The 115,343-nt window shown below is 41.4% G+C and carries 106 protein-coding genes, 5 pseudogenes and 2 riboswitches (1 of these 113 running past the window's edge); of the genes and pseudogenes, 47 read left to right on the top strand and 64 right to left on the bottom strand.

Annotated elements, in window-relative coordinates:
- From ACN222_RS15345 to mutL, 16 genes and pseudogenes are all read right to left on the bottom strand, one after another.
- On the bottom strand, window positions 1-34 hold the 5' portion of the coding sequence (locus ACN222_RS15345) for a glycosyltransferase (RefSeq protein WP_010997220.1). It extends 1,148 nt beyond the left edge of the window; the window shows 34 of its 1,182 coding nt (coding positions 1-34); it begins with the start codon at window positions 32-34; its stop codon lies beyond the left edge, outside the window.
- 229 nt (window positions 35-263) lie between these two features.
- Window positions 264-1,214, bottom strand: coding sequence for a glycosyltransferase family 2 protein (locus ACN222_RS15340; protein ID WP_010997219.1), 951 nt, complete (start codon window positions 1,212-1,214; stop codon window positions 264-266).
- Between the two features lie 49 nt (window positions 1,215-1,263).
- A complete protein-coding gene (locus ACN222_RS15335) occupies window positions 1,264-2,208 on the bottom strand; it encodes a glycosyltransferase family 2 protein (protein WP_044521611.1) in 945 nt (314 codons plus the stop codon).
- 43 nt (window positions 2,209-2,251) lie between these two features.
- Entirely contained in the window at window positions 2,252-3,382 is a 1,131-nt protein-coding gene (locus ACN222_RS15330; protein ID WP_010997217.1) for a polysaccharide pyruvyl transferase family protein, read from the bottom strand.
- A gap of 10 nt (window positions 3,383-3,392) precedes the next feature.
- Window positions 3,393-4,658 carry a lipopolysaccharide biosynthesis protein gene (locus ACN222_RS15325; protein WP_010997216.1) on the bottom strand — a complete coding sequence of 422 codons (1,266 nt, stop codon included), beginning with the start codon at window positions 4,656-4,658 and terminating at the stop codon, window positions 3,393-3,395.
- Window positions 4,645-6,057: a glycosyltransferase family 4 protein gene (locus ACN222_RS15320; protein ID WP_010997215.1), complete on the bottom strand. Its 1,413-nt coding sequence runs from the start codon at window positions 6,055-6,057 to the stop codon at window positions 4,645-4,647. Before ACN222_RS15320 ends, ACN222_RS15325 begins: the two co-directional genes overlap by 14 nt.
- Window positions 6,054-7,037, bottom strand: a complete 984-nt coding sequence (locus ACN222_RS15315; protein ID WP_044521610.1) for a glycosyltransferase family 2 protein — start codon at window positions 7,035-7,037, stop codon at window positions 6,054-6,056. The genes ACN222_RS15320 and ACN222_RS15315 overlap by 4 nt, the downstream gene beginning before the upstream one ends.
- A 43-nt stretch (window positions 7,038-7,080) precedes the next feature.
- Window positions 7,081-8,046, bottom strand: a complete 966-nt coding sequence (locus ACN222_RS15310) for a glycosyltransferase family 2 protein (RefSeq protein WP_010997213.1) — start codon at window positions 8,044-8,046, stop codon at window positions 7,081-7,083.
- Between the two features lie 66 nt (window positions 8,047-8,112).
- On the bottom strand, window positions 8,113-9,192 hold the full coding sequence (locus ACN222_RS15305; RefSeq protein ID WP_010997212.1) for an acyltransferase family protein: 1,080 nt from the start codon (window positions 9,190-9,192) through the stop codon (window positions 8,113-8,115).
- Window positions 9,193-9,260: 68 nt separating this feature from the next.
- Window positions 9,261-10,670, bottom strand: coding sequence for an O-antigen ligase family protein (locus tag ACN222_RS15300; RefSeq protein WP_010997211.1), 1,410 nt, complete (start codon window positions 10,668-10,670; stop codon window positions 9,261-9,263).
- A gap of 2 nt (window positions 10,671-10,672) precedes the next feature.
- Window positions 10,673-12,856: a GumC family protein gene (locus ACN222_RS15295; RefSeq protein ID WP_010997210.1), complete on the bottom strand. Its 2,184-nt coding sequence runs from the start codon at window positions 12,854-12,856 to the stop codon at window positions 10,673-10,675.
- Between the two features lie 105 nt (window positions 12,857-12,961).
- Window positions 12,962-14,152, bottom strand: a complete 1,191-nt coding sequence (locus ACN222_RS15290; protein ID WP_044523101.1) for a glycosyltransferase family 4 protein — start codon at window positions 14,150-14,152, stop codon at window positions 12,962-12,964.
- 71 nt (window positions 14,153-14,223) lie between these two features.
- Entirely contained in the window at window positions 14,224-15,438 is a 1,215-nt protein-coding gene (locus ACN222_RS15285) for a glycosyltransferase (protein WP_010997208.1), read from the bottom strand.
- Between the two features lie 412 nt (window positions 15,439-15,850).
- Window positions 15,851-16,009 (bottom strand): annotated as a pseudogene (locus ACN222_RS15280) (Uma2 family endonuclease); the annotation flags it as partial.
- A gap of 105 nt (window positions 16,010-16,114) precedes the next feature.
- Entirely contained in the window at window positions 16,115-17,410 is a 1,296-nt protein-coding gene (gene hisD, locus ACN222_RS15275; RefSeq protein ID WP_010997207.1) for a histidinol dehydrogenase, read from the bottom strand.
- 179 nt (window positions 17,411-17,589) lie between these two features.
- Window positions 17,590-19,281, bottom strand: coding sequence for a DNA mismatch repair endonuclease MutL (gene mutL / locus ACN222_RS15270; protein WP_010997206.1), 1,692 nt, complete (start codon window positions 19,279-19,281; stop codon window positions 17,590-17,592).
- A gap of 291 nt (window positions 19,282-19,572) precedes the next feature.
- Between mutL and ACN222_RS15265 the strand changes: the two genes are divergently transcribed.
- Entirely contained in the window at window positions 19,573-22,689 is a 3,117-nt protein-coding gene (locus tag ACN222_RS15265; protein WP_010997205.1) for a DUF4912 domain-containing protein, read from the top strand.
- A 356-nt stretch (window positions 22,690-23,045) separates the two neighbouring features.
- Here the strand turns inward: ACN222_RS15265 and ACN222_RS15260 are convergent, their stop codons facing one another.
- Complete coding sequence (locus tag ACN222_RS15260) at window positions 23,046-23,342, bottom strand: hypothetical protein (protein WP_084789104.1); 297 nt, start codon at window positions 23,340-23,342, stop codon at window positions 23,046-23,048.
- A gap of 118 nt (window positions 23,343-23,460) precedes the next feature.
- Complete coding sequence (locus ACN222_RS15255) at window positions 23,461-24,243, bottom strand: ABC transporter permease (protein ID WP_044521605.1); 783 nt, start codon at window positions 24,241-24,243, stop codon at window positions 23,461-23,463.
- A gap of 48 nt (window positions 24,244-24,291) precedes the next feature.
- Here ACN222_RS15255 and ACN222_RS15250 point away from each other — a divergent pair, with 48 nt between their 5' ends.
- Window positions 24,292-24,702 (top strand): DoxX family protein, encoded by a 411-nt coding sequence (locus tag ACN222_RS15250; protein WP_010997202.1) that lies wholly within the window; start codon window positions 24,292-24,294, stop codon window positions 24,700-24,702.
- Window positions 24,703-24,832: 130 nt separating this feature from the next.
- On the opposite strand, the gene aroF is transcribed toward ACN222_RS15250, so the two are convergent.
- Complete coding sequence (gene aroF, locus ACN222_RS15245; RefSeq protein ID WP_010997201.1) at window positions 24,833-25,705, bottom strand: 3-deoxy-7-phosphoheptulonate synthase; 873 nt, start codon at window positions 25,703-25,705, stop codon at window positions 24,833-24,835.
- A 763-nt stretch (window positions 25,706-26,468) separates the two neighbouring features.
- On the opposite strand from aroF, the gene ACN222_RS15240 reads away from it, so the two are divergent.
- The 3 genes from ACN222_RS15240 (at window position 26,469) to ACN222_RS15230 (ending at window position 29,093) form a co-directional block, all read left to right on the top strand.
- Window positions 26,469-26,963: a hypothetical protein gene (locus ACN222_RS15240; protein WP_044521603.1), complete on the top strand. Its 495-nt coding sequence runs from the start codon at window positions 26,469-26,471 to the stop codon at window positions 26,961-26,963.
- A 274-nt stretch (window positions 26,964-27,237) separates the two neighbouring features.
- Window positions 27,238-27,891 carry a pentapeptide repeat-containing protein gene (locus tag ACN222_RS15235; RefSeq protein ID WP_010997199.1) on the top strand — a complete coding sequence of 218 codons (654 nt, stop codon included), beginning with the start codon at window positions 27,238-27,240 and terminating at the stop codon, window positions 27,889-27,891.
- A 257-nt stretch (window positions 27,892-28,148) separates the two neighbouring features.
- Window positions 28,149-29,093: a class I SAM-dependent methyltransferase gene (locus ACN222_RS15230; protein ID WP_010997198.1), complete on the top strand. Its 945-nt coding sequence runs from the start codon at window positions 28,149-28,151 to the stop codon at window positions 29,091-29,093.
- A 180-nt stretch (window positions 29,094-29,273) separates the two neighbouring features.
- Here the strand turns inward: ACN222_RS15230 and ACN222_RS15225 are convergent, their stop codons facing one another.
- Complete coding sequence (locus tag ACN222_RS15225; RefSeq protein WP_010997197.1) at window positions 29,274-29,765, bottom strand: hypothetical protein; 492 nt, start codon at window positions 29,763-29,765, stop codon at window positions 29,274-29,276.
- A 330-nt stretch (window positions 29,766-30,095) separates the two neighbouring features.
- Here ACN222_RS15225 and ACN222_RS15220 point away from each other — a divergent pair, with 330 nt between their 5' ends.
- Window positions 30,096-31,613: an FAD-dependent oxidoreductase gene (locus ACN222_RS15220; protein ID WP_010997196.1), complete on the top strand. Its 1,518-nt coding sequence runs from the start codon at window positions 30,096-30,098 to the stop codon at window positions 31,611-31,613.
- 77 nt (window positions 31,614-31,690) lie between these two features.
- Window positions 31,691-32,185 carry a hypothetical protein gene (locus tag ACN222_RS15215; RefSeq protein WP_010997195.1) on the top strand — a complete coding sequence of 165 codons (495 nt, stop codon included), beginning with the start codon at window positions 31,691-31,693 and terminating at the stop codon, window positions 32,183-32,185.
- A 176-nt stretch (window positions 32,186-32,361) separates the two neighbouring features.
- Here the strand turns inward: ACN222_RS15215 and ACN222_RS15210 are convergent, their stop codons facing one another.
- Together ACN222_RS15210 and ACN222_RS15205 are read right to left on the bottom strand one after the other, a co-directional pair.
- The gene (locus ACN222_RS15210) at window positions 32,362-32,565 is read right to left on the bottom strand and encodes a chlorophyll a/b-binding protein (protein ID WP_010997194.1); all 204 of its coding nucleotides are present in this window, start codon (window positions 32,563-32,565) and stop codon (window positions 32,362-32,364) included.
- A gap of 44 nt (window positions 32,566-32,609) precedes the next feature.
- Window positions 32,610-32,813, bottom strand: a complete 204-nt coding sequence (locus tag ACN222_RS15205; protein ID WP_010997193.1) for a chlorophyll a/b-binding protein — start codon at window positions 32,811-32,813, stop codon at window positions 32,610-32,612.
- 513 nt (window positions 32,814-33,326) lie between these two features.
- On the opposite strand from ACN222_RS15205, the gene ACN222_RS15200 reads away from it, so the two are divergent.
- From ACN222_RS15200 to ACN222_RS15190, 3 genes and pseudogenes are all read left to right on the top strand, one after another.
- A complete protein-coding gene (locus ACN222_RS15200; RefSeq protein ID WP_010997192.1) occupies window positions 33,327-36,449 on the top strand; it encodes a hypothetical protein in 3,123 nt (1,040 codons plus the stop codon).
- Between the two features lie 248 nt (window positions 36,450-36,697).
- A pseudogene (locus ACN222_RS15195) lies at window positions 36,698-37,834 on the top strand (phytoene desaturase family protein); the annotation flags it as partial.
- A 153-nt stretch (window positions 37,835-37,987) separates the two neighbouring features.
- Window positions 37,988-38,389: pseudogene (locus tag ACN222_RS15190) on the top strand (phytoene desaturase family protein); the annotation flags it as partial.
- 137 nt (window positions 38,390-38,526) lie between these two features.
- Here ACN222_RS15190 and ACN222_RS15185 read toward each other — a convergent pair.
- Complete coding sequence (locus ACN222_RS15185; protein WP_010997189.1) at window positions 38,527-39,477, bottom strand: class I SAM-dependent methyltransferase; 951 nt, start codon at window positions 39,475-39,477, stop codon at window positions 38,527-38,529.
- 131 nt (window positions 39,478-39,608) lie between these two features.
- Complete coding sequence (locus tag ACN222_RS15180; RefSeq protein WP_096637160.1) at window positions 39,609-40,799, bottom strand: sensor histidine kinase; 1,191 nt, start codon at window positions 40,797-40,799, stop codon at window positions 39,609-39,611.
- Between the two features lie 300 nt (window positions 40,800-41,099).
- Here ACN222_RS15180 and ACN222_RS15175 point away from each other — a divergent pair, with 300 nt between their 5' ends.
- The 11 genes and pseudogenes from ACN222_RS15175 (at window position 41,100) to ACN222_RS15125 (ending at window position 50,637) form a co-directional block, all read left to right on the top strand.
- Window positions 41,100-41,279 carry a hypothetical protein gene (locus ACN222_RS15175; RefSeq protein ID WP_126987615.1) on the top strand — a complete coding sequence of 60 codons (180 nt, stop codon included), beginning with the start codon at window positions 41,100-41,102 and terminating at the stop codon, window positions 41,277-41,279.
- A gap of 35 nt (window positions 41,280-41,314) precedes the next feature.
- A riboswitch (cyclic di-AMP (ydaO/yuaA leader) is annotated at window positions 41,315-41,538 on the top strand.
- 97 nt (window positions 41,539-41,635) lie between these two features.
- Window positions 41,636-41,830 (top strand): annotated as a pseudogene (locus ACN222_RS15170) (nitrate ABC transporter, permease protein); the annotation flags it as partial.
- Window positions 41,828-42,161 (top strand): annotated as a pseudogene (locus ACN222_RS15165) (ABC transporter substrate-binding protein); the annotation flags it as partial. The pseudogenes ACN222_RS15170 and ACN222_RS15165, both read left to right, overlap by 3 nt.
- Window positions 42,162-42,391: 230 nt before the next feature.
- Window positions 42,392-43,252, top strand: a complete 861-nt coding sequence (locus ACN222_RS15160; RefSeq protein ID WP_010997186.1) for an ABC transporter ATP-binding protein — start codon at window positions 42,392-42,394, stop codon at window positions 43,250-43,252.
- A gap of 16 nt (window positions 43,253-43,268) precedes the next feature.
- Window positions 43,269-43,486: riboswitch (cyclic di-AMP (ydaO/yuaA leader) on the top strand.
- 129 nt (window positions 43,487-43,615) lie between these two features.
- The gene (locus ACN222_RS15155; protein ID WP_044521594.1) at window positions 43,616-44,245 is read left to right on the top strand and encodes a universal stress protein; all 630 of its coding nucleotides are present in this window, start codon (window positions 43,616-43,618) and stop codon (window positions 44,243-44,245) included.
- A 115-nt stretch (window positions 44,246-44,360) separates the two neighbouring features.
- Window positions 44,361-45,698: an SLC13 family permease gene (locus tag ACN222_RS15150; RefSeq protein WP_044523099.1), complete on the top strand. Its 1,338-nt coding sequence runs from the start codon at window positions 44,361-44,363 to the stop codon at window positions 45,696-45,698.
- A 148-nt stretch (window positions 45,699-45,846) separates the two neighbouring features.
- Window positions 45,847-46,440 carry a hypothetical protein gene (locus tag ACN222_RS15145; RefSeq protein ID WP_010997183.1) on the top strand — a complete coding sequence of 198 codons (594 nt, stop codon included), beginning with the start codon at window positions 45,847-45,849 and terminating at the stop codon, window positions 46,438-46,440.
- A 242-nt stretch (window positions 46,441-46,682) separates the two neighbouring features.
- Window positions 46,683-48,482, top strand: a complete 1,800-nt coding sequence (locus tag ACN222_RS15140; protein ID WP_010997182.1) for an OmpA family protein — start codon at window positions 46,683-46,685, stop codon at window positions 48,480-48,482.
- Between the two features lie 15 nt (window positions 48,483-48,497).
- Window positions 48,498-48,995, top strand: a complete 498-nt coding sequence (locus ACN222_RS15135; protein ID WP_010997181.1) for a Rab family GTPase — start codon at window positions 48,498-48,500, stop codon at window positions 48,993-48,995.
- Window positions 48,996-49,376, top strand: a complete 381-nt coding sequence (locus tag ACN222_RS15130; RefSeq protein WP_010997180.1) for a hypothetical protein — start codon at window positions 48,996-48,998, stop codon at window positions 49,374-49,376.
- A 166-nt stretch (window positions 49,377-49,542) separates the two neighbouring features.
- A complete protein-coding gene (locus ACN222_RS15125; protein ID WP_010997179.1) occupies window positions 49,543-50,637 on the top strand; it encodes a TRAP transporter substrate-binding protein in 1,095 nt (364 codons plus the stop codon).
- 170 nt (window positions 50,638-50,807) lie between these two features.
- On the opposite strand, the gene ACN222_RS15120 is transcribed toward ACN222_RS15125, so the two are convergent.
- Both ACN222_RS15120 and ACN222_RS15115 read right to left on the bottom strand, forming a co-directional pair.
- The gene (locus ACN222_RS15120) at window positions 50,808-52,145 is read right to left on the bottom strand and encodes a TRAP transporter large permease (RefSeq protein WP_010997178.1); all 1,338 of its coding nucleotides are present in this window, start codon (window positions 52,143-52,145) and stop codon (window positions 50,808-50,810) included.
- Window positions 52,129-52,683: a TRAP transporter small permease subunit gene (locus ACN222_RS15115; RefSeq protein WP_010997177.1), complete on the bottom strand. Its 555-nt coding sequence runs from the start codon at window positions 52,681-52,683 to the stop codon at window positions 52,129-52,131. The genes ACN222_RS15120 and ACN222_RS15115 overlap by 17 nt, the downstream gene beginning before the upstream one ends.
- A 115-nt stretch (window positions 52,684-52,798) precedes the next feature.
- Here ACN222_RS15115 and ACN222_RS15110 point away from each other — a divergent pair, with 115 nt between their 5' ends.
- The 5 genes from ACN222_RS15110 (at window position 52,799) to ACN222_RS15090 (ending at window position 55,546) form a co-directional block, all read left to right on the top strand.
- Window positions 52,799-53,074, top strand: a complete 276-nt coding sequence (locus ACN222_RS15110) for a hypothetical protein (RefSeq protein ID WP_096637159.1) — start codon at window positions 52,799-52,801, stop codon at window positions 53,072-53,074.
- Between the two features lie 73 nt (window positions 53,075-53,147).
- Window positions 53,148-53,642 (top strand): GNAT family N-acetyltransferase, encoded by a 495-nt coding sequence (locus ACN222_RS15105; RefSeq protein WP_010997175.1) that lies wholly within the window; start codon window positions 53,148-53,150, stop codon window positions 53,640-53,642.
- Window positions 53,643-53,779: 137 nt separating this feature from the next.
- Window positions 53,780-54,274, top strand: coding sequence for an ureidoglycolate lyase (locus tag ACN222_RS15100; protein ID WP_010997174.1), 495 nt, complete (start codon window positions 53,780-53,782; stop codon window positions 54,272-54,274).
- Window positions 54,275-54,409: 135 nt separating this feature from the next.
- Window positions 54,410-54,859, top strand: coding sequence for a hypothetical protein (locus ACN222_RS15095; protein WP_044523095.1), 450 nt, complete (start codon window positions 54,410-54,412; stop codon window positions 54,857-54,859).
- A 168-nt stretch (window positions 54,860-55,027) separates the two neighbouring features.
- Window positions 55,028-55,546 carry an HPP family protein gene (locus ACN222_RS15090; RefSeq protein ID WP_010997172.1) on the top strand — a complete coding sequence of 173 codons (519 nt, stop codon included), beginning with the start codon at window positions 55,028-55,030 and terminating at the stop codon, window positions 55,544-55,546.
- A gap of 503 nt (window positions 55,547-56,049) precedes the next feature.
- Here ACN222_RS15090 and ACN222_RS15085 read toward each other — a convergent pair.
- From ACN222_RS15085 to ACN222_RS15070, 4 genes are all read right to left on the bottom strand, one after another.
- Window positions 56,050-57,042, bottom strand: a complete 993-nt coding sequence (locus tag ACN222_RS15085) for a mechanosensitive ion channel family protein (protein WP_010997171.1) — start codon at window positions 57,040-57,042, stop codon at window positions 56,050-56,052.
- A gap of 140 nt (window positions 57,043-57,182) precedes the next feature.
- Window positions 57,183-57,410, bottom strand: coding sequence for a DUF389 domain-containing protein (locus tag ACN222_RS15080; RefSeq protein WP_010997170.1), 228 nt, complete (start codon window positions 57,408-57,410; stop codon window positions 57,183-57,185).
- A gap of 611 nt (window positions 57,411-58,021) precedes the next feature.
- Window positions 58,022-58,705 carry a uracil-DNA glycosylase gene (locus tag ACN222_RS15075; RefSeq protein WP_010997169.1) on the bottom strand — a complete coding sequence of 228 codons (684 nt, stop codon included), beginning with the start codon at window positions 58,703-58,705 and terminating at the stop codon, window positions 58,022-58,024.
- 171 nt (window positions 58,706-58,876) lie between these two features.
- Entirely contained in the window at window positions 58,877-59,971 is a 1,095-nt protein-coding gene (locus ACN222_RS15070) for a tetratricopeptide repeat protein (protein WP_044521589.1), read from the bottom strand.
- Between the two features lie 180 nt (window positions 59,972-60,151).
- Between ACN222_RS15070 and ACN222_RS15065 the strand changes: the two genes are divergently transcribed.
- Window positions 60,152-60,814, top strand: coding sequence for a class I SAM-dependent methyltransferase (locus ACN222_RS15065; RefSeq protein WP_010997167.1), 663 nt, complete (start codon window positions 60,152-60,154; stop codon window positions 60,812-60,814).
- Here ACN222_RS15065 and ACN222_RS15060 read toward each other — a convergent pair.
- The gene (locus ACN222_RS15060; RefSeq protein WP_010997166.1) at window positions 60,807-61,160 is read right to left on the bottom strand and encodes a hypothetical protein; all 354 of its coding nucleotides are present in this window, start codon (window positions 61,158-61,160) and stop codon (window positions 60,807-60,809) included. The two genes, ACN222_RS15065 and ACN222_RS15060, sit on opposite strands and share 8 nt — an antisense overlap.
- Window positions 61,161-61,356: 196 nt before the next feature.
- On the opposite strand from ACN222_RS15060, the gene ACN222_RS15055 reads away from it, so the two are divergent.
- Both ACN222_RS15055 and ACN222_RS15050 read left to right on the top strand, forming a co-directional pair.
- Complete coding sequence (locus ACN222_RS15055) at window positions 61,357-61,719, top strand: VOC family protein (protein WP_010997165.1); 363 nt, start codon at window positions 61,357-61,359, stop codon at window positions 61,717-61,719.
- A 149-nt stretch (window positions 61,720-61,868) separates the two neighbouring features.
- Window positions 61,869-62,612: a DUF561 domain-containing protein gene (locus ACN222_RS15050; protein WP_010997164.1), complete on the top strand. Its 744-nt coding sequence runs from the start codon at window positions 61,869-61,871 to the stop codon at window positions 62,610-62,612.
- Window positions 62,613-62,859: 247 nt separating this feature from the next.
- Here ACN222_RS15050 and ACN222_RS15045 read toward each other — a convergent pair whose 3' ends face one another.
- Window positions 62,860-64,008, bottom strand: coding sequence for a DegT/DnrJ/EryC1/StrS family aminotransferase (locus tag ACN222_RS15045; RefSeq protein WP_010997163.1), 1,149 nt, complete (start codon window positions 64,006-64,008; stop codon window positions 62,860-62,862).
- Window positions 64,009-64,337: 329 nt separating this feature from the next.
- Between ACN222_RS15045 and ACN222_RS15040 the strand changes: the two genes are divergently transcribed.
- Together ACN222_RS15040 and ACN222_RS15035 are read left to right on the top strand one after the other, a co-directional pair.
- Window positions 64,338-65,114 (top strand): ABC transporter permease, encoded by a 777-nt coding sequence (locus ACN222_RS15040; RefSeq protein ID WP_010997162.1) that lies wholly within the window; start codon window positions 64,338-64,340, stop codon window positions 65,112-65,114.
- A 275-nt stretch (window positions 65,115-65,389) separates the two neighbouring features.
- A complete protein-coding gene (locus ACN222_RS15035; protein ID WP_010997161.1) occupies window positions 65,390-67,231 on the top strand; it encodes a tetratricopeptide repeat protein in 1,842 nt (613 codons plus the stop codon).
- Between the two features lie 328 nt (window positions 67,232-67,559).
- Here the strand turns inward: ACN222_RS15035 and ACN222_RS15030 are convergent, their stop codons facing one another.
- Together ACN222_RS15030 and ACN222_RS15025 are read right to left on the bottom strand one after the other, a co-directional pair.
- A complete protein-coding gene (locus tag ACN222_RS15030; protein WP_010997160.1) occupies window positions 67,560-68,357 on the bottom strand; it encodes a hypothetical protein in 798 nt (265 codons plus the stop codon).
- Between the two features lie 201 nt (window positions 68,358-68,558).
- Window positions 68,559-68,921: a four-helix bundle copper-binding protein gene (locus tag ACN222_RS15025; RefSeq protein ID WP_010997159.1), complete on the bottom strand. Its 363-nt coding sequence runs from the start codon at window positions 68,919-68,921 to the stop codon at window positions 68,559-68,561.
- A 539-nt stretch (window positions 68,922-69,460) separates the two neighbouring features.
- Here ACN222_RS15025 and ACN222_RS15020 point away from each other — a divergent pair.
- A complete protein-coding gene (locus ACN222_RS15020) occupies window positions 69,461-70,216 on the top strand; it encodes a TspO/MBR family protein (RefSeq protein ID WP_010997158.1) in 756 nt (251 codons plus the stop codon).
- Window positions 70,217-70,476: 260 nt separating this feature from the next.
- Here ACN222_RS15020 and ACN222_RS15015 read toward each other — a convergent pair whose 3' ends face one another.
- From ACN222_RS15015 to ACN222_RS14990, 6 genes are all read right to left on the bottom strand, one after another.
- A complete protein-coding gene (locus tag ACN222_RS15015) occupies window positions 70,477-70,839 on the bottom strand; it encodes a type II toxin-antitoxin system PemK/MazF family toxin (protein WP_084789103.1) in 363 nt (120 codons plus the stop codon).
- The gene (locus ACN222_RS15010) at window positions 70,829-71,047 is read right to left on the bottom strand and encodes a hypothetical protein (RefSeq protein WP_010997156.1); all 219 of its coding nucleotides are present in this window, start codon (window positions 71,045-71,047) and stop codon (window positions 70,829-70,831) included. The genes ACN222_RS15015 and ACN222_RS15010 overlap by 11 nt, the downstream gene beginning before the upstream one ends.
- Window positions 71,048-71,180: 133 nt before the next feature.
- Window positions 71,181-71,504, bottom strand: coding sequence for an aspartyl protease (locus ACN222_RS15005; RefSeq protein WP_231865463.1), 324 nt, complete (start codon window positions 71,502-71,504; stop codon window positions 71,181-71,183).
- Between the two features lie 41 nt (window positions 71,505-71,545).
- The gene (locus ACN222_RS15000) at window positions 71,546-71,863 is read right to left on the bottom strand and encodes a hypothetical protein (RefSeq protein ID WP_010997154.1); all 318 of its coding nucleotides are present in this window, start codon (window positions 71,861-71,863) and stop codon (window positions 71,546-71,548) included.
- A gap of 176 nt (window positions 71,864-72,039) precedes the next feature.
- On the bottom strand, window positions 72,040-72,267 hold the full coding sequence (locus tag ACN222_RS14995; protein WP_010997153.1) for a hypothetical protein: 228 nt from the start codon (window positions 72,265-72,267) through the stop codon (window positions 72,040-72,042).
- 22 nt (window positions 72,268-72,289) lie between these two features.
- The gene (locus ACN222_RS14990; RefSeq protein WP_010997152.1) at window positions 72,290-72,457 is read right to left on the bottom strand and encodes a hypothetical protein; all 168 of its coding nucleotides are present in this window, start codon (window positions 72,455-72,457) and stop codon (window positions 72,290-72,292) included.
- Window positions 72,458-72,731: 274 nt separating this feature from the next.
- Between ACN222_RS14990 and ACN222_RS14985 the strand changes: the two genes are divergently transcribed.
- The gene (locus ACN222_RS14985) at window positions 72,732-73,868 is read left to right on the top strand and encodes a type I restriction endonuclease (RefSeq protein WP_010997151.1); all 1,137 of its coding nucleotides are present in this window, start codon (window positions 72,732-72,734) and stop codon (window positions 73,866-73,868) included.
- A gap of 87 nt (window positions 73,869-73,955) precedes the next feature.
- Here ACN222_RS14985 and ACN222_RS14980 read toward each other — a convergent pair whose 3' ends face one another.
- Both ACN222_RS14980 and rimI read right to left on the bottom strand, forming a co-directional pair.
- The gene (locus ACN222_RS14980) at window positions 73,956-76,427 is read right to left on the bottom strand and encodes an ATP-dependent Clp protease ATP-binding subunit (protein WP_044521582.1); all 2,472 of its coding nucleotides are present in this window, start codon (window positions 76,425-76,427) and stop codon (window positions 73,956-73,958) included.
- Between the two features lie 502 nt (window positions 76,428-76,929).
- Window positions 76,930-77,478 (bottom strand): ribosomal protein S18-alanine N-acetyltransferase, encoded by a 549-nt coding sequence (gene rimI / locus ACN222_RS14975; RefSeq protein WP_010997149.1) that lies wholly within the window; start codon window positions 77,476-77,478, stop codon window positions 76,930-76,932.
- A gap of 92 nt (window positions 77,479-77,570) precedes the next feature.
- Between rimI and lysA the strand changes: the two genes are divergently transcribed.
- From lysA to ACN222_RS14960, 3 genes are all read left to right on the top strand, one after another.
- Window positions 77,571-78,965, top strand: coding sequence for a diaminopimelate decarboxylase (gene lysA, locus ACN222_RS14970; protein WP_010997148.1), 1,395 nt, complete (start codon window positions 77,571-77,573; stop codon window positions 78,963-78,965).
- Window positions 78,966-79,061: 96 nt separating this feature from the next.
- Window positions 79,062-80,027 carry a diadenylate cyclase CdaA gene (cdaA, locus tag ACN222_RS14965; protein ID WP_010997147.1) on the top strand — a complete coding sequence of 322 codons (966 nt, stop codon included), beginning with the start codon at window positions 79,062-79,064 and terminating at the stop codon, window positions 80,025-80,027.
- Complete coding sequence (locus ACN222_RS14960; RefSeq protein WP_010997146.1) at window positions 80,024-80,773, top strand: isoprenyl transferase; 750 nt, start codon at window positions 80,024-80,026, stop codon at window positions 80,771-80,773. Before cdaA ends, ACN222_RS14960 begins: the two co-directional genes overlap by 4 nt.
- A 107-nt stretch (window positions 80,774-80,880) precedes the next feature.
- Here ACN222_RS14960 and ACN222_RS14955 read toward each other — a convergent pair whose 3' ends face one another.
- Together ACN222_RS14955 and ACN222_RS14950 are read right to left on the bottom strand one after the other, a co-directional pair.
- On the bottom strand, window positions 80,881-81,153 hold the full coding sequence (locus tag ACN222_RS14955) for a DUF3143 domain-containing protein (RefSeq protein ID WP_010997145.1): 273 nt from the start codon (window positions 81,151-81,153) through the stop codon (window positions 80,881-80,883).
- Window positions 81,154-81,159: 6 nt separating this feature from the next.
- Window positions 81,160-81,663, bottom strand: coding sequence for a J domain-containing protein (locus tag ACN222_RS14950; protein ID WP_010997144.1), 504 nt, complete (start codon window positions 81,661-81,663; stop codon window positions 81,160-81,162).
- A gap of 183 nt (window positions 81,664-81,846) precedes the next feature.
- Between ACN222_RS14950 and ACN222_RS14945 the strand changes: the two genes are divergently transcribed.
- Entirely contained in the window at window positions 81,847-82,716 is an 870-nt protein-coding gene (locus ACN222_RS14945) for a hypothetical protein (RefSeq protein ID WP_010997143.1), read from the top strand.
- A gap of 18 nt (window positions 82,717-82,734) precedes the next feature.
- Here ACN222_RS14945 and ACN222_RS14940 read toward each other — a convergent pair whose 3' ends face one another.
- Both ACN222_RS14940 and dnaK read right to left on the bottom strand, forming a co-directional pair.
- Window positions 82,735-83,730 (bottom strand): DnaJ C-terminal domain-containing protein, encoded by a 996-nt coding sequence (locus ACN222_RS14940; protein ID WP_190449581.1) that lies wholly within the window; start codon window positions 83,728-83,730, stop codon window positions 82,735-82,737.
- A gap of 199 nt (window positions 83,731-83,929) precedes the next feature.
- Complete coding sequence (gene dnaK, locus ACN222_RS14935) at window positions 83,930-85,996, bottom strand: molecular chaperone DnaK (RefSeq protein ID WP_010997141.1); 2,067 nt, start codon at window positions 85,994-85,996, stop codon at window positions 83,930-83,932.
- Between the two features lie 419 nt (window positions 85,997-86,415).
- Between dnaK and ACN222_RS14930 the strand changes: the two genes are divergently transcribed.
- Window positions 86,416-87,264, top strand: coding sequence for a M28 family peptidase (locus ACN222_RS14930; RefSeq protein ID WP_010997140.1), 849 nt, complete (start codon window positions 86,416-86,418; stop codon window positions 87,262-87,264).
- A gap of 6 nt (window positions 87,265-87,270) precedes the next feature.
- Here the strand turns inward: ACN222_RS14930 and ACN222_RS14925 are convergent, their stop codons facing one another.
- The 8 genes from ACN222_RS14925 to tyrS form a co-directional block, all read right to left on the bottom strand.
- Window positions 87,271-87,837 carry a Uma2 family endonuclease gene (locus tag ACN222_RS14925; protein ID WP_010997139.1) on the bottom strand — a complete coding sequence of 189 codons (567 nt, stop codon included), beginning with the start codon at window positions 87,835-87,837 and terminating at the stop codon, window positions 87,271-87,273.
- Between the two features lie 21 nt (window positions 87,838-87,858).
- Complete coding sequence (locus ACN222_RS14920) at window positions 87,859-88,782, bottom strand: bestrophin family protein (protein ID WP_010997138.1); 924 nt, start codon at window positions 88,780-88,782, stop codon at window positions 87,859-87,861.
- Window positions 88,783-89,007: 225 nt separating this feature from the next.
- Window positions 89,008-91,665, bottom strand: coding sequence for a HEAT repeat domain-containing protein (locus ACN222_RS14915; protein ID WP_010997137.1), 2,658 nt, complete (start codon window positions 91,663-91,665; stop codon window positions 89,008-89,010).
- 155 nt (window positions 91,666-91,820) lie between these two features.
- On the bottom strand, window positions 91,821-91,964 hold the full coding sequence (locus ACN222_RS14910; protein ID WP_231865462.1) for a PIN domain-containing protein: 144 nt from the start codon (window positions 91,962-91,964) through the stop codon (window positions 91,821-91,823).
- 6 nt (window positions 91,965-91,970) lie between these two features.
- Window positions 91,971-92,186, bottom strand: a complete 216-nt coding sequence (locus ACN222_RS14905) for a hypothetical protein (protein WP_010997136.1) — start codon at window positions 92,184-92,186, stop codon at window positions 91,971-91,973.
- 178 nt (window positions 92,187-92,364) lie between these two features.
- Window positions 92,365-93,069 carry a hypothetical protein gene (locus ACN222_RS14900; RefSeq protein WP_199318882.1) on the bottom strand — a complete coding sequence of 235 codons (705 nt, stop codon included), beginning with the start codon at window positions 93,067-93,069 and terminating at the stop codon, window positions 92,365-92,367.
- An 8-nt stretch (window positions 93,070-93,077) separates the two neighbouring features.
- On the bottom strand, window positions 93,078-93,794 hold the full coding sequence (pyrF, locus tag ACN222_RS14895; RefSeq protein WP_010997134.1) for an orotidine-5'-phosphate decarboxylase: 717 nt from the start codon (window positions 93,792-93,794) through the stop codon (window positions 93,078-93,080).
- A 43-nt stretch (window positions 93,795-93,837) separates the two neighbouring features.
- Window positions 93,838-95,034 (bottom strand): tyrosine--tRNA ligase, encoded by a 1,197-nt coding sequence (tyrS, locus tag ACN222_RS14890; protein WP_010997133.1) that lies wholly within the window; start codon window positions 95,032-95,034, stop codon window positions 93,838-93,840.
- Window positions 95,035-95,210: 176 nt separating this feature from the next.
- Here tyrS and ACN222_RS14885 point away from each other — a divergent pair, with 176 nt between their 5' ends.
- The gene (locus ACN222_RS14885) at window positions 95,211-97,133 is read left to right on the top strand and encodes a transglycosylase domain-containing protein (protein WP_010997132.1); all 1,923 of its coding nucleotides are present in this window, start codon (window positions 95,211-95,213) and stop codon (window positions 97,131-97,133) included.
- Window positions 97,134-97,247: 114 nt separating this feature from the next.
- On the opposite strand, the gene ACN222_RS14880 is transcribed toward ACN222_RS14885, so the two are convergent.
- Both ACN222_RS14880 and ACN222_RS14875 read right to left on the bottom strand, forming a co-directional pair.
- Window positions 97,248-97,571 carry a DUF1825 family protein gene (locus ACN222_RS14880; protein ID WP_010997131.1) on the bottom strand — a complete coding sequence of 108 codons (324 nt, stop codon included), beginning with the start codon at window positions 97,569-97,571 and terminating at the stop codon, window positions 97,248-97,250.
- Between the two features lie 112 nt (window positions 97,572-97,683).
- Window positions 97,684-98,646, bottom strand: a complete 963-nt coding sequence (locus ACN222_RS14875) for a J domain-containing protein (protein WP_010997130.1) — start codon at window positions 98,644-98,646, stop codon at window positions 97,684-97,686.
- 366 nt (window positions 98,647-99,012) lie between these two features.
- Between ACN222_RS14875 and ACN222_RS14870 the strand changes: the two genes are divergently transcribed.
- Together ACN222_RS14870 and ACN222_RS14865 are read left to right on the top strand one after the other, a co-directional pair.
- Window positions 99,013-99,387 (top strand): SHOCT domain-containing protein, encoded by a 375-nt coding sequence (locus tag ACN222_RS14870; protein ID WP_010997128.1) that lies wholly within the window; start codon window positions 99,013-99,015, stop codon window positions 99,385-99,387.
- 72 nt (window positions 99,388-99,459) lie between these two features.
- Window positions 99,460-99,993 carry a ComEA family DNA-binding protein gene (locus ACN222_RS14865; protein WP_010997127.1) on the top strand — a complete coding sequence of 178 codons (534 nt, stop codon included), beginning with the start codon at window positions 99,460-99,462 and terminating at the stop codon, window positions 99,991-99,993.
- 223 nt (window positions 99,994-100,216) lie between these two features.
- On the opposite strand, the gene lepB is transcribed toward ACN222_RS14865, so the two are convergent.
- The 4 genes from lepB to ACN222_RS14845 all read right to left on the bottom strand — a co-directional run bounded on the left by lepB (window position 100,217) and on the right by ACN222_RS14845 (window position 103,439).
- The gene (lepB, locus tag ACN222_RS14860) at window positions 100,217-100,789 is read right to left on the bottom strand and encodes a signal peptidase I (RefSeq protein ID WP_010997126.1); all 573 of its coding nucleotides are present in this window, start codon (window positions 100,787-100,789) and stop codon (window positions 100,217-100,219) included.
- A 131-nt stretch (window positions 100,790-100,920) separates the two neighbouring features.
- Window positions 100,921-101,538, bottom strand: coding sequence for a hypothetical protein (locus ACN222_RS14855; RefSeq protein WP_044521577.1), 618 nt, complete (start codon window positions 101,536-101,538; stop codon window positions 100,921-100,923).
- Between the two features lie 45 nt (window positions 101,539-101,583).
- The gene (locus ACN222_RS14850; RefSeq protein ID WP_010997124.1) at window positions 101,584-102,612 is read right to left on the bottom strand and encodes a glucokinase; all 1,029 of its coding nucleotides are present in this window, start codon (window positions 102,610-102,612) and stop codon (window positions 101,584-101,586) included.
- A 179-nt stretch (window positions 102,613-102,791) separates the two neighbouring features.
- Window positions 102,792-103,439 (bottom strand): histidine phosphatase family protein, encoded by a 648-nt coding sequence (locus ACN222_RS14845; protein ID WP_010997123.1) that lies wholly within the window; start codon window positions 103,437-103,439, stop codon window positions 102,792-102,794.
- Window positions 103,440-103,730: 291 nt separating this feature from the next.
- Between ACN222_RS14845 and ACN222_RS14840 the strand changes: the two genes are divergently transcribed.
- The 3 genes from ACN222_RS14840 (at window position 103,731) to ACN222_RS14830 (ending at window position 107,807) form a co-directional block, all read left to right on the top strand.
- A complete protein-coding gene (locus ACN222_RS14840; protein WP_010997122.1) occupies window positions 103,731-104,048 on the top strand; it encodes a hypothetical protein in 318 nt (105 codons plus the stop codon).
- Window positions 104,049-104,186: 138 nt separating this feature from the next.
- Window positions 104,187-105,914: a succinate dehydrogenase/fumarate reductase flavoprotein subunit gene (locus ACN222_RS14835; RefSeq protein WP_010997121.1), complete on the top strand. Its 1,728-nt coding sequence runs from the start codon at window positions 104,187-104,189 to the stop codon at window positions 105,912-105,914.
- A 231-nt stretch (window positions 105,915-106,145) separates the two neighbouring features.
- Window positions 106,146-107,807, top strand: a complete 1,662-nt coding sequence (locus ACN222_RS14830; protein WP_044521575.1) for a hypothetical protein — start codon at window positions 106,146-106,148, stop codon at window positions 107,805-107,807.
- Window positions 107,808-108,063: 256 nt separating this feature from the next.
- Here ACN222_RS14830 and nifV read toward each other — a convergent pair whose 3' ends face one another.
- The 3 genes from nifV to ACN222_RS14815 form a co-directional block, all read right to left on the bottom strand.
- Window positions 108,064-109,194: a homocitrate synthase gene (gene nifV / locus ACN222_RS14825; protein ID WP_010997119.1), complete on the bottom strand. Its 1,131-nt coding sequence runs from the start codon at window positions 109,192-109,194 to the stop codon at window positions 108,064-108,066.
- A gap of 352 nt (window positions 109,195-109,546) precedes the next feature.
- Complete coding sequence (locus ACN222_RS14820; protein WP_010997118.1) at window positions 109,547-109,963, bottom strand: hypothetical protein; 417 nt, start codon at window positions 109,961-109,963, stop codon at window positions 109,547-109,549.
- 165 nt (window positions 109,964-110,128) lie between these two features.
- Window positions 110,129-110,965, bottom strand: coding sequence for an FAD-binding domain-containing protein (locus ACN222_RS14815; RefSeq protein ID WP_010997117.1), 837 nt, complete (start codon window positions 110,963-110,965; stop codon window positions 110,129-110,131).
- A 284-nt stretch (window positions 110,966-111,249) separates the two neighbouring features.
- On the opposite strand from ACN222_RS14815, the gene ACN222_RS14810 reads away from it, so the two are divergent.
- A complete protein-coding gene (locus ACN222_RS14810) occupies window positions 111,250-111,738 on the top strand; it encodes a hypothetical protein (RefSeq protein ID WP_010997116.1) in 489 nt (162 codons plus the stop codon).
- A gap of 271 nt (window positions 111,739-112,009) precedes the next feature.
- Entirely contained in the window at window positions 112,010-113,338 is a 1,329-nt protein-coding gene (locus ACN222_RS14805; protein WP_010997115.1) for an NAD(P)/FAD-dependent oxidoreductase, read from the top strand.
- 26 nt (window positions 113,339-113,364) lie between these two features.
- Here ACN222_RS14805 and ACN222_RS14800 read toward each other — a convergent pair whose 3' ends face one another.
- Window positions 113,365-113,760 (bottom strand): hypothetical protein, encoded by a 396-nt coding sequence (locus ACN222_RS14800; protein ID WP_044521569.1) that lies wholly within the window; start codon window positions 113,758-113,760, stop codon window positions 113,365-113,367.
- Window positions 113,761-114,065: 305 nt separating this feature from the next.
- On the opposite strand from ACN222_RS14800, the gene ACN222_RS14795 reads away from it, so the two are divergent.
- On the top strand, window positions 114,066-114,884 hold the full coding sequence (locus ACN222_RS14795) for an SDR family NAD(P)-dependent oxidoreductase (RefSeq protein WP_231865461.1): 819 nt from the start codon (window positions 114,066-114,068) through the stop codon (window positions 114,882-114,884).
- Window positions 114,885-115,343: the final 459 nt, after the last annotated feature.

Below are 115,343 nucleotides of genomic sequence, written 5' to 3'. Positions count from 1 at the left end.
TTTTGCTTGTAGAGTTAATTACTTGTTGTGTCATTTTTTAGCTGCGTTCATGGATGTGCAGTTGGCGTGAATGTTGTGCGATGACTTACTGTCGCCTATATTGCCGTCGGCATAAATTACTAAAGGAGGATGGATGATGATATCATTAGTAATTTCTGTCCGCGTCTTGAATCACGGCATGGGTTTTAAAACATCACGGCCAAAGCCATTTTATCCAAATACTAAAAAGCCTTATACCTCCAAAAGGAAGATATTTTTCTTGATTATTTAATCATCAGTGGATTATTTTTCTTTCTTAGGATATATATTTTAGTTAATATCCATTTTTTTATCAACCAGATAATTAAATCCTGAGCATAAGGTGCCAATAAAATTGGCGGGTGCAAGCAAATTGCTTGCCATAATTTTTCTCTAGCATGACGGACTGCATCAATATTGTTGACATTCTGCTTAAGATATTGTTGTGTGGAATATTGATAAATCCAGGCTAAACTTTGATTTTTTAAATATTGCAATTCTGGTTTGACAGACTGAAAAGTTTTTTCAACTACAAATAGGCCATCATCTTCCATATTTTTAACTTTAGTAGATGACATTGAAGTGGCAGACTGGCGATAAAAAATTTGATGTTTGCGAACTACAACAAAATTCCAAGTAGCTGATAAACGTAACCAATAATCCCAATCGGCACAACCCATACAGTTAGAATCAAACTCTCCTACAGATTCAATGGCTTGCTTGCGAATTAGAGGATTGGAACCACTAGCGAGAAAATTATTAACTAATAAATGAGCTTGGACATCACCCTCAAAGAATAGGGAAACACCAGGGATGGAAGATTTTCCTTGCTCATCCATAAAATAAGTCCAACTATAAGCAACTCCCGCCTCTGGATGTTGTTGTAATGCTGTTAGTTGCAATTCTAATTTATCGTGTGTCCACAAATCATCGGCATCAAGGAAAGCAATAAATTCCCCACTTGCATGAGAAATTCCTCGATTACGTGCTGTACAAAGTCCACCATTTTCATAAGAGAATATCTTCAAACGCTCATCTCGAATATTCTGAATCAACTCTAGAGTGCGGTCAGTGGAACCATCATTAATAATAATCAAATCAAAATCTGAGAATGTCTGTTGCTGAACAGAAGATATTGTCTCTAAAATAGTACGTTCAGCATTATAGGCAGGAATAATTACAGATATAGTAGGCATAAGTATTTTCGGATAATTTATTTTTTGATGTTCCCTTAATAAATACTCATTAAATATTGTGAGATTTTTCAGGAATATAAACCATGTGAAACTGTAATAATATCCAACTTTTAATAAGTTTTCTTATGAGACCATGAGTGTAGTCTTCTAAAAGGTTTTTTGGATAGAGAGTAATAGCCATTTTTAATCTTTTAGCGGCTAATTTAATATCTGCGAGTTTATGGCTGTTATATTTCAAACATTGTTGAGCAGTAAATTTGTAAACCCATGCTAGACTTTGTTTTTTTAAATGTTGTAATTGTGGAGGAGCTGCATTAAAAGCTCTCTCTATGACAATAGAACTATATTTTTCCATAACATCTAATTTCGATGTCATCGCAGTTGGGGACTGACGATAGATAATTTGTGCTTTTTTAACTAAAGCAAATTGCCATTTAGCCGCTAACCGCAGGTAAAAATCCCAATCTTCGCAAGATTTCAGTGTAGGATCAAAAAGTCCCACAGAGTCAATAGCGGCTCGCCGAATTAGAGGGTTGGAACCGTTCTGCAAAAAATTCTTGATTAGCAATTCAGCATAAACATCACCTGCAAATGAATTAGATTCATCAGCATAAGAATCTGCTTCATTAGCAAATTTGTAATAAGTCCAACTGTAAGCTAGTCCTGCTTCTGGATATTCTTGTAATGCAGCAAACTGAAGCTCTAGCTTGTCTGTTGTCCAGAGATCATCAGCATCAATGAAGGCAATAAATTGACCTACAGCGTGGGTAATACCGCGATTACGAGCTACGGGTAAACCACCATTTTCATAAGAGAATATTTTCAAGCGATTATCCTGAATATTTCTCACAAGTTCAAAAGTATTATCTGTTGAACCATCATTGATCACAATGATTTCAATATCTAAAAAGGTTTGGTGCTGAACAGAAGCAATGGTTTCAATAATTGTTTTTTCACCATTATATACAGGAATGATTACAGAAATTATTGGCACAAAATTTAGCCTCCCTAATATTGCCACATCTACACTGGGTTAATTAGTTTTTAGCAATTTCAGACATCTCAATCAATTCCCGAACTGTATCGGCTATTTTTTCAGGATCTTTGACAAAACGACAAAAGGGAATTTGATGTGTCCAAGCTTCATAAAAAGCTTCATTTTTGTGGTAGGAGTTAGGGAGAAAAATATGGGGAATTCCCATCAAAGTAGAGAGAATATGACCATGTAGCCTATTTGTAATAATTAACCGATATTGTTTGAATTGGTAAACTCCCTGATACATATAACTCCAAGCTTTTCGATGTGATTCAGGGTTATAAGCTTGAGAAAAAGCGGTAGTGTAGGGATGGAAGTATTTCCAGATTTGACGAGTAATCCATTCATCAGGAAATAATTTGCCTTGTTCCCAACCGTCGAATATTCTGGCGAAACTTTGAATTAAGGCATTATTAGGTAATTTTTTGTAAGAGTCACTTTCATATTTATAAGAAGCCCAATCTTCTACTATTAAATTAGGCAAGTCAAGGTTATTAGGAGAACTAGCTTGATTTAAATTTAATTCCTTATCGTTTCTAAAATGATAAAGAATAGAACTTTTATTTTGATATGAAGCAGCTATCCCTGGAGTGTTAACTAATTGAAATGCTGCATCAGGCGATTTAATAATCCGACAATTGTAGAAATAATTTGTTGCTAACTGGTAACTGTAGTTATCCCGAACAAATATAGTTAAATTGGGATGGGAATTAAAGATACGAGCAGCCTTAACTAAATTATTTTCTTCTTGGAAATAAATACTTTGGGGGAAAATGATAATTGGGTTTTCTTTGTATTCAGATATAATATGCTCTCTAAAATTCTGAAACTTTAGCCATAAATCGCCTAGATTCCCTCCGCCACTTAAAAAAATAGGAATTTCAGGTGAGGATTTGTAGTTACTCATTTCTTGGGCTGAGAAACTTTCAACACTAGCACTATAGGTAATTTTGGCTTGACGAATTTGTTGTAAATAAAGCAATTCTCCGAGCCAAATTAAGCTGTCACCAATGTTCGCATAGTCAGGATAATCTAGGAGAATACATTGTTCAAAAGGCTCTATTTTGCCTAAAGCTTCTTGTAAGTATTGTTTAATAGTTTCCGGTGTTGTGAGATTAAGGACTTGTATCATGTGTTATGACCTAAGGAGTAATGAATTGTTTTTTGTAAAAAGTGCGGTTAACAACCCAAATGTTAAACATGGGGGCTATGAATAGTTGACAGATAACAACTGCGATCGCTACATAAATAATTCCTCCATGTACTGATATTAATAGGGCAGTAGAAAATAGTATTGTATAGATTAAATTCCAATAGAGAGTTAAGCGAGTTTTGCCCATTGCGTTAAGTAAAAGAAACGTAGCTCTACCAAATTGCAGGCTTAAAGCAGATAGACAAATTAGCATCAGTACGGGAATAGCGGATGACCATTTCTGCCCAAAAATAATTGGAACATAAATAGGAGCTAAACAGGTTTGCAAGAGAATTAAAGGTGTGATTACAAAGTAAGCTTTTTTCAAGCTACTAAAGTATCTTTCTTTGAGTTGGCTTAAATTACTGCGAACTTCGCACAGGTAAGGAAATAATGCTGAACTAAATGTATTAATGATGCTCATGCTAATACCTAAGCCAGCATTAAAAGCAAAATAATAAATACCTAATGCTTCAATACTTAAAAAACCACCAATAATTAGATAGTCTATATTCCCTCTTAATTTACCTAGTAGTTCAATCGCTAGTAAATCGGCTCCAAAGCTAATAACTTCTTTATATTTGTCTAATTTAAATAATTTAGGTGGTCGCCAAGAATGATTTCTCCAAGTGATGATAATCCAGACTGGGGTTGTCAACACCATAGACCAAACTATAGCCCATACACCCATACCCATAAGGGCGAAAACCACAATAATGATATTGCTTAATAATGATTGAGTAACATTACATAATGCTGTAATTTTGAGTCGATTTTCTCGTTCAATGATAGCGGAGTTAACCAAAAACAAAGGAAACATTAAATAGACTAAACCAACTGTACAGATTGGCAAAACCAACTGTTGATTTTTATAAAACTGAGCAATAGGAAAAGCAGCAATGCACTGGAGCAAAAAAATTGCTATGCACAAAATCCAGTTCAACCAGTAAGATGTGTCACAGATAGTTTTCACATCCTGCTCATCAGCTTGAACAATCTTTGCGCCAATTCCCCCTCTGAAGGTGAAAACAGTGGCAAAATCAAACACCGTATAAACAACCGCCATTAATCCATAGTCTTGGGGGCTGAACATCCGCGCTAGAGTGATGGTTGTTCCCAGGCGGAAGATGCGATTGGCTAATTCTGCGGCTCCTAGTGCGCCAGCATTGCGAATAAATTTGTTTGATAGTGACTGTTTAAACTTACTGATGAGCATGATGTGAGTTCTGACCTAAAATAAAGTCTCGTAGTTGTTTGCCAACTATTTGCGGTGCAAAGTAACTCTCTACACGCTGTCGCGCACGTTTACCTAACTCCCGTCCCCAGGCTTCGTTGTCGAGAACTTGTGTGAGTGCTTGTGCTAATGCTGTCGCATCTTCTCGCGGTACGACTAGGCCGCCAGAAATGTCTCCACCTGCAAAAATGTCCGGTACACCAGGAGCGTCAGCCGCTACGACTGGTAGACTACAAGCCATTGCTTCCAAGGGTGCAACGGGAAAACCTTCTTGACGAGAGGGGAGGGTATAAACGTCAGCAGCCGAGAGATAACGTTGCATAATAGCGCGATCGCTCACAAATTCATTTAGCCATAACACCCCTTTTAGCTGCATACTGGCAATACGCTGGTGCAATTGCTCGGCATCGCTACCTGTACCCACAATTAATAATCGCAGGTTAATATCTGGACGCTGATTGCAGATTTGCTGCCAAGCTTCTAGTAATATATCTAGCCCTTTGCGCTCTATCTCTACTCTGCCATGCCAGACGACTACCCTTGCATCCAGGGGAATATCTAGTTCTTTTCGTGCTTGGAGGCGATCGCTTCCTTGCCAAGTTGTTATGTCTACAGGGTTGAAAATTTGCCCGATTTTGCTAGCGCCAATCCCGTAAGCAGATTGGATACGTTTAATTTCGGTTTGGGTAGCGACAATAACACCCGCGCAGTTGCGAAAAGATAAGTGTCGCCAGGGAACTTCTAGCCAACTCTGAGTGCGATCGCCTCCTTGGAAGGTAGCGAACACGGGAATACCAGTCATTTTTCCCAGGAGTGTACAACTATCGAAGCGGGCATACTCATATTCTTGACACAAAATTGCTTGACAGTTTTCGCGCTTTAGTTCCTCAGCTAATGATCCCAGGGGTGTACAGAGGTAGGTTCCCACACTTTTCGCCAAGTCTTTCACTGGTGTCAGCAGAGAACGGCGAATGGGATTGCTATCTTGAATCTCCTTAAAAGATTGAGCTGCACTAGCGCCATAAACATTCAGCGATTTACGCCGCACAGCACGGTAAGGACGATACGTTGGGGATGGAGGTAAAACGCAAATTTGGGTATTGGTGGGTATATGAGTAAAGCGTGATGGACGCTCAACACGGGCGGAAATACAAAATAATACCGTCCGCACACCGACTTCCTTGAGAGCGTTGATATAGCCAAACATCCAGCTACCGACGAACTCTTTACAGAAAGTCTCGAAAGAAATATTAATGCTATCTAAGAAGTCGTCGATCAAATCGTAACAGTGGAGTAAGGCGATCGTTGGTTCTGGAATTTGTAATTCTTTTGTATCTGTATTTTGTGGCTCTGCAAGTTCTTGATTGAGAATATTTTTCATGCTTCTAACCTCGGAACACTCAGAGAAATACGTTGTTTTGTTAACTGCAAAACATAATTAGTCACCTGTGGGGGAAAAATCTTTTTCAAGAGAAACTTGATTAATAACTTTTGAGTTGTTTTCTCTAATAAAATCTTTTGATTTAATCTAATAGCTGCCAACAAATGTTCTTGCGCTTGACTAACTGCAAATTTGTCATCACGATGTTGAATATACAAACTTGAGCAGTAGACATGAAAGCTACTCATAGTATATTTTTTCAAATATTGTAGTTCTGGTGGTGCTGCTTGATAAGCCTTTTCCATTGCTATGAGACAGGCTTCTTTCATCACTTCAACTTTAGATGACATCGCCCCAGGAGTCCGACGATAAAATATTTGGTATTCAGGGACTACAATAAAATCCCAATGAGTTGCTAGGCGCAGCCAATAATCCCAATCTTCACAGGATTTGAGCATTGGATCAAATTCGCCTACTGAATTAATTGCCTCCTTACGTATTAACGTATTGGAACCACTGTGAATAAAATCACTGACTAATAGATTTTGATAAACATTTCCGGTAAAAGAATATTGAGATGATGGCAAATATGCTACAGGTTCTCCTTGTTCATTTACATCCATAAAACAAGTCCAACTGTAGGCAACTCCGGCTTCTGGGTGCTGTTGCAAAGCTTTTAATTGCATTTCCAGTTTATCAACAGCCCATAAATCATCTGCATCAAGAAAAGCAATAAATTCTCCACTTGCATGAAGAATACCACGATTACGAGCTACTGGTAATCCACCATTTTTATAGTTAAAAATTTTTAACCGCTCATCTTTGATACTTTGGATAATTTCTGGAGTTCCATCTGTAGAACCATCATTAATAACAATGATTTCCCAGTCAGTAAAAGTCTGCTTTTGTACAGATTCGATTGTTTCTTTAATAGTCAATACTGCATTGTAAGCAGGTATGATCACAGAAATTAATGCCATATCTTTCACCGAAAATAACTAGCTTTGGTCTTGATTACTCTCATTACTTTTGTAAAGCTAACTTGACCCGCCGCATAGTGTGAAATAATGGCAGCAATTTACTATAGCCGTCAGCCCCAAACCATCGCATGAGATTAATAGCTATACTCAAGCGGATATACTCTTGGGAAAAGCGTAAACTGGGATAATAAGCCACAGCTTGCTGACAAAACTCACGAGATTTTTGATAATCTTTTTGAAAACTTTGTAGTGGTTTCCAAGCTAGGCAAAGGTAAGTAAAACCATAACTTTTATTTTTTAAAACCTGTAAATCTTGTGATGCAGTCGCAAAAGCTTTTTCAATGACTATAGCAAAACTGTGTGCCATTGCTTCCCAATTTTTAGAAGCACTATTTGAGCGTTGTCTGTAGTAGACTAAAGCTTCTTTAACAACTTTAAAATCATAACTTGTGGCAATGCGTAGCCACATATCCCAATCTTCTACATAAGAGCCTAAATTGCGGTCAAATAGACCCATTTTTTCAAAACACACTCGACGTACAAGCGCCACACTACCACACTCAACAATATTATGTTCAGTCAACTGTGGCCATACATAACCTTCTACCTGATTTTTAAATATTTTTCCTGTTGATTTACCCTGCTCATCAATATAAGCAACCCAGGTATAAACCAACCCGACTGTTGGATTTTCATCTAAAACACTAACTTGTTTTGCTAGTTTAGTTGGCTCCCAAATATCATCAGCATCCAGAAATGCAATATATTCACCTGAAGCATTAACAATACCAGTATTTCTTGCTCCCGCTAATCCTTGATTTGCTTGAGAAATCAATTTTAATCTTGGATCTAAAATTTGAGATACCCATTCCTCAGTATTATCAGAACTGCCATCATTCACAACTACCACTTCAAAATCGTGATAAGTTTGCCTGAGAACACTTTCAAGTGTCTCTGGTAAATAAGGCATCGCATTATAAGCTGGAATTACTACAGATACTTTTGGCATATATTAGCTTTTTTCTTAATAATGAGAACCGTAAAAATCCGATTAGAAATTAATGTTTTAAACTATCTAAGCATTGGCTGTTTTTCTAGGTTGAAAAGCAAAGATCAATGGTTTTTCAATGAACGAATGAACTATGCAGCCAAACACAATAGACATTACAGCAATTACAAGACCAATACTATTTAAAACAAAAATATTTTCGGTCATACTGGGATAAATCTTTTGGATGATTTTGCTAATATTATTAATCGCAAATCCATGCGCCAAGTAAATAGAGTAAGAAGCATCACCTAAATATACAAGTAAGGGAGGAACCTGAATATTTTTTGTGTTCTCTAGAGAAACACAACCTAGTACAAGCAACATGGAAGGAATACCAAAGGTAATGACTTGCGACAAATTGACAATTTGATGGTAATAATTAATTGCCGACAGCGTGTAAAGAAAAGCGCCAACAGAGATTAAAACCATTCCCCATTTAATTTTGGATCTAGCAAATAAATATGCTGCCAAGCAACCCAAGGCAAATTCCAGATTATAATGACTAAAAATGAACCGAAGAAATACGCTATCTGGGGGTAAATTCAGTAATCCCCAAAAATTACCTAATACACCTAATAGCCAAACACCAACTATGGGGAACGAAATTCTAGTTGGTAAGCCGATTAATATAGCAAAAATTATATAGAATAAAATTTCATAGCTTAAAGTCCAACTGACACCCAAGAAACTACTCGAAAGAATTTCTTGCTGCTGGGGAAACAAGGTAAATGCTTTCAGCGTCTCAATTAAGCTTCTTTCGGTGCTACTGGGATTATAAGAAAATGTAAAAGAAGCTAACAGTTTTAGACTAAGAAAAACCCAGTATATAGGGTAGATCCGCAGAAATCTTTTAAATAAAAATGTAAATGTTTTACTTTTATTGGCAATATCCTTTTTGTGGACATACAAAATAATAAATCCACTCAAGACAAAGAAAAAGTCTACACCAGAGCCGCCAAAATTAAATATTTTAAACCAAAAATCTTGACCAAAGTTTTGATTAAAAATTAAGTCTCCATGTGCGAGTACTACCAGCACTGCTGCTAACCCCCGCAATACTTGGATAGTATAAAGTTTTTTCTTAGTTTGAGAATTATCAGCCATGATGCTTCCTTATTATTAATCTGTGTAATATGGAATTTAAGAATGTTTATTTTGAATTTTGAATTGTATTACGTTGTGGGCTTGGCGTTCCAATCCCAACCGGCTACCGCCAGCAAAGTAAACCAATAAAAGAACAACATGGTATGACTCCAAACATTTTCAGTAATCATTCCCACAGGCATTGTTAAAATAAGTGCTAATAAAACCAAGCAAAGACTATTCTGTGTTTTATTGAATAGCGATCGCCTCATTAACTGCACAATTCGCCCAATCTGTACACCAAAGAAGGCTATAAAGCTGACTAAACCAACAATTCCACCTTCTGTTAATGCCCGGACGTAATCGTTATGGGCATATAAACCGTTACTAGCAATATGTGTAGTCACGCCCAACCCGTAACCGAACAGTGGGTACTGTTTCCAGGCTTCGAGTAATTCGTGCCATTGAGCAATTCGCCAGTTGAAGCTGTTATTGTCGCTATAAGATAAGAGAATTGCTCGCCATATATCTATATCTGGGTTGAGCAATGGTGTTTGTGCTATTGATCCCAGCCGTTGTTGTCCAAACTCTGTACTACCGAACAGAAATATTACTAAGCCGAAGAAAAACACTGCACCGATAAGTTTCAATAAACTTAATCTGGGAGCAATTAACACCAGCATGAATACAGCCAACATCATCAAGCTAAACAATGCTTTTGTACTGACATAAAAGAAAGCCAGTAAGCCCAGCAACAGCAACCAAGGCCAGCGTACTTTAGTAATAGTTAGCTTCCAGGTAGTCAGACCAATAAATAATAATAAGAAGGTAGCAAAACTGTTAGGATGCCCAATACTACCTCTAATGCGAGAACCTTCAGACAAAACCCCCCCAGACAAAGGTGCAAACTGGGATGGCAAAAGCCCAGGCACGAACATTTGCAAAAATGCGATCGCCAGAGGTATGACTAAAGCCCAAAACAGGAGATTGATCACGGTTTGGGGGTGAGTCTTCTCCTTTAGCTGCATGACTAGTAAATAAACCATCAGCCAAGAGAACAAGCGAACCCATTCTCGTAAACTAGTAGCAAAAACTGCGCCATCCAGTCCTAGTCCACCTATAGGTAAAAGCACTAACCACATCGCTTGGAAAATTACCCAAGCAACGAAGAACCACAAAAAGCAATCGGTGTGTACAGTGCGCTTTTGAAACAACAGAACGACTACATATAGTAAGGTGAGGATGTCGATAGCGATCGCAAACGCAGAGGGTAAGGGCGGAGAAACAATACCATCTATGGCACTGCGAATAATCAAAGCGCTCAATACGGCTTGTTCTAGATTTCTAAAAAAGAAACCCAGTACTACTAATGAAACTACCGCTAAACCAGGTAAAACTGGACTAGCACCAGCAGCAAACCCGGCAATCAAACCGATAATTATCACTCCTAACCAGATGGCTAGAGCAGAAAAGTTAATTGAGCGCTGATAATTCCTCATCTTCAGTTCGACCTAGAATCGTTGGATGAATTTCTGGCGCTACTACCCAGAGATGTTAAACGTCTCAACGGTCTAGATAATATCGAGGGATATTCCTCCGATGGGTAACGGTAGTATTTTTCTATGTCAGTTGCCATACCATTGACCACTACCCCCAAAACGGGAATGCGATTTTGGTTGAGTTCTGACACGGCTCGTTGTAATACCTCCTTCAAGGTAAAACCGGGGCGTGTGGTGAGGATGACTCCATCACTCATCTGACTCAAGGTGGAAGCATCAGCGCAGGCGCTCAAGGGTGGGGTATCAATAATTACTAAATCGTAGCGTTGGGCTGCTTCTGCCACCAAAGACTTCATCGCGGCTGACTCTAGGATCTGGGAAGGTCTTCCTCGCAATTCGCCGCAAGTCAACACCGAAAGATTTTCTATGGTTGTTGACTGCACAGCACTCAGTAAAGGTCTAGTCCCATCAATTACATCTGTAATTCCTGGTCTGGGCGGTAAGTTAAATAGGGTATGTTGTGAGGGTTTACGCAAATCTGCATCAATAATTAATGTCCGCCGAGATAACATGGCAGCGACCGCAGCCAGATGGGAGACAATAACTGACTTACCTTCTCCAGAAAGGGGACTGCTGACAACTATCACCTGCAAATTGTCCACATTGCGAAACTCCAGATTCTTCAGCAGCATCCGGTAAGGTTCCACCAAACCCAAGTCATCAAGAAATTGTTCGGCTGGTTCCAGACTGAGTTTGGTAGCAGGAAGACGGGGTAAAACTCCCAACAATGGTAATTGCAGTAACTCTTCGGCTTCTGTCGCATCGCGCAGAGTGTTATCCATGAGTTCCAGTAGCAATACCAGTCCCACAGCTAAGATGCTGCCAAAGAACCCAGCAATCACAAGTACTACTGTACGTTTCGGGGATGTGGGTAACTCTGGGGCTACAGCCGTCTCAATAATGCGGATGTTGCTAACTTTCTGCGCCTCAGCAATCTGTGCTTCTTCTAGTTTGCTTTGGAGAAACTTGAGTGATTCGGCGGCTTCTTCCCGTTGACGAGTGAGGACGGTCAACGGTTGCTGTTGAATAGGGATGAGTGCCAAACGACTTTGAATATTAGCTCTCATTTTCTGGATAGCATTCAGCTTATTTTCTACGGCTAAACGCGTAATATCATTGGTGATTAAATCAGAAATGAGGGTTTGACTAATTTGGTCGTTGGCTAAATCCTGAAAATTATCTGTTTGTCCACTAGAAGATACCCTAGCCATCTGCTGTCCATACAAAGCGCGGATTTCATTCCTTTGTTCGACTAGATCCAAAACTGTGGGATGGGCTTCTTGATATTTGGTACGTGCTTCTATTAGCTTGGTTTCTATATCAGTTAACTTGGTGCGTAATACCTTGAGTTGTTCGTCTTGTCCTTCTCTGACAGAGGCGTAAGCGGTATTGATATTTTTCGCATCTGTCACTTGGCGTAAAGATGCGTCGCGCGATCGCGTTTCTTGAAGTTGTACCGCCAAGGTACGTTCTTGATTTTCCAGTTCCGCTAAACTACCCACCAGACTCCTGGTCTGATCATCTGTGGCGACAACGCCGCTTTGTTGTCTGTATTTAGTTTCCGCTAGTTCTGCTTGTAGTAGTCGTTGACGCGCTATGGGTACTTTTTCGGCCAAAAATTCCCTGACCTTAGTAGCCTCAGAACTGATGGTTTTGATATTTTCCTCCACCATCGCCTGAGATACAGCATTGAGAACCTGAGCTGCTTGATTTGGTTCGGGACTTTGATACCTCAAATCTAAAATGTTAGTCGCTGGGACTATAATCACTTTCAAATTTGAGCGAATATCTGAAGGTGTTAGTGGTTTTTGTGTGGAACTATCTTTTATTGGCGGATTGAGTTTAGAAATAGCCAGTTGTAAGACTGTTTGTGACTTCAGTAACTCTGCCTGATCTGCTAAGGGATTACGTCCAACACCTGTAGGCGTTATCTGTGTCAAGTCACGACCCAATTCAGACACACTCGCCTTTTTATCATCCAACATCAATCGTGCTGATGTTTCATACAAACGTGGTGTCACCGCCAAGTAAGCAAATGATGCTCCGATGACAGCTGCAAACACAGTCACAGCCGGAAAGCCTCTGCGTCCCAAGACTCCTAGTAAGGTTGAAATGCCTTTTCCCATTACATATACCCGTAATTCACAATACTCTACGAGAAGGCTTGCACCTGTGTGATGAAGAAGCCAGAAATGAGAAGATTCTTGATTCTGACTTCTGGATGTGTGCAATTATTCTTTACTACCAACTCTGGCTAGACGAACTTCTCTAGACTTCGATGCACCTACCGGTTGAGGTGAATTTAACAGTGTTTTGTATAGTTTGAGATTTTCCGCAGTTATATGCTCCCAACTATAATTTAATTGAATATTTCTTTGGGCATTTTTAGCCATTGCTGCTACTTGTTGGGGATGACGAATTGCCCAATCTAAGGAACTCACTAAAGAGTCTGTATTACCAGCCATAAAGAGGGTTCCCATGCCTCCATTAATCAATTGTTGGTGAGGCAAAATATCGCTGGCGACTACTGGTATACCTTCCTGCATAGCTTCCAGCATTGCTAAAGGTAATCCCTCTAAATCAGAGGGTAAAACAAACATTCCTGCACCGCGAACAATTTCCCATAAACGAGGGCCTCGCAATTCACCTGCAAAAATAATATTGGGATTATTAGCGACCTTTTCTAATAATTGAGAGGTATAAGATTGAGTATCGCTGACACCTCCCGCTAATACTAGTTTCCATCCTGGTGCTTGTAATTTAGAAAAGGCTTCAATCAGTAAATCAGGACGCTTTTCGGGAACGATTCTGCCCACAAAGATCATGTAACGCCCTGACTCTAAACCCAGTTTTTTACCATAGGTAAAACTGAGGTCTGATTCACCATAGCTTGCGGGAGCGTTGGGGATATAAACTGTGTCCCGTCCATAGGTTTCCGCGAAGTAGGTTTTAAGAGCATCAGAGACAACAACCATACCGTGAGCAAAACGAACTGCTGCCTGTTCTCCCCCTTGAATTAGCCGAGTCGAGAAGCTACCCCACTTGGCGCGTTGCCAATCTAAACCTTGACAAGTAACTACAATTTTCGCTGAGTTGGCAATTCTGGGTAGGAAAGTGAACAGAGCTGGGCCAAGAGCATGGAAATGGACAATATCATATCTCTCTGCGGTTGCAGCGATCGCTCCTAACGCAGAGGTGACGAATGCGTCTGCGCCTCTGGCATCTATCCCAGGTAAGGAAATGACTCGCACACCTTGAAAATCATAATTTCCCAGCCAAGCAGTGTCTGTATATGAAGAACGAGCAAATAAATCCACGCTATGACCTTGTGCAACTATCCGAGGATATACTTCTGCACAGTAATGCTCAATGCCACCCTGTTTAGGAGGAAGACCTTTTGCACCAATTACAGCAATTTTCATAGTCATGATGTTGAATTCTTTGATGAGGGAACACACTAAAATTAAAGACAGTTGGGAAAACTGTCTGTTTGTCAGCTAATTACCGAGAATTCTTTTAATTCCCAGCGATTTAACATATCGCCATAAACATCTCTCACAACAGTACGCGCAGCATAAGGTTGTGCCGTGCGGACACAAGCCTCAACGGGATAATCTTGTGGCTTTAATAATATCCGCCGTAAAGCATCGGCTATAGAATCCGGTGTTCTTTGCTCACAGACAATACCACTATCGCAATGAAGTAATTTAGGAGTTTCACCGCATTTAGTTGTTACCACCGGCGTTCCACTAGCCAAGGCTTCTAAGACAACTAAGGGTAAACCTTCATAAGCGCTGCTGAGAACAAAAGCACTACTCAAGCGATGCAATCTAGCCAATTCTTTTTGTTTCAATGCTCCCAGCATTGTTACCTGACTAGATAAGCCTAACTGTTCAATTTCCTGACGTACTGGAGTAGCTAATTCTCCATCGCCTGCTATCAATAGGTGAGTGTGGGGTTGATTTAAAGCGGCGAAAGCACGTACTAACAACACTGGATCTTTTTGGGGATGCAGTCTTCCAGCAAACAGAATAAAACGTGTTGCTGGGTCTAGTCCCATCTGCAATGCTAATTCGCGCCGATTAGCTTCCCTTTGCGGCTGACTCCCAGAATAGAAAACCTCGTTATCAAAGGAGTTTTTTACGAATGCCACACGGTCTTGTAATTGGGGATAACGCTGGCGGTAAAACTGTGCAGCATCAGTGTTACAAGACAATATCTGACTAAACTGGCGGATTAATATACTCTCAAGAGCAAAGTAGGCTGCTGGAAATCTGCGCCACAGTATGGCTTTGCGGTCGGCCACAGTTGCCATCTGTGTGTGAATATCATTGTGAATAAATATCGTTTTTTCTCCCTGCCAGTTCATGGCTGCCAAGCTAGGCTCAAGCCGATGAAAGTGCATAAAATCTGATGACAGGGAACGGCCTAACAATGCAGCCGTATATCTGACTGTAGTTGGGATTAAACCTCTAACGTTATCGTCTTCTAACTTGAGAATAGGTAAAAAGCTAACCTCTCTACCTGCAAATTCTGCATCTTGCCATTTACCAAGGGACTGACTAGAATCGCTAGCTGTTCCCACCAGCCGCACTTCAAAATCACTAGGAGCATACTTGATAAACGTGTTGATTAATGTCTGAATTCCTCCAATAGAAGTTTGCCAGGGATTGAACTGGTAAAAGATGGTTAGAACTGGTTTACGCATTACTCACACCCTAGGCGATATCATCACCCCGCAAGTTTGCAATTAAGTCAATAGGGAAGATACTGCAAAATAGTTGTAAATTTTATAACTACTTTACATAAGAACACACAGGTATATGGTAGTATCTCTAGGTTTAAAAGTCACTGTATCATTCCCCTCTTTGCAAAAACTTTACATTGTAGAGAGTATATACACTTGTAAAGCACTTACGCAACATAGAATTTAATTTCATTAATTTAAATCAACTTCATCATAGCTTCATCTAATTTGTGTATTTGTGCGGAAACAGGCTTATTGTCTTTTGTAGTTGCTTGTACTTTGCTTTTTCTATTAAGACTGCCCCAGCGATCGCCTAAGATTTATTTTGCGACCCAATATCTTCAGGAACCTTCAATCAGTAGTCGTTTTATTCTCATGATGTGAGACTAGTGGCTTGAAAAATCTGCTCGGCGGTTAAATTCAATTCCGGGAAAGCAAGGGAGACAATGCGATCGCTGCCTCTAAATCGAGTAACTTGGTATTCAGCATCGATTAATAGATAAATAGATATAGTAGGTTGTTTGGGGTTGCCAGTGTGGGGATTGGGGATTGGGGACTGGGGATTGGGGATTAGTACATTTCATTCTTTAAATATATTTGAACCCCTATACCCCTAAACCCCTATACCCCAACACCCCTACATATCTTTCAGCCCTTGCAAACGCACCGCTACACTACCTGCATGAGCTGGTAAACCCTCAGTTTCTGCAAGAGTGACGGCGGACTGGCCTATTTTCTGCAATGCCGCTTGATTGCATTCTAAATAGGTAATGCGCTTGAGAAAATCGTAGACACTTAAGCCGGAAGCAAAGCGGGCAGAACGGGAAGTAGGTAATACGTGATTGGGGCCACCTAAATAATCACCGATCGCCTCTGGAGTATAACGACCTAAAAATAAACTACCAGCACACTTAATTTGACTAGCTAGCAATTGAGGGTTATCTACACACAGTTCTACGTGTTCTGGAGCTAGTTGATTGAGTAAAGGGATACTTTCGGCTAAATCCCTAACAATAATCACTGCCCCATGATTTTGCCAACTACTACTGGCTACTTTTTGACTGGGTAAGGTAGTGAGGATTTGCTCTACCGCCGCAATCACTTGTTGGGCAAAGGATTCAGAGTCAGTAATTAAAATTGATTGAGCGCTGGGATCGTGTTCAGCTTGGGATAATAAATCCCAGGCGATCCATTCTGGATTGTTTTGGCGATCGGCGACAACTAAAATTTCCGAAGGCCCGGCGATGCTGTCAATACCCACAGTCCCAAATACTTGGCGTTTGGCTTCAGCAACGTAGGCATTACCAGGCCCGACAATTTTATCTACGGGGGTGATAGTTTCTGTACCGTAGGCTAACGCCCCGACTGCTTGCGCTCCACCTATACTATATATTTCTGTTACGCCGGCGACTTGGGCAGCAGCCAGAACGGCGGGATTGATTTCCCCATGAGGCATAGGCACAGTCATAACGATGCGTTCTACACCTGCAATTTTGGCGGGTAGGGCATTCATCAAGACCGAACTGGGGTAACTGGCGCGTCCGCCAGGGACATAAATTCCCACTTGCGATAAAGCTACCCAATTTAAGCCCAGTTTTACGCCTGCGGTATCGGTGTAACCAATATCTTGGGGTAATTGTTTTTGATGAAAAGAACTAATACGTTCAGCCGCTAGTTCTAAGGCTGCTTTTACCTCATCTGAACATTTCGCTGCTTGTTCGGCAATGAAAGCCGCACTTAAATGATGAGAATGGGGTCTATAGTGATCAAAACGACTGGTATATTCCTGGACTGCGGCATCACCACGCGCTTTTACATGAGCGAGTATATCGCGTACTGTACCACTAACATCAACCGTTGCTTCTCGGCGATCGCTCACCAAGCTTTGGAATCTGGGAGAAAATTCTTTGTCGGTTGTTTTCAAGACTAGCATGGACAGTATCTCTGGGCTAATGCCGGTTTGCAGTAAGGACAATATTTAGTGTAGAGCGATATTAACCCTGAGTGGAAGTCAAAGGCTGACTCAATCTGATGATTTTAATGTTGACTGTTGACTGTTGACTGTTGACTGTTGGCTGTTGACTGTTGACTGTTGACTTATTTTGAATTGATTTATATACCGTGACTTTTACCAATCACCCAATGACGACGGAAAAACCGAGATAAGGAAGATTCATCTAATGACAAATAAATCGGCCGACCGTGGGGACAGGTGCGGGGGTTGCGAGTACGTTGCCAATCGTCTAGTAATTTCTGCATTTCTGGCAGACTCATGGGAGTACCGTTGCGAATAGCACTGCGACAGGCTACGGCTACTTGGGCTGTTTGTAAATCCCCTCCCCAACTGAGTTCTAAAATGGCTTCGGCACAGTCTTCACGTTGTTGTAACATTGCCGGCAAGTTACGGACTGCCCAAAGTTGTTCGCCAAAGATGTCAATATCTAAACCGATGCGTTGCAATTGGGCAACTTGGGCTGGGGATAGTTGATAAAGAATAATTGGTGGTTCAACGGGAATGAGTCGCCAATTATCACACAATTGTTCGTATAAAACTCGCTCATGGGCGATGTGCTGTTCTACTAGCCACATTCCCCCAGGATGTTCTGCGACTATATAAGTGTTACTGACTTGGGCTACTGCTTTTAGGTAGTTCTGAGTGTTGTCTGCTGGATTTGCGTTTCGAGGATTAAAGTTATAATTCCCTTTCTCTTCGGCGGCTTTGAGTAGTTGACTAACTCGCGTTGTCTGGACAGACTCTGGAATATTGGCAGCACTAATCCGTAGTGCTTGGTTAATGGCTTGAGTCACTTGTTCTTGCCAATAACTCAAATCGTGGAGGTAAATTTCTGTTTTTGCGGGGTTGCGGTTCCAGTTGATTTGGTCGGGGGAAATCAGAAGATGAACAAAACAAAGAGGGTAGCGATCGCGTGGTAATGTTCTGTGGAATGCTGCCAAAATTGTTTGTTCTAATTCTGGCAACTTAATCATCCGTCCGTTAATTGCTACCCGCACCCAATCTGGACGATGGCGGTGACAACGGTCTGGTAATCCTACAACTAGGGCAAGTGCTGAGGCGTTTGGCTTGTTGTTGGTGCTGAGTTGTGGGTTTTCTGGGTTGGGTATCTCTAACTTGATTTCTTGTAAGTCACTTGGGCGTAGTTGGGGGAGGAATTGGGGTATGAGTTGTCCGGCTGTGGCGGCGGGGGAGATGGTGAACCAAATCCGGTCATTTTGCCAAACTTGCCAGGTGGTTTGGGGATGACAAAGAGCGATTTGTTGAATTGTGGCTTGCACAGCTTTCATTTGCTGTGCTGTTGTGGGTAAGCCTTGACGACGAGCCGCACAACTGGCGAATAAATTCGAGACTGTGACTACTGTACCAGGAGCGATCGCTGTCGCTTCAACGTGAACTGCTTTCCCACTATCACCATAAACTACTCGCCACCCCACATTTTCGGGGGCGCGACTGATAATTTCTACATCTGCTAGTGTCGTTAAACTATGTAGTGCTTCACCCCGAAATCCCAGACTATGAATTTTCCACAAATCTGCACTAGAACGAATTTTACTGGTGCTGTGGGCTGAGGCGGCTTGTTGCAAATCATCTAAGTTCATGCCGCAACCATTATCTGCCACACGAACCCGCCATTGCTGCGGCCATAAATAAACTACAATTCTGTTTGCACCTGCATCCAAGGAATTTTCTACCAATTCCCGCACCACAGCAGCAAATGAGTCGATTACCTCCCCTGCTGTAATGAGGTACACGACTTCTTGAGGTAAAGCTTGAATAGTAGATGCCATAAACTATAGTTTATAACTTTTGGTACAGCATTCAACAAGAGGCAGGGGGCAGGGAGCAGGGGGAAACTTTCTCGCCGTCTCCCAGCAAAGCTGCCCCTTTTCCTCTTCTTGACCTGTTTCCGCTAAATTTTAGAGATTAATTAAAATTAAAGTATTTAATCATACTAAGTAAATTAACAATGTGAGAATAAATATTGACACCAGATGTATAATTAGCCAGTTTATTCCTGTATAACAAGATAAATTTAAACCTTATTCGTTTTCTGTTCCCTGTACCTGAATAGGAGCATTATGTGGCAAAAAAATAAACAAGATAGTGGCATAGTGAATCTGGCATTATTGTTTGCCTTAACAACCACCCCCATCGCAGCAAATCTGTTATTGTCAGCCCCCATGCTGGCACAATCGGAGACTGACACACCCAATTTCGCGCTACCGCAAACTGTGGAAAACGGCACGACAGTGCGGATTGATGGCTCAAGTACCTTGATAGCAGTGAATCAAAGCCTAAAACAGGGTTTTGAGCAACAGTTCACTGGTACAAGAGTAGATGTGGCTATTAATGGTACAGAAGCTGCCCTCAAATCTGTATTAGATGGAAGTATTGATGTGGCAGCTATTGGTCGTGGTTTGACCCCGGAAGAAAAAGCCCAAGGTTTAGAACAGGTCAGGTTACATCGGGAAAAGATAGCTATTATTGTTGGGGAAGAAAATCCCTTTAAAGGCAGCTTGACAGATCGGCAATTTGCCAGAATTTTTCGCGGACGCATTACTAATTGGTCACAACTAGGAGCGCCATCAGCGAGGATTCGGGTGATTGATCGCCCTAGCACCAGCGATACCCGCGAAGCATTAAATAACTATCCAGTCTTCAAGGCTGCTAAATTTGCCACAGGCTCGACTGCGACTCAGATAACAGAAGACAACACCACCGAAATTGTCAAACAACTGGGTAAAGACGGAATCAGCTACGCCAGAGCTAATCAAATATCCAAATTGCCTGGTGTGCGAGTACTTAAATTACACGACACCTCACCAGATGACCCTAAATATCCTTTTTCTCAGCCGCTAGTTTACGTTTATAAAAAGAATCCTAGTCCAGCGATCGCCGCTTTTCTCGGTTTTGCTTTAGCATCACCAGGGCAAAAGGCAATAGAAACGGCAAGAGCAGCTGAAGCAGAAGCGATCGCCAAAGATGCAGTTCAACAAGCATCCTTTACAACCGCCAATTCTCTGGCTACACCAGCAGCCAATTCTTCCCCCACAGCAGAAACCACACCAGCAATCAATTCCTCTCCCATTCTGGAAACCACACCCACAGCTAACACTTTTCCTAATGCTGCCAGTACCAGCACTAATGTGAATCAGCCTGCTGTAGTGGCTCCCCCAGAAACACCTAGATTGGATCGCTCTTTGCTATGGTGGTTGTTGTTGCCAGTAGGGGCTATAGCTGGACTATTATTGTGGTTTGTTAAACGTCCATCCACAAATAAAGTATTAGAAAGCACCACAGAACCCATTTCTGGCGAGACGGAAACACCTACCACTGAACCATTAGTAGAAATCCGCAATGGGCTACATCCCACCGTAAGTGATGGCAATACTGTGACCGCAGTCGCAGGGACAAGTGCAGTAGCATCCCCCACCACAAATACCACGGCTGTAGCTGATCAAGAGCCGAAGAACACCAATTACACTAGTAATTATCAAGTAACAATCCCGCCTGAATTGGAGCAATCACCTTGGGATATGGAAGCACCAGCATCTGTGGTTAACACTTCCTATCCCCAAATGATCGAAGTCGGGAAAGCGCCCACTAATACAGAAACACAAACAGCAAATATCGCCCCAGAAATCCCCGAAATCTCATCGAATGGGGATAATCATCACCCAATCACAGAGGAACAACCCCAGCCGCCAGCAAATTTACCAGATCAAACTTATGGGGAGCCAGAAGATAACCAAGAACCCGAATTAGCAACCTATCCAGTCAGCGAAGATACATCTGAGATAGTGGACTCACTGCCAGACTTGCCAGACTTTGAGGCGATTTTTGCCGATGAACCAGAAGAAAATAGCGAAGTCGCTAACAATTGGACAGCCCCAATTATAGAACAGACAAATATCTCATCTGTGGATGAACAAGTTGAGGAAACCATAGCAGCGATCGCCTCGACTGAATTACCCCAACAAGAAACAACGGCGGAAGTAACAGCTTCACTGCCAAAATTTGCCGATATTCCCGAAGATGCACTCAATTTGGTAGCCGATGCAGCCGAAGTTCATGAGAGTAGCACACTGGAAGATCCAGAATATCTCACTCCATCCAGTTTAGGGGTTTTAGCCGGTGGTGCAGTCTTAGCAGGTGTAGGGGTAGAAACCTGGGTTGGTAAAAATGATGTTGAGGAAAGTGACACATCCACAGTATTACCATCACCTAATACTCCTGAAGAGAATTTAGCCACAACCGAGGAGTTAGCAGACGAGGAAGAAGACAGTAATATTGTCATCAGACCCCGTAACCCTGAATGGGCTTATGTTTCTTGGTATATTTCACCTAGTGATCAGCAAAAGTTCCAAGCTCAAGGTTCCTCAGAATTAGCATTGCGACTTTATGACATTACTGGTGTTGATCTGAGTTACCAAAATCCCCACCAGGCACAGCAGTATGAATGTGAGCCAGGAACAAGCGATCGCTATGTACCCATTCCGGCAAGCGATCGCGATTATATAATCGAAATTGGCTATCTAAGCGGCGGTGAAAACTGGACTACTATTGCCCGTTCTCATAGCGTCCGCATCTTTGATCGCCCACATATAGACTCTCTATCCCAAAATTTACCAGCAATAGACGAAGCCAGTAGTGTTGTCTTCCACCCTCGTACTTCCAAGTGGGCTTATGTAAGTTGGGACATTTCCGCAACTCATCAGCAATTACTCAAGGATGCAGGGATTTCCCAACTAGCATTACGGCTTTATGATGCCACCAATATTGACCAGAGTTACCAGCGTCCCCAATTGGTGCAGCAATATGAATTTGATGAAATCACCTGCGATCGCTATGTGTCAATTCCCCAGAGCGATCGTGACTATATGACAGAAGTTGGCTACGCTACCCCAGACGATGAATGGGTAACTATTGCCAGTTCCGACACTGTTCGTGTCTTTAGTAGTCCCCAAGGAGATTTTTGGTTTTTAGCAGATACTGAGTTAATTATCCACGGAGCCACAGATCCAGGTGCAACAGTCAATATTGCCGGCAAACCAATCACACTCAAATCTGACGGAACTTTTCACCTGCGCGTCCCCTTCTCGGAAGACTTGCTAGATTATCTGATCACTGTCAATAGTGGGGAACAAAGAAAAACCATCCGTAAGAAGTTTGTTCAAGAAACTTCGGAAAGCTAAAACAGCGATGCAGTTATCTAGTTTTGGTAATTGGTAATTGGAACTTCTGGTCAATTATCAATTACCTACTACTAGGGAACACCAAAAAATAAATGGCTCTTGCGTTGGTTTTATGGTGTGGCATTGAAATAGCCGTTTTATAGCAAGGCTTAAGAACTTCAACTCCAGTCCTACTAAGGAATATAGGCTCTGATTAGATTTTATTTCTTATTCGACTCCATAAAAGGAACTGAAGAGCCAAATAAATTATCCGAAATTGATGGTTTGGTAGGGTGCGTCAGTATGAATAATGTCTGAGTATAGTTAGGTGATATCGCACTGACGCACCCTACTGGATATTTTTTATCCAGAAGTTCCTAACATTCTGGTAAATTTTTCTCAGCATAATTGCAATCAAAATAAATTAGAGCATCCCTTGTAGAGGTAAATGCTCTAGTTGTGCGGTAGGGGCTACTGTCGTGACTTGCGTCACGTAACCAAATTTTTAGATAGTAACTTTTGTTATCATCACTAGACCATAATTCGTAACGATACTTACCTCCCACTCCCTGACTGCTGAGGTAGTCAGCTAGTGCTAGACTTGATGTCCCCAAAACGATAAATACTGTCAGAGAAGGAATTATCGCTAGTTTGAGTATTTGGTTCAATTTCATAAATGCACAACAAACTCACTCCTTCTAGCTTCATTTATATTTGTATATTTTCAGTTCAGTAATAACTTTGAATATTGTGTGAAAATATCGTAATCTACCAGCAAAAAATTAGCTTTCACTAACTCGAAGCGCTAGTATAAAATCGCAAAGCAAAGCTCCAAAACTTGCTAGAAGCCCAAAAAAGCACCACAGCCAAGACTAATCCGCCTATTAACCAAGGAATTTCCACTCTACCTAATATAACTTCGGCTGGAACGGTAGTTAAAAATGTTACTGGAACTATAAAAGTGAAGAAAAAGCGATAAGCGGCAGGGTAAGCTACCATCGGATATCTACCCGCCTCTAATAACCCCCGTAACACCTCAGTGGCGTTATAGATTTTTACAAACCAAATGCTAGTTGCACCTAGTATAAACCAAAGACTATAAAGAATTATCACACCACACAACAACGGAATGATGCTTGGTAGGTAGTTAGTAATTCCCAAGCCCAGGCGTTTACCTGCATAACCAATAATCACTCCACCAAAAATTAAATCTGGTACTCCCCACGGGGATATGGTGTGAGTGGAAAGCCAAAACTGACTACGTATGGGTTTGAGCAGAACAAAATCTAAAGTCCCTTCTTGGACATGGCGAACAATACGGTTGAGATTGGGAGCGAGAAAAGTAGCAGAAAAGCCTTGCAGTAAAGTAAAAATTCCCAACACAACTAAAGCTGCTTCCCATGACCAGCCACTAAAAGTATAGCCATTCCGGTAAAACAAGAATAGTCCAAACAGGCTGCCTGCTAAATTGCCTATACTACTGAGGGTAGCGATGAAGAAGTTGATACGATATTCTATCTCAGCAGCGATCGCTGCACCCCAAAATAGTTTTAGTACTTTCAAGTATCTTTGCATTTTGCACCCGTAACCCAATTTCACTATCTGAATCTGGAGCTATCTACCATGTTAAAAAAATACATTCCTTTGGTCGCTCGTTCTTTTCTGGCTGTGATTTTTATTTACGCTGGCGTGAACAAAGTCTTTAACTTTGCCCAGACTAGTGAATCTATGGCTAAAGCCGGACTACCTATAGTAGGAGTACTACTAATTTTTACTATTGCATTTCAGATATTAGGTGGATTGTCTATTATTCTGGGCTATAAAGCAGAGATTGGCGCGATTTTACTCATCATTTTCCTCATTCCTGCTACCATCGTGTTTCACAATCCCTTCGCTGATCCTAGTCAATTCAATAATTTTTTCAAGAATTTGTCTATTATTGGCGGACTGTTACTCATCCTCGCTTATGGTTCTGGCACTCTTAGTTTAGAAGCAAGCGATCGCTCTTCTTATGTCTCACAGCCAGAGGAATAACAATTCAAAATACCCTACGGGAAGCTAAAGCTACAAAATTCAAAATAAAACCGGATGGGATGAGGGAGGAGAAGAAACAGGGGAGGAATCAATTCAAAATGAATAATCGCTCCCCACTCCCAGGAAAAATTTAAGCCACACAACAAATAGGGGTAGGCTTGAAACCCACCCCTTTTATTTCTGATATAGTCCGTCCAACAGCTAAGGCTACAGGCTTTAAACTATCAACCAAACTCACCATATCTTCTAAAGATAAAGCCTGACGGGCATCAGACACAGATTTTTCTGGTTCTGGATGACACTCAATAATTAAACCATCTGCACCACAAGCCACAGCCGCCTTAGCTAAAGGTGCAACTAGTTCCCGTTTACCCACAGCATGGGAAGGATCGACAATCACAGGTAAATGAGTAATTTGCTTGAGTGCTACTACTGCTGCTAAATCTAAAACGTTGCGGGTGTAATTATCGAAGCTACGGATACCCCGTTCACACAGCACCACATCAGGATTACCATGACTGACGACGTATTCAGCCGCCATCACAAATTCTTCTATTGTCGCGGCTAAACCACGCTTGAGAAGTATGGGCTTACCCGCTTGTCCTAAGGCTTTGAGTAAATCGAAGTTCTGCATATTGCGGCTACCCACCTGCAACATATCAACATGGGTGGCGATTGCCTCAATTTGAGCAATTGACATCACTTCAGTCACAACAGGCATATTGTAATGCGATCGCACCTGAGCTAAAACATCTAATCCAGCCTCTCCCATACCCTGGAAAGCGTAGGGTGATGTACGAGGTTTGTAAACACCACCCCGCAACGCCTGTACAGACGAGCCTTCTAAATGTTGAGCGACCGTCTCCATTTGCTCTAAGCTTTCCACTGTACAAGGGCCACCGATAATTACTAATTCTTTCCCACCAAAAGCAACTGTTTCTGAGATTTGAACAATTGTCTGGTGATTAGGGTGAGATTGGGCAACGAGTTTAGCGTTAATCATGGTTGGATTCTCCTAAAGGGTTGGGGATTGGGGACTGGGGACTGGGGAGTTATTATCAATTTTGAATTTTGAATTTTGTAGCTTTAGCTTCCCGTAGGGTATTTTGAATTGATGACTCCCTAAACTTTTGAAAACAAAAAAGCCCAGAACCTTGGGGTTCCGGGCGCGTATGATTTATCGGCATGACGCTATTTACCCGGAACTTGGTTTGGGCCAAAAGTAAAAGCTATAAAACCAGCTAATAAAATAGGTCATCACGATAAAATTTTACTCCTGAAAAAACAAAAACCGCAGAGTTCGCTCTGCGGTTCACTGGGCGGTTTCCATTGGGAAACTTAATTCACACCCCGTGAACCGCCTTACGCCAAAAATAAAAATAACAACTGCTGCTGAGTGTATGCACAATAGTAAGCGAAAAGTATACGTATTACGTTATCTTAAAACAAAGATAACAGAAGAATTTGGTAGCGTCAAGACCAGCAAAACTTCTGGAAAAACGATAAACTCAGTACAAATCTGAGACTCAAAGCCTTTTCCTGGTAGATATATAGCAGGATGTTTATTATTAATAGACCGTTCTCAATTTAGATCAATCTTATTGGTTAGGTAATGAGTAATCGATGAGCATAATTATCAGTAAATCAAACCATAACATGAGCCTACAGAGGTATTTTTTACACACAATTATCAGCTTTATGAGGAAAACTCCGAATACCCTGTTGGCTCACCAGTCCCTAATTGCTATTTTCAAGACAGTTTGATTATGTCCAGGTCTAAACTCTTTACCAAACCTTTCGATACTCATGATGTTTATCCCTGTCCGGTTTGTCGAGTAGGGAAAATTTCTCACATACCGTTGATGGAGGCGATGGGTTGTGATTTCTGCCACGAGATTTTTACTGTCAATATAGAACAGCAGCAAATTAAGATGCCTTCTCGTCAACCTCCTTTAATTTGGCGCTGGAATGGCTTTAATTGGGCAGAAGCTCAGTTAGAAGGTGTAGAATTAGGTTGGGGTTATGGGTTAGCTGCCACTATTTTTGTCTTACTGCCTACAACTTTAATTGGCATTGTCGCTTATTATTTTCCACCGACAGTGCATGATCCTCTGACTTGGCTGCCGTATATTTGGACAATATTAACTTTTTTGTCGCATTTATCAATTATTATTTGGATTTTTATAGAAGTTTATCAAATTCCCGTAGCCGCATATTTTCGAGCTATCACTAGATGGAGAAATAGGCAAGCCGAAAGATAATTGCTGAAGCCTTCAGAATCTAGAATAGAGCAACAAGTAAATTTGGATTTCCACACTCGATTCTGATTTCTGAATTCCTATCTCCGGACTGGCAGGGAAAAAAGTTATTGATAGACTGAGTTTGCTGCGATAGGCTTATATAATGTCTGAGTACTAATGTTTTACCGTAGCATCTAAACTATGTAAAAGTGACTACGGAACTGCCCAGTCCCTATTGATAAATATGGAGGGCTATATCTCTCATAATTAAGTTGATTCGCCACTAAAACATCTTATGAGCGAGCTGGAGCGGTATTATAGGGTATTGGAATTGGAAGTAGGGGCTACCCTTGAGGAAGTTAACCAAGCTTATAAGGATTTGGTGTTTGTGTGGCATCCCGATCGCCTACCCAAAGATAATGTCCGCTTGCAACAAAAAGCACAAGACAAACTCAAGGCCATTAACGAAGCTCGTGACAAATTGCGCTCGTTAAATGGCAATGGTAAGGCTCATCATGTTTATCACCATCGCCCACCGGAACCCCAAAAATCATACCAAGAAACCCATCAGCCACAAAAACAGAACTCAGACTTGAGTGGCAAAGATTTTAGTCGGGCAAATTTGAGTAACAAAGATTTATCTGGCAGAAACCTCAGCTATGCTAACCTGAGCGGTGCTAATCTCAGTGACACTTTTATGCACAAAGTGATTCTCAGAGGTGCGGATTTGTCAGAGGCCAACTTGTTTAGAGCCAATTTACTCTTAGCTGACTTAAGAGAAGCGAATTTGCGCTCTGCTAATTTAATTGGTGCTGATCTCAGTGGTGCTGACTTGCGGGGTGCAGACCTGACAGGAGCGCGGATTCGTTCAGGCGATCGCCTACTGGTAAAGTTGATAGGCGCAAACTTAAGTGGTGCGATTATGCCTGATGGGCTTGTTCATCGCTAATAAACTGTGCTGGGTAGGGAATTCTTGTTTTAAGCTAAATTTCCCATTGATCAATCAGTTATTTGGTTAAAATCTATTTCAATTCCTGACGGGGATTGATACAAGGTGAGTTCGATGACATGAAAGACTCCATCCCTTTGTGGGTGGAGTTTTCGGTAATAGGAACAAAATTTACCAATTACCCATTACCTATGATCAAAATCGCCTCTATATATTGTGGCTAAATTTTGGTTGATCCAATACTCAGACAATTATCTATGAAAGAAAACACAGTAAAAGTAATAAAAAATGAGTCATTTCCAACCGGAGATTATGTTTCGTCCGGTTTTTCTACTATTCAACCAGACTCATGTTTTCCCAATATGATTTTGGGCAACAGATATGATTCTTTTTGGTTTTATCTCCGGCGAGATATTGCTCATAACTTTTATGTTGATCAGCGCCGTCAAGAGGTGGGATTTGTTAGCAGAGATGAGGCTCACATTTTATACAATACAGCTTTAAAATTTAAGGGGAAAAAAGCTTTAGAAATAGGTTGTTGGATGGGTTGGTCAGCTTGTCATTTAGCTCTAGGAGGAGTAGAGCTTGATGTCATTGATCCTATGCTTGCTGAACAATTGTTTAATGAAAGCGTTACAGAATCACTGAAGTCAGCAGGGGTAAAGGAATCAGTAAATCTCATACCAGGATACAGCCCCCAAAAAGTAGCAGAGATAGCAAATCAATTTCAACGTAAATGGTCGTTGATTTTTATAGATGGTCATCATGAAGCACCAGCCCCACTTAATGATGCAATTATTTGTGAACAACTTGCAGAACCGGATGCTTTAATTTTATTTCACGATTTGGCTTCTCCTGATGTAGGGCAAGGGTTAGACTATTTGAAAGAGAAAGGTTGGAACACAATGGTATATCAAACCATGCAAATTATGGGAGTTGCATGGCGAGGTAATGTTGAACCTGTAATACATCAACCAGATGCTAATATTGACTGGCAATTACCGCCGCATTTACAAGATTATGTTGTTAGTGGTGTCAGTCAAACTGTAGGAAAAGATAAGTTGGGAGAAATTCTCAAAACACTCCAACCCTACACATTATTGAGTAAAGCTCAGTTATTCTCGCTTTACAGTCACGCAAAACAGGCATATTCTTATCTTTTTTGGCTTCCGCAGATGTTAGTCAGGCGATCGCTAAAATGAAAATAAAAAATGACTAGGTTGAGCTTATACTAGCTTTATTTATGGTAAATAAAGCCATTTGTAGGGGCAGAGAGGACAAGAAATAGTCTGGGAAGGCTTTTAGTATCAAAATTTTGTTACTAAAATATGTCCTCAACTCTCGGAAAACTGCCATATCTCTACAGATGGCTTTCTCTATGGTTAGCTTTTATATATTTTGATAATTGGTGTCATCTCCGGGCGATAGGGATTGCTAAGGTTTAATTTATAGAAAGCTCGGAAGATATTTTCGTTTTTATTACCTTTCACAGTCACAATATAAGTTGCAGCCTGTTCAGAAAGTTTTTCCACTTTTTCAATCTGTTTATTTTGAATCAGTTGGGTTTCAGGTATTTTCTTGGCTTTTTGAGAGTTAGTACTAAACAAACAAAAAATACCTGTAGAATTGGGAAGTTTTAGCACTTGTAAAAAGTATTTTTGTTTATTAGCATTGAAGCCCGATGTAAAGTATACAGTTGCGCGGCTTTTTGGGGGAATCTTTTGTATATTTTGTGGTGTTCTCCGATGATAGCGGCAATTTTTATCAATTATTGCTTCACTAGCAATAACAGGGTTTGTAAAGATTGCTATATAACTGGAAAACAATCCAATAATTGTTAAATTCAATACAATATTGATTGGGAATTTAAACATGGATGTAACTCCTCACATTATCTATGATGATGGAGTCAATTGATAAGAAGTTCCTAAGCTGATTAGGTAACTAGATAATAAGCGCTCATGTATTAATCAACGAGTATAAAAAGATATTTAAAGATATTAGCTACTATTTAATTCGTAGAACCGACAGTAGTTTATTATATTTATGATTACTTGCTTTCTAAGCTAATGCGCGGCTAAATTGTATAACTGCTAATAAGGGCTGTTAACTGTTGACCATTGACTGTCAACAGTTAACAGCCCTCACGATGGATTATGCAACTTAAAAGCAGAATAGCTTATTAAATCTTTATCTGTATAAGTATGTCGGAAAATCAATCAATTCACGAAACAACGAAAGAGCAATCTGTATTACAATCATCTCCGTTACCCACTGATGTAAATTCACATATATACGATGTTATTGTTGTTGGTGCTGGGCCTATTGGTTTGGCCACAGCTATCGGTTTACATAAGCGGGGTATTGAAAACATTGTTGTATTAGATCAGACCCGTGCTTTTCGTCAGGTTGGTCAAGGTTTGGATCTTCTTCCCAATGGATTAAAAGCTCTCAGATGTTTGGATAATAATGCTTATGAAGCAGTGAAAACGGCCAGTATTACTTTTGCGAAGTCTCAGCCTAAATCTCAAAACAAAACAGCACCTGATACTACACAAAAGTGGCATTGCAGAAATGTACAAGGACAGATAGTTTACTCTATTCCTCTCGATTTTGATCAATGGGTTCAAGATTATGGTGAAGGTCGATTAACAATATCTTGGTACGATTTGCAGACAGCTTTAAGAAACTTACTACCCCAAAACCAAGTTAGAGCTAATCACCGTTGCATCAATATTGTAGATGAGCCAGAGAGTGAATATGTGCAGTTGGATTGTCTATCTGATACTACACTAGAAGCTAATCCTTATGCTCATTGGAATGACACAGATTCGGAAAATTCGGAGAATAAGGTTCAAGAATCAGTGACAAAATCTTTCCGAGCTAAACTAATAGTAGCCGCAGATGGAATTAACTCGACAATCCGTAGAGTTATGTATCAAGATAGTCCAAATCAAGATTTATCCAGACCTGAATATTCTGGGTTTGCCGCTATAACTTGTCAAGGTCTTGATGATCTCCCCAAGGAATTAGAAATAGAACTCGAAGATAAGTTTTTACAAGGCTCAACAATTGTTACCATATTTGATGGTGAAATATCTAAAAATGTGGCAGATGATACACCAGATATCAGAATATTGTTATTCCGCAGAGCTAATCAGTTTGGATATATCGTACATTTGCCCGTAGCTTTGGAGTCTTTGCAAAATCCACCTAATAACTCTTTACAAGAATTAGTTACTCAGGTATTTGAACAAGCAGAATTTCCCGATTCCCTACGGCAATTAGTTCTTTTATCTCCACCAGCTAATATAAAACAGCGCCCATATTATGTACATCGCGTCACTCATTTAGATTCAGACAATAGTCTAAGTACATCTTCTCCAATTCAACCCAAATGGAGTGCTGGGCGAGTTGTATTAGTAGGTGATGCGGCACATGGAATGCCCCCATTCATGGCTCAAGGTGCTAATCAAGGATTGGAAGATGCGTTAGTAGTAGCCACACTAATCGCTAAAATTGCCCAAGGTAATTATTGGCATAATCAACAAGCTATAGATACCGCATTTGAAAAATATGAATTGCTTCGTCGCCCATTAATGGCTTATGTGCAGCAGGCGACATTAAAACGTTCTCCTTATGCTTCACAAAAACACTGGCAAAGTTACTCTGAACAAGTTTATCAGCGTAATTTTGACGAAATCATAGAGGGGTTATTGTAAGAATTCATAAATCTTTCTCTGTTTAGTATAATTATGTGTGAATGTCACCAAAATACATACTTTAGAGGAGATAAAACGTGGATTGGTTTAGCTTGCTTAAAGGTGCAATCATTGGGGGAGTGCTTTTATTTTTATGGAGTGGACTCACCCAAAGCTTAACACCTTGGGGTATTAGAAGTGTTAAGGAGTTGGAAACTCAATCAACCGTGGGTGAAATTTTGGAACGCCAATCCACGAAAGGATTGTATTATATAAAAGACAAAGTTACAGCGTTTATCGCGGTCAGGACTGAGAGCTACTATTCCATAAGTCGATTCTTTATCATTGAATTTATTACTGAATTACTGGTTGCAACTACTTTGACATCAATATTGCTGTTAACAGCAACACAATCTATTTATACACGATTATTATTGATTGTGTTAACAACTCTCACCAGTATTTTCAGTGTTGATTTGCAATATTGGAATTGGTGGGGATTTTCTACTATTTACAGCTTGGGAATTTCTATAAACCGTTTGATTGGTCACTTGCTAATTAGCTTCATTCTCATATCATTTGTCTTGCCATAAGGATGTAGATTGTTTTCTGTATGACATTTTCATTAATCTATCAATCACTGCTCATCCCGCATCACGATGAATATCTATCTTAATTTTTGAACTCCGCTTTGGATAAGAAATCCAAAAAAATGTCATTAATCAAAATACCCGATCTTGTTAGCAAGTCGGGTATTGATGCTGCGATTTTAATATCGGATGAGGTGTAATACATCGCGTAGGACGCTGTAGCCTGCTAAATCCCACAGCAAATAAGCCAGAAATCCAATCATTGCTAGGCGACCGTTCCATATTTCCGATTGGGGAGTCCAGCCGAATAAAAAGGCATTGCGGTCTACACCGTTATATGCTGGTGCAACAGGTGGTAAATCAGTGGATGGACGAGTTTGCATCGTTGTTTCTCCTAAATAAAGTTGATGTTCGACTACAGAGTTTTTTAGTAACCGATGAGGTGTAATACATCACGCAGGACGCTGTAGCCAGCTAAATCCCACAATAGATAAGCTAGAAATCCAATCATTGCCAAACGTCCGTTCCATATTTCCGATTGGGGATTCCAACCAAACAGAAAAGCGTTACGGTCTACGCCGTTGTATTCTGTGGCAACTTTTGGTAAGTCGGTAGTAGAGCGAGTTTCCATTTTTTTATCCTGAATAATTGCGTTACTTAACTTTACTTTAGCTATTCATCAATCAGATGCTTTCTGTCGGTGGGTACAAAGTATAGCCACTTCTAGGGGACTATTACTGGATACATTTCAATTCTGTCAAATACCCCTGAAGGAGGTGATAAAAATTCTATTTGTAAATAAATGTAAACTCATCAGGGAATTTCATAAAAAAATAGCTTATTTAAATAAATATATTCACGGGAATCAAGCAATTAAAAACAACTTTAGAATAAGCATGATTAGCAAGGCTTTTCAGTTGATATTCAGATAGAATTAAAGGAAAATTGCCACCTTTAAATAGTCAAAGTTCTATCTGCCGCAGGATATAGGTTTCAAACTTTGGGGGGATGTTCTGAGGTACTAAATTCTTGGATTCTGTAAGCAAGAAGATTTGGGCATTGCGATAGATACAGAAATTACATTTGTAACTGACAAAATTCTAAATCCATCCAAATTTAAATTGCTTAAAAAAAAGGAAATACAATGTTTCAAAGTACGGAAATTACATTGAAACTGTTCAAGCCCCTATTGTGGGCAGCACAGATTCCAGTCGAGACAACAGGGGTTACACCAGCACAGGCATCGGTTCTGACTTCCGGCCCGCGCTTTTTTGTGGCTTTGCTTTCTGGGGTAATTCTCGCCTTTGCCTTCCAGTTAGTATTAACCAACCTTTCTGTAGCCGCAGGTATTTCCTACCTGGGGCGTTCATCTGACTCAGGGTCGGATACAGAGGAAACAGGAAGCTTTGGCGGGACGATTCGCAAGATTGGGACAGCTGTGGGGCTGTGGACACTAATTACTGTGACGATCGCCTTATTAGTCGCTTCTTTCTTGGCGGTCAAACTCAGCCTAGTAATTCTAGACCCTAGATTAGGGGCAATTCTCGGTCTGGTGATTTGGGGTGCATACTTCCTGCTGTTAGTTTGGGTGAGTTCCACGACAGTTGGTTCTCTCATCGGCTCGGTAGTTAACACTGCCACCTCTGGCTTTCAGGCGATTATGGGGACAGCTACCGCCGCTTTGGGAGCAAAAGCCGTTAATCAACAGGTTGTAGCTACAGCCGAAGCCGCCGCCGCCGCCATGCGTCGGGAATTAGGTAGTGCCATCGACCCTCTCAGTATCCGTGAAAACATAGAAGATTATATTGAAAAACTGCGTCCACCAGAGTTAGATATATCTAATATTCGCAGTGAGTTTGAAAGGTTACTGAGTGACCCTCAATTAAAAGCGATCGCCGGTAGTCCAGACTTACGTAATATTGATCGGCAAAAGTTCATTGATTTAGTGAGTAGCCGTACCGACCTTTCCAAGCGAGACGTGAAGCGGATAGCTGACACCTTATACAATGTTTGGCAGCAAACGGTAACTCAGCAACAACCGACTCCAGACCGTTTGGGTGAGTTGGTTGAATATCTGAAATCCTTACCACCGGGACAAGCTAAGACTGATGAACTCAGCGCCAAGTTGGACAGATTAATCTCCGAAAGCCGTTCCGCGAAGGAAACAGACCAAAAAGCTGCACCAGCCGGGCCAATTCAAAGCACAATCCAGCAAGGTATATCCGCACTCACTGGGATTGCGTTGGGGAGAACAGATTTATCTGATTTGGATGTGGAAAAAATTTGGCACGCACTCACCACAGCTAAAGATAAAGCCACAGATCAAGCAGGTAAATTAGGCTTACCTGTGCCATCACAACCATATAGCCCCATTCGGGCTGATGTGGAAAACTATCTGTCTAACACCTATGCTTGGCAATTGAGCGAGCAAAGAATTGCGGAAGAATTCCGCGATGTCATCCATGACCCAGCCGCCGATCCTGGGACAGTGCGCCGGGAACTAGAACGCCTTTCCCGCAATGATTTTGTGAACATCTTGCAACAACGGGGACTGCTTACCCAAGGACAAATTCAGCACATTGCCGACCAGCTAGAAGCTGTGCGTCAGTCAGTGCTGGTGATAGTCACAGCCGACGAAGAACGAGAAATTACCCAAGATTTGCAACGCCGAATCGAAAGTTATTTGCTGGTGACGAATAAAGCAGATTTGACACCAGAAGGAATTGAGAGAGATTTCAAACCTCTGTTGGAAGATGCCGATGCAGATCATGAAACCTTGACTCGGCGACTGGCAATAATTGACCGCTACTCCATGCAGCAGATATTGTTAGAACGCAATGATATGCAGCCAGGAGAGCCAGACAGAATTATTGATGATTTGGAAAGAGAGCGCGATCGCGTCTTGTTAGAGTCGAAAAACTTGGCAGACCAAGCCAGATATCAAGCAGAAACCCTGTGGTTAAATGTCGAGTCATATCTGCGTAACACTGGTAAAGGAGAACTAAACCCCGATGCTATCCGTGGCGACCTGAAAACACTATTAGCAGATCCCCAAGCTGGAATCTCGGCCATTCGGGCGCGTTTATCTCGTTTTGACCGGGAAACATTGGTACAGTTGCTCAGTCAACGTCAAGATATTAGCGAAGACCAAGCACATCAAATTATTCATACTGTGGAAGAGTCTTGGCATGGTGTCCGCCATACACCCCAAATAGTAGCCGACAAAGCCAAAGAGCAATACGACTCTGTAACTACAACCATTGCTGATTACCTGCGAAAAACAGGTAAAGAAGAACTTAACCCCGAAGGGATTCAACGAGATTTAAATAGACTGTTTGAAAACCCCCAGGAAGGTGCAGTTGCTTTACGCCGTCGTTTGTCCCAAGTAGACCGGGACACCTTAGTAAAATTACTCAGTCAGCGCCAAGACTTGAGCGAACAGCAAGTTAATGAGGTGATTGACTCAGTACAAGGTTCCATCCGCAATATCGTGCGCGCGCCCCGTCGCCTAGCTACCCGCACTCAGCAACAGGTGCAGAACTTCCAAGCATACTTGGCAGAATACCTGCGACAAACTGGTAAGGAAGAATTAAATCCAGAAGGAATTAAACGTGACTTGCAATTATTACTGCATGATCCACGCGTCGGGGTAGAAAGCTTTAGCGATCGCCTAGCCCATTTTGACCGTTCCACAATTATTGCTCTGTTGAAGATTCGAGAAGATATCAGCGACGAGGAAGCAGCCAGAATTGCCGATAATATAGTTTCCGTACAAGAGCAATTTGTCGAACAGGTGCGGAGTATCCAACGGCGAATTCATGACGTAATAGACGGGGTTTTTGCCCGCATTCGTAACTATCTCAACGCTTTGGAACGTCCCGAACTTAACTACGACGGCATTAAGCGGGATGTTCGCACCTTATTAGAAGACCCACAAGCCGGATTCGATGCGTTGCGCGATCGCCTATCCTCATTCAACCGCGAAACCTTAGTCGCGATCGTCAGTTCCCGCGATGACATCTCAGAGGAAGATGCTAACCGCGTAATTGACCAAATAGAACGAGCGCGCAACACCGTATTACAACGGGCCGAACGCCTACAACACGAAGCACAGCGCCGCCTGGAAGAAGTGAAACATCAAGCCCAACGGCAAGCCGAAGAAACCCGCAAAGCCGCCGCCACAGCTTCTTGGTGGTTGTTTGCCACAGCAGTGGTTTCCGCAGTTTTCGCCGCCTTAGGAGGAGCGATCGCGGTTGTTCTCGTGTAGGTAGACAAATTTTCTCTGCTAAATTTCTCACCTCCCACAAATTGGGAGGTTTTTTTTAGGGGTTTTTAGGTAGGACTGGGGATTGGGGACTGGGTGAAAAGTCCTGTTGTGTCTAGGTTGTATAATCTACTTTTTGAATTTTGAATTTTGAATTTTAAATTGTATGACGCACCCTACTGGACTGTCTAATTTAGAATAGTGTATTGGATGGGGAAAAATTAAACGCAGATAAACGCGGATAAACGCGGATGAAGCAAACAGATGTAGTAGTTATTGGTAGCGGCGTTGGGGGGTTGAGTTGTGCTGCTTTACTGGCGCGTTATGGGTTTGATGTGACTGTTTGTGAGAGTCATTCGATCCCTGGTGGGGCGGCGCACGGTTTTGAACGTCAAGGATTTAAGTTTGATTCGGGGCCTTCTCTTTACTCTGGTTTGTCTTATAGTCCTTCGGTTAACCCTTTACGACAGGTGCTAGATGCAGTTGGTGTTGATTTGCCCTGGGTCACTTATGATACTTGGGGCTGTTGCTTACCTGAAGGTGATTTTGATGCTGCGGTGGGTGCAGAACAATTTTGTGAAGTGCTGGGGAGACTGCGGGGAGAGGCGGCGGTGGCTGAATGGCGGCGGTTGCAACAGGTGATGACACCACTAGCCCAGGCGGCGATCGCTCTTCCCCCAGCTGCATTACGCTGGGATATAGGCGCAGCACTAACTATCGGCAGATTTGCTCCCACTCTGGCTAAACAATCTGCGAATTTCCTCAAGTTAACGGGGCCTTTCTCTCGCATCATGGATGGGGTTGTCCATGACCAGTTTATTAGTAACTGGCTGAATTTACTGTGTTTTCTCCTCTCTGGACTCCCAGCTTCGGGAACCAATGCGGCAGAGGTAGCATTCATGTTCGCCGATTGGTATCGCCCAGGAGTAGCTTTAGATTACCCCATTGGTGGTAGTGGTGCTTTAGTTAATGCTTTGGTAGAGGGATTAAAAAAATACGGTGGGGAATTGCTACTCAATGCCCATGTTGAACAAATATTGGTAGAAGGTAACAAAGCGGTAGGTGTCGGGCTGCGAGGTGGGCAAGAAATTCGGGCGCGGCGGGCGGTTGTGTCTAATGCTTCGATCTGGGATACGCTGAAGTTATTACCGGAGGGGGCTGTATCCCAAAAATTCCGCAGCCAACGCCAAGGCACACCCGAATGTGATAGTTTCATGCACCTGCATCTGGGTATTAATGCCCAAGGTTTACCCCTAGATTTGGCTTGTCATTATATTGTGGTGAATGATTGGGAATTGGGGATTACTGCGCCCCAGAATGTTGTTTTGGTATCGATTCCCTCAATTCTTGACCCGTCTTTAGCACCACAGGGCAAACACGTAATTCATATATAACGCGGTGTGCAACTTTCTCTCAAACCTAACCCCCAACCCCTTCCCTGCGAGGGAAGGGGAATAAGATTCAAAGCCTCTCTCCGCTTCGGGGAGAGGTTTGGGGAGAGGTTTGGAGAGGGGTTTCAAAAATAAGTCGCACATCGCGTTATATATACTCCTGGTAATGAACCTTACGCACTGTGGCAAGGGGTGGACAGAAGAAGTCAGGAATATGAACAACAAAAGCGATCGCGTGCCGAGGTGATGTGGCAAGCTGTAGAACGTATCATTCCTGATATTCGCTCTCGTTGTGAAATCCAATTGGTAGGTACACCCCTTACCCATGAGAGATTTTTACGCCGCTATCGTGGTTCCTACGGCCCCGCAATTTCCGCCGCCTCTGGTTTGTTTCCTGGTCATGGTACACCCCTTCCAGGGTTAATGTGCTGTGGTGATTCCACATTTCCCGGTATCGGTCTGCCAGCCGTCGCTGCTAGTGGGATGATTGTGGCTAATACCCTAGCTCCGGTCAGTCAGCATTTGGCGATGCTGGACAGAGTTGGCCTTTAAACGCGGGGGTACGCAGAGTTTGGGTTTAATCTGGTAAGAATTACGCATGAAAACGAAATACCAAGGATAAGGGTTATGAATCAATTCAAAATTCAAAACAAATGTTTGAAACCCCTATACCCCTACACCCCTAAACCCTAATCTGGTTTCCTCGCAATAATTGTCCGGTGTCGGGGGTCGCTGGGGACTGTGATTGGTGGTGCAAAACCTACGGCTTGTAGCGCGGCTTCGATGTCAAAGGTGTAGTAGTCATCACTCCACGGCTCAGTACTTTTCATGAGAGTGAAGAGGACGGGGGGGAGATTTTGGATGACAGGCGATCGCGGGTTATTATCAACTAGAGCAATATAACCACCAGGACGTAATAACCGTTTGGCTTCGGCGAAAATTTCCTGACTGACGTAGCCAGGAAGTTCATGGGTAACAAACTGGATAGTAACCAAATCAAAAGATTTATCGGGTAAGCCTGTGTTTTCGGCCCTAGCATGAAGCCATTCAGATATTTCACTATTAACATCCCTAGTTTTAGCTACAGCTAGCATATAGGGCGATAAATCCAAACCCACAGTCCTGACTGGATACCTTTCCCGGCGTTGGTAATAACGATGCAGCGCCAAGGTAGAAACACCAACCGAGCAACCAATATCTAAAATATCTCTAACCTGCTGGGGAGCGTATGTTTCTAAAGCGTCATGAAAAGTGCCTCTGAGCCTAGCATGAGCGGCTTCCCAAGTTAGGTTTTCTTGAGGCCATACCCGCAACGCCATTGCATAGGTAGCTGATTCAGTTTCAAAAGCAGCGTCCCAGCATAAATTACCTTCCGTATAAGCGTGAAAGGGTACTTTATAGTAGTCGGGATAAATCACATGAGGGTTAGTCACCGCCGCCAGCAGTTTTTTTGCAGGTGATACTTGGAGTGCTTCGTAGTTTTTCCGCCAGGGAATACCGTTTTTCTCAGCCGTTTTGATGAGGACTTGTCTAGCCTGCTGTTTCATCACCCCATAAATGGGTTTAGTTTGAATCAACAAATTCACGAAATTGGAGAGTAAACTTTCACCAGCCCAGTCTGGCTTGCTCTTTTTGTCCATCAGTTTGAATATAGTGAGGCGATAACTGCAACTACATTTATTTTAAAGTTGAGGCGGCGTGCAGGAGAATTTCGTGCAGGAAAATTTATTGATCAAGCGTAAAATTCCATCCCCTTTTGGTTGACAATTGCTCAAGTTTTTACTTTTAAAGGTAAAGTCACAGTGAATGTGGAACCCAACCCTTCTTTGGAGACTAAGTTAATTTCACCTTGCAATAGCTTCACTAACCGCGAAACGATTGCTAAACCTAAGCCTGTACTGTCAGGAAGGTAGGGACGGTCTTTAGAACTAACGCGAAAATAAGGTTCAAATATCTTAGTTTGGTCTTTTTCGGCAATGCCAATTCCTGTATCAGAGACAGCGATCGCCCACTTTTGATCATCTATTGCTTCACAGACTATACTAATGTTGCCTGACTCTGTATAGCGAATTGCATTACTCACAAGATTGGTAATAATTTGTTGTAATTGAAAACCATCTGTAATTATTTCACTAGGTGCTTGTACCCAGTTAACTAAAATTGCTAAATTCTTCTCCGCCGCTAAAGGTTCTAGCATCTCACAAACATTGTTAATTAAGTCTCGAATATGAATTGGTGCCGGTTGCAACTGAATTTTACCGGCTTCATATCGTGACAGTTCTAGGACATTATTAATTAACCGCAATAAATGTCTGCCATTGCGTAATACGCGCTCAATATGTTCTATGTTGACCGTGTTATCTATTCTTGTAATTTCTCGCCTTTGTTGTCGTAAAAATAAATCTGAATAACCAATAATCGCCGTGAGTGGGTGTTTAAGTTCGTGGGCTAGTTGTGATAGTTTATCTTCGTTGCTAGTGACTAAACGTGTTAGTTCTTCATTATGAAGCGTCAAAGAAGATTGCAAATGTTCTAATTCCCGCAAGCGTTCACCAACATAACTATGAAAACATCTGGCGATCGCTTCATCAATCACCGCATCAATTAAACGCATAGAACGAATAATTTCGCCGGGTGTTCTCTGTAATAAATCAACTTCTATAGTATCAAATACAACTTTCCTTAATAGTCTATATTCGCGGGCAATTTCTGACGGATCAAAACCCTGTTCAGCCCGTAGTAATCCGTGCTGCCAACTGGCCGTCACAATGGATTTAATATCACTCTCTTGGGATTGTGAAAGTACTGTGACCATTGCCTTAAAAACATCAGGAATATGGTTTTTAATGGCTGTGTATGATAAATCATCAGCGCTTTCTATCTGTCTATCCTCACGCACTGCCACAACCCATTTGGCGATGATGATGTTAGTATTGTCAGCCAGTACTTGACTAAATTCCATTATTTTAAATTCAGCTATGAGATAGAGGAATTAATTCTATATGAAATTAGTTTAACGAGCAGAGTGGACATTATCGCAATCAGAGAGAAAATTCACCTACCAAGTGATAGATATTATTGATGACTCAGGAAAAATTCTGTTTAACTCCCAAGCAGGATTGATTATTACCAGTTGCTCAACATAAAATTAATCACATAGCTAGGTATCCTCATGCTTAACTGTGCATGGTTATGATACTAAGTTAAAGCGCGCCTAAATTGCATAACTACTAATAAGGGCTATTGACCTAACAATTCGCAATTGCGAATTGTTTTGACCGTTGACGGTCAACAGTCAACAGCCCTCACAATGGATTGTGCAACTTTAAAGCAGAATAACTTATATCAATTGCGGTTATTAATTACGGAAAACTTCCATAATCAGTTACCTGTTTGTAATGATGTCAACAACATTTACAAATTGGGGATTGTTTTTCTGTAAAAAAGATGTTACTGTAAGGTTTATTATTATCTATTCGAGTAAGTCAGCCTAATCCAACCCACCATAGTATTTAAGGTTGGAGCGGAGGAACCAATTTGTGGGGCGTATCTCACAGAGAGTGTCAACTAAAGAGTCAAGAGTTAAACATTAAATCTAGCTAAATACTGAACTCAGAACTCATTACTCAGCACTCGCCAGAGAGGGGCATCTCTCAGCCCTAGCCCGTCAGCTAACTTCGTAGGCATTGAGAGGAGACTGAAGAGACAGCATTTGATAAATGTTTTGCTCTCGTCAGTGTCCAAGGCTGGTACTGCTCATGTTTTCGTACCTGCACTTAACTCTGTTGGGGTGGCACAATGATATTTCAATTAAATTTAGCAGCGATTGCAGCTGTTGCGACTCAATCTGCATGGAAAACAGCAAAACCAATTTTGATGAGGGATGTAGTCGTACTTCCTGCCTTGGGATTCTTAGGAATTATCTTGTTGTGGTGGGTTATTACCCTGGCAAATCATGAATTAATGCCCACTCCACCAGAAGCGTTAGTTGCCCAAGGCCTAACCCAAGAAGCCCTAGCCATCAAACCAGTAATCAAATCCAGCGATTTAGAAAAACCCGATTTGATTGTCGGATACTTTCCCATAAATGATTGTGCGCCATTTGCGATCGCCTGGAAAAAGGCTTCTTTCGCAAGTATGGCTTAAACGTCCAACTCAACCGCGAAGCCAGTTGGGCTACCTCCTGCGACGGCTTAATTTATGGTCGTCTTGATGCTGCGCTTATCGTATCTGGTGCAGTCATCAACGCCCGCATAGCACGCTCCTCTCTCCCCTATGTGCAGCCATAACAATCTATCGTCACGGTAACGCCATGACCATGAACAATATCGCCAGATAGCTGCCGAAATGGGGATTCAATGTTCCCCGGATGATTACAAGGTTGAACCACCAGAAGTATTTTATAGATAAGAAAGGTTTTGACCCCAGTAACCCTGTTGGGTATTTAAATAGTTCTGCAATTAGGGCTAACGCTCCTACTCGTTTTTTCATGTCTTGAACTGGGAATTTTGATTTTTATTGATACATAGTTAAAAACTTTTAGGAGCATTTGATATGAAATATACACCATCAACAATAGATGCTCATGACAAAGCTATACCGCGCACTAATTTTTTAGAAATTGAGAATTTAGTTAGGTCTTATCTAACACCAGATAAAAGTAACTTTGTTGTTTTAGATGGGGTGAATTTAACTATTATTGAAAACGAATTTATTTCTGTAATTGGACATTCTGGATGCGGCAAATCCACTTTATTAAAAATTGTGGCGGGCTTAGAAAAAAGCACTTCTGGCTCAGTCAGGCTTGACGGTAAAGAAATTCACAAGCCAGGTGCGGAAAGAATGATGGTATTTCAAAATTATTCCCTCTTACCGTGGTTAACAGTGAAGAAAAATATCCGTCTAGCAGTTGATGAAGTGTTAAAAAATGCTAATGGAGCAGAAAAAATTGGCATTGTGAACAAACACTTGGCAATGGTAAACTTGACCCCGGCAGCAGATAAATATCCTGATGAAATCTCTGGAGGTATGAAACAAAGAGTAGGGAGTGCCAGAGCCTTAGCCATTCGTCCAAAAATGCTGTTAATGGATGAACCTTTTGGCGCATTAGATGATTTAACTAGAGGTAAATTACAAAGACAAGTATTAGATATCTGGGAAAATAATCGCCAAGCAGTAATGATGATTACCCATGATGTCGATGAGGCAATTTATATGAGCGATCGCCTACGGCGGGGCGTAGCCCATCGCATCGTATTAATGACAAATGGCCCAGCCGCAAACATTGGAGAAATATTAGAAGTACCATTTTCTCATCCACGCGACAGGTCTGCTATACGTAACTCAAAAGCATACTTTGAACTTCGTAATCATGCCTTAAACTTTCTCGACAAATATTTTGCTCAAGAAGAGTAAAGTAGTCTATTATCTCTTTAGTGGGTAGCCTAATTCAAATTAAGTTTGCAATCATTTGGAACGGAGGAACCATGTTATGGGGCGCATCTTGCAGAGAGTAGCTAACCTAGAGTAAACAGTCAAGAGTAACCAAGTATTAAACTCAGCACTCATTACTCATTACTCCGCACTCTTAAAGAGAGACACCTTCCAGTCTTAGCCCGTCAGCTAACTCCGTCGGCAATGGAAGGAACCCCCAAGACTTTGGCTTTGATACCAGTTGTTATTGGGGTTTCCTTACGGATATGAATGTCCGTTTTACCCTGCTTCTCGTTGATGTGTTCGTTAAGTTTAGGAGAAGTTAAAGCTGTGAAAATTAAGCCAATGTTAGCACGCCTGCAAAGTGCTATGGGTCGTGATGATTTAATTGACCAAATGGTTTTATTACCAGAACCCCAAAAAGGTCAAACAACACAATCAATCAACTTAATTGTTGGTTATGACGCTTCTCCTAACAGCCATACAGCACTAGATATAGCCTGTTGGATTGCCCATCAAACAAGGTTGGCGACTAATCAACAAGTCACTGTGCAAGCTGTTTATGTAGTAGAAGATAGCAACACAAAAAATCGTTCTAATATTTTAAGCTTTGCTAAACGCTTGCCGACAATAGAATTGCCGCCAAGTGAAACAAAAAAATCCAGCACATCTGTAATTACTCAACCGAAACTGACAGGAATTAAATCATATCTTCAAACAGACACACTAACACCACTGCAAGAAGCAGATAGAATTATTTGGCAGGCAAGAACTTTGGCTGAAGAATGGCAAGGTTCATTCAAATCTCATCTACGCTTCGGTTGTGTAAGTACAGAGTTGAGAAAAGTTGCAGAATTTGAAGCTGCTGATATCTTATTTTTGGGTTGTAAATCTGTTTATCATCCTCTCATTGAAACCTTAGGTTATAATTTCCCCTGTGCTGTCTTAGGGATTCCTGAATGTATAGATGAATAATTCTGACCCCGACTTTCAGAAGTTATTTATCTAAATGAAAATACAGAAAAAAGTCACCATATTTTAGGTGACTTTTTTCGCTATTACGCAACAATATAAGCTACAAGAGGTAGGCGTGGAAAACTGGCAAGCACTCCTAAGTGTCATCGTATTTATCAGTGTCATCTTTCTAGTTATGACGGAATGGGTGCATTTGACTATTGCAGCCTTATTAGGAGCATTATTATTAGTATTTACTAATGTGATGACTTTACAGGAAGCTGTTGCTTACATTGGTAATAGTTATGGCACACTGGGATTATTTTTTGGTGTAATGGTTTTAGTTAGAGCATTTGAGCCTACTAAGATATTTGATTATTTGGCAACCCAAATAGTGATATTAGCTAAAGGCGATGGTAAGCGTCTTTTACTCGGTATTGTTGCTATTGTTACTCCTATTTGTGCAGTTTTACCAAATGCAACAACAGTGATGTTGTTAGCGCCACTAATTCCACCAATGGCACAAGAAATAGGGATAAATTTTGTACCTTTATTGATATTGATGGTTTTGATTGCCAATAGTGCTGGATTGCTGACATTAGTAGGTGACCCAGCAACATTTATTGTAGGTGATGCTGTCAATATAAGTTTTATAGATTATCTATGGAAACTGAGTTTAGGTGGTGTCATTGCAGTCGCTGTGGTAACTCTCACTTTGCCATTTTTATTCCGCAAAATTTGGCATACAAAATTAGAGAATCTGGAAGAATTACCACACCCAGAAATTAATCATCCACGGGTTTTGAGTCTGGGTGCAGTAATTGTCGCTTTTGTCCTGCTATTTTTTGTGATTGGAGAATCCCTGCCAATACCGATTTCCCCGGCGGCTGTGGCTCTGTTAGGCGCAGCTTTGGCTTTACTACTATCTCACCATAGCAAAATTGATACAGTCAACAATATTTTGCGCGATGTAGACTGGAGTACATTAATATTTTTTATGAGTATTTTTGTGCTGATTGGAGGATTAGAAAAAACAGGCGTAATTGGTGGTCTATCAGGGATATTGGCAGCTATTTTAGGAAAAAATATTATCTTGGGTTCTCTGGTGTTGTTGTTTCTTGTAGGAATTTTATCGAGTGTCGTACCTAATATTCCCTTGGTAGTGGCGATGGTTCCCCTGCTCAAGCAATACCTTGTCACTGTAGGATTAGCACCCGCAGAAGTCTTAGCACGCGACTTTCAAGGACAATTTCCCCCAGAAGTTTTACCATTGTTTTACGCCATGATGTTTGGTGCAACCTTAGGCGGGAATGGTACGTTAGTTGGTGCATCGTCTAACATCGTAGCGGCGGGAATTTCCGAACAGCACGGACGACGGATTTCTTTTAAAACTTTTCTTCACTATGGTATTCCAGTCACAATATTACAACTAATTGCCTCAGCATTGTATGTGTTAATCCGGTTTCTGATTTAGAAAGATTTATTTATATTCAGTGAAAATTAGATATGTTTATACTGGTAGAGAGTGTAATCATACACTCTTGCCTAGAATGGTATTATTGAGTGTAATATGCAAGAATAAATCTTGTATATTTTTTCAGTATTAATCAGGGTTGTCATCTATGAATCTAACCGAAGCCTCTACCGATAACAATGCAAGATCATTAGAGAACGGTAGCATCAATTCAACAATAAATAAACAACAATCCCGTACTAGTGTTAGTGAAAGTAATAATTTAGACAAAATTAGAGAGATTCTCATTGGTAACCAAATGCAGGAACTCGACAAGAGGTTTGCTGGTTTGGAAGAACGGATAGTTAAAGAATTATCTCATGTACGAGATGAAACTAAAGAACGCTTGGATGCTTTAGAGGTATATATAAAGGCGGAAGTTGAAGTTTTAAGTGAAAGTATAAAAAATGAGCAAATGGAAAGAGAATCTCATTTAAAAGCAATTACGGAGGAGTATAAATTTCTTCATACATCATTAGAGAAGAAATTGGTTCAGTTTGCTGAACAAACTATTAGTAATCAACGTAATCTACGCGAACAAATTTTAATTCAATCGAAAAATTTACAAGATGAAATTAGACAAAAATATGAAGAAATAAATAGTTTGATAGAAAAAGAAACTCAGCAACTAAGTCATGATAAAGCTGACCGGACTCATCTGGCAGATTTATTCACAGAAATTGCTTTTCGGCTAAATAAATAAGAAAATCATCCAATATTTTCAGTACATAAGCAGAACAGCGTAAATATTTGCAGGTTGGATAAGGCAGAGATTGTAAGGCTAAGAAAGAGGTTTTTAGCCTAGCTTATCTTTATTTATATAGTTTTATGTTGTCCCCATTGGCTTACTTAAGAGGTAAATATTGCCAGATATATTCTAATTCTCCTGGCTAGTTTGCCTAAAAAATTATCTAATTATAGAGTGTAGTTTGGGGGATTATATTAATGAATAATGATGCAATAGATTCTAGCAGTCAAATATCCCCTGGTAATGACTTATCATTAATTAACAAAATCACTAAAGTTGATGATGAACTTAGTAAACTTCGGAGTTTGTTGTTGGGAGTTGAGCCAGCTAAACTTAACCAACTTTATGAACTTTTAGATAATCCACACATCAGACCAGAAGATATTAGTCGCTTACTTCCAGAGGCTGTGATCTTAAGATCGCAACAAGATAAACAACTAATTGCAGCGATGATTTCTATTGTTGAAGAAGCGATTCAAGTTTCTGTTCAACAAGATGAAAATATACTTTCAGAAGCTTTTTTTCCAGTCATTATTCCTGCATCTCGGAAAGCGATCGCTACATTGCTCGATGAAATGATGCAATCCCTCAACCAAGCTCTAGAGCATAGTTTTTCCTGGGAAAGTTTGCAATGGCGACTAGAAGCGAAACGTACAGGAAAACCATTTGCAGAAATAGTTTTATTGCGGACATTAGTTTATCGAGTAGAACAGATATTCTTAATACATAAAAATACAGGATTATTGTTGCAACATCTTGTAGCCAATCAAGTAACCAGCCAAGACCCAGATTTAGTGGTGGCGATGTTGACCGCTATTCAAGACTTTATCAAAGATTCTTTTAGTGTTCAAAAAACAGATCAATTGCAAAGTTTGCGTTTTGGAGAACTGCGAATCTGGATTACAGAAGGGCCACAAGCCTTATTAGCGGCGACAATCCGGGGTAATCCCCCCCAAGAATTGAGATTAAGTCTGCAAACAGCAATTGAAAAAATTCATCTCAAGCTGAGTCGAGAGATGAAAGACTTTGCTGGGGATGCAAAACCATTTCAAGTATGTCAGCCTTATTTAGAATCTTGCCTAATCAGCCAGTATAAATTTAAATCTGCGTCAAAAAAAAGTTACAAATACGCTTGGACTTTTTTAGGTATTATAGCGATCGCCTGTGGGATTTGGAGTTTTCTTGCTGTCAGAGAGCAATTACGTTGGCGTGCTTACTTGCAAGAACTCGATTCTCAACCCGGTATTGTGGTAACTGACACCAAACAGCAGTTCGGTAAATATTTTATCTCTGGATTGCGTGATCCCTTGGCATCAGATCCCCATACCTTACTACAACAAACAAAACTCAATCCTCAAACAATTGTCAGTCATTGGCAAAGTTATTTATCTTTAGAACCCCAGTTGATGATAAAAAGGGTAAATAAATTACTCCAACCTCCACCTACTGCATCACTAAGAATTGATCATAATGGCGTTCTCTATGCTGTTGGCTCTGCACCCCGTCAATGGATTTTAGCCACACGTAAATCATGGTCTGTAATACCCGGATTAACTCAATTTCAAGATCAGGATCTTGTAGAAAGCGAATTAAACGAATTAGCAATATACCAAAGTCAAATTGAGCGAGAAATTATCTTTTTTCCAGAAGGCTCTCAAGAAATTATTCCTAGTGAATTATCTAAATTAAATAACTTAGTATTAGCAATTAAAAAACTTTTACCCATCGCTAAATATCTAGAGAAAGATGTACATATTCAAATAATAGGACATACTAATACTACTGGTACAGAATCAAGGAATGCTCAACTGAGCGCAGGACGCAGTCAGAGAGTTTTATCTTATCTATCTTCTCAAGGGATTAGCACCAGCCAGTTACAAGTATTAGGAGTAAGTTCTAGCCAACCTTTGCAGCCAGAATTGACAGATGAAGGTAAAAAATTTAATCGCAGAGTGTCTTTCAAGGTCATAATTATGAGGGTTGGCAGCTCGAAATAAATCAAACTCAAGGGTATGATTCAAAAAAAGATTTGTATGGTGGGTGCATTTGCTACTGGTAAAACTAGTTTAGTAGCTAGATTTGTTTATAGTATTTTTTCGGAAAAATATCAAACTACTGTTGGAGTTAAAGTTGATAAAAAACTTGTTCATCTCCCAGAAAATTCCATTAATTTAATTATTTGGGATATTTATGGCGAAGATGAATTACAAAAATTACAAATGTCATATATGCGGGGTTGTTCTGGCTATTTATTAGTAGTAGATGGAACTCGCAAGAATACATTAGAAACAGCTTATCGTTTACAGAATAGCTTGGAAGATAATCTTGGTCAAATTCCGTTTGTTTTAGTGATGAATAAATGGGATATGACTGATGAATGGGAGATAGACCCGGCTGAACTTAATTCTTTAGTAGAAAAAGGGTGGAATGTAGTAAAAACTAGTGCTAAAACTGGAATAGGAGTAGAAGATGTTTTCCAAATTCTGGCTCAAAAAATTATGGAGACATAAATGCTAAATATACCTAATCCAGTAATTAACTATCTACTGGATATGATCTTGATGGAGCGATCGCTTGCCTATTTTTTAGTAAAAAAAGATGGTAGCTTATTAACATGGGGAGGTGATATAGCTAAATATGGATTCACCAATCTCTGTCAGGGAGCGAAAATTAATGAGCAAGCATTTTTTTTAGAAGGGCTATTACCACTTGATGATATTCCTTTGTTTTTACCCCATATCAAAACGAATAATGGAATTGCTCTAGACATTCATCTATTTCCCTCAGATGAAGGGGATTGGGTACTATTACTAGGCAGTACTTGGGATGATAAATATATATCGTCAATCCAGCAAAGATTTAATGATTTTAGTTTATCTGCAAGTCCCTAAATGGTCTCTTATTCTAGAAAGTTGTGTATTTATAGGTGCATCTGTCGAGTTCCAAGCTGGTATATTTTTCGCTTAATGGAATTAAGAATAAGCAAAAAATGGCAAAAAACTGATAAAGTTCTGTATCAGCCTGGATTTACGTCATTTCCCTAACTAACGCCAAACTATGAAACGCCGAGAAGTTTTGAATACTGCTGCGATCGCCACAGCAACTACAGCTTTAGTTTCCTGTACCCAAACTAATACATCTTCCGTACAAGCAGGATTACCAAACGTGCGCTGGCGAATGACGACTAGCTGGCCTAAGTCTTTAGGAACTTTTATTGGTGCAGAAACCGTTGCCAAAAGAGTAGCAGAAATGACCAACGGGCGTTTCAAAATTACACCATTTGCGGCGGGGGAATTAGTACCAGGTTTGCAAGTTCTCGATGCTGTACAAGCCGGAACTGTGGAATGTGGTCATACATCCAGTTACTATTACATCGGTAAAAGTCCGGCTTTGGCTTTCGCCACCTCTGTACCCTTCGGTTTAAATGCCCAACAACAGTATGCTTGGCTTTACCAGGGTGGTGGACTAGCGGCTATCCAAAAAATTTATGCTAATTTCAATGTGATTAATTTTCCGGCTGGTAGTACCGGCGCACAGATGGGGGGATGGTTCAAAAAAGAAATTAAATCTGTCTCTGACCTCAAAGGCTTGAAAATGCGGATTCCGGGCTTAGGCGGACAAGTTATGTCCCGTTTAGGTGTAAATGTGCAAGTATTACCAGGAGGCGAAATTTATTTAGCTTTAGACAGAGGTGCAATTGATGCAGCCGAATGGGTAGGCCCCTACGATGACGAGAAACTGGGACTGAATAAAGCTGCCCAATTTTACTATTATCCTGGTTGGTGGGAACCAGGCCCAACTTTGGATGTATTAGTTAACCTGAATGCTTGGAATCGTCTCCCAAAGGAATATCAGGAAATATTTAAAACGGCGACTGTAGAAGCTAACTTAACGATGCTCAATCAGTATGATGCTTTAAATGGAGAAGCGCTTACAAGATTACTAGCAGGTGGGACAAAGCTTGTTCCCTACAGTCAAGAAATTATGCAGGCGGCTCAGAAAATTTCTTTTGATATTTTTGAAGAAAATGCTAGTAAAGATGCAGCTTTCAAACAAGTTTACGAGCAGTGGAAAGCCTTCCGTAAGCAGATTTTCGCCTGGAATCGGGTTAATGAATTGAGCTATGAAAATTTTGCTAGTTCTAGTCAATAGTCAGTTGTCAGTTGCTAATAGTTTTTTTAGAGGGTATAGGGGTGTAAGGGTGTGGGGGTGTAGGGGAAAGATATCTTTCATCTATGACTGTGAAATTTTTTCATCGGGACTGCCTTAAAACTAATAACCTTGTACTTAATGCAAAAGAAAACTGCGTAATTACCAATACTTTAACTTCCCAAAGATGGTAGGAAACTGACAATTCCGGGGAAAATAATGATTAACAGCAGGACTAAAAGTTGCAAGAGAATAAAGGGTATGACACCGCGATAAATATCTGATGTGGTGACTTCTGGTGGTGCTACACCTCGTAAATAAAATAAGGCAAAGCCAAAGGGTGGTGTGAGAAAGGATGTTTGCAAATTTGCGCCTAAAATCACACCGTACCAAACTAAGTCAATGCCTAATTTTTGGGCAACTGGAACAAATAAAGGTATGACAATAAAGGCAATCTCGAAAAAATCGATGAAAAAGCCCAAAAGAAATACTGTCGTCATGCTGACAAACAAAAAGCCGATTTTACCACCAGGGAGATTGGCTAGGACATCGAACATGAATTGATCGCCGTTCAATCCCCGGAACACTAAACTAAATGCAGTGGAGCCAATGAGGATAAAAACTACCATACTAGTGATGCGTAAGGTAGTATCGCAGACTTGGCGTAATGATTCTAAAGTGAATTGACCATTAGCAGCCGCAAGAGCGATCGCCCCAGCACAACCTACTGCACCTGCTTCTGTTGGTGTAGCAAAGCCAAAAAAGATACTCCCCAATACTAATAAAATCAGTATCAAAGGCGGTATCATCACCTGTATCACCCTTTTTCCCAAGGCTTTACCACCGATTTCTCTCACTTGGGCAGGTAAGGCTGGAGCTACATCCGGTCTGATGAAAGCCACAATTAATACATGAAGGGCAAAAGCACTTGCCATCATCAAACCTGGAATCACGGAACCAATGAACAAGTCTCCTACCGATATACCCAATTGATCACCTAATACAACTAACACCACACTCGGCGGGATAATTTGTCCCAAGGTTCCCGATGCAGCAATCACACCAGTGGCTAATTCTTTGTTGTATCCATAGCGCAGCATAATCGGTAGAGAAATCAAACCCATTGCCACCACTGTGGCTGCTACTACACCAGTGGTTGCAGCTAATAATGCGCCTACTAAGACAACGGCTAAAGCAAGTCCACCACGCAAGCGTCCTAACAAAATACCCATTGTTTCTAGGAGTCTTTCGGCAATGCCAGATTTTTCTAACATTGCCCCCATAAAAATAAAATAAGGGATTGCTAACAGGGTATAATTAGCCATAATGCCGAAAATACGCTGTGGCATGGCTGTGAGGAATATAGGGTCAAAGACACCTAAACCAATTCCCAACAATCCAAATAAAATCGCTACTCCACCCAAAGAAAAAGCTACTGGGTAGCCTGAAGATAATAGAACTAAAGCACCAGCAAACATCACTGGCCCCAACCATTCATAAGCCAGTGTCATGATTTTCCTCCTGGGGTTCTAGTCTGCCTTGGATAATTGCTAAATTTTTAATTGCTTGGGAAATTCCTTGAATAATTAACAACACAAAGCCAACGATAATCATGGCTTTAATGGGGTAGCGGGGCAACCCACCTGGATCGGGTGATAATTCACCAATCTGCCATGATGCGACAATGGTTTCCCAAGAAACAAAAATCACTATGATGCTGAAAGGAATGAGAAAAAATATGGTTCCGAGAAAGTCGGCGATCGCTTTACGCCGACGTTGCCAATTACTATAAAAAATATCAACGCGGACGTGTTCATTATGCTTCAGGGTATAAGCAGCCCCTAAGAAGAAAATTACATCAAAAATATACCATTGAGCTTCTATATAAGCGTTGGATGTGAGGTTGTTACCGCTAATGCGGCCTAAATATCGCCCGACAACATTCCACACGCCTAGTATGACCATGACTAACACCAACCAACTGGTATATCGACCTATGCGTTCTGTAAAGGCATCAATTATTCTCGATATTTTCAACAATTTTTCCAAGGCTGCTTTTACCTATTAAACTCCTGTAAAAGTAGTTTACAGCGCAATAGGAGAGGTAAATCTGCTAATTTTGTGAGAATTTGCTATGTGGACAGATGAGCAGAGATGAGAAAGAATGATCATTGCTGCCCATTCCGTGGATGTAGTGAAAGAACGGGTAGTCATTGACCGTAATCTCATTACAAGCAATGATTTGGAGAGGCGATCGCTCAATAAATTCAACTACAAATCAAATACAATCCCCAGCCTCCTTGTTAATAGCGGTTCTCCTCCAAGCACTCCTGCGGATGTTTTGGCGCGTGTCCAAGCCGCTAGTCAAAATTTACCGGAAACCAGACGACAATTTGCCCAAATAATTAACCAAAAGCAAAACACGGCTCAAGAAACTTGATATCCTGACATTAGAACGTGAGATCACACAACTCCTTGTCCCAGCAGTAATCTCTCAACTGTAAAATTTTTGTATGAATGCCAATGGAATATTTTTGAGACCTGCTGAAAAACAAGATGCGTGGGTACTGAGTGCAGTTCATATTGCTGCTATCAAAGCTCTACCTGCAACTTTTTACACCCGACAAGAATTGTTAGCTTGGCGTAATCATTTGTCTAAACCAGACGGTTCTCATATTCTCAAAAGGATGAAATCAGAAACATTCTGGGTTGCAGTTGAGGGCAATAACATTGTCGGATTTACTAGTTATATTGTTGATGAATTAATTGCCTTATATGTACATCCTCATTATCAAGGTAGAGGAAATGGCCGAGCCTTAGTAGAACATTTTTTTCATCAAGCAACTCAGCAAAAAGTTGATAAAGTCATCACAACTGCTAGTCTTTATGCTGAAGGATTTTATTTACGCTTAGGATTCCATGCTATAGAAAAATCTCCCCACCAATTGAGTAAAGGAGTAATAGTTCCTGTTATCAAAATGAGTAAAGAATTAATTAAACTTACATAAGTTGGGAGTCCAATATACCTTACCATGATTGTAGTGGGCAATGGGTATCTTAATTTTTTCTGTATCGGTGTAGGCTATGCCAACAACATTAAATCAGCTTCCAATTATTATCAATTACCAATTACCATGAATATTCTATGAATACATCACAAACCGTCCAAACATTAACAGTAGAGTGGATAACATCAGAGAATTTTTCGCGTTATGGACAAGTAATTTTTCCTAGTTCAGATGATAAAGCTTTTGATGCCGAAGATGCACAATTAAATTTGCAGAATGGTACACCCCGCTTTTATATTATGCAACTGCAAAAACGGGGTCGGAAGTTTCATAAAATTACTCGCCATCTCCAATGCACTCAATGTTTAGGTTCTCTAGCAGGTAAGGATTGGTTAATCGCGGTTTGTCCTCCTCACAATGATGCAGATATACCGATGTTAGAAGAGATTGCAGCTTTCCGCATTCCAGGGAATTGTTTTATTAAATTAAATCAGGGGACTTGGCACGCCGGTCCATATTTTGACCATGAGGTTGTAGATTTTTATAATTTAGAACTTGCTGATACTAATGTGGTTGATCATTTCACCCATGATTTTCTCAAAAGTCATCAATTAGAGTTTGAGATGATTTAAGTAAATTCTGGATATTTGCTGAGGTTGGATAGCACTCCACTAGGCTACTATTCTGCATAAGTATTGTCGCTGAACGCCGAAAATTTATTAAATTGACGCGGCGATCGCCACCCAAAATTATTTATGCTGGATAGTATGTTTAAGAAACTGCCTTTTGCCTTGGTTGCAGCTACTGTTTTAGTGGTATCGATAGACCATCCCAGCACCACATTAGCCGGAACTTGTGCTTCTAAATGTGGCTCACGACCGCTACAGTTTACACCAGGGCAACGGATTCGCTTAGAAATTATCAATAAGACATCAAATTTAGTCGAACTAGAAAGAGTCCAAGGTGCGCCTCCCATTCACCTACAACCTCAACAAAAACTGCAATTTCCCCAACAGGAAGATTCCCAACCGAATCTTTCTCTGGTTTTTTGGGATGAAACGGGAGCGCCATTACAAGCTGTTGTTTCTAAACCAAACTTTGGCACTCTACGTGTAGAATTTCACCCTACTTGGCGTTACCCAGGCAATGGTCTCCAACCGACCGAAGGTCATCGCTCTCTCTATATACTCAATGATGGACGGATAAATGTATTTTGAACCGACATGATGATTGTGGAAGTAGCAATGGTCTTGAGAAGCATTTCCCTCTAAAGAAATGGGTCAAGCATTCACACTGACTTTTGAAGTTAGTCAAGTGACAGAAGTCAAGAGATAAACATTAGATTATCCTAAGAAACATCTAATGAGGAAGGAGAAAAAGGAGGAATGAAGAACGAAAATAAAGAATTAGAATCTATCAAGCCCGGAAATAACCGCAAAAGGCGTAGATTAACTTTAAAGGGTGAATTTGCTTTAGCCTCAATGCCAACGCTGGTGATCTTGACGGTGCTAGCATTGGTTGAAGTGCTTAGTCGTCAGCGACTTTTATTTGCTTCTCTTGCTTCCAGTTCTTTTCTGATTTACTTAGATCCACAACACGGAACCAATACAGTAAGGACACTTATTATCTCTCAAATGTTCGCAGCGATAATTGGCTTATTGATTTATTTGACTTTAGGGCCTGGGTATTTATCAGCTGGAATTGCCATGATTTTAACAATTGTTCTGATGATATTTTTAGATGTCGTTCATCCACCCGCCGTCGCCACTTCATTAAGTTTTGCTCTCAAGGCAGGTAATGAAAACAATCTAGTTTTATTTGGTTTGGCAGTTGGCATTGTCGCTGCGCTCGTAATTTTGGAACGGTGTGCTTTGTGGATACTGACACATTACAGTCGCCATTGATGTGACACGAATCCAAAAAACTCCACCAGTTTAAACCCACCAATAATCAATTTCTACCTTGTCTGTACGGTCATCTTCAGCATGGTGAAAGCTAAAGCAGTAGCTACTACCGCCATAACTGCTGGTATGAACCATTAACAATTCAGAAGCCTACGGCTTCGCCTTTAGGAGTTCTCGCAGAGTGCAATACGGTTCGGTTAAGGGATTTCTTGGTTAAGACAGGCAGGGGAAGTAAGGGGAGAAGAGAAGCAGGGGAAGAGAAAAATTATGAAAATAAACTTCTTTCCTCCCCTACCTCCTCTGCTTCCCTTGCTTATCCGAACCGTATTGCCGCAGGGTGCGCCGGCTTCTGGCGTTAGCGAGTCTGCGTTCGCTTTTAGCGTCTCGTAGAGAGCGTCACAGAACTTTGTAAGAGAGGGGTCTTAAGCCCTTGAATTTACGATAACTGGAGTGGAGTTGATCCCACTGTTTGCTAATCTTGAAGTTTTTCATCGTTCGTTAGTTTAAGAATCTACTTTGCCGTTACCATCTTGTGAGGCGCGCGCTTGAGCAAGTAACCTGAGCGAATCACTGACACGGCGAGGCTTTGGTACTTCGCTTTTCCCGGCTGGCCAACCTTCACGCTGACGGGAGCGGTTTCCATCTGTCTCTTCGGTTTGGTCGTGAAATAGAATTTGTTGTGTTGGGAAGGGTAAATCAATACCGTTAGCAACAAGCGTTTTCTTAATTGCAGAGATTACCTTATCCCGCGAAGATAAATCATCTGCCCTGCGTGGTGGTTTAATCCACCAACGCACACGAATATTGACCGTACTTTCGGCAAGTTCCATTGCCAGTACATCAGGCGCAGGATCTTTTAAAACTTCATCTATGCTAAGAACTGCATTTAACATCAAATGCTTGGCTAGATCCATGTCATCGCCATAGCCAATACCGACATCGTACTCTAATCTACGGCTATCAAAGGCAGTGTTAACAGTTACCGAATTAGTAAATAACTCAGAGTTAGGAATAACAATCCGCCGACCGTCATAAGTTCTAATTGTCGTTGCCCGTGTCTCGATATTCTCTACAGTCCCCTCAAAGCCTTTAAATACAATTTGGTCATCGATTTGAAAAGGTTCAGTTAGCAGAATTAAAATCCCAGAGAGGAAGTTTTGCAGAATATCGCGGAAGGCAAAACCAATGGCAACACCACTAATTCCCAACAGTTGCACCAAATCACCTGCTCTAAATGTGGGGATCACAATGGAAAGGGCGATAAACAACCCAATCAAAATTGTTACACCTTGCGCTAATCTTCCTAACACTAATCCCAGATTCCGTGCAGAACGACGATTGCGAGTTAATCGCTTGACTAGTGCCTTAATTCTGCTAGCAACAAACAAAAATATTAGAAAGACAATCAACGCTAAGGCCATATTGGGTAGCAAAGCAATGAAACCGTTGATCATGCTTTGAACCTTATCCCACGCTGTGGAGATTTCTGCATTCATGAACTTTCCTCATTTAATTTTGGTTTTTAGATCAAGACTTATGTGAAAAAGTATGGTAAGCAAGGGGAGAAATAACTATTAGGTTGCTTTCGATATAGGAAGGTCTATGAGGAGCGATCGCTAATTTCAGTAAACAATCTTCACAGGCATTTGAAAGGTGTGATATTAAAATCTTGGTTTAATAATTGAGTTTGAATATCTTGGGTGAGGCGATCGCTAATTTCTTCACTAGATGCTGTAACGTGCGGTTGATGCTGCACATAAATTACACAAAGTAGAGTTTTTCGACCTTCAATGTTGGCGCGTGTGAAACGCACATTCGACTCAACCAATTTTGCTAAACCCACTTGCTCGACGGTTTTTTGCACCGCATTACCCTCAAATCGTGCCAGATTCGTGTCGTTATGAGATTGGGCGATATCGATAACAGCTTGTCCGTTGCCTCTTGGCTCATGAGTTGACCCATTTTCACCTCCTACTGCTAACCATCTTGCTTTTTCAGGTAATAACTCTACTACCCAAAGAAATATTTCCTGAAACAGAACATTTGATTATCACCAGAAGATGAAATGAAAAACACGAGTTTATTAGAGGAAAAGTAGAGATTAACAACAATATTCGTAATGATCTTATTATTTTAATTACTAATGAAATATGAATAGTTTTTAGATTGAATCGTGAGTTATCTATGGCTAAAGAAATAAAAAATCCACCCATAAGGGGATGGAGTGTTTGTCAGTAGTCAGTAGTCAGTAGCAAAGCGAAAAGTGCGGTCTTGGGTTCTACCCAAGAGGAGCAACTTTTCAAGAAAACGCCTACAAACCACCCACTCTTGGGATGGGGTATTAAACTATATCCTTTCAACAACTGACAACTGACACGCGTAGCGCCATAAATAATAGTAAAAAACAATTACCTATTACCCAGCAAAGTAACCATATCGTCAGCAATTAGCCGAATACGAAGAAAGCTTTTTAATTCAATTGCTTTCCCGTATTTCATCGTACTTAGTGCGTACTGCTCGTATATCTTGCCACATTAACCATTTAGGACTACCTTGCTCCTTAGAAGGGTTACGCAATAAATAAGAGGGGTGGAAAATGGGCATACATAAATGTCCTGCCCACTCTATCCACTGGCCGCGAATCTTTGTAATGCCGCGTTTATCACCAGTAAGTCCTTTGACGGCGGTTGCACCTGTGAGCAAAATGATTTTGGGGTTAACAAGGCGTATTTGTTCTAATAAATATGGTAAACAAGCCGCCATTTCATTAGGGGTAGGAACTCGATTATCAGGTGGTCGGCACTTATTAATGTTAGCAATATAAACATCATGCTCAGTAGTCAAATCCACTGATGCTAAGATTTTATCTAGCAACTGCCCTGATCTACCGACAAAAGGCAGGCCTGTTTCGTCTTCATTTTGACCAGGTGCTTCTCCAACGACCATAATAGGTGCTTTGAGGTTACCTCTGCCGACCACAGCATGGGTACGGGTGCTACCCAATTCACAACGCTGGCACTGATTACAATGCTGTGCCAACTCGGTCATATTGGTATACGTTCCGGGTGGAATGGGAATTTTGGCATCCTTGGGAATCAAATCTTGTTGGTTAAAGTTTGATTCTTCGTTAAAGAGGCTGAGTTGGATTTCGCTACTCATGAAAATCTGGATAATTGGCCTAGTGACAGCTAATTTGTGTGAATCTAATGGGCTATAACTTTTGTAAGATATCTCTCAGACAGGTACTGTTACTGAACACTGAACATTGACTAGATTCTTATTGTATCAGTGAATTCTAGGGATGATGCGGCTAAATGAATTGTATGTAGTTTAGGTACTGGTGGATGTTCCTTGTTCATATTGCATGGCTTTGGCATAATCCCCTAAGGCATAACAAGCTATTTTCAGACTGGCAAGAGCTTGTTCTTCAATGCGTTTGTCTTTGATGCTTCTGGCTAACAATAGGCGTGCTTCATAGTATGTAATAGCTCTGCTATGGTCACCTAAAGCTTCACAGGTAACACCTAAACTACCAAGAGACTGTTCTTCACTACGCTTATCTTTGAGGTCTCTAGCTAATTGCCAGCGTTTTTCATAGTATTTAATGGCTTTAGCATAATCGCCGATCGCATAGCAAGCATTACCCAAGTTTTTCAATACTTGAGCAGCACTACGAGGATTATTTAAGGAGAGTGCTATTTTGACGCATTTTTCGTAGTAGGCGATCGCTTTTGGGTAATTATCCAAAGCATACCAAGTATTGCCTAGATTTTTCAGCACTTGTTCTATGCCCCAGCTATCTTTGAGTTCTTCAACAATGATGAGGCTTTGTTCTTGATACCCAATTGCTTGATTAAAATTACCAGAGGCTTTATATACTAATCCCAAATTATTTAAGGCTGCAACTTGACTCCGTTTGTCTTGCAATGTTTGAGTTAGTTGCAAACACGCTTGGAGAAACTCAATGGCTTTGTTATAGTCGTTCAGATGACGGTAAGCATTACCCAAATGAGACAGTATTTGCATCCTTACTGATAAATCCGGGTTATCTGTCAAGGATAAACACTTTTGGCAATAAGCAATAACATTTCTATAATCTCCTGAAGTGTAAGTGATTAATGCCAGCAACGATAGGACTTGTTCTTGTTGTTTGACATCCCTGGCTAGCTGAAACATCTCTAGGGATTGCTGTAAGGACTTGATGGCTGTTATTAAGTCTCCAGCCTGCTGTTGTTGAATTCCTTGCCGCAGTAACTGGGATGCCTCTGATGAGCGATTGTCGTTTTCTGGAGGAACCAATGATTCTTTCGGCTCACCTTGGTCAAATTCGTGAGTAATTGTGTTGCGCCTCACTTGTTTGGGGTATTTGGCAACTTGTACAGGAACCTTATTGTTGATGCTGTTGTTCCCTTCACCGTTTGACATTGACCAATTCCTGATAACTGGGGTGACGTATTTAGTATTCCCAAAAATTAGCCGCTTCTTTCATGCAAAAGACTGATAATTGTTTTCATTTCAGTAAAATAACTAGTTCAATTCTCCATCCATAGCCTCAGCGTCCCTATTTCTTGCTAGTTTTTACTTATACGGATAGAGGTATTAGCAATGCACAGACAACTAGAACCAGAAGTGATGGATAGTTGGGAGGAAGCTAGTGAATATGATGCAATGGATTTTACCGAGGTAAATAATGCTTTTGCGGAAGAGGCAGTGGCTTGTGGTCTATCAGAACATGGTTTAGTCTTGGATGCGGGTACTGGTACTGCACGGATTCCGGTTTTAATCTGTCAGAAACGTCCTCAGTGGCAGTTAGTGGCGATTGATATGGCTGAAAATATGCTACAAATTGCTACACAGCACGTCCAGCAGTCTGGGTTACAAGAACATATTCGTTTGGAACTGGTAGATGCGAAACGTTTACCTTACGAGGATGGGATATTTGATTTGGTCGTTTCTAACAGTCTAGTTCACCATCTACCTGACCCTTTACCTTTTTTTGCCGAAATCAAGCGCGTTTGCAAACCTCAAGGCGGTATTTTTATCCGTGATTTACTTCGTCCTGAGGATGAAGCAACGATGAACGCTTTAGTGGCAAGTATTGGGAATGAATACGATGACTATCAGAAAAAATTATTTCGTGATTCGCTCCACGCTGCATTGACGTTAGATGAGGTTAATCAGCTGATTATAACAGCAGGGTTAACAGGTGTGGAGATTTATCAGTCAAGCGATCGCCACTGGACGGCTAAACGCAGTTGGACTAATTAGAAATCTCATACTGTTCGGCTTCCGCTAGCCAGCTTAATCTATTGATTGGTGTTTTTGTTTGCCAAATTTGTTCAAACTCGGCTCTTGTAATCCCAAACTCTAGTAAATCTGCTTTACTGAGGGGTTTGTCACACAACATTCCATAATTATCGGCAAAATGATTGTCATCATAAAACAAGACATTACCGTTTTCGTAAACCTCTATTTGTCTTGTAGCGCATAAATCGTTACCTACTTGTATTACTTCTATAAAGTAGGTACTAGTACCCCAAGTATCAAACTCTCCGCCAAGGGTTTCATCCCAAAACCATTTACAGTATTTCTTTTCCTTGGTTGATGAAGACATAATTGCTTCACTCCTAATATAGACACTAATACCTTCAAGGTACTCTAAAAGAATATGCTTGTGTGTCTGAGTCAGGAGATGAAGAGAAAGTAAATGCTGACGAATGCACAAACACTATCAAAATGAGGAGGGCAAAACAAAATTTTACAAGGCATTCTAGAGTTAAACCTAGAAACTATTTTGAAGGCAAAAGATGATGACAATCTCTTTAAATCACACTATAGTTCCTGCTCATAATAAAGAAGCCTCAGCACAATTTTTTGCTCAAATTTTTGGTTTAAACGTCGAATCTGTGGGTCATTTCGCGGCTGTGCGAGTTAATGACACACTCACACTTGATTTTGATGACAGAGAAACATTTGAGTCTCATCATTATGCTTTTCATGTCAGCGATGAAGAATTTGATACTATCTTTGCCAGAATCAAACAAGCTGGTCTGGAATATAGTAGCGACCCCATGCACCACAACAAAGGAGAAATTAACCATAGAAAAGGAGGGCGTGGTTTTTATTTCTACGACCCAAATGGTCACAATTTAGAACTATTAACCCTTAGCTGACAGTTACCTAGCATCGTTTCCTACTCAGGTTAAGTCATCACATCTTGAGATTGCAAGTATTTTCTACTCTTTTTTTAAATGAATTAGTTCTGTCTTTATCTGAGGGGCGGTAGAATAAACCTAATTTTCGTAGCTTCAACAGAATAACTATGGCTATGTCTTCTACACTACAACGGGCATTTACCAACGGCCGTGTACTGAAAGTAATTAGTGGTTTGAACAACTTTGACGCTGATAGCGTCGCAGCTATTATTAAAGCTGCTGAACTTGGTGGTGCAACTTTTGTGGATATCGCCGCCGATGCTGGATTGGTTCAGTTAGCTAAAAAATTGATTAATTTACCAGTTTGTGTATCAGCAGTAGATCCAGAAAAATTTGTCACAGCCGTAGAAGCTGGTGCAGATTTGATTGAAATCGGTAATTTTGATACTTTTTATGCTCAAGGACGCAGATTTGAGGCTGCGGAAGTATTAGCGCTGACTAAACAAACCCGCGCGCTCTTACCCGAAATTACCCTATCTGTGACTGTTCCTCACATCCTAGAACTAGATCAACAGGTACAGCTAGCCGAAGAATTGGTAAAAGCTGGAGCAGATATCATCCAAACCGAAGGCGGTACAAGCAGCCAGCCGACTCATCCTGGAAGCCTGGGATTAATTGAAAAAGCTGCTCCCACTTTGGCAGCAGCTTATGAAATTTCTCGTGCTGTATCAGTACCAGTATTGTGTGCTTCGGGTATTTCTAATGTTACTGCACCTCTGGCGATCGCCTCCGGTGCGGCTGGTGTTGGTGTCGGTTCTGCTATCAACCAACTCAATAGCGAAGTAGCTATGATTGCTGCGGTGCGCGGCTTAGTGGAAGCTTTGAAAACCTTTGAGCGTGCAATTGTCTAGTTAACGCCGTGTGCAACTTTCTCCCAGACCTAACCCCCAACCCCTTCCCTTGTAGGGAAGGGGAGTAATAATTAAAGCCTCTACGCCACTTGCTACAACGCGGGGAACCCGCGCAACGCAGTGGCGCCTCCTTGCAGGGGAGAGGTTTGGAGAGGGGTTTTAAGAATAAGTCCCACATCGCGTTAGTTAGTAATGCGGGAGATGAGGGAGAAATATTTAAAAACTCTTCCCCCACTCCCCATTCTGCCTACAAAAGAATATCCTTCAGAGCATAAATCACTTGATCTTGCTGTTCGGTTGTTAATTCGGGAAACATGGGTAAGGATAAGACTTCATTGCACGCTTGTTCTGCAACTGGTAATTGTCCTGGTTGATAACCGAGATATTGATAAACTGGCTGCAAATGTAAAGGGTAGGGGTAGTAAACCATTGAGCCTACTTTCTTTTCTTGCAAGCTATTTTTTACCGTCTCCCGATGTGTGGCGCTATTGCCATTCCGTCCTGCGGTGATGACGCGAATAGTATATTGATTCCACACACTCACGCCACCAGCTAGTTCTTGCGGGGGAATGATACCGGGAATTTGACTGAGGAATTTTTGATAATAGGCAGCGATCGCTTGTCTTTGCCGATTCCACATATCAAGATATGGTAGTTTAATCTGCAAAATTACTGCTTGAATGGCATCTAAGCGGCTATTAACACCTATTTCTTCATATTGATAACGATGTCTCTGTCCATGTTCCTTGATGATCCGCACCTTGGCAGCAATTTCTGGATCATTGGTTGTAATCGCGCCACCATCGCCGCAAGCACCTAAATTCTTGGTGGGGTAGAAGCTAAAACAACCAATATGTCCAATACTACCGACCTTTTTGCCGTCCCAACTTGCGCCTGTAGATTGAGCGCAATCTTCAATTACTGCGACATTGTGAGCTTGAGCGATCGCCATGAGCTTTGTCATATCCACAGGCTGTCCAAATAAATGCACTGGGATAATCGCTTTGGTTTTGGGTGTAATCGCCGCCGCTACTTGTTGTAAATCGAGGTTAAAACTTATCTCATCGATGTCAACAAATACCGGCTTTGCACCTACAGCGCTGATCACTTCAGCCGTAGCGACAAAGGTGAAGGGTGTAGTAATTACTTCATCGCCTGCACCGATTCCTAAGGCGCGTAAAGCTAGAAATAGGGCATCTGTACCAGAATTACAAGCTACACAATCAGTAACGCCATGATAAGCAGCAAACTGTTGCTCAAAACTTTCGACTGGAGGGCCACCAATATAACGCCCGGAAGCCAGCGCATCGACAACGGCTCTGCTGACTTCGGCTTCTATGGAAGCATATTGCTGCTTGATATCAAAGGCGGGAATCGAACTTAGGCTTTGGATCATGAGTTTTCATTTTGTCTGAAGATACAAAGAATACATTCCGATTGTCAATTTTGACTGGGGAAATTTTTCTTTAAAGAAATTTAAAAAGAGTGTCGCTCTAGATACGCATTAAACAAGAATTATTACTGAAGTAATTTTATGGGTAAGACTTAGAGCAGTGGTAAGTTATGAGTGCCTGTTCGACAACTGACATAGTGGGATAGTCATTGGTCATTGGTCATTGGTCATTAGTCCATAGTGCAAAACCTTCATTTTTAGCGTTTAACTGTTGACTGTTGACTGTTGACCGTTGACTATTGACTGTTGACTAATTAGGGAGTGGAGAAGAGATGCAGGGTTTGATTAGTTTGGATTTGGTGGATTTGGTGATGGCGGTAGGATTGATGGCGATCGCTATTGGGTTGTCTGCTTGGGAAGGATTGGGGCTAGAGTTGAATTTAGCGATCGCTACTGGCAGAACTATCCTACAGTTATTGGTTTTGGGGTATGTTTTAGACTTCATCTTTGCTCTGGACAATCCTTGGGCAGTTTTGGCGATTTTAGGGGTGATACTGACGATTACGGCGATTGTCGCACGAAATCGCATCAGTCAGAAAATTCCTTATGTATTGCCTTTGGTATGGGGAGCAATTTTCATAAGTACTACCCTGACGGTGTTTTACACCACCTTCTTAATCATTCAACCAGATAGATGGTATGAACCGCGCTATGTAATTCCCCTGGCGGGGATGGTGTTGGGTAATGCGATGAATGCGGCGGCGATCGCTGGGGAACGGCTTGTCAGTTCGATGAACTCTTTTCCCACGGAAATCGAAACTCATTTGAGCTTAGGCGCAACTCCAGCACAAGCTGTCAGCCAGTACCGTAAGGAAGCCATCAGAGCCGCATTACTCCCCACCTTGAATCAAATGATGCTTGTCGGGATGGTAGCTATCCCCGGAATCACCACCGGACAGTTACTTGCTGGGATTAATGCTCTGGATGCGGTATCTTATGAGATTGTGATTATCTTTATGGTTGCGATCGCCAACCTGTTAACAACTGTTTTACTAACTAAAGGATTGTGTCGGCAGTTTTTTAATTCTGCGGCGCAGTTGGTAAGGTGAGTAGAATTAGGGGTGTAAGGGTTTAGGGGTGTGGGGGTGTGGGGGTGTGGGGGTGTGGGGGTGTAGATAATCTACGGACTGGCTCGGATATCGATAATACGTATGATTTTTTTCACTTATACCCTACATCCTCTCATCCAGCCATATTAGTTAACAAGCCTGCCATCCTTATAATGTAAGGGGATGAAGAAATATTTATTTCCCCTATACCCTTACACCCCCACACCCTTACACCCCTAAAATTAAAATTAACGTGACGTTCTCTATTAGCTAAAGTGACAGAATCTTTGCCATTGCGCGATCGCTATCTTGCTCTCATTGATGAAATTGTCCAGATGACTCTCCAGGGCAAAATTAGCTCTGTAGAAATGGTGTATCAAATGCTGCAAAAAGGTATACTTGCTGGGACAGGGGAAGTGTTTGAGTTAGTGTTGAGCGATCGCCTCAATACCAGCCAAACTCAGGTAGACAGCGAAAAAGATGAGTTAAAAAAAGCTAAGGCTAACCGGAGTTTACGAGCTATTAAGACGATTCAAAGTCAATGGCAAAGATATGCGGAGCAGAATAAAGCCACAGAAGCGATCGCCTCAGCCGTGCAGGAAATCACCACAGCATCAACAAGCGATCGTTTAGCTACATTTTTAAGTATTATTGACCCTAATCTCAAGAATCCCCTAAATCTTTCACAACTCCAGCAATTAGGCAAATCATTACAACAATTCGCCCAGTTTGATCCTGATATCCAGCAAATATCACAAGGAATCATCCGTGGTGTAACAGCTTGGCAAAGGTTACAAGAACACCTAGTTAGCTGGATGTATGAGTCTAATCAAGCACTGGGGTTTGGTGGTGTACCCGGAGAAACTGGCCCTTGGGCGACTTGGGCAAAAAAAGTCAATAGTGAATTACCCCAGGCGTTATTTCGCAGCCTAGCTGTAGAACAATCTGCCATCCCATTTGTAGAACAGCATAGTAGTATTACTCTCGCTGATTGGGTAGAAATCGCGTTAATTTTCCAGTATTTGCAACGAGGGTTAGTTAACTGGTTTGACCAGCAAGCATACAATATTCAAGCAGGGTCAAAGTTGTCGATTTCTACTTTTCTGACTTTTGCAGTGCTTTGGAGTCAGTTAGCAAGCGGTTTTCAGGGTAAAGCCGAATATAGCAATGGCTGTTCGCAAATCATGTTGCAAACTCTACGAACCTTTGCCCAGCGTCCCTATTTTCCTCTCTACGGTGGGATTTTTGCGTCATTTTCTGGTAGTTATTTGCGGGATGCTTTAGATTATTTAGATGAACCCTTACGCAGAGTAGAGAGAACCCAAGAGAAAGCGCGAATATTGACGCTTTTAGGCTATTCTCAACGTGCATTGGGGCAATATCAGCGATCTATCAAGTTTCATGAGCAAGCATTGGAAATAGCCAGGAACGCAGGCGATCGCCCTTGTGAAATCGCCAACCTCAATCACCTCAGCCGTACTTATGTACAAGAGCAAGATTATGCTGAGGCGATCAATAATAGTCAGAGAGCATTAATGTTGAGTAGGCAAGCAGGGGATAAGACAGGCGAGACTAATGCACTGGTAAATCTAGGTTACAGCGAAGTGATGCAGGCGCAAAAGCTGGAGCAAGCAGAGCCAGAAACCTATGAAAGGGCAATTAGTTATTTAGAACAAGGGTTAAAGTTATCAGAAAAATCAGGTGATATTCAAAGTAAGGCTTTATGTGTCAGTAGTTTAGGTATTGCATATTTAGTTATTGGTCAACCAGAAGATGCTATTAAATATTTAGAAGATGGTTTTAAAACAGCACAAATTTCTGGTGATTTGTATCTCCAAGGTCGAAATTTAGCTTATCTAGCTGAAGCTTGTTATCAATTACAAAATTTGGAAAAAGCTGTTTATACTGGTTGTCTGGGAATGTATTTATTAGAGCAAATTGCCTCCCTAGAATGGCGACAAGCAGCCGGACTATTGACTATTTTACAAGGGCAAATCGGGTTAGAAGCTTTTCAAAATTTACTACAGCAAAGCCGGAGTAGGATTATATCAATTATTGGTGTGGATGGCTATGATTACATTCCCAAGTTGTTAGCACAGTATCAGGAGGATATATAGCTGTTGACGGTTGACGGTTGACGGTTGACAGACTAGAAAGCCTTGTTTTATCAGGATTTTATCTTAGCTTGATGTCCTAATCTATCTGGCTACAGCTATATAACGTAAGTTGCTATTTATAAATTCATGTGCTAGTCATGAGTAATAGCTAATTGATAATATTTATAGCGTTTCCTAATCTCTTGAGGTACTAAGTACAACATTAATAAAATTAGGCAATCTCCGCGCTCCTCCGCGTTTTACTCTGCGCCCCTCTGCGTTTGAAGAGTTTCTTCCCAATTACCAATTACCAAATCGAGAAACCATATCTACATAGCAACTTTGGTTATCACTCTATTTCTTCACAGCGAATTAGGAGTTTTTCCATCGCTTCTGCTAAAGAAATTAAATCATTCCAAGAAGAACCACTAACTAAACTTTGGGCGTGGGCTAATCGGTTGCGTAATTGTTCAGCAGATTTTAAAAACCGTTCACCAGCGCGTTTTGATTTTAGTTCTAGTTGTTCCAGCAGTTCTGGTTGATGTAAGACTAACTCTCGCTTGTCACAAAATTGCAGGTAATCTAGTAAATCTGTGGCTTCGTTTCTTTCTTGACTCTCACGCCATAACCTGCGCGCAACTTCTAGGCGATCAGACTTGAGAACTTTCTGCCAAGCGTCTTGGGGATAGTAAAGCCTTACCAACCTCAACAGATTCATCTCCAGCAAAGTAACTAAACCAAAGAGCAACATTCTCACAGGCGCTTTCTGCAAGTCACCACAGGTAATAATCCCACTCACCTGATTGCAGTCGAGAACAAACAAACGCGGATTTTGTTGCAAGATGGGTAGTAACTTCATCAGTGGCGTAGAAATCGCAATCAGTTCCTTAGGATGAAACACTCGCTGATAGTCACCGCACTTACCAGATTTAACCTGCACTAAACTAGCGCGTTCAATATAGCCAGTTATTGTATCACCCGTTTCCACCCCAACAACATCAAAATCTTGCGATCGCATCCACCCCAACACCTCTACTACTTCCGCCTCTGCTGGTACAGCTTTCAAGGCTTCAGCTACATATTCAATTGTGATATTGTTCTCAAACAAGCTCCGCAAGTCTTGGGAACGGGATTTTAAATGTTTCATCTACCCTTAGCCACAGACGTAATTCGTAATTCGTAATTTAACCTGAATAGATGATTGTCGCGGCTACTTAAACAACACTCTTGTGTGCTTCTTGGCTACACACTGCGCTCATTCTACCCTCTTTAAACTTCAAGCGCCCAGACTAAACAGCCTGAGCGCTTGAATATTAGGTTGCAGAGAAACTTCTGCTAAGTCATGGAATTAAGCAGGCATCATTTGCATGGATCTACAAGCTTCTGCACATTTGCGACAAGCCATTGCACAGTCCATCATCATTTGATCACCGCTCATTTGTTCGCAAGCCATAGCAGTGCGATCGCACATTTCCGCACACAACATACAAGTGCGTCCCATAAATTCGGAACCACCCATCATCATATTCACGCACATCATGCACATTTCCGAGCAGTCGCGCATCATACCCATCATGCTCATGTCCATCTGCATACCGCCCTTGCTCATGCAGTAAGTCATGGTTTCCATGCACATTTTATGACAATCCATACAAGCTTTCATACAGGCTTGCATTTCGGCGGTCATAGATTCAGTCATCATCATCATCATCATAGGAAATACCTCGTGAATCTTTGATGTACAAATAGCCTTTTACAAGGACTACTCATAACAGTAACCACATCCTTTTAAGGAGTCAATAGTACTTTCAACATAGGAATTTATAAGCCTACTTACCCGATAGAATTACTGGTATTTCAGCTTTAATCTACAAGGATTTTGGGTGATTTTTGCAGAAGTTCTTACTAATCAAGCCTTGCAAACACCTATAACCAAGTGGGGTTTATTAAAGCTAGTCAAATTTTTCCACCAGAATCAAATATTGAGGTTGAAGATTACCCAAATTAAAGTCATATTTTTTTGACAAAAACCTTGAAAGATATTTATTAATTTATATGAAGATGGATTTTATTAATTTATATCAGCCTTAAGCTAGATGTTAAAATATATAAATTACACAAAGTTAATCAACTACTCAATTTGAAACCTAATTGAATCTTATAAATTAGTAATAAATATCATTTTTAGAAATCACATTATTATATAATAAATCATTGTTAATAGTTAAAAGCTACTGCAATTTCTCAATTATGAATAAGTCCAAAAATAGTGGAATACTGGAACAGTTTGTCAACACAGTAATGGGTGTAAAAACTGGTAATCAACAACAATCGCTAAATACATCAATAACCACTACACAAGAACTAGATATCAAAGCTGTTTTAGTTTATAAACTAGGGACTATCTTACAAATAGCAGTCATGATTCTTGCGTTGTTAGGAATGGAAAAATTAATCATATTGATAGATAGCAATTCTTCTTTTCCCAATTGGTTTAGCACTTTATTGACAGCATTATTTTTTACTCTATTAAGTATCCGTTCCCGAATTTTCTCTCTTCTAGATAATACCCGTTCTCGTCAGACTTATGACCAAGTAATCAGACCAAAATGGTCTCCTCCACCTTTAGCATTTCCCATAGTCTGGATGATCATTGCAGTTTTGCGAGTAATTTCTTCTGTGTTAGTTTGGCAGCAAATGAATCATCAATTTTTAGTACTACCCTTCATTATGTTTGTAGTACATCTGGCTTTAGGGGATACTTGGAATACAATTTTTACTGTAGAACGAAGACTAGGCGCGGCTGTTCCTGTAGTAATTTTAGGCCCCTGGTTATCTGCTTTAGTTGTGACAGCAATTTATTGGCAAACTAACCATGTAGCGGGAATGATTTTATCTTTTTCTTGTATATGGCTAACTGTAGCGGCTGCATTGGTATTTAGAATTTGGCAGTTAAACGGATCTGAGCCATTGTATCCTGTAAAACTCACACCTGTGGAGGAATAAATACTCAAAATTCGCCTTAATCAGGTTTCGCGTCACACATTCAACAAATATCAAAAAGGGTAGGGAAGAATTAATTCTCTACCACTTAAAGCAATAGCATCAGGTTTGAGAATATCAATAAATTAACAGTAATCGCCGACTTGTGCTTATCGTAGCTTATCAAAATGTTGCGTGCGATCGCACTACCCCACTAACAACGATACCTACAATGGGTTTATACTGCTGCCAATTTAGTGCTTGTGTGATTATCAAATGATTTATTAGAAATACTCGACTATCGCAGCAATAGCCATAGCAATATCTTCCATGACTTCAGGCGAACAAACCCCTATTTTACGGATGAATCTTTGCACATCCATACCGCGCAATTGTAAAACATCAACAGCAGAAGTTTTGGTTAAATGATTACTGGTGTCTGGTTCAAGTTTGACGTGCCATATATTACCAGCATAGTATTCTTTCCAATCTGTGATAGGCGCAATTAATTTAATTGGCAATTTACCAACACCATCAGAACTTACTACCACAGCAGGTCTGATTTTTTTGATTTCTGCTCCTAGTGTTGGGTCAAAATTAGCAAGCCAAATATCGCCCCGTCTAGCGGTAGGAGAGCTAGTAATCAAGCAAATCTCCTGTCTCTAATTCTTGCCACTCTTTATCTTGTTGGTAATGTAGTAACATTTGCTCGGCTTGTTCTGCTAGTATGCGCCGCCTTTCTTCTAATGGCAATTTCATAAACTCGCGTCGGTTTATGCTTTGAGGTTTTACAGCAATGTCTATTGTTTCTAGTTGTGTGTTATCTCTCTGAGTAGTAAATTTTGATGTTTCCATAAATTAACAGTAATTGCCGACTTGTGTTGATCGTAGCTTATCAAAATGTCGCGCGCGATCGCACTACTCCACTAACAGCGATAGCTATACTTAACTAACACACAAACTCTATTCAAAACTGATTAACCTATCTTCACCCCAATGTTAATATTCCATCGAGAAAATTCACAGATAAAGGCAACATTTTTAACCACTGTAACCCCAAAAGAGGCTCAGGTAGTCCATCAGCAGCTAAGACAGAAATAATGTACTCCTGTCCATCTAATACCACTTTACCTTCATATATATTAAAGAAAGCTTCACCTCTGGCCATTTGCATAATGCTATCGCGTTGAATTAATGGCCATCCTAAACTTTCAGCATCTTGTATATCAAGTGCCAACCAACCAGATGTAAATCCTGTGTCTAATAAAACTTCAATAGGATAACTATCTCCATCACTGGAAATAACCTCCATATCAAAAATTAGCTCCCCAATTTCACCAAACCTCCCTGAAATCATATCCGTCCACAAGTACCTGTTTCATTGAGACGGAAAGTAACAAGCCAACCAGTAGGATATTTTTGGCGTGCTTTTTTGTCAGCCATATTTTCATCTGTATCAATAAAATAATCACCACTGTTTGGTTCAATCACAATAAACCAGTTGTAATGTTCATCTATTAATTGTGGAAAAACTTGATCAAAAACAACACGCGCTTTTTGTCCACGAGTATTTTTTTCAGCTTCCCGTCTAGCTAATTCTTCCGGTGGAATTGTAAATTCTGGAAATATTCTCCCTAGTTGACGAAGACGAACAGGTTTTGTATTAGTCATAATTTATCTGACCTCATTTTTGGAAATTATTGCTACTTTTTAAATTAACAGTAATTGCCGACTTGTGTTGATCGTAGCGTATCAAAATTTTTCGTGCGATCGCACTACTCCACTAACAGCGATATCTACAGTCAGCTACCCTAAAAGCGATCGCACACCATAATCCATTGCTCCAGTTAAAATAATTCCGTAACTAATAGCCTACCTTCAACTTGTTCATACTCATCTTCTAGTAACCATAACTTAGCAGCTTCATAATTATTACTAGAAAATACAACCTTATCACCCTGTTTCGGATCATACATTTGACAGTTTCCCTCACTGTCGCATAGTAATACAAGAATGTATGGAGGCGATAACATCAGATCAATCAATACTTCTGTAAATTCCCAGTTATTAGTCATCTAAAAAATACTAGCGCCTTGCTCATTCTCTGACTACATCTGTATCTATTTTTAATCTTTCCGCTATTTGCTGAATACTTAATCCTAATTCCAGCAAAATTGGTACTATTTTCAACTTAGCCTGTAGTTTCCCTTCTTCAAATGCTTCTTGATAAACTTTAGTGTCCCGAATCAGGTCTAAATTCAACATTGTTTTTATGTCCTTAAGATTGCGATTAGGCAACTTAAAATTTTTTACTAAAAGCTCATACTCTTGAACAGGATAATAATAAGTTTTATTTCTGTAAGTAATTTTACCAAATTTTTGTCAGAAAAACCTTCGTGTAAGAACAGTAATAACTCGGTGGCACAGAGATAATATTACGGTGATGATGTAATTTAGGATGCAAATTTACTTAGTTATTTAGCTATTAAAAATAGGTTACTTGCATTCGCCTTTTAACTAGTTTCATCTACTAAAAACTATGGATTTTATTGATCAAATAAAAGCTGTTTCTCAGCAAATTCCAAAACTAAAAGAGCAAGTCTTGACTGAAGAAGCTACCAAAAACGCTTTTGTAATGCCTTTTATTAATGCACTAGGGTATAACGTTTTTAATCCAACAGAAGTATGCCCTGAGTTTACGGCTGATGTACCTGGTTTAAAAGGAGAAAAAGTAGATTATGCAATTAATATGAATGGTGTTCCTATCATTCTTATTGAATGTAAATGGTGTGGAGCGAGTCTAGAACATCCAAAACATAGCTCACAATTACATAGATACTTTCATGCTACAGAAGCTAAGTTTGGTATCTTAACTAATGGTATTCTCTATAGGTTTTACACTGATACAGAGAAAACTAATGTTATGGATGAGAAACCATTCTTTGAGTTCAACATGATGGATTTTAATGAATCTATGGTGAATGAGCTTAAACGATTTTCTAAAATAGCCTTTAATCCTGAGCAAATGGCAGATTTTGCCAAAAACCTTCTTTACACAAAAGAGATTAAACGCCTTATGGCAGAACAGCTTACTGAACCGTCACCGGAATTTGTTAAATTTTTCGCCAGCCAAGTATATACAGGAAAATTAACTGTATCAGTCACAAATAAATTTACAGAAATTACAAAGCGTTCTCTCAAGGAATTTATTAATGACAGAATCACAGATAGATTAAAATCAGCTATTGATCTTCCTGACACTATAACTTCAGGCGCACAATCTACTTCTATTCAAGACACCGAAGTAGACATAGAAGCAGATTCTTCCTCATCTGAGAATGAAATTTCTATAACAGAAGAAGAAACGGAAGGGTTTTTAATTATTAAGGCTATCTTACGAGAAGTTATTGATATTAGCCAACTTCAATTTAGAGCTACAAAAAACTATTTTGGCATTAACATGGAGAATAAGGTATCCAAAACTGTTTGCCGACTTTGGTTTAAGTCAAGTAAAAAATATATCGGCATTATTGATGTGGATGGTAAAGAAGCTAAAAAATCCATTTCAAATCTAGACGAAATTTATGGATTAGTAGAAATTCTAAAGGATAGAGCTAAATATCTAACTCAAAATAGTTTAAAGCAGTCAAAATCAGTGGATGTATATGAGTCATAGTGGCTGATCAAAAAAAGAAAAACGGTAGAACGTTAATTGCTCTACCGCTTGCTAATTTTTATTTGAGAATCAAATCCCAAACTTTAACTATGACTCAACACCTTGGGGTAATAATTCCCGGCGTTGTTGAGAAGTAACTTGCACATTGCCGTTTTCATCAATATCAATGAGGGCGACATCGCCATCTTTGATGCGACCTGACAGAATTTCTTCTGCTAGGCTATCTTCTAACAAGCGCATAATTGCCCGACGTAACGGTCTTGCACCGTAGCTCGGACTGTAACCTTCTTCGATGAGTCGTCCTTTGAAGCGATCGCTTACTTCTAAAGTGATACCTTTTTCGGTGAGGCGACCAAACACTTCTTTGAGCATAATGTCCGCAATTTCGGTAACTTCTAGCTTGCTCAACTGACGGAAGACGATAATCTCGTCTAGACGGTTGAGGAACTCAGGACGGAAGTATTGCTTCAGTTCTTCGTTCACCAAGGAGCGAATGCGGTTGTATTGTGTTTCGGTTTGATCTTCGGAGAACTCGAAGCCGATACCACCACCACCTTTTTCAATTACCTTGGAACCGATGTTGGATGTCAAAATCAGCAAGGTGTTCTTGAAGTCTACGGTGCGTCCTTTCGCATCTGTTAACCGACCATCTTCTAAAATTTGCAGCAGCATATTGAAGACATCGGGGTGGGCTTTTTCGATTTCGTCGAACAGCACCACTGTGTAAGGACGACGGCGCACAGCTTCGGTTAATTGACCACCTTCGTTATAACCAACATAACCAGGAGGTGAACCAATCAACTTGCTGACGGTGTGGCGTTCCATGTACTCGGACATATCCAAGCGAATCATTGCTTCTTCGGAACCGAAGAAGTAGGAAGCCAAGGATTTCGCCAACTCGGTTTTACCAACACCAGTCGGCCCAGAGAAGACAAAGCTAGCAATGGGTCGGTTGGGATTTTTCAAACCGACACGAGCGCGACGAATTGCCCGTGAAACTGCTTTTACCGCATCTTCTTGTCCGATTAAGCGCTGGTGCAAGGTATCTTCCATGTGCAGCAGCTTTTCGGATTCAGATTCGGTGAGCTTGTTGACGGGAACGCCTGTCCACGAAGCCACGATGTGAGCAATGTCTTCTTCTGTAACTACAGGTTCTTGACCTTCGGTACCAGAAGCATTGGTCTTGCTTTGGGCGATCGCGCGGATTTCGGCTTTGATTTCCATTTCCCGATCGCGCAGTTCCCCAGCTCTGTCAAAGTCTTGGGAACGGACTGCATCATCTTTTTCTTTTAAGATTTGGCGCAGTTCTTTATCTAACTCTTTGGCTGCGGGGGGCAGCTGAGAGTTCATCAACCGCACGCGCGAACCAGCTTCGTCAACCAAGTCGATGGCTTTGTCTGGCAGATAGCGATCGCTAATATAACGATCAGATAATTTCGCCGCCGCGACTAAAGCTTCATCGGAGATTTTCAGCTTGTGGTGTTGCTCGTAGCGATCGCGCAAACCATATAAAATTTCTATTGTTTCATCGACGGAGGGTTCACCGACCATCACTGGCTGGAAGCGGCGTTCTAGCGCTGCGTCCCGTTCGATGTGCTTGCGGTACTCATCTAAGGTTGTCGCACCGATACATTGCAATTCACCTCTTGCCAAGGCTGGCTTGAGGATATTTGCCGCATCAATCGCACCTTCGGCAGCACCTGCACCGATGAGGGTGTGTACTTCGTCTATTACAAGTATTACATTACCCGCTTGACGAATCTCATCCATGATTTTCTTCAAGCGTTCTTCAAATTCACCCCGGTACTTGGTGCCTGCGACCAGTAGACCGATATCTAGAGTGACAACACGCTTATCTTCAAGGATGTCGGGGACATCTTTGTTAGCAATGCGTGATGCTAGACCTTCGGCGATCGCGGTTTTACCAACCCCAGGTTCACCAATCAATACGGGGTTATTTTTTGTCCGGCGACCCAAAATCTGAATCACTCGCTCGATTTCCTTGGCGCGTCCCACCACAGGATCAAGCTTGTTATCAGTTGCCATTTGGGTCAGGTTCGATCCGAATTCATCCAAAGTAGGTGTTTTGGTGCGTCCCGATTGCCCGGTCGCCGAAACCTCTGCTGTTTCTCCCAGCATTCGGATGACTTGAGTTCTAACTTTAGATAGATCCACCCCCAGGTTTTCTAGCACCCTGGCTGCCACACCTTCCCCTTCCCGGATCAGGCCCAACAGCAGATGCTCGGTGCCAATGTAGTTATGGCCTAATTGGCGCGCTTCTTCTAGGGATAGTTCCAGAACCCGCTTTGCCCGTGGCGTAAACGGAATTTCCACGGCCACAAAGCCTGAACCCCGGCCTATGATTTTTTCTACCTCAATGCGGGCATCTTTGAGATTGACACCCATCGATTTCAGCACCTTGGCCGCAACTCCCGTACCTTCCCCGATCAGACCCAAGAGGATCTGTTCGGTTCCGACGAAGTTGTGACCTAAACGGCGGGCCTCTTCTTGGGCCAGCATGATTACCTTAATGGCTTTTTCTGTGAAGCGTTCAAACATGGCATTTTTCCCATCACCTGCGTCGTGCCGGTACGCTGATTTTAGCACAGGCTAAGAGTTTGGATGTCTGTATCCAAAGATAATCAGCATCCAACAGCTATCACACAAGTTGATGGCTTGATTATTATTTGTTTATTACTGTCGCCCTGCCAACTTTACTGAGGAGTTTGAGTTTATCAGCATTTTTGGGCTTGAATAAAATACAAACGATTATTAAATTTGTGATTTTATTAAACGATCACAAATATTTATTATTAGCACAGATAGGCTACTCTAATCAAGAGTATCTCTAGTTAGATATGTTATTCAAAAGCAAGAATATTCTTCTATTAAATATTCTGATGATTTGATTTCAGGAAAAATAGATATTTTCTCATTAACTTAGTTGTTTTCCATATCGACAACTAGGTCGGGGTGTGTATTTGGGAGGAGGAGTAAGAAGAGCAGAGGGGGCAGGGGGAGCAAAGAAGAATTACTATTGACCCATGGCAACTGACAACTGTCAACTGACCAATGACCAAGAATATTTTTGCAGGTCATCTCGGATAATGGTTTCCCAGTGCGCCAATGTCTTTTGAAATTGGGGATATTGCAAGTCTGGAAGCCAGAGTATGAGGGCATCTTCACCATTATCTTGGTAATAAGCACGCCGCCTTCCTGCTGTTTGGAACCCAAACTTTTGGTATAAAGATATTGCGGCTAGGTTCGAGGCTCGGACTTCGAGGGTGGCTCTTTCTAAGCCGCGATCGCTAGCTGTTCTCAAGAGAAAATATAATAAAGCCTGTCCTAAAGCTTGACGGTGATATTGGGGATGAACAGCCAAAATTGTGATGTGGGCTTCTCCGACAATTGACCAAAAACACCCCATACCCAAAAGTTTGATGGAGGAAGTGGGGGAAAATAGACCGAGTAGATCGCTGTTGGGACTATCCAACTCTCTTTGGTAGCCCTCCATAGTCCAAAGTCCACCAAAACAGGCTTGATCTAGTTCGAGGATTGCACTTAAATCCTTTGAGGTGAGTGATTGAAGTTTTAATTTTGATGAGATCACTTTTATTTGGATAAGATTACAAACCCTTTGTAAACTGGGATCGGGACAGTTAATTCACGCCCGTAATTTGAACAAGGACAATTTATATAGTTATGGTATCGACTCACCCGGCTGGGGTTCAAGATGCTGGTACTCAGTATCTACCTCAAAGGCGCAACACAAATACAAATATTTCTCCCAACCAGGAACTTTTACCTCTAACTGCTAAAGCTAACAGTCAAGGAAACCTGGAAATTGGTGGGTGTGATGTCACAACTCTAGTTGAGCAGTTTGGTTCACCTCTATATATATTAGATGAAGAAACCCTACGCACAGCTTGTCAGCAATACCGGGATGGTTTCCAAAAATATTATCCTGGAGAATCTCAGGTATTGTATGCCTCTAAAGCATGGAATTGTTTAGCTGTTTGTGCGATCGCAGCCTCAGAAGGTTTAGGAATTGACGTAGTTTCGGGAGGCGAACTCTACACTGCTCTAGCTGCTGGTGTGAGTCCCGCTAAAATCTACCTCCACGGGAATAATAAATCTCGTGAGGAACTGGTTTTAGCAATTGAATCTGGTGTAACAATCGTTGCAGATAATTGGTATGAATTGCGTATATTGGCGAGTTTAGCCGACTCAGAAGAGCCAATCCGGCTCATGTTGCGCTTAACTCCTGGTATAGAATGTCATACTCACGAATACATTCGCACAGGACACCTGGATAGTAAATTTGGCTTTGACCCCAACGATTTGGCTGAGGTTTTTGAGTTTGTTAGCCAGCAACCAAATCTCAACTGCGTAGGATTACACGCTCATATTGGCTCGCAAATTTTTGAGCGCCAACCCCATCGAGATTTAGCTGCTGTCATGGTGCAGTGGTTAAGGGATGCGAATAAATATGGTTTGAATGTCACCGAATTAAATGTTGGTGGCGGTTTGGGAATTAAATATGTAGAATCAGACGATCCACCAAGCATTGATGAGTGGGTGAAGGCGATTTGTGAAGTAGTGCAAGCAGCTTGTGCAGCCGAAAACTTGCCTTTACCAAAGCTATTATCTGAACCAGGGCGATCGCTCATTGCTACCAGCTGCATCACCGCATACACTGTTGGCTCATCTAAAACAATACCGGAAATCCGTACCTACGTTTCCATAGACGGGGGTATGTCTGATAATCCACGCCCAATTACTTACCAGTCAGTTTATCGGGCAGTAATTGCCAATAAATTATCTGCCCCCCATACAGAAACAGTTACTATTGCGGGTAAGCATTGCGAATCAGGGGATATTCTGATTAAAAATGCCCAACTACCAAAAACTGAACCAGGCGATATTCTCGTAGTTATGGCAACTGGTGCGTACAATTACAGTATGGCCTCTAACTATAACCGCCTACCCCGACCGGCAGCAGTTGTAGTGGCAAATGGCGAAGCAAACTTAATTTTGCAACGCGAAACTTATCAAGACTTAATTCGGCAAGATTGTTTACCAGAAAGACTTAAATAGTCAGTGATCAATAGTCAGTAGTCAGTAGCTAAAAAAGACTGACTACTGGCATCTGACAACTGACAACTAACAAATGACTATTAGAATCCAGATGTCATGAGAGATTTAGGGAAGCAATGGCTGGCAAACCTGGGATGGTCACAGTCCTTGCTGCTTGGGACTCTGGATATTGTATTGGTGCTGGTGTTGACCTACATGATACTAGTGATCATTAGTGAGCGCCGGACTTTGTGGATGGTGCGAGGATTTATTGTTTTGATGCTGGCATCAGCGCTCAGTGGTAGATTTGGTCTACCACTGCTAAATTTTGTGCTGGAAAAATTAGTGATTGGCTGTGCTGTAGCAATGGCTGTTGCTCTCCAGTCAGAATTTCGGCGATTTTTAGAACAACTAGGGCGTGGTGAATTCCGACAATTATTGCAACCAGCCAATCTAACCATTCCCAAGTCTGATAGTGTAATTGATGAAATCGTGGAAGCGGTAAAGGAACTCTCGAAAAACCGAATTGGAGCTTTGCTAATTTTGGAAACCACTGGCCCCATCGACGAACGAGATTTTTCTGTGCCTGGAGTCAAACTCAATGCGGACGTTTCCAAGGAACTAATACAGACAATTTTTCAGCCAAAAACCCTATTACATGATGGAGCAACATTAATTCGTGGCTCAAGGATCGTATCTTCGGGTATAATTTTACCGCTTTCGGGACGCACAGCCTCACGCCAGTTGGGAACACGCCATCGGGCAGCAATGGGGATTACTGAGCGGGTCGAAAACTGTATCTGTGTCGTTGTATCAGAAGAGACGGGTTCTATTTCCTTAGCGGAAAGGGGAACTCTAAATAGACCCCTGACAATTAGGAAGCTGAAAGAGTCATTAGAAGCTCGATTGTCCCCGATAGTAGATCGGGAAGCCGTTGCTCCCGGCTTGTTCAGTTTGGGTCGTCAGATAGGTGATCAGACACTAGCACTGGTTTCACGTTTACCCGGTTTACCACGTCTTCGACGTGCCACGCGTAGTTTACTTCCCCGTAGGGATAAGACCGCTTCTCAAGATAAAAAATGACAATACAACAAACTGAACTGCAAGAATTGCCCCTGGATTTAAAACGAGAACTACTGCCCAAACACGTTGCAGTAATTATGGATGGCAATGGTCGATGGGCTAAACGTCAAGGTCTACCCCGAATTATGGGTCATAAGCGAGGAGTAGATGCCCTCAAGGATTTACTACGTTGCTGTAGAGACTGGGGGATTCAGGCGCTGACTGCTTATGCTTTTTCCACAGAGAACTGGAAAAGACCACAGGAAGAAGTAGAGTTTCTGATGACTCTGTTTCAAAGAGTTTTACGTCAAGAACTGCGGGAAATGGTCGAAGAGAATGTGCAGATTCAGTTTGTAGGAAATTTAACAGCTTTGCCGCGATCGCTGCAAGCGGAAATTTCCCGCTCTATGGAAGAAACTAAAAATAATCGCGGTATTCGGTTTTCTGTCGCCACCAATTATGGAGGAAGGCAGGAGATTTTACAAGCTTGCCGGGCGATCGCCCAAAAAGTTCAGCAAGGTCTACTACAACCAGATGAAATTAACGAAGAAGTATTTGAACGCCACTTATACACAGCCGGAATTTCCGACCCAGACTTATTAATCCGTACCAGTGGCGAAATGCGCCTCTCAAATTTCTTACTATGGCAAATGGCTTATGGGGAAATCTATATTACTGATACTCTCTGGCCAGATTTTGACCGTACAGAGTTTCATCGCGCCTTATGTGCATATCAGCAAAGAGAACGGCGATTTGGGAAAGTTTAGGGATTGGGGATTGGGAATTGGGGACTGGCGATTGGGGACTGGGGACTGGGGATTTATCCCTCCACTTCCCCTGCTTCCTCTACTCCCCCTGCTTCCCCATCTCTCTCTTACGGGCCAGAAAATACGGCTTGTTCAATATCTTCTCGGCTGAGGGAATATTTAAACGCGCGTTGAATATCTTGGCCGTTTTCCCCAGCTTGGACGTAGCGCACTACAATTTGCTCAACATCAAGCCAAAGTTCAGCTTGCCAACTGGGACACTGTAAACGCCAGCAGTGTAGTTGTGTATCATCTTGTTGACAACCTTGCTCCTTTAACCATTGTTCAATTTGGGGGAGAGGATGACTATATAAGGGCGTGTTAGCAGGAGGAAGAGACATAATAATTCAAAATTTGAAATTAGCCAGAACAGTTAATTGTGACAGATAAGAAATCGATTGTTGTATCGGTGGTGGAAAAAGTGCATCACCACGAAGAAAGGCAATGGTAATTGCCAGGAGTAGACAACCGACTAACGTTAAACCCAAAATAAATAAAGCAAATATTTCGCCAGGGGAGAGGGGGCGATCGCTTGCATCCAGGTAAGCGGATTTTGAGTAATCGTAAGAATAAGAGGCGGGACGATTCAAGTCGGATGGTGCTTGAATGACCCCAAAACGAGAATAGCCGATTTTTAAGTCGTAATTTAAACGCCTGTCTGGGTTACTCAGCGTGGCGTAGGCTTCATTAATTTGCTGAAATTGTCTAGTAGCAAGAGCAGCAGGCAATTCTGTAGTATCAGGATGATAACGCTTGCTCAGTTCCCGATAAGCGCGGCGGATATCGATTACCGATGCTGAGGGATGCAGTCCTAGCAGAGAATAATATGTAGGCTCACTGCTTTTTGGCATTGCACCGTTCTGATTCACGGCTGTTTGATTCACTTTGCAATCAAGTTTTTTCTAATATTCTAAACCTACCATTAGCAATAAATGTCAAACTTCCGTGTCTGAATCTCTTTATAGTGAAAGCTTCAAGCAGGGAGCTTCTTTAAGTTACGATAAATTTTATTGCTTGAGTGCGTTCACCACATAATGACTAAAGCCGCAGACATCAGCACCAAAAAATTAATCAGCCTAGCACCCAACAACTGGGTAAGATGGGTGACACAGCTTTCTGATGTTGTCGCTGGAGAAATTCTCAGTTCTGATTTTCAATGGATTAGCCGAGAGAGTGATGTTTTAATTCGTGTCACCAGTCCTGAATACGGTGAATTTTTAGTCCTCAACGAATTACAGTTACGCTATCAACCCCAAATGCCAAGACGGATGAGGGCTTATGCGGCACTGGCAGAAGAAAAGTATAATTTACCTACATATCCCGTTTTAATCAATATTCTCAAAACTAGTAACGAAGAAGTACCCACAAGCTTTACATCAAATCTTGCAGGATTACGGGCGATACAAGATTATCGAGTCATTAATCTTTGGGAAGTTGATGTAAATATTGCTTTCCAACAACCTTTACCTTCCCTACTTCCCTTTGTACCCCTTCTTAAGGGTGGTGAGAATGAGTTAATCATTCGAGAAGCGTTGCAAATGCTGCGTGCGGACGAACAACTCAATCAGTTAGAAACAGTCCTAGCTTTTTTTGCTACGTTTGTGTTAGAGAGTGCTTTAGTTCAAGAAATTATGAGGTGGGATATGGCTGTTTTACGTGAATCGCCTTGGTATCAAGAAATTTTGCGAGAAGGTGAAGCACGCGGTGAAGCACGCGGTGAAGCGCGCGGTCAACTGCTGGGATTGATGTCCGGTATTGAAACTAATTTAGAAGCAAAGTTTGGCCAAAACGGTTTAGAACTATTGCCACAAATTAGTCAAGTTGAAGATTTAGTCACTTTAAAGGAAATCTTACGCAAAATTGTTGCTGCCAAAACAATTGAAGAATTGCGGCAGATGCTGTAGTGTTATTGCTCACATACATTAAATTAAATCAGCGCGGGGTTTAAATGTTTCAATTTGCCGGAGTTTTTCGTAAAGTTCTTTTTCTTCTTGACTGATCGTTTTCGGGGTAAGTATTTGAATTTCTACTAATTGATCACCACGTTTACCGTTATCGCTGGGATAGCCTTTATTGGCCAGGCGGAATCTTTGACCAGACCTAACTCCTGGGGGAATGGTCATTTTTACGGGGCCGTCTAGGGTTGGTGCTTCTACCTGTCCTCCTAAGACGGCTTCGCTGGGAGTGACTGGTACTTGGCAGAATATATTAGTACCTTCTAGTTTAAATAGTGGGTGAGGTTCGACGGTAATTTTTAAGTAGAGGTCGCCGCCGCTTATGCCTTGATTACGCAGGCGGATGGTTTGACCTGTTACCATCCCTGGGGGCATTGTTACTTCTAGCGATCGCCCATCCTCTAAACGAATACGTTCATTACCCCCAGAATAAGCTTTTTCAAAGGGTAAGGTCAATCTTGCTTCAATATCCCGACGGGCTGGACGAGAGGGATTTTTGGGAACTGTATATTCAACTCGGCTTTTTGGCGAACGAAACGGATCGGTTGTCGTGTTGGTACTTGCACCATTTTTGCTATCTCTACGACTGCCAACACCGATAACTTGATTCAGAAAATCTTCAAAATTGGTAAACTGGCTGGGATCTACATTTTCATTACCGTTGCGTTCTCCATTACGACTATCTCCCCAAGCCTTGGATTTAGGAGTTTGTTTAGGAAAGCCTTTCTGTTTCCAATAACGGCTAAATTGGTCATATTGTGCGCGTTTAGTCGCATCGGAAAGCATTTCATAAGCTTCGCCGATGATTTTAAATTTTTCTTCTGCGTCTTTATTCCCCGGATTGAGATCAGGGTGATACTGTCTTGCTAACCGTCGATAATTCTTTTTAATATCTTCATTAGTAGCATCTTTCGTTACTCCCAAAATCTCGTAATAATCACGAAAATTCTGCAAATTCTGCATATTCATTTATTTAACTTTTAAATTTTAGTTTCTAGATAATTGTTACTAATTACCAATTACCAATTATCAATTACCAAATCCGCATTCAGGCAGAAGAGGAGATGGGAATCAATTCCTTAATTTTGTTGGCGTAGCCTTCTCTAGGAGATGCTACGCGATACCATAGGCTATTTTGAATTGATTCCTCCCTATTCCTCATCTATAGCCAATCATCATCATCGTCCCAATTATCCTGATAGCTGGGGCGGGGTGATTTACGAGGAGGGCGGCTGTTGTCATAGGAAGGACGACTGTCTCGTCCGTAATCTCTGCCATAGTCTCTGCCATAATCTCTGTTATTGTAAGCATCCCGTTCTCGATAGCTATCTCTGGGAAGGTCGCGTTCCTTGTCTTTATCGCCCACAAAGATGTCTTTGATCGTGGCAAATAAATCGTCGTCTTCGTCTTCAGCATAATACTGACGAACTTCTCGATTTAGCTCATATAGAGCATCTTGCAGATCGGCGTAGGCTTGGTCAATCCCGCGATCGTCATTTTCTTTGAGACTTTCCTTTAATTCCCGGCTAATATTATCAATGCGTTGGCGGCGATTACGAGCAAACTGCATCCCAAATTCTAAAGCAACTTCCCTTAGCTGGCGTTCTCCTTGGAGGATTAAGGCTTCAGAACGGGTACGTTTTTCTACCCTCTCTTTGCGTTCCCGGTCAACGTCAGCATATTTTTGGGCTTCCTGAATCATCCGGTTAACTTCTGATTCACTTAGGGTAGAAGCACCTTGAATGGTGATACTCTGTTCTCTGCCAGTGGTTCTGTCTAAAGCTGTTACCTGTAAAATCCCGTTGGCATCGATATCAAATGCTACTTGGATTTGGGGAATACCTCGTGGTGCAGGGGGAATGCCGTAAAGTTTGAAACGTCCTAGAGATTTGTTATCACCTGCCATTTCCCGTTCACCTTGGACTACGTGAATTTCCACGGAGTTTTGGTTATTTTCGGAAGTGGAGAAAATATCAGAACGGCGGACAGGGATGGTGGTATTGCGGGGGATGAGTTTTTTCATCACGCCACCGATCGCTTCCAATCCCAAAGATAAGGGTGTAACATCTAGCAGCAGCACATCTTTGAACTCTCCTGCCAGAATCCCCGCTTGAATGGCTGCACCCATCGCCACCACTTCATCAGGGTTGACATTTTCGCTGGGTTCAATGCCAATTAAGTCCCGCACCAGTTGTTTTACCATTGGCATTCTTGTGGAACCGCCAACTAGTACGACTTCTTCAATATCATCAGGTCTGAGTCCGGCATCTTTTAGCGCCCGTTTCACGGGGTTACGGACGCGTCCTAATAAGTCAACACATAAACCTTCAAACTGGGAACGCGTCAGCCTGGTTTCTAAGTGTTTGGGGCCGTCTTCTGTAGCAGTGATGAAGGGTAAGTTAATATCAGTGATGCTGACAGCCGAGAGTTCGATTTTAGCTTTTTCCGCCGCTTCCATCAAACGTTGCAAAGCTTGGCGATCGCGTCTTAAGTCTACACCTTCTGTCTCTAAAAATTGCTCTGCCAACCAATCGACAATTTTCTTATCAAAGTCATTCCCACCTAGTTGGGTATCGCCACTGGTGGCTTTGACTTCAAATACTCCATCCCCGACTTCCAAAATCGATACATCAAATGTCCCGCCACCCAAGTCAAAAACTAAGATGGTTTCCGTATCACCCCGGTCTAACCCATAAGCTAAAGACGCTGCTGTCGGTTCGTTGAGAATCCGCAACACTTCTAAACCGGCAATTCTGCCAGCATCGCGGGTGGCTTGTCTTTGGGAATCATTGAAATAAGCTGGTACTGTAATTACTGCCCCTGTAACTGCTGACCCTAAATAAGCACTGGCATCATCTGCCAACTTTTTCAGCACCATTGCCGAAATCTCTTCGGCGGAAAATTCCTTATTGAGACGAGGACAGGCAACTTTAATATTGCCAACTTCATCTTTGCGAATTGTATAAGGTACACGCTTCGATTCTGGGCTAAGTTCGTTATACCTGCGCCCGATATAGCGTTTTACGGCAAAAAATGTATTTTGAGGATTGAGGACTGTTTGTCGCCGTGCCATTTGCCCAACAACCCTTTCACCATCTTTGCTGAAGCCAACGACCGAGGGGGTTGTTCGCATTCCTTCTGCATTGGCAATCACCACCGGCTTGCCACCCTCCATCACGGCGACTACTGAGTTGGTTGTACCCAAGTCGATGCCGACTACCTTGCCCATGCCTTACTCTTCTCCTACTGTGTCTTACTATATATATTATGATTGGGCAGAACTACCTCTAGCTTTGTGCTACAGGGTAAACTTGCCTCAATGTTATAACAGTCATCATTAAGGCAAAAAATGGAAGAATTATAGCTTGAGGATTTAGTTGCAAGACTAGGATAACATTGACGATGCTTAGTATGTTCTAGCCGTTGTAAATGTTGTAGCCTCATCTGTGAACTTCATTACATCTTCAAGTTGGGAAATCCACCCTTACCTTAATTGCTATGTGTGGCAGTTGTCAGTTGTTAATTGTTAGTTGTTTTTGCATAAGCTTCAATACACTAACCCAAAAGTGTGTGAACTTAGTATATGAAAGCCACTGACTAATGACCACTGACCACTGACAAAATTGATATTACAACTGTTCTAAACACTTGAATTTAAAAGCAAGATTACACAATCACCTAACACACGTAGCACGAGAACGTGATCCTTATCTAGCGACGGCTGGACATTTCTTTGTCCAAGAATACATTCGCCAAGAATTTGCCCAGTGGGGAAGTGTGGAAATCCACACCTTTCAAGTAGGCAATAAATCTTTTAATAATCTCATCCTCAATTTGCCGTCCCAATCTACAGGGAAAAAACAGGAGCTACCACCTATTTTAATTGGCGCACACTATGATGGTGTACCTGGAACGGTAGGGGCTGATGATAATGCTACAGGCGTAGTAGTTTTATTAGAATTAGCGAGAAAGTTTGCGACTACACCAGCCAAATATCCTTTGCGATTGGTGGCGTTTGATATGGAAGAATATGGCTTGCTGGGTAGTACTGATTATGCAGGCTTATTACGTCAACAACAGCAGCCGTTACGATTGATGATGTCACTAGAAATGTTGGGATATCGGGACTCTACACCCGGTTCGCAGAGATATCCTGCACCATTAGAAAAATTTTACCCTAATACAGGTGATTTTATTGCTTTAATTGGTAATTTACGCACTATCCCCGACTTAATCGGTATGAGTCGCAATATCCGCAAAGCTGGGGTATCAAGCCAGTGGCTACCAGTCCCAAAGCGGGGTTTGATTGTTCCCCAAACCAGATTAAGCGATCATGCACCGTTTTGGGATGCAGGTTATCCAGCAATTATGGTGACAGATACAGCCTTTTTGCGGAATCCTCACTATCATCAAGCTAGTGATGCGATCGCTACTCTCGATTTAGATTTTCTCACAAGTGTGTGTGAAGGCTTGGAAATAAGTATCCGACGGCTGTGAACAAAGTTACTGGAATCCCAATTTCAGCCATGCAAATAATTGCCCAACTGTCAATCTGAAATCCAGAAAATCTGGCACAGGTAAAATATCATCAAATTGTCGTTTGATTTCTGGTAATTGATTGGGTAAAAAGCAAATAACCGCTTTCTCAGCTGGATCAATCAACCATCCTAAACTAGTTTGATGGCGTAAGCAAAAAAGTATATTGTCTGTGACTCGTGTTTGCGATTGCTCCGGTGAGAGAATTTCAATTGTCCAATCGGGAGGAATTTCAAAAGCATTAGCTACCTCGCCATCTGCATCAAAGGGGATTTTCTCCCAACGAAATACAGCAATATCGGGAACAATTGAACGTCCAGAAAACGTACACCTCAATTCTGGAAAAGCGTAAGCGGTTTTACTGGGAAAGCCTACCTCATTGATACCATCTGCAAGTCGAATCTGTAGAGTACTATGCTTTCCTTGGGGCATGGGTTTTTGGTATATATAACCATCAATAAACTCATTAGCGGGTTTTGTCTCTGGCAGTATTAAAAATTCAGCTAGGCTCAAAGGCTTACTGGCTGTTTGCATAAGTTTTGCTTTGCCAATTTCTTATATTGTCACATTTGAAGTTTCACCCAGATCATGAGAACGCACATTGGGAGATAAACTAGTTAAATCGTCAATATTTCGCTTCATAGTGTTACAGATAGCATCTAATGGTAAATCGTTAGGATCATAGCCAAAAGGATTTTCAATCTCTAAGCCAATCGCTTCAATACCAAATAATGTAAAACTCACTAACCCCACAACTAAACCCGTCCACCAACCCAAACTCTCCACCATTTGAAAAGGCAGGAGAAAACAATATAATAATAATAATTGCTTGAGATGTATAGAATAAGCTAAAGGCATAGGTGTTCTGAGAATCCGTTCACAAGAACCTAAATTATCAACTAAATTGTTTAATAATTCTTGTATAGATGTTAATTGATAACTATTTAAGCACTTGCAAGTATATTGCTGTTGTAAATAATCTCCAATCCAGAACGCTACTTCTAAAGGCGGATTATTCATGCTCTTAAGTTTGAAATATCGAGAAGTTGATATCAAATCTTCTAGTTCACTATTTATCGGTTCTCCACGCAAATGCAATTTAGTAGCTACAGCAAAAGCTACTAGTAAATTTAAAACTGATATTTTAGCTTCTCTATCCTTTAGTGATACTTCCTCCACTGATACCCAAATTTGTCTAGCTAGATTACGGGTATTGTTGACTATAGAACCCCAGGCTTTCCTCCCTTCCCAAAAACGATCATAAGCAGTATTTGTCCGAAAAACGAGTAATAAACCTAGAACAATACTAGGAATAACGCTACCTAAAATTGGTTGAGATACTGGAATTTTTAGTTGATAAAGTAAAGTAACTAATACCCCAAATAAAGCACAGCAAATAACGCGTTTGTAAATTGCGCCAATAACTGAGCCTCTAAGTTGAAAAGCTATTTGAAACCAGTGCTTTTTTGCAACAGTCATCTCATTAACCTAAAAAATACTGGGCGAACTCATCAGCTAAGATTTAATAACTTAAAAATCATAACTCCATAAGTAGCACAGTTGGCATTGAGGAATTTACTGTCAAAGCTTACCCAGAAAGATTGTCTGTTGAGACTTGGTGTAATAGTTTTGCTCTACTGCACAAGCTGATAGGACAAATGCTTAGACGCATTTACTTAGGCTATGTAGAATATGAGCGCTGCATCATTGCGAATTACCAACTAACACAGTAGGTGCTGGTGTAGTTAAAGCAGTCTTCAAGGCTAGTTCGTCCGCCACAAAGTCGGGAACTCCGGCTTCGTTGCCCAATGCTAAACAACAATCCTGCACGGCTAAGAGGAAACCTTTAATTAATTCCACATCGGGTATAGTATTGACTTGTGAGAGAAAGCCTCGCCAAGATGCTGTATCTCCACCGTAGCTATCTATTAAATATAAACCAGCTAGATACTCAGCTAAGGGATCTAATGCCAAGCGGATTTTATCTTGGGCTGCGCCGATAGTTTGAATGAGACGCAGGCGTTTTTCTAAATGTTGTAAACGTTCTTCTACTTTATTACCGTCATCAAGGGCGGCTAAGATATCTTCTAGTTTGGCTGATGTGGGACGGAAAGTGGTTTTTAGACATTGCCAAGCAATTACCTTCGCATCTCTTTGGACAGTGCGATTATTTGGTTCAGTTTCTAATCTATCCCGGTTAAGTTCGTTGAGGTATGCCAGCATTAAATCAGGGATATTTTCTGGTAAATCACTTGCTGTTCCTTCTTTTGTGGCAATCATTTGTTCAGCGTAGAGTTTCGCCAGTAACACGGTAATATTGCGTTGTCCTACCATCAACGAAAGACGGTGACAAGCATCAAAATATTCCACATCAGTAAACAAATCACGTTTGCGGCGTTGTGTTAAATAAGCTTCCATGAAAGATGAGAGTCTATCACCAGCAACCCGCAGGGGTTGAATTGTGGTTTTGGGTACTTCGTTTAATTTTTCTTCTACGCGAGAAGTGACAATGAGGGCGTTTACCGGGAAATCTTTTTCTGCGGGATGAATTTTGTTGCGTGTCGCTTCACTCATTTCCGAAAAGTGATCTACTATGACTAAAATTCGGCGTTGACGGAGTAAATTAGTTAACAATTCATCGTCAATTGTTTTGGTTTCGCTGATAAGTGCTTGCAGTTGTCCGCCGATAGTTTCTTTTAAAGGATGATCTAATTCTTGCTCAATTAAGACTGGTAACATTTGGTGTTTAGATAGGCGCTGACTTTCATTGTCATTCATTGCCCATTGCGCCAAAGTACAAGCCAGACTGGTTTTACCTGCACCACCTTCTCCCCAAATTAATAATGTTGCACGTTTTTGGTTAAATATTAGTTGTAAGTCTGTGGCTGTAAATTGAGCGAGATTATTATTATCTAAAACTACGGGAATGGGGACGAAAATCGAACGTTCTGTGACAGTTTTCTTTTTGTTAAATCCTTCTTTGGCAGAGGTGAGGCGTTTTTCTACCCAAGCATCAAGGACTCTGGGGTGATAGTTAAAAAATTCGATAAATAATAATGTGCGAATCGGGAAAGCTACACCGCCAAGGGCATCGGGTAATTTAAAACTAGATAAAGGTTTAAGGGCATTGTTGACGTGTAATACCCACAAAGGACGCACCCGCAACAAGATGAGCCAGAGGGAGGGGAAGAAGATAATGTAAATTAATCCCCCTGTTACCCAAGGGTTTTTCGTCATCCATTCTAAAGTTCTGTCAAGGAGGCGAGATTGTCTTTTGGTTTTTAAGGCATCAAGAGAACGATTGACAGAGGTAATGCTGGTGTCTAAATTTTTATCTTTATTATCCTTTAACGCTTTGAGTACTTTTTCTAAATCCTCTATGGCTTTGTCTAACTCTGCAAAAGCCATAGTACCTGCCTTGTCTTGAAAGCTGGCACTTATTGTTGCTAAAGCATCAGCAGCATTAAAGCGAACATTTGCATCTTTGTCGGACTGCAAAGCCAGAATCAAAGAGGGAATTGCTGCCTTTGCTTCCCCTCCCATGCTCCCCAGGACATTAGCAGCAGTAGAGCGAACATTTGCATCTTTGTCGGACTGCAAAGCCTGAATCAAAGAGGGAATCGCTGCCTTTGCTTCCCCTCCCATCCTCCCCAGGGCAAAAGCAGCAGTAGAGCGAACATTTGCATCTTTGTCGGACTGCAAAGCCAGAATCAAAGAGGGAATTGCTGCCTTTGCTTCCCCTCCCATCCTCCCCAGGGCAAAAGCAGCAGTAGAGCGAACATTTGCATCTTTGTCGGACTGCAAAGCCTGAATCAAAGAGGGAATCGCTGCCTTTGCTTCCCCTCCCATCCTCCCCAGGGCAAAAGCAGCAGTAGAGCGAACATTTGCATCTTTGTCGGACTGCAAAGCCAGAATCAAAGAGGGAATTGCTGCCTTTGCTTCCCCTCCCATGCTCCCCAGGGCAAAAGCAGCAGTAGAGCGAACATTTGCATCTTTGTCGGACTGCAAAGCCAGAATCAAAGAGGGAATTGCTGCCTTTGCTTCCCCTCCCATGTTCCACAGGGCAGAAGCAGCATTAAAGCGAACATTTGCATCTTTGTCTTTTAACTGTTGAATATAGGTAGAAATTTCTGGATCTTGACTAATTTGCGCCCATACCTTACTCATTGGCATTACAGACAACCAGAGACAAGAGAAAGAAACTGCACTGACAGTTAATAATCTCTTAACTGTTCTCTTACTCATTTTTGTTAAGGTTTTATTGCTGACTACAGAGCTAATTGCGTAGATGCGTTTGGTTTTGTTGTTTCCACAGGGTTGCAGCTTGTCGTCAGACATCGCAGCAGTAGTTAAAGGTTCCATTTGCTAATTTGTTGAGGTGCATCTTACTTACTTAGTAAGACACGGATTTAGCCGTAAATTACGCAATTTAACTTAAATAATTTAGATTTACGCCTTGTCAGCAACAAATACAAACACAGCTTGCACCGCTTGTGGTGTCAAAGTTGGATAATTCTCTAAAACAATCCATATTTGACTTCCATAACTGTTAGAGATGAAACAAAAATTTCAGTAGGAGATATTAATTTTATCTGCTTGAGGGTGTTTTCTTCTCCTTTGACAACATCACTAATCACGCAAGTATCTAGTAGATAACCCATACATAATTAAAGTTCTATTTCCTTTGGTGGTATCAATTCATCTCGATATGATTCAAATATAATACTTTCTTTCACACCTGAATATTGCATAATTATGTCTGGCCATTGGCTGGGTTTAGTTTCTAGGAATGTAACGAACACTAAACTTTCAGTTATACCCTGTGGTGTTTCAGCTAATTCAATTTTGCCGTTTTTATAAATTCCTTGAATTGTTTTTAACATATAGCTTACCTCCTACATGAGTTTTAACCTATTGCTTCTAATTATTATGTCATGCAGAGTAAAGTCATAAAACGGATTTGACATGAGACAAATTAGGAAGCGAACTTATATTTATATTTTAAAAGTACATTGTTTGAGTTTTGACCTTTACTTATTACTTATTACTTATTCTCCTTCTTTATCGCATACGAATACTTCCCGCCTGACAATCTCGTAACCAAGTTTTAATACCTTGGGCAATACTACCGTTACTACTATCTCGTGGCGGTGATGGTGGCTGTTGTTGGGGATAAGCAGCAGTCTGAGTAAACATCATGATAAAACGGCGATCGCCTGAAGTTTTCGTCAGTAATAGCCAGTGAAATTCTTGTAATTCCACAGCTTTTTTAGCTATATACTGCCTTTCTAAAGTAGTAAAGAAAACTTGCTCAACATCAGAGGTAGCTTTTGTTTGTCCATCTGTGCCAGAACCATCAAGATTTAGGGACAAGGGCTGAAACTCAGGTCTACCAGCTACCAAAATATAACTATAAATATCGCTACTGCGGCGGAGGCGGCGACCGCGTTGACTGGCGCGATTGGCATAACTCGGTAAATCACGCAATAACTGAGTAGTAAAAGTCTCTAAACTTTGCTGATGACAAACAAACTTCTTCTGAGGTTGTACAGAGGGTTGGGGAGAGAAATTTTGTGAAAATGCCGCTTTTTCGGAACTGTTCGAGACAATCAGCCAAAAACCCAAGGTCAGCAGCCAAAAACCATAACTTGTCTTTTTAACAAAGTTGAGTGCTGTTAACGGGATTTGAGCAGCGTACTGAGTAATAAATCCTTCCCCTGCCCCCCCTGCTCCTCTGCCCCCCCTGCTCCCTTTATGCCCTCCCATTTTTACCCTCATACCACTGTTGTTAACTCTTGAGAAATGCGTTTCCAGGCTAACTCAGGTTCAGCAGCAGCAGTAATTGGACGACCAATCACTAAATAATCAGCCCCTGCTTGGATGGCTTGGGAGGGGGTGAGCGATCGCTTTTGATCTCCCGCTTCTGCCCATGTTGGGCGTACCCCCGGACAAACCAACACGAAATCATCCCCGCAAATTTGGCGTAAATGTGCCACTTCTTGGGGTGAACACACTGCCCCATCTAACCCCATCTCCTGCGCCATTAGAGCCATATCTAAAGCATATTCTGGCAATTCTGAAGGAATTTTCAAATCTAACGCCAACTGTCTGGCAGAAATACTGGTTAACACCGTCACAGCGATTAACTTGGGCGGTTTCACACCAGCTTGTGCAGCCCCTTCCTCTACCGCCTCTTTTGCAGCCTTCAGGGCATCTCTACCAGAGGTAGCATGGATTGTCATCAAATCCACCCCGTAACCAGCCGCCGCACGACAAGCCCCAGCCACCGTATTGGGGATGTCGTGAAACTTCAAATCGAGAAAGATGCGCTTTTGTCTAGATTTCAGTACTTCTAGAATTCTGGGGCCGGAACTAGTAAACAATTCCAACCCAACCTTCCAAAAAGTCACCGACTCTAGCTTATCAATGAGAGCGATCGCACTCTCCGTATCTGGCACATCCAAAGCCACAATTATTTTGTCATTACTCATTAATTTCCCCCTACACCCTTACACCCTTATACCCCTATCTCCTCTAAGGTACTAAGCGCATAAACTTATTTTTCCCTACTTGTAACACTCGCCCTTGGAGTTCATCTGGCTGTTGAAAGGTGGTATCGGCATCAGAAATGCGATCGCCATCTAAGCGTACTCCGCCTTCTTGAATTTTCCGTTTACCTTCCCCTGTACTTTTACACAAGCCAGTCGCACCAAGTAAATAAGCTAACTTGACGGGGAATTGAGAGACATTAGATAGAGAAAATTCTGGGACTGCACCTTCTTTACCGCCACTTTGAGCCGCTTCTTTAGCTTCATTGGCTGCTTGTTCACCGTGGTATTGTTTGACAATCTCCCAAGCTAAGAGCATTTGGCGATCGCGCGGATTTTCTGGCAGTGCATCAATGGGTAAATTAGTCAATAATTCAAAATAGTCTTTTAGCAGAACATCGGGAACGCCTTGTAACTTTTGGTATTTTTGTCCTGGGTGTTCAGACAAACTCACGTAATTACCTAAAGACTTGGACATTTTCTGCACGCCATCAGTACCAATTAAAATTGGTAGAAGTACACCAAACTGGGGCTTTTGACCAAAGTGTCGCTGTAAATCACGGCCAACAGCAATGTTAAACTTCTGGTCTGTGCCGCCTAATTCCACATCTGCCTCAATAGCCACCGAATCATACCCCTGCATCAAAGGATAAAGGAACTCATGCAGGAAAATTGGATTCTCTTTTTTATAGCGATCGGCAAAGCCTTCCTTGGCTAACATTTGCCCCACGGTCATGGTGGCAAGTAACTCAGTAATTTTCCCTAAATCAAGCCGGGAAAGCCATTCTGAGTTATAGCGTACCTCTAATCTTCCGGGTGTGTCAAAATCCAAAATAGGACGCACTTGGTCGAGGTAGGTTTGAGCATTTTGCTTCACATCTTCCTCTGTCAGTTGACGACGCATCTCAGACTTACCTGTCGGGTCGCCAATACGTGCCGTAAAATCACCAATAATTAACACTGCCGTATGACCAGCATCTTGAAACCCTCGCAGTTTACGCATTGGTATGCTATGACCAAGATGAATATCGGCTCCTGTCGGGTCAATACCATACTTAACCCGTAGAGGTCGATCCGTAGTTGCTAGGCGTTTCTCTAGACTCTCGATGTCACTTTCAGCATCAGTAGGTTGTGGGAAAACTTCCGCTATCCCACGATGTAGCCAAGAAAAATTTTCCGCCATACTTTAAGAGATTCGCTATTAACTACGTTTTTTACTAGAGAAATTGGGTTGGTTATGTTCACGAGACAAATTGTCCGTTATTTCATCTGCCAAACTAATATAATTGCAAAAAATTAACCGCCCTGCTTCAAAGAATGAATTACAGTAATATTTACAAGTGAGGAAGTGAAATCGCCGTGTCGTCTAGGACTTTTGAACAAAAGCAACCGCAACGTCGTACTTCGTCGGGATTTGAGTTTTTTAAAGGAGTAGGCCAGATAGCTGGCGGCACTCTGTTATCACTGACGATGTTGACAAGCTCCATTGTAGCCGGAGGGCTTGTTGGTTTAGCGATCAGTTTCCGGAATTTACCAGATGTCAGACAGCTACGTAATTTCTTCCCATCGGAAACAACTTACATCTACGATATTAAGGGCAAACTACTAGCTAGTGTCCACGGGGAAGCCAACCGCGAAGTCGTACCTTTAGATAGAATTTCCCCCAATCTGAAACGGGCTGTACTCGCCAGTGAAGATAGTCATTTCTATTATCACCACGGTATTAACCCCACTGGTGTAGGGCGTGCTGTTGTCACTAACTTAGCGGCGGGTGGTGTAAAAGAAGGTGGTTCTACCATCACCATGCAGTTGGTGAAAAACCTATTTTTGACTCGGAGGCGTGCCTTTACTCGGAAGCTAGCCGAGGGAGTACTGGCAATTCGGTTAGAACAAATTCTCACAAAAGACCAAATTTTAGAAATGTACCTCAATCAAGTGTATTGGGGTCACAATAATTATGGGGTGCAAACAGCAGCACGGAGTTACTTTAATAAGTCATCTGAGAACTTAACTATCGCTGAATCAGCGATGATGGCGGGTTTAATCCAAGCACCAGAAGAATTTAGCCCATTTGCCAGCAAAAAGTTAGCCCAGCAGAAACAAAAAGAAGTACTGGGGCGGATGCTGGAATTGGACTGGATTACCCAGAAAGAATATGATGATGCTCTCAAGGAAGAACTTACATTCGGTAGAATTAAGTCTTTTCAAGGTAGTGCGCTGCCATATATAACCAACACTGTGTCCCAGGAACTAGCGAAAAAGTTTGGTCGTGAAACCCTGCTGAAGGGTGGTATGCGGGTACAAACTACAGTCGATGCTAATTTCCAAACAATGGCGGAAGACACTGTGAAGAAATGGCATAAAACTCTACTTGGTGAAGGATTAAGTAGAAATCAAATTGCACTGGTAGCTATTGACCCCAGGACTCATTTTGTCAAAGCCCTAGTCGGTGGTGTAGACTCTAGAGCTAGTGAGTTTAACCGCGCTACACAAGCTCTACGTCAACCGGGATCTTCCTTTAAACCGTTTGTTTACTATGCTGCTTTTGCTACTGGGAAATTTGCACCTGATAGCACGGTGATAGATGCCCCAGTGAGGTATCGAGATGGTAATAATTGGTATAGTCCTAGAAACTATGATGGTGGCTTTAGCGGTGCCATGTCCATCCGCACTGCCCTAGCGCAATCACGTAACATTCCTGTGATTAAACTGGGTAAAACCATTGGCATGAATAAAGTAGTGGAAACTTGCCGCATTTTGGGTATCATGAGTCCGATGGAACCTGTGACCTCCCTGCCACTAGGGGCGATTGGTGTCACGCCACTAGAAATGGCTAGTGCTTATGCGACTTTTGCCAATTATGGTTGGCAATCACCGCCGACCGTTATTGCCCGGATTACTGATAGCAGTGGTAATGTGTTATTAGATAATACTCCCAAACCCCAGCTAGTGTTAGATCCTTGGGCATCGGCAGCGATTATAGATGTGATGCGATCGGTTGTTACTAATGGTACTGGTAAAGGTGCTGCGATAGATCGCCCATCTGCGGGGAAAACAGGTACAACCTCATCTGAAAAAGATATTTGGTACGTGGGTACTGTACCGCAGTTAACAACTGCGGTCTGGATAGGTAGAGATGACAACCGACAACTAGCCAGTGGTGCAACTGGTGGTGGGAAGGTTGCTCCCATCTGGCGTGATTTTATGACTAAGGCACTCAAGGGCGTGCCGGTGCAAAACTTCAAGCCGCCTTCCCAATTTCCGCGTCCTAAGGCGAATTAAGGGACTGGGTATCGGGGATGGGAGAATTGGTCACTTTCTCTTCCCTGCCGCCTCCTGCGCTGTACGCCCTGCTGCTGTGCTTGCTTCCTAGTACCTAATCCCCAGTCCCTAGTGTCAAGTCTGTCTCTCCAGTTCAGATTTCATCCTCTCTAGAGTCAGATTCATCTGGTCGAACATCTGTTGAGGAGTGATGCCAAACTGATTTAATTGAGTCTTGAGCTGCTCTACGGTCATTTGTGCCATAAAGTCCTCTGAAAGCTCGAATCGCTTCATAAAGACGCGATAGCGATCCATCATTGCTTCCATTTGCTCAATAAATAACTTTTTACCTTCACGGTCAAACTTGCCGTAGTTATTGCCTAGTTTAATCAGTGCTTGATAATCTTCAAACAACTGTTTTGCTTCTTGCTGAACTATCTCAGAGTCAAAGAATCCCATGTGCCTCTACTGGGCTGAGTAATATCACTCAGCAGCTTATAGTTTTGCCTCTATTTTCATTCTAGTCTAGGGGATTCATCTTATAAATAAACTTCGGTCTCAGTACGGTTTTTTACCGAGATTTCAACACTTGACTGATGTTAGCTTCTAATTTGGTAACAAATTTGCTCAATACAGCAGCAATGCCTAAAGCTTTAGCCAGTGATGGTGGATCAAGATTATCAATACAGTCAATTTTTAAATATTGAGCATATTTTAAAGCTAGTTCCTGCTGCGGATTTAGTTTTAATGCTTGGCGCATATAAACTTTTGCCATCCCCACAAAACTCTGTCGTAGATAAACAAAGCCTAATAAGGCATAATAATCGCTGTTACTCGGTTCTAGCTTAATCGCGTCCCGTAGTTCCTGCACAGCACTAGCCCATTGACCCTGTTTTGTATACTGAAGGCCACGCTGGTAGTGCCGTGGAGCATAATTTATGACTGCGGGTTGGACACTAGCTTTCTCATCTGATGTGATCTCTCTTTCCTGGGGTTCTACTGGTTGAGGGTTTCTCTTGGATTTGACAGGTGGATTTACTTCTAAAATTAAAGGTTCGGACTTTTGCAAGGATAAGTAAGCTAGATTGAGGGTAATTATTTGTCTAGTTACTTGATGGGACTTGCGCGGAGATTTATACTGGGCTTCAGCACAGGCAGCGATCGCTTGTTGATAAAATGAATCTGCTTCTCGTGCAGACATTGCCATCATTTGCTTGGCTATGGCACTTTGCAGATATAAGGACTGCTTTTTCCAGGCGATCGCTTCTGAGCGCAGCGATTCTAAAATGCTCTGACGCTCGTGCTTATTCTTCAATTGCTCGTAAGCAGGGTTAACTAAACAGGTAAAGGTTGCTGTGGCTAATTCTTTCTCTAGACTATTGTCGTTAGTGTAGCGGTCAGGATGTAATAGTTTTGCTAAAACGTGATAGCGGGTGAGAATTTTCTTCTCATCAGCAGTCACAGGAATCCCTAACACAGCATAGGGGTCGGAGAGTTGTTTCAGCCATTCTGTGGGGAGAGAAGTCTGTGACATTTGATTAGGATTTGCAGATGAAAACTTTAAGATAGCATCGAGAAGTGGCGATTGGGGACTGGGGACTGGGATTAGGGATTAATATTTACGTAGGGTTTAAATGAATAAAATATATTTATAAAAGCGGTGGGAAACTCCATCCCCTTGTGGGAGGTGAAGGATAGCCGCCCCGCCGCTTTGGTAATAGGTAATGGGTAATGGGTAATAGTCCAATTACCTATTACCAGATTCCTCACCCACAAGGGGATGAGGAATTTTATATTTTGCTGGTGAGATGAAATTTTGTCAGGCTGTATTTATTTAGGCGTTTTGCTACGATCGCACTCTGATTGACAAAACTGTGGTAATGATAGATTAATAGGGGATATGTTAACTAAGCGTAAAAGTCGAAGCATTGCCGCTATTTTAGCCTTTGCTGGAACAGTGAGCATCTCTGGATTACATAAGTTTTATTTAGGACAGCCACTTTGGGGGTTGTTGTATGTTTTACTTTCTTGGACACCTATTCCTAAGGTAGCTAGTGCTATTGAAGGGGTTTGGTATTTAGCCCAAGATGAAGAAGCTTTTGACAGAAATTTTAATTTGGGTAAACCCGCAGTCAAGCAATCCCCATATGTAGTGAATCAGGTGGGGGCCATCGCTGATGCCTTGCGCGAATTAGATAGTCTACGTCAAGATGGCTTGATTTCTGAGTACGAATTTGAACAAAAGCGCCGTCAGTTGCTAGATCAGATTTCTTGATGGGGATTGGGAATTGGGGATTGGGGAAGAATGACAACTGACAATTGACAACTGACAACTGACAACTAGCTAATGACTAAATGGCTTCCTTGGAATTCTAAGTTACAAAAACTTCGTGCCAAGCTGCTCAATGACCCATACTATCGACTACAGTCTGGGGAGGAGATTCAGATTGCAGCAGAATTAGGAATTCGTATTGATACTAATCAAGCAACTGTTGATGATTGGTTACGGCTACCAGGTTTGTCAATTCACCAAGCGCGATCGCTAGTGGAACTTTCTCGTTCTGGTGTTAAATTTTACTGTATTGAAGATATTGCTGCGGCTTTGGGGCTACCAGCACAAAGGCTAGAACCGTTAAAGCCTTTATTGACTTTTAGTTATTATGACCACGAATCAATAGTTGGTTTTACGCAATTAGTTAATCCTAATACCGCCTCAGTTGAACAGTTAGCCCAAATACCATACATGGATATGTCTTTAGCCCAGGCTGTGGTAGACAATCGAGTGTCGGCTGGAGCTTATCGTAACTTAGCTGATTTCCAACGCAGATTGCAACTTCCTGGTGAAGCGATCGCCCAGTTAATGTATTTTCTAAGGTTTTAATTATGATAACTGTGGTAATTGGTAATTGGTAATGGTAAAAACAATTGCTTAATAGCTATTACCTATTACCAATCAAACCCGCCAGATTGTTAGAGAATTTATTAGGACTTACGCACCCACGCTGTCTGTTGAGACTGGGTGTAAGGATGTTAAACATTTACACCCCTATACCCCTACACCCCTTTCCAAACCTTGATTTTTTGTTTTCATGCGTAAGTCCTATTTAAATTATTCCTAAACGATCCAGAGGCCAAAAGCGAAATACTGCCCTACCAATGATATTCTCCTTGGGTAAAAAGCCCCAGTAGCGGGAGTCATTGCTATTGTTGCGGTTGTCTCCCATGACGAAGAATTGGTTCTCTGGGACTTTGACTGGTGGAAATGGTTGATTGGGTGGTTCTGCAATGTAGTCTTCTGGTAATGCTTTCCCGTTTAAGTAGACTTTGCCATTGTTAACGCTGATGATTTCTCCTGGTGTACCAATTACTCGTTTGATAAAGGCTTGGTCTTTGGGGTATCCCCGGCGTTGTAGTTCTGCGGGTGGCTGAAAAACGACTATATCCCCAGTTGTTGGTTGTTGAAAATTGTAAGAGACTTTTTCCACTACTAAGCGATCGCCTTCATATAAAGTAGGAACCATTGATTCTGAAGGTATGTAGCGGGGTTCGGCTATGAATGTCCGAATTAATAGGGCTAAACATAAAGCGATCGCTATGAGCGTTAAATTTTCTTGCCAACCTCGCCATGCTTTCGATGGTGTAGAGGCTTGTTTCGTATCACTTTCCTGAGGATTCATAGAAGTTTTTGGCCAGTTGAATTATGTAAAACAAATACTTTGATTATTCTATTAGGACTTATGCAGCCAAATTCTATATTTTACGAGTGTTTAAGGGTGTAAGAATTATATCCTCACACCCCGATATTTTTTTACTTTTTCAGAACTAGGTGAAAAGAATTGAGATATCCCGTAATGGTTTTAGCTAAATTCTTCTGCTGTTTTTTAGTAGTTATAGCCATTACTTGATACAAGCGTCCTTCAGCTAAGTAAATTCTACTTCTGGTAATTTTGCCACCGGAATTAATGTATGCAATTTCCTTACCTGGATGACCATTAGAACTGCGAATATTGCGCTGATTCAACAAATTACTTTGAGTAGTCTTGAGCGCCATATCCCGAACGTTATTCAATATTTCTTGGGGGTTGGTTATTTTCCCATAACTATGGGGAAATTCGTTATACACCACTAAATAGGCTACTTCCTGTTTTGCTGGTTGGGCTAAAAATACCTCTAGGTTAATTTCCCCCATGTAAGTTTTTTGGGTTTGAGAATCCTGTTTAGGTATTCCTGGCATCAATACAGAAAAGCGTCCATCTGGGGCAGTAAATAACTTCCATTCTGATGGGACTGGTTGAGCAGGTTTCTTTTGAGACACTGCTGTTTTGGCAGACACAGAAGCAGGTTTCGGCTGGCGTGCTTCTACAATCATGGAACCACTACAAACTATGGTAGCAGCGATTAATGGTAAGACAAATTTTGGTGTCATGGTTTTAGCATTCGCAGATGCTGATATCACTGATGATGCTAGCTGTTATAACCTAGCAGCACACAAAGCAGCACCTATGAGTCCCACTTGTTGATTGAGAATAATATGCACCGGTATTTCTGCTAGCAGAGGACGCATTCTGCCTTTTTGGCTGAAATTAAGCAAAAAATTGCTATTTTCAATCAAAGGTAGGATTTTAGGCGCAATCCCACCCGCAATGTACAAGCCGCCGTATGGTAGGAGTTTGAGGGCAAGATTTCCCGCTTCTGCACCGTAAGCATCGATAAATAATTGTAGGGCTTGTTCCGAAAGGCGATCGCTTCCTTGGACTGCGGCTTTACCAATAGCCGCACCAGGATCAACGGTTTTTTCAGCCTGTCCTGCTTGTTGTTCCCAAGTGCGGACAACTTGAGCAATTTCTGGCGATTCTGTAGCGAGTTTGCGATCGCGTAAAAATTGATAAATGGCGACAATCCCCTGTCCAGAAACCACCCTTTCCACAGAAACGCGCTGGATATCATGTTTATCCAGCAGATATTTCAACAACTGAAACTCTAACTCGTTGCGGGGGGCAAAGTCGGCGTGTCCACCTTCCGAGGGGAAAACTTGATACTGGTTTCCCTGTTTAATTAAAAATCCTTGTCCTAATCCAGTGCCAGCACCAATAATAGCAATAGGTGCTTCTGGTTGATGTTTACCAGCTTGTAAGGTCAGCAAGTCTTGTTTATTTAACCCAAAAATCCCATAGCCAACAGCAGCAAAATCATTAATTAAGGAAATGAAGGGAATACTTAATTCTTGTGCTAGCCGTTCAGTGTCCAAAAACCAGACTAAATTGGTCAGTTTGGCAGTATTATTCACCACAGGGCCAGCGATCGCAAAGCAAGCCTTTTCGGGGTGACTAGGTATATTAGCCTTGACTAAGAATTGCTGCACCATCGGCACTAAATCTGGAAAATCCCCACTCTGGTAACTTTCCTCATAAATATTGTGCAGTTCCGACGAATTTGATATTTCTACCAATCGCAAAATCGTTTTCGTCCCGCCGATATCTCCTGCTAACAATAAGGTCATAACATTTATCAGTAAATTTAGTTAGTGGTCATGAATCATTAGTCCATAGTCAACAGTGACATAGTGCGTTCCTGAGCCGCCCCCGTGGGCGGGTTTCCCGACTGGAGGGAGTGGCGTGTCGCCTTGCGTCGGAAAGCAACTATCGAACCTGTAAGGGTCAACGGTCAACAGTGAACAGTTTAAGCAAATCGGATAACTTCTTCTACCTGAGCCAAATGAGAAGTGTCTCCTTTTAGTTCTAGCAACCAATCCGGGCCATAACGCACAACTTTGACTAGGGAACATAAGGAAGCTTTAACTTCAGTTTTGGCAATTTCTCCTACTAGCCCCATAGCCGCCCCCAGCACAGAAGCGCCATGTGCTACCAACAAAATATTATCTGGAAAACATTCAGTTACTAAACATCGGGCTGTTTGTCCCGAACGCGCCCTGACTTCTTCGTGGGTTTCAGGATAGTTGGCGGCAATGCGTGCTGTGTAACCAAGATCAATTCGGGGAAATAATTCTGCTAAGGCTGGAGTTGATAGTTTTTCTGGTTCTTCAGTCATCCAAGCAGGATTGAGCCATTCACTCAAACCCGTTTCTAGATTTATGGGCAAATCCAAGATCTCTGCTACGGCGTTAGCTGTTTGTACTGTTCGCAGAAAGGGAGAAGCAAAAATATGAGCGATTTTTTCCCCTCGCAAACGTTGAGCGAGCTGTTGAGCTTGTACCATCCCATCATCAGACAAGGGTGGATCATAGCGTCGTTCTGCGGTGAGAAACCAATCGGGGTTAACAAAGTCAAGGCGGTTGGCGTGTCTTGCGATCCAGACTATTTGACTCATGGGTTTAGTTATTCAGGCGAATTCCATTCGCTGCACATAAAAATAGACACCCATAAAGACGGGTGCAAACCCAATATATGATAAATCTTGTAATCTTTTGTAATAAGTCATTGGTGAGTAGTCATTAGTCATCAGCGCCGCACTGAGCTTATCGAAGTGTCAACCCTCGACAGTCATCACTTAGATCATATGAAGTGATATTACGAACCTTGGAAAAATATTGAGAAATTGTCTGCCTGTCGAACATGGTTTTAACGTAGAACCTATAGGAGAGACTTGAGGCAAAAATAAATGAGCAAAAATAATAATCAAAAATATCGTTTTATCTGTACTTTGACCTTTGGTGATATCTACGGTCAAATAATTGTTTGGTTAATTACTATTACTGTCAGTTTGGCATCAGCTTTAGCGCTAATGGGTGCTAGACGACCAGTGTATGCTTTAGTAACGGTAGGTCTGGTTGTGCTTTTATCCTTACCTTTCTTGTTGTTCGCATTTGTAACGACATTGTTAAATCATATTGAAGTTATGGCTGTAGAACCAGGAACAAAGACTGAACCGATCCCTGGTAATGTTTCCCAACAACAACCTGTACAAGCCACAAGTTGATATTATTAATTAATGTTGAATTTTGAATTTTGTAAGTTCCCTGTCTACTGGCAGGGAATTTTTTTGTAAAAATGCAAAACTGCTGAGTGAATCACCTCTCTACAATAGAACAGCAGTGTTTTGCAGTCGGTGGCTAATATGCTAGAGCATGATGTGATTATTGTCGGGGGTGGGCTGGCGGGATGTCGGGCGGCTGTGGAAATTGCCCGTACTGACCCTAGTTTAAATGTGGCGGTGGTTGCCAAAACTCACCCCATTCGTTCCCACTCTGTTGCAGCTCAAGGTGGTATGGCTGCATCACTGAAAAATGTAGATTCTACTGATACTTGGGAAGCTCACGCTTTTGATACTGTCAAAGGTTCTGATTATTTAGCAGACCAAGATGCAGTGGCAATTCTGACTCAGGAAGCCCCAGATGTGGTGATAGACCTGGAACACATGGGGGTTTTATTCTCACGTCTCCCTGATGGTCGGATTGCTCAACGGGCTTTTGGTGGACACTCCCACAACCGCACCTGTTACGCAGCTGATAAGACTGGTCACGCCATTCTACACGAGTTGGTAAATAATTTGCGGCGTTACGGTGTGCATATTTACCAAGAGTGGTACGTGATGCGCCTGATTTTGGAAGAAAATGAGGCGAAGGGTTTAGTCATGTACAGCCTATTAGACGGACATATTGAGGTTGTCCGGGCTAAGGCGGTGATGTTTGCCACAGGGGGTTATGGTCGCGTTTATAACACCACCTCCAATGATTATGCGTCTACTGGAGATGGCTTGGCAATGACAGCGATCGCCGGTTTACCTCTGGAAGATATGGAGTTTGTCCAATTCCATCCCACGGGTTTGTATCCGGTGGGTGTCTTGATTTCCGAGGCTGTACGGGGGGAAGGGGCGTATTTAATTAATAGTGAAGGCGATCGCTTCATGGCGACCTATGCACCCAGTCGCATGGAACTAGCACCCCGCGATATTACCTCACGGGCGATCGCTTATGAAATTCGGGCTGGACGTGGTGTAAATTTGGATGGTAGCCCAGGCGGCCCCTTTGTCTATCTGGATTTGCGCCACATGGGCAAAGAAAAAATCATGAGTCGCGTTCCCTTCTGTTGGGAAGAAGCCCACCGCTTAGTCGGTGTGGATGCAGTCACTCAACCCATGCCAGTCCGTCCGACAATTCACTATTGTATGGGTGGTATCCCTGTAAACACTGATGGTAGAGTCCGCAGTAGTGGCGATGGCTTAGTTGAAGGGTTTTTTGCGGCTGGTGAGACATCTTGTGTATCCGTCCACGGGGCAAATCGTCTCGGTAGTAATTCGCTATTAGAATGTGTAGTCTATGGTAAACGAACTGGGGCGGCGATCGCTCAATATGTGCAGAAACGTAAATTACCTGCCATAGATGAACAACGTTACATCAAACAAGCCCAGCAAGAAATCCAAGCCCTACTGGAACAGCCGGGAGAGTACCGAATCAACCAAGTCCGCCAAGCTTTCCAAGATGCGATGACAGATTACTGTGGCGTTTTCCGTACTCAAGAGTTAATGAGCCAAGGTTGGCAAAAAATTACAGAAATACAACAAAAATACAGTCAAATATACTTAGACGATAAAGGCAGTTGTTGGAATACTGAACTAGTAGAAGCTTTAGAGTTGCGGAGTTTAATGATAGTCGGACAGACGATTTTAGCCTCTGCTTTAAATCGTCAAGAAAGTCGTGGCGCACATTTCCGCGAAGATTACCCACAGCGAGATGATACCAAGTTCCTGCAACACACAATGGCTTACTATTCACCCGCCGGGATTGACATTCAATATCGCCCAGTCACCATTACCATGTTTGAACCACAGGAGCGGAAGTATTAGATCAACTCAGTAAATTGAGACGAGAAACGCAAAACTACGCTTCTCGTCCTACCCAAAAAAGTTGATGTGTTTTTTGTCACTATAATAAAATGCTTGACTTTCTAAGTATCTTCATGGATACATAGCAATAAAAAAACAAAAATTTATAAACTCGTGATGTATGATACTAGAAATCAATGCTTAAACACTAAGTATTCAGTTTCACATCATCATTATCAAAATATAATTATTATGTTTAAACTTAGCTCAGAGTTAAAGAATCTTAGTAAGATCACGCTTATAGGATACAGTCTGATATTTTTAGCGATCGCCGTCGGTTTTATCACCAGAATCATCGCTGTTTTTCAATATGTTTCATTCGATATTGGCCCAGCGCCTGATCAAATTAAAGATGCCTTTACTGTTATTAATATGTGGAAAGGAGAGTTGCCTACACTTGGCCCCCAAGCTGCTGTAGGCGGACACCATATTTTACCCCTCTATTATTATCTTTTCTTTCCTTTCACCCTTTTAGGAGCATCTCCGGTTTTTCAAGCTTTCCCAAACGCCTTATTCTCTTTTTTATCTATCCCTCTATTAATTTATTTAGTTTACCAATTATTAGAAAATGTTGAACCACAAACCAGAATTATGCTAAGTGGTTTAGCTGGATTTTGGTACAGTGTGCTTTACGGGGAAATATTTATTAGTAACTTTCAATGGAATCCAAGTTCGGTTCCTTTCTTTTTAATAGCCTTTACATTGCTGTACTATTTTCAAATGGAGGGTAAATTTTCTCTCCCTATACAAGCAATATGTTGGGCAGTATATGGAGTAGTTTTAGCTATATTAATGAGTTTGCACTCCTCCACGCTATTTGTCATGCCCGTGGTATTTATTATTAATTGCGCTATTTTTATATATAAAGCAGTTAAAAGAAAAAGCTACTCATTAATAACTTTACCTATCATCAGTATTTTGGCGAGCGCAATTGTATTATTGCCGTATTGGATAGGTGAATTTGGACGGGGGTTTAAAAATACAAAGTATATTCTTAAAACTATATTTAAGGCTAAGTCAGCATCAGATAATTCTTTGTTGATGAGCCTGGGTAAAAGACTAAGCAATTTATTTCTGAACTATTACAAGCTATTTCAAGAAGCATATCTTTGGCATCCATCTTGGATTTACTTCCTCATAACTCTTATCTTTATCTCTTTAGTTACATATTTGGGGATAATTAAATTTAAGGGAAATCAATATATTTGGGGTAGTTTGTGTGCTACATGGGGCATTTATCTATATGCTGCTTCTAACCTTGATTCAGAAATAACTTATTTTCATTATAAGTTACTCATTGTATTTGCACCCATTGTTTTAACAATTACATCCCTGGCATACAACAAATTTTCCCAAAGCAAGAAACGGATTCTTTATATATTTAGTGGCATCATTATTACCATTTCCTGCTTTAGTAATTTATTTTATGAATCTCAGTTTCTATTAAGTAAATATGGTAGCAATCGGGTAATGAACACAGCAGATATGACTGAAATAATTAGTAAATTACCTTCAGATGCAGTCCTCTGCGACCCCAGAATTAGGAAGAGGAGAAAAATTCATAATCAATATAATTATATTGATAGTAATATTACGCGTCAGGGAATTAAACTTGTTAACGTTTGTGAAGCTGGCAATTATGTCATCCATCCTAAAAGATTATTGCTGCTTGAGAGTGGTTATATTAATGACACGAGTTATGAAAAACCATACTATGTAAAATTTACACAATCAGATTTGCAGAATCTATGGCCAATATTTAAAATTGCTGATAATACCAAAATTACTAGACCAGCCAAGGTTTTTTTAGAAACAGATACAGCGACAGTGTATATTTTAGATCAACAAGGGTGAACTACACAATACACCTGAAATTATGTCACATGATATAGCTGGGGACTGGGGACTAGGGACTGGGGAGTGGGTTAAAAGTCTTGTTGTGTCTAGGTTGTATCATCTATTGATGTCCTAACACCACTGACGACAGCTATATGTATTGTTTAAGGTGCGTCAGACGGCTCGAATGCTGTCAATAAACAGATTCTTGATACCTGACGCATCCTACTAATATACCAGTTGCGTAAGTCCTGGAGAATCCTAATAAACTCATTCAACAAGCACGAAAATGTTGTTTTGTCTGCACTAAATGCAAAAGTTCTTGATCTGTGAGGCTGCGTTTTTTTTCTACTGATTCTTGTCTAACTGCATCTAAGACAAATTGGGTTTCTTCGTGATTGAGAATAATGTCGTGTTGCTGCAAAATACTAGAGAGTAAATGTCTACCAGAATGTTTACCCACAACTAAACGGCGCTCTCTCCCTACTTCTTCTGGTGCAAATGGCTCGTAGGTTTGAGGATTTTGCAGTACACCATGAGCGTGAATCCCGGATTCGTGAGCAAAAGTATTTTCACCAACAATTGCTTTCCAAGGTGGTACAGGATGACCTGATGCTGATGCTACGAGTTGAGATATTTCCAGTAAACGCCGTGTATCAATTCCTAAGTCATGGTGATACAAGTGCTTGAGAGCCATAACCACCTCTTCTAAAGCAGCATTCCCGGCTCTTTCACCTAATCCATTCACAGTAGTATTTACAGATAAAGCGCCTGCTTTGGTACCTGCCAGAGCGTTGGCTGTTGCCAAACCAAAATCATTGTGGGTGTGCATTTCTACAGGTATTGTCAAAGATGCCACCAATTGTTTTACCTTGGCGTGGGTAGTGAACGGGTCAAGAATACCTACTGTGTCGCAAAAGCGAAATCGTGACGCACCCCATTCTTGAGCAGCTAGCACTACATCAAGGAGGAAGCTTTCTTCGGCTCTTGATGAGTCTTCACCACCGATGGAGACAAATAAACCTTGGTCAACAGCAAAGCTAATACTATCGTGGAGTTTTTGTAAAACTACTTGCCATTGTCCGTGAAATTTGACGGCGATTTGGATTGCAGAAACGGGAATAGAGATATGTACTCGCTGTAAACCACAAGCGATGGAAGCCTGAATATCAGCAATCACGGCGCGGTTCCAACCAAGTAAATTTGCTGACAAATCTAACTTCACAATATTAGCGATCGCCTCTTGTTCTGCTTTACCCATTGCGGGTATTCCCACTTCGATTTCATGCACACCAATTGCATCGAGAAATTTGGCGATCGCTATTTTTTCCTCTACGCTAAAAGCAACACCAGCCGCTTGCTCTCCATCGCGTAGTGTAGTGTCATTAATTAGAACTTTATTCATTTGCATAGTGTCTCCGAGGAAACAAAGGTAGATTCTTCGCCTAAGTCTGGCTAAGTGCCAAGGTAATCTGACAAAGGATACTCTAAAAGTAAAGGAATTGCTAACCTACATCCAGCAAAACTTTTCAGTACTGCGACAAAACACTCAATTATTTAAGCCACAGTATTTAGTACTACAAATTAGTCGATGCTTTGTACAAGCTCTGATTTTTGTGAATAGATGTATGTCTTAACATATCACTCTGATTCATTTATGCACACTGTGGACATAATTATTTGATTGGTGATTTTTGCTAGCTGATGAAAATCACTGTATCTTTGCACCTCTGTGTAAAATAAATTAATAAAATTAACTATTCAAATACATACTTTTGCGCTACTTTCCAATAGCGAGAGAATCGCTTTAATTCAATGTAACCGTCGTAGTCAAAAAACGGTTCTACTTCCCAAACCTCTAATTTTAAAGAACTCTCGATTTCATCACAGATATTATCAAACCTGGGGCTGGGACTATTGGCTGTCGCCACTAAATCAGCATGATGTTCTTTGGCAAAACCTATAATTTCTTGTGCCACATTACCACGGCGAATTTCCACAGGTAACTCTAGCAAGCATTCATAAATAAAAGTGATGCGTTTTAGGCTTAATTGCCATTCTTCTATTAAAGCATCGTCCCAAACCCAAATAGCCGGAGCATCTGGGTATTCTTGTAAGGCTGGGTTGAGGGGACTTAGACAATCACCATGTATCCAAACAATTGGTTTATTCATATTAGAAATGGAGAGGAGAAATTAGGAAATAGGGGAAATAAGTAAGTCGGCGTAAATAATTATTGTTGGAATAAGGTAGGGAGCAGTTGTTTTGAATTTTGAATTTTGAATTGGAGCGTTCGCGTAGCGTCTCGTAGAGAAGCGACTTGACCAATTATCACATAACTACTTTTTCTTACCACGTTGCCAACTTTGACTGTTGGGTTGTTTGGTAAATTTTCCTTTGGGAAAAAGTTGCTGTTCTAATTCTTCGTAACTGCCTTCAAAATTGCAATGACCATATAAAGGGCATTTTTGACAATAAATGCTTTGGGTATAGCGTTCTAAGTTCTCGCGGTTGAAAAAATATGGTTTTTGACTAAAGGTGCTGGCTACCCATTGCCAGGACATATTATTACTAGCAGGATCACCATCTAAGAGGTGTTCTAGGAACCATTTTGCTCCCTCTTGCCAGCGAATACGTCGCCAATGGACAATGTAGGCAGCTAGCCACATTCTCATGTGGTTGTGTAAGTAGCCGGTTTCCTGCAATTCGCGGCTGAAGCTGTCGATACAAACTAATCCTGTTTTCCCTTCTTTGATATCTGCGGCTAAATCAGATGCGTATTCTGCGGGAGTGTAACCTGTCTTATATTCTTCCTGGTCTTCCCAGATACCATTGCCAAGCTTGATATACAATCGCTGCCAATAATCCCGCCAACCTAATTCATTAATAAGTTTTTTAGCATCATCAGGGTGTTTGACGTTATCTAATACATAATTTCGTATTTCTCCCAGGCTCAAAACTCCATAGCGGATGTAGGGTGAAAGTCTGGTTACATCTCCTGTTAAAAAGTTACGTGTTTTTGCATAGGTAGCAGGGTTAACTTTTTGCAGAGCTTTCTGAGCGGCTTGCCTTCCACCTTTGGTATCACTAACATAATCGCTTCTTTCTGCGGCTTGGGGAAATTGTTCACGCAGGTAAGCTATTAATTCGTCTCGGCTAGCAAATTCACGTAACATAAGCTAATTCAGTTATACATTTACACAGATGACAATATATAGCTAACGGGTTAGATAGCTAATGTACCCAGGTTGTCTGTGGAAACTGGGGGTAAGGGTTTGAAACATTTATACTCCTATATTCCTATACCTTTGTCCAAACCATTGATTTTTCGTATTCGTAGCCATCCAGATGCACCCGATACCCTCCCAGAATTTTTAATCACTGCATAAAAAGTTGCGAACGGATCTAGTAAGTAAGTGAAGACGTTAATTACAAAAACTTACTCACGGAGTGAATCGATATGCAAGTCTCTACTAAATCTTTGACATTGGCAACTTTAGTAACAACAACTATTATTAGCAGCATCACATTTTTGAGTAATAATAATCAAGTTTCGGCAAACGTTCCCATATCAAAACAAGGGAATCATCAAATTAATAAAGTGTTTAGTCCTGCACCTTCTATTGTAGGCAATTGGAAAGGATCAATAGGTAGTAAGGGTGATGATGTTAGAACAGTTGTAGAGATAGATGTTTCATCTCAACCTGGAGCAGTTAAACAAGGAAGCTGGAAATTTTGGGGTTCTGATGTTAAGACCAACAAAGATATAGTTTTGCAAAGTGGTACATTAGTCGCTACAGTTAACAATAATAATACCGTCACTTTATTATTAAAACAGAATGGAAAAACATTTCTCACTTTTAATACTCAGTTGAAAAATGTTAAACAGCTATCTGGCGAGTTAGTTGGCAAAACTAATATTCAAATCTATTTGGAGAAAAATAAATAGGTATTGTGGATTTATGCAACGAGTCTCTTTGCTTTGACAGGGTATAAGGATGTGATGGTTTTCAAAACTTACATCCTCATACCCTTTATTTTTATTTTTGGATATAAATATTCTGTAAAGAAATCAAGGATGTGTACACCGTAGAGTGACCAATGATAATGCTGGCTAGGGTGTGTTTTTTCTAACAACTTATTTATAATTGCTATATTATCAATTTATTACATTTTCTTAATATTCAAGAGTTTTGCCAGCCAACTCAATCAAGAGGGGAATGATGAGGAATCGCCGCGTTGTTATTGTTGGTGCTGGATTTGGTGGTTTACAAGCTGCCCAATCTTTAGCTCATTCTGGTGCAGATGTATTGCTAATCGATCGCCACAATTATCACACTTTTGTCCCGTTACTTTATCAGGTAGCCACTGGGCAAATAGAACCAGAATACATTGCTTACCCCATTCGGACGATTTTACGGCGTTTCTCTTTTAACTATAGAAGGCAACATCACAAGCCTCAGGTTCAGTTTCTCATGGCTGAGGTTGAGCAGATTGATTTTTCTGGGCAAATTGTCAAAACAGCTAAGGGTGCAATTGATTATGACTTTCTGGTGCTGGCGACTGGTAGTCGGACTCAGTTTTGGGGCGTTAACGGTGCTGAAGAATACGCTTTTCCCATGAGAAGTTTAGAAGAAGCTGTTGCCCTACGCAATCATATTTTTTCCTGTTTTGAACAAGCTATTCAAGAATCTGATGCAGCAAAACGGCAACAATTACTAACTTTTACCATTGTGGGTGGTGGTGCAACTGGGGTGGAGATGGCGGGTGCTTTGGTAGAGATGCTGCGAGGCTGCTTGCGTCGAGATTGTCCCACCATAGATTTTGGGGAAGTGAAAATAATTTTAGTGCAATCGGGCGATCGCTTATTAGTCGAATTCCCAAAAAAGCTAGGAAACTACACTTACAAAAAATTGCATCAGCTAGGAGTTGAAGTTTACCTGCAAACGAGAGTCAGTCAACTTACAGAGGGATTTGTCCACCTGGACAACGCGGAAATTATTCCCTGTGCCAGTGTAATTTGGACTGCGGGTTTAGAAGCCAACCTCCCCGGAGTATCAGAGGAGTTACCTGTGGCGCATAAGGGCAAAATTGTTGTTCATCCCACCTTACAAGTGTTGGAACATCCCAATGTATATGCAATTGGGGATTTGGCTTATGTGGAAAAGAACGGTAAGTCATTATCTGGGGTTGCACCGGAAGCGCTTCAGCAAGGTGTGGCGGTAGCACGCAATATTCAGCAGCAAATACGAGGGAAATCACCAAAGCCTTTTAGTTATTTTAATAAAGGTAGATTGGCAATTATTGGTTGTTATTCAGGTGTGGGGAAAATCGGCGCGTTTGCGTTTACAGGTTTCTTGGCTTGGTTAATGTGGTTGGGAGTTCATCTAGTTTATCTGCCTGGCTACCGCAGTCGATTGCTAGTGTTACTCACTTGGCTACATACTTATTTAGGGAGCGATCGCCACGTTCGTGTAATCCTGTCTAGTAAAACCATGAGTGTGCTGCATCGTCCAGCAGATTTGCCTTACCTCCAAGAATCTCGTTAATACCAATCTCTGCAATAGCATTGCCATCAAAATTTGATCAATACAAATGCACAAACCGAAACAGATGAAATCAGAAAACCCCAAGCAAGTGCTGAATAACGACGAATAGCATTTTGCTTCAACAAGGTAATTGCCGCAGTTACACAAGCACCCAAAAAACAAATTAAATAAGTTTTAGACCAGACGATAGTTACGAATGCCTGAATATAAGTAGCGATTGGGCCAGGAACGGGTTTATTCTTTAACAGATCCAAAAAAGTTAAAAATACAAGGATCGCTGGGATGAAAACCGCTCCGATAATCGCAATATTTCGGTATCCTGCTACAGTACGACAACGAATGAATGAGATTACAACTGAGCATAAACCTATAAAATTTACGATTGCCCAAACGCATAAGACAACGAATAAGATCATTCCCATAAATAATACAAGCAGATAAATTTACACCTGTTATTCATCAGATTCCAAGATTATGTACCAAATATCATTTCGTCAATAGTTGTATATTCTTTGTTGCACTTGAGATTGTGTACTTGCAGGCTGATTATTTTTCTTACCTCGCCTAAAATCCTAAGGCTTAACTGGCTGTGATTGGCTTTGTGGCTCATCAATCAAAAAGATACACACATGGAAAGAGATATTAAAGACTCAGATAGTATTACATGGATTTGTATTCAAGCATTTTCAGGTGTTTGTGTATTGTAGAAGCTCAAGTCAACAGCTATATGACTAACACAGTAATTATCACAGGCGCATCTCAAGGCATTGGCAAAGCCACAGCATTATTATTTGCTCGTCACAACTATAATGTTGTGCTGGCAGCTCGCCAACTTGATCGTTTAGAAGCGATCGCCACGGAGATACGGGAAATGGGACAACAAGCGATCGCCATTTCTACCGATGTGAAAGATGCTACACAAGTCAATAACATGATGCAAAAGGCGATCGCTCATTTTGGTCAAGTAGATGTATTAATTAATAATGCAGGTATCTTTTGTTTAGGTTCTGTGGAAAATTTCAGCTTAGAAGATTGGCATCAAATTATTGATACTAATTTGTGGGGTTATATCCATACCATTCATGCCATATTGCCCCATTTTCTCCAGCGTGGTGCAGGAACTATTGTGAATGTCAGTTCTATTGGTGGTTTAGAACCTATTCCTTATCATGTGCCTTACACAGCCAGCAAATACGCCATAACAGGGTTAACAAAATCCCTACACGCAGAGTTATCACCTAAAAACATTCACGTTAGCGGCATTTATCCCAGCTTCATCAGCACCCAACTTATGGAACGAGCCATTTTTCGTGGTAAAGATGAGGAAATGGCTCAGGCGCGGACTGAATTAGTAGGTAAGGCGATTCAAATGCCTGTGTTAGAAAAACCAGAAGACGTAGCCAAAGCAATTTGGAGTGCAGTCAAAGAAAAGCGTTCTGATGTCGTCGTTGGTTCAGCTAACTTTTGGAAGGCAGCTTATCAATTGACTCCTAGTTTGATACAGTCTCTTGTCCGGCGCGTTTTTGGCATGGAAGAACGCAAGTAGTGATCAAAGAGTGAAAGTGATTCTAAAAAATATTCGCTAGTAGCGAACAAAATTCACAAATATCTGTTAGACTATGTTCAGTCAGGTTAAAGGAGACATTTGCCACTCACTGGATCGTCATTACGATCTGAGGAAGATGTTTCATCTTCTACCGTATTTTGCTCAGTAAACAAATTTCGTTAGCTACTCAGTAGTAATCTATTGTGTACTGAACTTAAAGAAATCTGTAGTGTAATTAATGCTACTGAAATCTTTAACGAATTAAGGTACTGAAAAAGCACAATACAAACGCAGCCTTGGCAAAGGGCTGCGCCGGTATAAAGAGGGTTAAAACTGCCGTTCTCCGGGTTTGTTTGAGGCAACACTCATTTACTTTCCTGTAAGTGAGTGCAAACACCTTTATAGGGAGAGTCTCTGATGAATTATTCAGAATCTGACAAACGGCAGGAACAGTCGAAA

The sequence above is a fragment of the Anabaena sp. FACHB-595 genome, assembly GCF_048568275.1.
Lineage (GTDB): Bacteria > Cyanobacteriota > Cyanobacteriia > Cyanobacteriales > Nostocaceae > Trichormus.
This window is presented reverse-complemented; position numbering and strand designations above follow the sequence as displayed.

Excerpts from the sequence above, each read along its gene's own strand:
- ACN222_RS15340 (WP_010997219.1), bottom strand. The coding sequence starts at position 1,214 with ATGCCTACTATATCTGTAATTATTCCTGCCTATAATGCTGAACGTACT.
- ACN222_RS15330 (WP_010997217.1), bottom strand. The coding sequence starts at position 3,382 with ATGATACAAGTCCTTAATCTCACAACACCGGAAACTATTAAACAATAC.
- ACN222_RS15325 (WP_010997216.1), bottom strand. The coding sequence starts at position 4,658 with ATGCTCATCAGTAAGTTTAAACAGTCACTATCAAACAAATTTATTCGC.
- ACN222_RS15320 (WP_010997215.1), bottom strand. The coding sequence starts at position 6,057 with ATGAAAAATATTCTCAATCAAGAACTTGCAGAGCCACAAAATACAGAT.
- ACN222_RS15315 (WP_044521610.1), bottom strand. The coding sequence starts at position 7,037 with ATGGCATTAATTTCTGTGATCATACCTGCTTACAATGCAGTATTGACT.
- ACN222_RS15310 (WP_010997213.1), bottom strand. The coding sequence starts at position 8,046 with ATGCCAAAAGTATCTGTAGTAATTCCAGCTTATAATGCGATGCCTTAT.
- ACN222_RS15305 (WP_010997212.1), bottom strand. The coding sequence starts at position 9,192 with ATGGCTGATAATTCTCAAACTAAGAAAAAACTTTATACTATCCAAGTA.
- ACN222_RS15300 (WP_010997211.1), bottom strand. The coding sequence starts at position 10,670 with ATGAGGAATTATCAGCGCTCAATTAACTTTTCTGCTCTAGCCATCTGG.
- ACN222_RS15295 (WP_010997210.1), bottom strand. The coding sequence starts at position 12,856 with ATGGGAAAAGGCATTTCAACCTTACTAGGAGTCTTGGGACGCAGAGGC.
- ACN222_RS15290 (WP_044523101.1), bottom strand. The coding sequence starts at position 14,152 with ATGAAAATTGCTGTAATTGGTGCAAAAGGTCTTCCTCCTAAACAGGGT.
- ACN222_RS15285 (WP_010997208.1), bottom strand. The coding sequence starts at position 15,438 with ATGCGTAAACCAGTTCTAACCATCTTTTACCAGTTCAATCCCTGGCAA.
- hisD (WP_010997207.1), bottom strand. The coding sequence starts at position 17,410 with ATGCTAGTCTTGAAAACAACCGACAAAGAATTTTCTCCCAGATTCCAA.
- mutL (WP_010997206.1), bottom strand. The coding sequence starts at position 19,281 with ATGGCATCTACTATTCAAGCTTTACCTCAAGAAGTCGTGTACCTCATT.
- ACN222_RS15265 (WP_010997205.1), top strand. The coding sequence starts at position 19,573 with ATGTGGCAAAAAAATAAACAAGATAGTGGCATAGTGAATCTGGCATTA.
- ACN222_RS15260 (WP_084789104.1), bottom strand. The coding sequence starts at position 23,342 with ATGAAATTGAACCAAATACTCAAACTAGCGATAATTCCTTCTCTGACA.
- ACN222_RS15255 (WP_044521605.1), bottom strand. The coding sequence starts at position 24,243 with ATGCAAAGATACTTGAAAGTACTAAAACTATTTTGGGGTGCAGCGATC.
- ACN222_RS15250 (WP_010997202.1), top strand. The coding sequence starts at position 24,292 with ATGTTAAAAAAATACATTCCTTTGGTCGCTCGTTCTTTTCTGGCTGTG.
- aroF (WP_010997201.1), bottom strand. The coding sequence starts at position 25,705 with ATGATTAACGCTAAACTCGTTGCCCAATCTCACCCTAATCACCAGACA.
- ACN222_RS15240 (WP_044521603.1), top strand. The coding sequence starts at position 26,469 with ATGTCCAGGTCTAAACTCTTTACCAAACCTTTCGATACTCATGATGTT.
- ACN222_RS15235 (WP_010997199.1), top strand. The coding sequence starts at position 27,238 with ATGAGCGAGCTGGAGCGGTATTATAGGGTATTGGAATTGGAAGTAGGG.
- ACN222_RS15230 (WP_010997198.1), top strand. The coding sequence starts at position 28,149 with ATGAAAGAAAACACAGTAAAAGTAATAAAAAATGAGTCATTTCCAACC.
- ACN222_RS15225 (WP_010997197.1), bottom strand. The coding sequence starts at position 29,765 with ATGTTTAAATTCCCAATCAATATTGTATTGAATTTAACAATTATTGGA.
- ACN222_RS15220 (WP_010997196.1), top strand. The coding sequence starts at position 30,096 with ATGTCGGAAAATCAATCAATTCACGAAACAACGAAAGAGCAATCTGTA.
- ACN222_RS15210 (WP_010997194.1), bottom strand. The coding sequence starts at position 32,565 with ATGCAAACTCGTCCATCCACTGATTTACCACCTGTTGCACCAGCATAT.
- ACN222_RS15205 (WP_010997193.1), bottom strand. The coding sequence starts at position 32,813 with ATGGAAACTCGCTCTACTACCGACTTACCAAAAGTTGCCACAGAATAC.
- ACN222_RS15200 (WP_010997192.1), top strand. The coding sequence starts at position 33,327 with ATGTTTCAAAGTACGGAAATTACATTGAAACTGTTCAAGCCCCTATTG.
- ACN222_RS15185 (WP_010997189.1), bottom strand. The coding sequence starts at position 39,477 with ATGGACAAAAAGAGCAAGCCAGACTGGGCTGGTGAAAGTTTACTCTCC.
- ACN222_RS15180 (WP_096637160.1), bottom strand. The coding sequence starts at position 40,799 with ATGGAATTTAGTCAAGTACTGGCTGACAATACTAACATCATCATCGCC.
- ACN222_RS15160 (WP_010997186.1), top strand. The coding sequence starts at position 42,392 with ATGAAATATACACCATCAACAATAGATGCTCATGACAAAGCTATACCG.
- ACN222_RS15155 (WP_044521594.1), top strand. The coding sequence starts at position 43,616 with ATGTTAGCACGCCTGCAAAGTGCTATGGGTCGTGATGATTTAATTGAC.
- ACN222_RS15145 (WP_010997183.1), top strand. The coding sequence starts at position 45,847 with ATGAATCTAACCGAAGCCTCTACCGATAACAATGCAAGATCATTAGAG.
- ACN222_RS15140 (WP_010997182.1), top strand. The coding sequence starts at position 46,683 with ATGAATAATGATGCAATAGATTCTAGCAGTCAAATATCCCCTGGTAAT.
- ACN222_RS15135 (WP_010997181.1), top strand. The coding sequence starts at position 48,498 with ATGATTCAAAAAAAGATTTGTATGGTGGGTGCATTTGCTACTGGTAAA.
- ACN222_RS15130 (WP_010997180.1), top strand. The coding sequence starts at position 48,996 with ATGCTAAATATACCTAATCCAGTAATTAACTATCTACTGGATATGATC.
- ACN222_RS15125 (WP_010997179.1), top strand. The coding sequence starts at position 49,543 with ATGAAACGCCGAGAAGTTTTGAATACTGCTGCGATCGCCACAGCAACT.
- ACN222_RS15120 (WP_010997178.1), bottom strand. The coding sequence starts at position 52,145 with ATGACACTGGCTTATGAATGGTTGGGGCCAGTGATGTTTGCTGGTGCT.
- ACN222_RS15110 (WP_096637159.1), top strand. The coding sequence starts at position 52,799 with ATGATCATTGCTGCCCATTCCGTGGATGTAGTGAAAGAACGGGTAGTC.
- ACN222_RS15105 (WP_010997175.1), top strand. The coding sequence starts at position 53,148 with ATGAATGCCAATGGAATATTTTTGAGACCTGCTGAAAAACAAGATGCG.
- ACN222_RS15100 (WP_010997174.1), top strand. The coding sequence starts at position 53,780 with ATGAATACATCACAAACCGTCCAAACATTAACAGTAGAGTGGATAACA.
- ACN222_RS15095 (WP_044523095.1), top strand. The coding sequence starts at position 54,410 with ATGTTTAAGAAACTGCCTTTTGCCTTGGTTGCAGCTACTGTTTTAGTG.
- ACN222_RS15090 (WP_010997172.1), top strand. The coding sequence starts at position 55,028 with ATGAAGAACGAAAATAAAGAATTAGAATCTATCAAGCCCGGAAATAAC.
- ACN222_RS15085 (WP_010997171.1), bottom strand. The coding sequence starts at position 57,042 with ATGAATGCAGAAATCTCCACAGCGTGGGATAAGGTTCAAAGCATGATC.
- ACN222_RS15075 (WP_010997169.1), bottom strand. The coding sequence starts at position 58,705 with ATGAGTAGCGAAATCCAACTCAGCCTCTTTAACGAAGAATCAAACTTT.
- ACN222_RS15070 (WP_044521589.1), bottom strand. The coding sequence starts at position 59,971 with ATGTCAAACGGTGAAGGGAACAACAGCATCAACAATAAGGTTCCTGTA.
- ACN222_RS15065 (WP_010997167.1), top strand. The coding sequence starts at position 60,152 with ATGCACAGACAACTAGAACCAGAAGTGATGGATAGTTGGGAGGAAGCT.
- ACN222_RS15060 (WP_010997166.1), bottom strand. The coding sequence starts at position 61,160 with ATGTCTTCATCAACCAAGGAAAAGAAATACTGTAAATGGTTTTGGGAT.
- ACN222_RS15055 (WP_010997165.1), top strand. The coding sequence starts at position 61,357 with ATGACAATCTCTTTAAATCACACTATAGTTCCTGCTCATAATAAAGAA.
- ACN222_RS15050 (WP_010997164.1), top strand. The coding sequence starts at position 61,869 with ATGGCTATGTCTTCTACACTACAACGGGCATTTACCAACGGCCGTGTA.
- ACN222_RS15045 (WP_010997163.1), bottom strand. The coding sequence starts at position 64,008 with ATGATCCAAAGCCTAAGTTCGATTCCCGCCTTTGATATCAAGCAGCAA.
- ACN222_RS15040 (WP_010997162.1), top strand. The coding sequence starts at position 64,338 with ATGCAGGGTTTGATTAGTTTGGATTTGGTGGATTTGGTGATGGCGGTA.
- ACN222_RS15030 (WP_010997160.1), bottom strand. The coding sequence starts at position 68,357 with ATGAAACATTTAAAATCCCGTTCCCAAGACTTGCGGAGCTTGTTTGAG.
- ACN222_RS15025 (WP_010997159.1), bottom strand. The coding sequence starts at position 68,921 with ATGATGATGATGATGACTGAATCTATGACCGCCGAAATGCAAGCCTGT.
- ACN222_RS15020 (WP_010997158.1), top strand. The coding sequence starts at position 69,461 with ATGAATAAGTCCAAAAATAGTGGAATACTGGAACAGTTTGTCAACACA.
- ACN222_RS15010 (WP_010997156.1), bottom strand. The coding sequence starts at position 71,047 with ATGGAAACATCAAAATTTACTACTCAGAGAGATAACACACAACTAGAA.
- ACN222_RS15005 (WP_231865463.1), bottom strand. The coding sequence starts at position 71,504 with ATGGAGGTTATTTCCAGTGATGGAGATAGTTATCCTATTGAAGTTTTA.
- ACN222_RS15000 (WP_010997154.1), bottom strand. The coding sequence starts at position 71,863 with ATGACTAATACAAAACCTGTTCGTCTTCGTCAACTAGGGAGAATATTT.
- ACN222_RS14995 (WP_010997153.1), bottom strand. The coding sequence starts at position 72,267 with ATGACTAATAACTGGGAATTTACAGAAGTATTGATTGATCTGATGTTA.
- ACN222_RS14990 (WP_010997152.1), bottom strand. The coding sequence starts at position 72,457 with ATGTTGAATTTAGACCTGATTCGGGACACTAAAGTTTATCAAGAAGCA.
- ACN222_RS14985 (WP_010997151.1), top strand. The coding sequence starts at position 72,732 with ATGGATTTTATTGATCAAATAAAAGCTGTTTCTCAGCAAATTCCAAAA.
- ACN222_RS14980 (WP_044521582.1), bottom strand. The coding sequence starts at position 76,427 with ATGTTTGAACGCTTCACAGAAAAAGCCATTAAGGTAATCATGCTGGCC.
- lysA (WP_010997148.1), top strand. The coding sequence starts at position 77,571 with ATGGTATCGACTCACCCGGCTGGGGTTCAAGATGCTGGTACTCAGTAT.
- cdaA (WP_010997147.1), top strand. The coding sequence starts at position 79,062 with ATGAGAGATTTAGGGAAGCAATGGCTGGCAAACCTGGGATGGTCACAG.
- ACN222_RS14960 (WP_010997146.1), top strand. The coding sequence starts at position 80,024 with ATGACAATACAACAAACTGAACTGCAAGAATTGCCCCTGGATTTAAAA.
- ACN222_RS14955 (WP_010997145.1), bottom strand. The coding sequence starts at position 81,153 with ATGTCTCTTCCTCCTGCTAACACGCCCTTATATAGTCATCCTCTCCCC.
- ACN222_RS14950 (WP_010997144.1), bottom strand. The coding sequence starts at position 81,663 with ATGCCAAAAAGCAGTGAGCCTACATATTATTCTCTGCTAGGACTGCAT.
- ACN222_RS14945 (WP_010997143.1), top strand. The coding sequence starts at position 81,847 with ATGACTAAAGCCGCAGACATCAGCACCAAAAAATTAATCAGCCTAGCA.
- ACN222_RS14940 (WP_190449581.1), bottom strand. The coding sequence starts at position 83,730 with ATGCAGAATTTGCAGAATTTTCGTGATTATTACGAGATTTTGGGAGTA.
- dnaK (WP_010997141.1), bottom strand. The coding sequence starts at position 85,996 with ATGGGCAAGGTAGTCGGCATCGACTTGGGTACAACCAACTCAGTAGTC.
- ACN222_RS14925 (WP_010997139.1), bottom strand. The coding sequence starts at position 87,837 with ATGCAAACAGCCAGTAAGCCTTTGAGCCTAGCTGAATTTTTAATACTG.
- ACN222_RS14920 (WP_010997138.1), bottom strand. The coding sequence starts at position 88,782 with ATGACTGTTGCAAAAAAGCACTGGTTTCAAATAGCTTTTCAACTTAGA.
- ACN222_RS14915 (WP_010997137.1), bottom strand. The coding sequence starts at position 91,665 with ATGGAACCTTTAACTACTGCTGCGATGTCTGACGACAAGCTGCAACCC.
- ACN222_RS14910 (WP_231865462.1), bottom strand. The coding sequence starts at position 91,964 with ATGGGTTATCTACTAGATACTTGCGTGATTAGTGATGTTGTCAAAGGA.
- ACN222_RS14905 (WP_010997136.1), bottom strand. The coding sequence starts at position 92,186 with ATGTTAAAAACAATTCAAGGAATTTATAAAAACGGCAAAATTGAATTA.
- ACN222_RS14900 (WP_199318882.1), bottom strand. The coding sequence starts at position 93,069 with ATGGGAGGGCATAAAGGGAGCAGGGGGGGCAGAGGAGCAGGGGGGGCA.
- pyrF (WP_010997134.1), bottom strand. The coding sequence starts at position 93,794 with ATGAGTAATGACAAAATAATTGTGGCTTTGGATGTGCCAGATACGGAG.
- tyrS (WP_010997133.1), bottom strand. The coding sequence starts at position 95,034 with ATGGCGGAAAATTTTTCTTGGCTACATCGTGGGATAGCGGAAGTTTTC.
- ACN222_RS14880 (WP_010997131.1), bottom strand. The coding sequence starts at position 97,571 with ATGGGATTCTTTGACTCTGAGATAGTTCAGCAAGAAGCAAAACAGTTG.
- ACN222_RS14875 (WP_010997130.1), bottom strand. The coding sequence starts at position 98,646 with ATGTCACAGACTTCTCTCCCCACAGAATGGCTGAAACAACTCTCCGAC.
- ACN222_RS14870 (WP_010997128.1), top strand. The coding sequence starts at position 99,013 with ATGTTAACTAAGCGTAAAAGTCGAAGCATTGCCGCTATTTTAGCCTTT.
- ACN222_RS14865 (WP_010997127.1), top strand. The coding sequence starts at position 99,460 with ATGACTAAATGGCTTCCTTGGAATTCTAAGTTACAAAAACTTCGTGCC.
- lepB (WP_010997126.1), bottom strand. The coding sequence starts at position 100,789 with ATGAATCCTCAGGAAAGTGATACGAAACAAGCCTCTACACCATCGAAA.
- ACN222_RS14855 (WP_044521577.1), bottom strand. The coding sequence starts at position 101,538 with ATGACACCAAAATTTGTCTTACCATTAATCGCTGCTACCATAGTTTGT.
- ACN222_RS14850 (WP_010997124.1), bottom strand. The coding sequence starts at position 102,612 with ATGACCTTATTGTTAGCAGGAGATATCGGCGGGACGAAAACGATTTTG.
- ACN222_RS14845 (WP_010997123.1), bottom strand. The coding sequence starts at position 103,439 with ATGAGTCAAATAGTCTGGATCGCAAGACACGCCAACCGCCTTGACTTT.
- ACN222_RS14840 (WP_010997122.1), top strand. The coding sequence starts at position 103,731 with ATGAGCAAAAATAATAATCAAAAATATCGTTTTATCTGTACTTTGACC.
- ACN222_RS14835 (WP_010997121.1), top strand. The coding sequence starts at position 104,187 with ATGCTAGAGCATGATGTGATTATTGTCGGGGGTGGGCTGGCGGGATGT.
- ACN222_RS14830 (WP_044521575.1), top strand. The coding sequence starts at position 106,146 with ATGTTTAAACTTAGCTCAGAGTTAAAGAATCTTAGTAAGATCACGCTT.
- nifV (WP_010997119.1), bottom strand. The coding sequence starts at position 109,194 with ATGAATAAAGTTCTAATTAATGACACTACACTACGCGATGGAGAGCAA.
- ACN222_RS14820 (WP_010997118.1), bottom strand. The coding sequence starts at position 109,963 with ATGAATAAACCAATTGTTTGGATACATGGTGATTGTCTAAGTCCCCTC.
- ACN222_RS14815 (WP_010997117.1), bottom strand. The coding sequence starts at position 110,965 with ATGTTACGTGAATTTGCTAGCCGAGACGAATTAATAGCTTACCTGCGT.
- ACN222_RS14810 (WP_010997116.1), top strand. The coding sequence starts at position 111,250 with ATGCAAGTCTCTACTAAATCTTTGACATTGGCAACTTTAGTAACAACA.
- ACN222_RS14805 (WP_010997115.1), top strand. The coding sequence starts at position 112,010 with ATGATGAGGAATCGCCGCGTTGTTATTGTTGGTGCTGGATTTGGTGGT.
- ACN222_RS14800 (WP_044521569.1), bottom strand. The coding sequence starts at position 113,760 with ATGGGAATGATCTTATTCGTTGTCTTATGCGTTTGGGCAATCGTAAAT.
- ACN222_RS14795 (WP_231865461.1), top strand. The coding sequence starts at position 114,066 with ATGACTAACACAGTAATTATCACAGGCGCATCTCAAGGCATTGGCAAA.